The sequence below is a fragment of the Mycobacterium sp. ITM-2016-00317 genome, assembly GCF_002968295.1.
Classification (GTDB): domain Bacteria; phylum Actinomycetota; class Actinomycetes; order Mycobacteriales; family Mycobacteriaceae; genus Mycobacterium.
In genome coordinates, this window is record NZ_CP134399.1 from 629,664 (window position 1) to 743,407 (window position 113,744).

The 113,744-nt window shown below is 69.7% G+C and carries 107 protein-coding genes, 8 pseudogenes and 2 riboswitches (2 of these 117 cut by a window edge); of the genes and pseudogenes, 61 read left to right on the plus strand and 54 right to left on the minus strand.

What is annotated here, in order from left to right:
* Window positions 1–33: the 3' end of an endonuclease/exonuclease/phosphatase family protein gene (locus tag C6A87_RS03000; RefSeq protein ID WP_311115910.1), read on the plus strand. The gene continues 939 nt to the left of window position 1, outside the view; 33 of the gene's 972 nt are visible here — the last part of the coding sequence; the start codon falls outside the window, past its left edge; it ends in the stop codon at window positions 31–33.
* Between the two features lie 12 nt (window positions 34–45).
* Here C6A87_RS03000 and C6A87_RS03005 read toward each other — a convergent pair whose 3' ends face one another.
* From C6A87_RS03005 to C6A87_RS03020, 4 genes are all read right to left on the minus strand, one after another.
* Window positions 46–1,665, minus strand: coding sequence for a hypothetical protein (locus tag C6A87_RS03005; RefSeq protein WP_311115911.1), 1,620 nt, complete (start codon window positions 1,663–1,665; stop codon window positions 46–48).
* A gap of 43 nt (window positions 1,666–1,708) precedes the next feature.
* The gene (locus C6A87_RS03010; RefSeq protein ID WP_311115912.1) at window positions 1,709–3,664 is read right to left on the minus strand and encodes a hypothetical protein; all 1,956 of its coding nucleotides are present in this window, start codon (window positions 3,662–3,664) and stop codon (window positions 1,709–1,711) included.
* A 98-nt stretch (window positions 3,665–3,762) separates the two neighbouring features.
* Window positions 3,763–5,166 (minus strand): glycosyltransferase family 2 protein, encoded by a 1,404-nt coding sequence (locus C6A87_RS03015; protein ID WP_396837150.1) that lies wholly within the window; start codon window positions 5,164–5,166, stop codon window positions 3,763–3,765.
* A gap of 16 nt (window positions 5,167–5,182) precedes the next feature.
* The gene (locus C6A87_RS03020; RefSeq protein ID WP_311115913.1) at window positions 5,183–6,691 is read right to left on the minus strand and encodes a hypothetical protein; all 1,509 of its coding nucleotides are present in this window, start codon (window positions 6,689–6,691) and stop codon (window positions 5,183–5,185) included.
* A 224-nt stretch (window positions 6,692–6,915) separates the two neighbouring features.
* Between C6A87_RS03020 and pta the strand changes: the two genes are divergently transcribed.
* Both pta and C6A87_RS03030 read left to right on the plus strand, forming a co-directional pair.
* The gene (gene pta / locus C6A87_RS03025) at window positions 6,916–9,006 is read left to right on the plus strand and encodes a phosphate acetyltransferase (protein WP_311115914.1); all 2,091 of its coding nucleotides are present in this window, start codon (window positions 6,916–6,918) and stop codon (window positions 9,004–9,006) included.
* A 5-nt stretch (window positions 9,007–9,011) separates the two neighbouring features.
* On the plus strand, window positions 9,012–10,184 hold the full coding sequence (locus C6A87_RS03030; RefSeq protein WP_311115915.1) for an acetate kinase: 1,173 nt from the start codon (window positions 9,012–9,014) through the stop codon (window positions 10,182–10,184).
* Here C6A87_RS03030 and C6A87_RS03035 read toward each other — a convergent pair.
* The 4 genes from C6A87_RS03035 to glnX form a co-directional block, all read right to left on the minus strand.
* Window positions 10,104–10,562, minus strand: a complete 459-nt coding sequence (locus C6A87_RS03035) for an STAS domain-containing protein (protein ID WP_311115916.1) — start codon at window positions 10,560–10,562, stop codon at window positions 10,104–10,106. The genes C6A87_RS03030 and C6A87_RS03035 overlap by 81 nt on opposite strands.
* Window positions 10,563–10,836: 274 nt before the next feature.
* Window positions 10,837–13,122, minus strand: coding sequence for a serine/threonine-protein kinase PknG (locus C6A87_RS03040; protein WP_311115917.1), 2,286 nt, complete (start codon window positions 13,120–13,122; stop codon window positions 10,837–10,839).
* A complete protein-coding gene (locus C6A87_RS03045; protein WP_311115918.1) occupies window positions 13,122–14,117 on the minus strand; it encodes a glutamate ABC transporter substrate-binding protein in 996 nt (331 codons plus the stop codon). The genes C6A87_RS03040 and C6A87_RS03045 overlap by 1 nt, the downstream gene beginning before the upstream one ends.
* 32 nt (window positions 14,118–14,149) lie before the next feature.
* Window positions 14,150–15,469, minus strand: a complete 1,320-nt coding sequence (glnX, locus tag C6A87_RS03050; protein WP_311115919.1) for a protein kinase G-activating protein GlnX — start codon at window positions 15,467–15,469, stop codon at window positions 14,150–14,152.
* Window positions 15,470–15,627: 158 nt separating this feature from the next.
* Between glnX and C6A87_RS03055 the strand changes: the two genes are divergently transcribed.
* Entirely contained in the window at window positions 15,628–16,119 is a 492-nt protein-coding gene (locus C6A87_RS03055; RefSeq protein ID WP_311115920.1) for an NUDIX domain-containing protein, read from the plus strand.
* Here the strand turns inward: C6A87_RS03055 and thiE are convergent.
* Window positions 16,103–16,765: a thiamine phosphate synthase gene (gene thiE, locus C6A87_RS03060; RefSeq protein ID WP_311115921.1), complete on the minus strand. Its 663-nt coding sequence runs from the start codon at window positions 16,763–16,765 to the stop codon at window positions 16,103–16,105. The two genes, C6A87_RS03055 and thiE, sit on opposite strands and share 17 nt — an antisense overlap.
* 35 nt (window positions 16,766–16,800) lie before the next feature.
* Window positions 16,801–16,911: riboswitch (TPP riboswitch) on the plus strand.
* Here thiE and thiO point away from each other — a divergent pair.
* From thiO to C6A87_RS03105, 9 genes and pseudogenes are all read left to right on the plus strand, one after another.
* Window positions 16,906–17,932: pseudogene (gene thiO / locus C6A87_RS03065) on the plus strand (glycine oxidase ThiO). (Overlaps the previous riboswitch by 6 nt.)
* Window positions 17,929–18,126 (plus strand): sulfur carrier protein ThiS, encoded by a 198-nt coding sequence (thiS, locus tag C6A87_RS03070; RefSeq protein WP_311115922.1) that lies wholly within the window; start codon window positions 17,929–17,931, stop codon window positions 18,124–18,126. The pseudogene thiO and the gene thiS overlap by 4 nt, the downstream one beginning before the upstream one ends.
* Window positions 18,119–18,874 (plus strand): thiazole synthase, encoded by a 756-nt coding sequence (locus C6A87_RS03075; protein WP_003932866.1) that lies wholly within the window; start codon window positions 18,119–18,121, stop codon window positions 18,872–18,874. The genes thiS and C6A87_RS03075 overlap by 8 nt, the downstream gene beginning before the upstream one ends.
* The gene (locus tag C6A87_RS03080; RefSeq protein ID WP_311115923.1) at window positions 18,871–19,632 is read left to right on the plus strand and encodes an SGNH/GDSL hydrolase family protein; all 762 of its coding nucleotides are present in this window, start codon (window positions 18,871–18,873) and stop codon (window positions 19,630–19,632) included. Before C6A87_RS03075 ends, C6A87_RS03080 begins: the two co-directional genes overlap by 4 nt.
* Entirely contained in the window at window positions 19,629–20,546 is a 918-nt protein-coding gene (locus C6A87_RS03085; protein ID WP_311115924.1) for an ATP-binding cassette domain-containing protein, read from the plus strand. Before C6A87_RS03080 ends, C6A87_RS03085 begins: the two co-directional genes overlap by 4 nt.
* Window positions 20,543–21,298: an ABC transporter permease gene (locus tag C6A87_RS03090; RefSeq protein ID WP_311115925.1), complete on the plus strand. Its 756-nt coding sequence runs from the start codon at window positions 20,543–20,545 to the stop codon at window positions 21,296–21,298. Before C6A87_RS03085 ends, C6A87_RS03090 begins: the two co-directional genes overlap by 4 nt.
* 10 nt (window positions 21,299–21,308) lie before the next feature.
* Window positions 21,309–22,223 (plus strand): alpha/beta hydrolase, encoded by a 915-nt coding sequence (locus tag C6A87_RS03095; RefSeq protein ID WP_311115926.1) that lies wholly within the window; start codon window positions 21,309–21,311, stop codon window positions 22,221–22,223.
* A gap of 10 nt (window positions 22,224–22,233) precedes the next feature.
* A complete protein-coding gene (locus C6A87_RS03100; protein WP_311115927.1) occupies window positions 22,234–23,736 on the plus strand; it encodes a M28 family metallopeptidase in 1,503 nt (500 codons plus the stop codon).
* On the plus strand, window positions 23,733–25,193 hold the full coding sequence (locus tag C6A87_RS03105) for a M20/M25/M40 family metallo-hydrolase (RefSeq protein WP_396836981.1): 1,461 nt from the start codon (window positions 23,733–23,735) through the stop codon (window positions 25,191–25,193). The genes C6A87_RS03100 and C6A87_RS03105 overlap by 4 nt, the downstream gene beginning before the upstream one ends.
* Here C6A87_RS03105 and C6A87_RS03110 read toward each other — a convergent pair.
* Window positions 25,147–26,442 carry a solute carrier family 23 protein gene (locus tag C6A87_RS03110; RefSeq protein WP_311115928.1) on the minus strand — a complete coding sequence of 432 codons (1,296 nt, stop codon included), beginning with the start codon at window positions 26,440–26,442 and terminating at the stop codon, window positions 25,147–25,149. The two genes, C6A87_RS03105 and C6A87_RS03110, sit on opposite strands and share 47 nt — an antisense overlap.
* A gap of 7 nt (window positions 26,443–26,449) precedes the next feature.
* Entirely contained in the window at window positions 26,450–27,676 is a 1,227-nt protein-coding gene (locus C6A87_RS03115; RefSeq protein ID WP_396837062.1) for an APC family permease, read from the minus strand.
* Between the two features lie 46 nt (window positions 27,677–27,722).
* Between C6A87_RS03115 and C6A87_RS03120 the strand changes: the two genes are divergently transcribed.
* Complete coding sequence (locus tag C6A87_RS03120) at window positions 27,723–28,949, plus strand: TetR/AcrR family transcriptional regulator (RefSeq protein WP_311115930.1); 1,227 nt, start codon at window positions 27,723–27,725, stop codon at window positions 28,947–28,949.
* Here C6A87_RS03120 and C6A87_RS03125 read toward each other — a convergent pair.
* The 5 genes from C6A87_RS03125 to thiD form a co-directional block, all read right to left on the minus strand.
* Window positions 28,916–29,182 (minus strand): hypothetical protein, encoded by a 267-nt coding sequence (locus C6A87_RS03125; protein ID WP_311115931.1) that lies wholly within the window; start codon window positions 29,180–29,182, stop codon window positions 28,916–28,918. The two genes, C6A87_RS03120 and C6A87_RS03125, sit on opposite strands and share 34 nt — an antisense overlap.
* Before the next feature lie 9 nt (window positions 29,183–29,191).
* Window positions 29,192–30,679, minus strand: coding sequence for an NAD(P)/FAD-dependent oxidoreductase (locus C6A87_RS03130; protein ID WP_311115932.1), 1,488 nt, complete (start codon window positions 30,677–30,679; stop codon window positions 29,192–29,194).
* Window positions 30,680–30,709: 30 nt separating this feature from the next.
* Window positions 30,710–31,336, minus strand: a complete 627-nt coding sequence (locus C6A87_RS03135) for a septum formation family protein (RefSeq protein ID WP_311115933.1) — start codon at window positions 31,334–31,336, stop codon at window positions 30,710–30,712.
* A gap of 14 nt (window positions 31,337–31,350) precedes the next feature.
* On the minus strand, window positions 31,351–31,974 hold the full coding sequence (locus tag C6A87_RS03140; RefSeq protein ID WP_311115934.1) for an alpha/beta family hydrolase: 624 nt from the start codon (window positions 31,972–31,974) through the stop codon (window positions 31,351–31,353).
* On the minus strand, window positions 31,971–32,852 hold the full coding sequence (thiD, locus tag C6A87_RS03145; protein ID WP_311115935.1) for a bifunctional hydroxymethylpyrimidine kinase/phosphomethylpyrimidine kinase: 882 nt from the start codon (window positions 32,850–32,852) through the stop codon (window positions 31,971–31,973). Before thiD ends, C6A87_RS03140 begins: the two co-directional genes overlap by 4 nt.
* Window positions 32,844–32,953: riboswitch (TPP riboswitch) on the minus strand. It overlaps the preceding gene by 9 nt.
* 297 nt (window positions 32,954–33,250) lie before the next feature.
* On the opposite strand from thiD, the gene C6A87_RS03150 reads away from it, so the two are divergent.
* Window positions 33,251–33,550 carry a hypothetical protein gene (locus tag C6A87_RS03150; protein ID WP_311115936.1) on the plus strand — a complete coding sequence of 100 codons (300 nt, stop codon included), beginning with the start codon at window positions 33,251–33,253 and terminating at the stop codon, window positions 33,548–33,550.
* A 19-nt stretch (window positions 33,551–33,569) separates the two neighbouring features.
* Here C6A87_RS03150 and C6A87_RS03155 read toward each other — a convergent pair whose 3' ends face one another.
* The 3 genes from C6A87_RS03155 to C6A87_RS03165 are packed head-to-tail and all read right to left on the minus strand — an operon-like array spanning window position 33,570 to window position 35,905.
* Window positions 33,570–34,385: an exodeoxyribonuclease III gene (locus C6A87_RS03155; protein WP_311115937.1), complete on the minus strand. Its 816-nt coding sequence runs from the start codon at window positions 34,383–34,385 to the stop codon at window positions 33,570–33,572.
* A 5-nt stretch (window positions 34,386–34,390) separates the two neighbouring features.
* Entirely contained in the window at window positions 34,391–35,308 is a 918-nt protein-coding gene (locus C6A87_RS03160) for a GNAT family N-acetyltransferase (RefSeq protein WP_311115938.1), read from the minus strand.
* A 3-nt stretch (window positions 35,309–35,311) separates the two neighbouring features.
* Window positions 35,312–35,905 (minus strand): peptide deformylase, encoded by a 594-nt coding sequence (locus C6A87_RS03165; protein WP_311115939.1) that lies wholly within the window; start codon window positions 35,903–35,905, stop codon window positions 35,312–35,314.
* Window positions 35,906–36,055: 150 nt separating this feature from the next.
* On the opposite strand from C6A87_RS03165, the gene C6A87_RS03170 reads away from it, so the two are divergent.
* Genes C6A87_RS03170 through C6A87_RS03190 form a run of 5 tightly spaced genes read left to right on the plus strand, consistent with a single transcriptional unit; the run spans window position 36,056 to window position 39,325 of the window.
* On the plus strand, window positions 36,056–36,364 hold the full coding sequence (locus tag C6A87_RS03170) for a DUF3263 domain-containing protein (RefSeq protein WP_011891176.1): 309 nt from the start codon (window positions 36,056–36,058) through the stop codon (window positions 36,362–36,364).
* Between the two features lie 31 nt (window positions 36,365–36,395).
* A complete protein-coding gene (locus C6A87_RS03175) occupies window positions 36,396–36,851 on the plus strand; it encodes a LytR C-terminal domain-containing protein (RefSeq protein ID WP_311115940.1) in 456 nt (151 codons plus the stop codon).
* Between the two features lie 10 nt (window positions 36,852–36,861).
* A complete protein-coding gene (gene sodC, locus C6A87_RS03180; protein ID WP_311115941.1) occupies window positions 36,862–37,566 on the plus strand; it encodes a superoxide dismutase[Cu-Zn] in 705 nt (234 codons plus the stop codon).
* Window positions 37,523–38,689: a glutamate--cysteine ligase gene (locus C6A87_RS03185; RefSeq protein ID WP_311115942.1), complete on the plus strand. Its 1,167-nt coding sequence runs from the start codon at window positions 37,523–37,525 to the stop codon at window positions 38,687–38,689. The genes sodC and C6A87_RS03185 overlap by 44 nt, the downstream gene beginning before the upstream one ends.
* Window positions 38,690–38,692: 3 nt before the next feature.
* A complete protein-coding gene (locus C6A87_RS03190; RefSeq protein WP_311115943.1) occupies window positions 38,693–39,325 on the plus strand; it encodes an LON peptidase substrate-binding domain-containing protein in 633 nt (210 codons plus the stop codon).
* Window positions 39,326–39,329: 4 nt separating this feature from the next.
* Here C6A87_RS03190 and C6A87_RS03195 read toward each other — a convergent pair whose 3' ends face one another.
* From C6A87_RS03195 to C6A87_RS03230, 8 genes and pseudogenes are all read right to left on the minus strand, one after another.
* Window positions 39,330–40,079 carry an SAM-dependent methyltransferase gene (locus C6A87_RS03195; RefSeq protein ID WP_311115944.1) on the minus strand — a complete coding sequence of 250 codons (750 nt, stop codon included), beginning with the start codon at window positions 40,077–40,079 and terminating at the stop codon, window positions 39,330–39,332.
* The gene (gene mnhG, locus C6A87_RS03200) at window positions 40,060–40,428 is read right to left on the minus strand and encodes a monovalent cation/H(+) antiporter subunit G (protein ID WP_311115945.1); all 369 of its coding nucleotides are present in this window, start codon (window positions 40,426–40,428) and stop codon (window positions 40,060–40,062) included. Before mnhG ends, C6A87_RS03195 begins: the two co-directional genes overlap by 20 nt.
* Entirely contained in the window at window positions 40,425–40,712 is a 288-nt protein-coding gene (locus C6A87_RS03205; protein WP_311115946.1) for a monovalent cation/H+ antiporter complex subunit F, read from the minus strand. Before C6A87_RS03205 ends, mnhG begins: the two co-directional genes overlap by 4 nt.
* On the minus strand, window positions 40,709–41,248 hold the full coding sequence (locus C6A87_RS03210) for a Na+/H+ antiporter subunit E (RefSeq protein WP_311115947.1): 540 nt from the start codon (window positions 41,246–41,248) through the stop codon (window positions 40,709–40,711). Before C6A87_RS03210 ends, C6A87_RS03205 begins: the two co-directional genes overlap by 4 nt.
* A pseudogene (locus C6A87_RS03215) lies at window positions 41,245–42,857 on the minus strand (Na+/H+ antiporter subunit D). The gene C6A87_RS03210 and the pseudogene C6A87_RS03215 overlap by 4 nt, the downstream one beginning before the upstream one ends.
* Window positions 42,854–43,318, minus strand: coding sequence for a Na(+)/H(+) antiporter subunit C (locus C6A87_RS03220; protein WP_311115948.1), 465 nt, complete (start codon window positions 43,316–43,318; stop codon window positions 42,854–42,856). Before C6A87_RS03220 ends, C6A87_RS03215 begins: the two are co-directional and overlap by 4 nt.
* Complete coding sequence (locus C6A87_RS03225; protein WP_311115949.1) at window positions 43,315–46,221, minus strand: Na+/H+ antiporter subunit A; 2,907 nt, start codon at window positions 46,219–46,221, stop codon at window positions 43,315–43,317. Before C6A87_RS03225 ends, C6A87_RS03220 begins: the two co-directional genes overlap by 4 nt.
* Window positions 46,222–46,308: 87 nt before the next feature.
* Window positions 46,309–47,004: a TrkA family potassium uptake protein gene (locus C6A87_RS03230; protein WP_311115950.1), complete on the minus strand. Its 696-nt coding sequence runs from the start codon at window positions 47,002–47,004 to the stop codon at window positions 46,309–46,311.
* Window positions 47,005–47,056: 52 nt separating this feature from the next.
* Between C6A87_RS03230 and C6A87_RS03235 the strand changes: the two are divergent.
* A pseudogene (locus C6A87_RS03235) lies at window positions 47,057–48,546 on the plus strand (potassium/proton antiporter).
* Here C6A87_RS03235 and C6A87_RS03240 read toward each other — a convergent pair.
* The 6 genes and pseudogenes from C6A87_RS03240 to C6A87_RS03265 form a co-directional block, all read right to left on the minus strand.
* A complete protein-coding gene (locus C6A87_RS03240) occupies window positions 48,543–48,989 on the minus strand; it encodes a DUF1707 domain-containing protein (RefSeq protein WP_311115951.1) in 447 nt (148 codons plus the stop codon). The pseudogene C6A87_RS03235 and the gene C6A87_RS03240 overlap by 4 nt on opposite strands.
* A 141-nt stretch (window positions 48,990–49,130) precedes the next feature.
* Window positions 49,131–51,295, minus strand: a pseudogene (locus C6A87_RS03245) (AAA family ATPase).
* Window positions 51,296–51,344: 49 nt separating this feature from the next.
* Entirely contained in the window at window positions 51,345–52,196 is an 852-nt protein-coding gene (pssA, locus tag C6A87_RS03250) for a CDP-diacylglycerol--serine O-phosphatidyltransferase (protein WP_311115952.1), read from the minus strand.
* Window positions 52,193–52,891 (minus strand): phosphatidylserine decarboxylase, encoded by a 699-nt coding sequence (locus tag C6A87_RS03255; protein WP_311115953.1) that lies wholly within the window; start codon window positions 52,889–52,891, stop codon window positions 52,193–52,195. The genes pssA and C6A87_RS03255 overlap by 4 nt, the downstream gene beginning before the upstream one ends.
* Before the next feature lie 28 nt (window positions 52,892–52,919).
* Window positions 52,920–54,115, minus strand: a pseudogene (gene glp, locus C6A87_RS03260) (gephyrin-like molybdotransferase Glp).
* A complete protein-coding gene (locus tag C6A87_RS03265; RefSeq protein ID WP_311115954.1) occupies window positions 54,115–55,032 on the minus strand; it encodes an SDR family NAD(P)-dependent oxidoreductase in 918 nt (305 codons plus the stop codon). Before C6A87_RS03265 ends, glp begins: the two are co-directional and overlap by 1 nt.
* Before the next feature lie 31 nt (window positions 55,033–55,063).
* Between C6A87_RS03265 and C6A87_RS03270 the strand changes: the two genes are divergently transcribed.
* From C6A87_RS03270 to C6A87_RS03290, 5 genes are all read left to right on the plus strand, one after another.
* The gene (locus C6A87_RS03270) at window positions 55,064–55,546 is read left to right on the plus strand and encodes a PH domain-containing protein (RefSeq protein ID WP_311115955.1); all 483 of its coding nucleotides are present in this window, start codon (window positions 55,064–55,066) and stop codon (window positions 55,544–55,546) included.
* A gap of 29 nt (window positions 55,547–55,575) precedes the next feature.
* Window positions 55,576–56,985 carry a PH domain-containing protein gene (locus C6A87_RS03275; protein WP_311117805.1) on the plus strand — a complete coding sequence of 470 codons (1,410 nt, stop codon included), beginning with the start codon at window positions 55,576–55,578 and terminating at the stop codon, window positions 56,983–56,985.
* A gap of 47 nt (window positions 56,986–57,032) precedes the next feature.
* A complete protein-coding gene (locus C6A87_RS03280; RefSeq protein ID WP_311115956.1) occupies window positions 57,033–57,848 on the plus strand; it encodes an HAD-IIA family hydrolase in 816 nt (271 codons plus the stop codon).
* Entirely contained in the window at window positions 57,849–58,781 is a 933-nt protein-coding gene (locus tag C6A87_RS03285; protein WP_311115957.1) for a TIGR03621 family F420-dependent LLM class oxidoreductase, read from the plus strand.
* 67 nt (window positions 58,782–58,848) lie between these two features.
* The gene (locus C6A87_RS03290; RefSeq protein WP_311115958.1) at window positions 58,849–60,048 is read left to right on the plus strand and encodes a 2-polyprenyl-6-methoxyphenol hydroxylase-like oxidoreductase; all 1,200 of its coding nucleotides are present in this window, start codon (window positions 58,849–58,851) and stop codon (window positions 60,046–60,048) included.
* On the opposite strand, the gene C6A87_RS03295 is transcribed toward C6A87_RS03290, so the two are convergent.
* The 4 genes from C6A87_RS03295 to C6A87_RS03310 form a co-directional block, all read right to left on the minus strand.
* The gene (locus tag C6A87_RS03295) at window positions 60,038–61,120 is read right to left on the minus strand and encodes a helix-turn-helix transcriptional regulator (protein ID WP_311115959.1); all 1,083 of its coding nucleotides are present in this window, start codon (window positions 61,118–61,120) and stop codon (window positions 60,038–60,040) included. The two genes, C6A87_RS03290 and C6A87_RS03295, sit on opposite strands and share 11 nt — an antisense overlap.
* Window positions 61,121–61,228: 108 nt before the next feature.
* The gene (locus tag C6A87_RS03300) at window positions 61,229–62,953 is read right to left on the minus strand and encodes a DEAD/DEAH box helicase (protein WP_311115960.1); all 1,725 of its coding nucleotides are present in this window, start codon (window positions 62,951–62,953) and stop codon (window positions 61,229–61,231) included.
* 122 nt (window positions 62,954–63,075) lie between these two features.
* Window positions 63,076–63,573 carry a cupin domain-containing protein gene (locus C6A87_RS03305; RefSeq protein ID WP_311115961.1) on the minus strand — a complete coding sequence of 166 codons (498 nt, stop codon included), beginning with the start codon at window positions 63,571–63,573 and terminating at the stop codon, window positions 63,076–63,078.
* A gap of 19 nt (window positions 63,574–63,592) precedes the next feature.
* Window positions 63,593–64,501, minus strand: a complete 909-nt coding sequence (locus tag C6A87_RS03310) for an SDR family NAD(P)-dependent oxidoreductase (RefSeq protein WP_311115962.1) — start codon at window positions 64,499–64,501, stop codon at window positions 63,593–63,595.
* A 105-nt stretch (window positions 64,502–64,606) separates the two neighbouring features.
* Here C6A87_RS03310 and C6A87_RS03315 point away from each other — a divergent pair, with 105 nt between their 5' ends.
* The 3 genes and pseudogenes from C6A87_RS03315 to C6A87_RS03325 all read left to right on the plus strand — a co-directional run bounded on the left by C6A87_RS03315 (window position 64,607) and on the right by C6A87_RS03325 (window position 67,731).
* Window positions 64,607–65,155, plus strand: a complete 549-nt coding sequence (locus tag C6A87_RS03315) for a TetR/AcrR family transcriptional regulator (protein ID WP_311115963.1) — start codon at window positions 64,607–64,609, stop codon at window positions 65,153–65,155.
* Window positions 65,156–65,335: 180 nt separating this feature from the next.
* Entirely contained in the window at window positions 65,336–66,961 is a 1,626-nt protein-coding gene (gene groL, locus C6A87_RS03320) for a chaperonin GroEL (RefSeq protein WP_311115964.1), read from the plus strand.
* A gap of 124 nt (window positions 66,962–67,085) precedes the next feature.
* Window positions 67,086–67,731 (plus strand): annotated as a pseudogene (locus C6A87_RS03325) (endonuclease domain-containing protein).
* Between the two features lie 65 nt (window positions 67,732–67,796).
* Here C6A87_RS03325 and C6A87_RS03330 read toward each other — a convergent pair.
* Window positions 67,797–69,110, minus strand: a complete 1,314-nt coding sequence (locus tag C6A87_RS03330; protein ID WP_311115965.1) for an MFS transporter — start codon at window positions 69,108–69,110, stop codon at window positions 67,797–67,799.
* A 101-nt stretch (window positions 69,111–69,211) separates the two neighbouring features.
* Between C6A87_RS03330 and C6A87_RS03335 the strand changes: the two genes are divergently transcribed.
* Window positions 69,212–70,213, plus strand: coding sequence for a zinc-binding alcohol dehydrogenase family protein (locus C6A87_RS03335; protein ID WP_311115966.1), 1,002 nt, complete (start codon window positions 69,212–69,214; stop codon window positions 70,211–70,213).
* Here C6A87_RS03335 and C6A87_RS03340 read toward each other — a convergent pair.
* On the minus strand, window positions 70,203–70,541 hold the full coding sequence (locus C6A87_RS03340) for a pyridoxamine 5'-phosphate oxidase family protein (RefSeq protein ID WP_311115967.1): 339 nt from the start codon (window positions 70,539–70,541) through the stop codon (window positions 70,203–70,205). The genes C6A87_RS03335 and C6A87_RS03340 overlap by 11 nt on opposite strands.
* A 36-nt stretch (window positions 70,542–70,577) precedes the next feature.
* Between C6A87_RS03340 and C6A87_RS29155 the strand changes: the two genes are divergently transcribed.
* On the plus strand, window positions 70,578–71,015 hold the full coding sequence (locus tag C6A87_RS29155) for a LysR family transcriptional regulator (RefSeq protein ID WP_396836983.1): 438 nt from the start codon (window positions 70,578–70,580) through the stop codon (window positions 71,013–71,015).
* Here the strand turns inward: C6A87_RS29155 and C6A87_RS03345 are convergent.
* Complete coding sequence (locus C6A87_RS03345; protein WP_311115968.1) at window positions 70,987–72,714, minus strand: amidohydrolase family protein; 1,728 nt, start codon at window positions 72,712–72,714, stop codon at window positions 70,987–70,989. The genes C6A87_RS29155 and C6A87_RS03345 overlap by 29 nt on opposite strands.
* A gap of 22 nt (window positions 72,715–72,736) precedes the next feature.
* Here C6A87_RS03345 and C6A87_RS03350 point away from each other — a divergent pair, with 22 nt between their 5' ends.
* The 5 genes and pseudogenes from C6A87_RS03350 (at window position 72,737) to C6A87_RS03370 (ending at window position 76,749) form a co-directional block, all read left to right on the plus strand.
* Window positions 72,737–73,114, plus strand: a complete 378-nt coding sequence (locus C6A87_RS03350; protein ID WP_311115969.1) for a VOC family protein — start codon at window positions 72,737–72,739, stop codon at window positions 73,112–73,114.
* A 10-nt stretch (window positions 73,115–73,124) separates the two neighbouring features.
* The gene (locus C6A87_RS03355; protein WP_311115970.1) at window positions 73,125–73,637 is read left to right on the plus strand and encodes a mycothiol transferase; all 513 of its coding nucleotides are present in this window, start codon (window positions 73,125–73,127) and stop codon (window positions 73,635–73,637) included.
* A gap of 41 nt (window positions 73,638–73,678) precedes the next feature.
* Window positions 73,679–74,209, plus strand: coding sequence for a phosphatase PAP2 family protein (locus tag C6A87_RS03360; RefSeq protein WP_311115971.1), 531 nt, complete (start codon window positions 73,679–73,681; stop codon window positions 74,207–74,209).
* Between the two features lie 10 nt (window positions 74,210–74,219).
* Window positions 74,220–75,751: pseudogene (locus tag C6A87_RS03365) on the plus strand (aldehyde dehydrogenase family protein).
* 113 nt (window positions 75,752–75,864) lie between these two features.
* Window positions 75,865–76,749, plus strand: a complete 885-nt coding sequence (locus C6A87_RS03370) for a hypothetical protein (RefSeq protein ID WP_311115972.1) — start codon at window positions 75,865–75,867, stop codon at window positions 76,747–76,749.
* Window positions 76,750–76,962: 213 nt separating this feature from the next.
* Here the strand turns inward: C6A87_RS03370 and C6A87_RS03375 are convergent, their stop codons facing one another.
* The 5 genes from C6A87_RS03375 to C6A87_RS03395 form a co-directional block, all read right to left on the minus strand.
* Window positions 76,963–79,578 carry a LuxR C-terminal-related transcriptional regulator gene (locus C6A87_RS03375; protein WP_311115973.1) on the minus strand — a complete coding sequence of 872 codons (2,616 nt, stop codon included), beginning with the start codon at window positions 79,576–79,578 and terminating at the stop codon, window positions 76,963–76,965.
* A 324-nt stretch (window positions 79,579–79,902) separates the two neighbouring features.
* Window positions 79,903–80,229, minus strand: coding sequence for a hypothetical protein (locus C6A87_RS03380; protein WP_311115974.1), 327 nt, complete (start codon window positions 80,227–80,229; stop codon window positions 79,903–79,905).
* Window positions 80,226–80,876 (minus strand): LpqN/LpqT family lipoprotein, encoded by a 651-nt coding sequence (locus C6A87_RS03385; protein WP_311115975.1) that lies wholly within the window; start codon window positions 80,874–80,876, stop codon window positions 80,226–80,228. The genes C6A87_RS03380 and C6A87_RS03385 overlap by 4 nt, the downstream gene beginning before the upstream one ends.
* Complete coding sequence (locus tag C6A87_RS03390; protein WP_311115976.1) at window positions 80,877–82,904, minus strand: prolyl oligopeptidase family serine peptidase; 2,028 nt, start codon at window positions 82,902–82,904, stop codon at window positions 80,877–80,879.
* 90 nt (window positions 82,905–82,994) lie between these two features.
* Complete coding sequence (locus tag C6A87_RS03395) at window positions 82,995–84,815, minus strand: NAD(P)/FAD-dependent oxidoreductase (protein WP_311115977.1); 1,821 nt, start codon at window positions 84,813–84,815, stop codon at window positions 82,995–82,997.
* Window positions 84,816–84,933: 118 nt separating this feature from the next.
* Here C6A87_RS03395 and C6A87_RS29160 point away from each other — a divergent pair, with 118 nt between their 5' ends.
* From C6A87_RS29160 to C6A87_RS03465, 14 genes are all read left to right on the plus strand, one after another.
* A complete protein-coding gene (locus C6A87_RS29160; RefSeq protein ID WP_396837152.1) occupies window positions 84,934–85,137 on the plus strand; it encodes a hypothetical protein in 204 nt (67 codons plus the stop codon).
* Window positions 85,134–85,928 (plus strand): acetoin reductase, encoded by a 795-nt coding sequence (locus C6A87_RS03405; RefSeq protein WP_311115978.1) that lies wholly within the window; start codon window positions 85,134–85,136, stop codon window positions 85,926–85,928. Before C6A87_RS29160 ends, C6A87_RS03405 begins: the two co-directional genes overlap by 4 nt.
* A gap of 23 nt (window positions 85,929–85,951) precedes the next feature.
* Window positions 85,952–87,277 carry a GAF domain-containing protein gene (locus C6A87_RS03410; protein ID WP_311115979.1) on the plus strand — a complete coding sequence of 442 codons (1,326 nt, stop codon included), beginning with the start codon at window positions 85,952–85,954 and terminating at the stop codon, window positions 87,275–87,277.
* A gap of 1 nt (window position 87,278) precedes the next feature.
* Window positions 87,279–87,773, plus strand: coding sequence for a DUF779 domain-containing protein (locus C6A87_RS03415; RefSeq protein ID WP_311117806.1), 495 nt, complete (start codon window positions 87,279–87,281; stop codon window positions 87,771–87,773).
* 103 nt (window positions 87,774–87,876) lie between these two features.
* Complete coding sequence (locus tag C6A87_RS03420) at window positions 87,877–88,155, plus strand: putative holin (RefSeq protein WP_311115980.1); 279 nt, start codon at window positions 87,877–87,879, stop codon at window positions 88,153–88,155.
* Complete coding sequence (locus tag C6A87_RS03425) at window positions 88,148–88,537, plus strand: hypothetical protein (RefSeq protein WP_311115981.1); 390 nt, start codon at window positions 88,148–88,150, stop codon at window positions 88,535–88,537. Before C6A87_RS03420 ends, C6A87_RS03425 begins: the two co-directional genes overlap by 8 nt.
* A 49-nt stretch (window positions 88,538–88,586) precedes the next feature.
* Complete coding sequence (locus C6A87_RS03430; protein WP_311115982.1) at window positions 88,587–90,158, plus strand: ABC transporter substrate-binding protein; 1,572 nt, start codon at window positions 88,587–88,589, stop codon at window positions 90,156–90,158.
* The gene (locus tag C6A87_RS03435) at window positions 90,146–91,135 is read left to right on the plus strand and encodes an ABC transporter permease (protein ID WP_311115983.1); all 990 of its coding nucleotides are present in this window, start codon (window positions 90,146–90,148) and stop codon (window positions 91,133–91,135) included. The genes C6A87_RS03430 and C6A87_RS03435 overlap by 13 nt, the downstream gene beginning before the upstream one ends.
* On the plus strand, window positions 91,132–91,932 hold the full coding sequence (locus tag C6A87_RS03440) for an ABC transporter permease (RefSeq protein WP_311115984.1): 801 nt from the start codon (window positions 91,132–91,134) through the stop codon (window positions 91,930–91,932). Before C6A87_RS03435 ends, C6A87_RS03440 begins: the two co-directional genes overlap by 4 nt.
* A gap of 23 nt (window positions 91,933–91,955) precedes the next feature.
* Window positions 91,956–92,720: an ATP-binding cassette domain-containing protein gene (locus tag C6A87_RS03445; protein ID WP_311115985.1), complete on the plus strand. Its 765-nt coding sequence runs from the start codon at window positions 91,956–91,958 to the stop codon at window positions 92,718–92,720.
* Entirely contained in the window at window positions 92,717–93,334 is a 618-nt protein-coding gene (locus C6A87_RS03450) for an ATP-binding cassette domain-containing protein (RefSeq protein ID WP_311115986.1), read from the plus strand. Before C6A87_RS03445 ends, C6A87_RS03450 begins: the two co-directional genes overlap by 4 nt.
* 5 nt (window positions 93,335–93,339) lie before the next feature.
* The gene (gene lpdA / locus C6A87_RS03455; protein WP_311115987.1) at window positions 93,340–94,740 is read left to right on the plus strand and encodes a dihydrolipoyl dehydrogenase; all 1,401 of its coding nucleotides are present in this window, start codon (window positions 93,340–93,342) and stop codon (window positions 94,738–94,740) included.
* Complete coding sequence (locus C6A87_RS03460; RefSeq protein ID WP_311115988.1) at window positions 94,741–95,019, plus strand: hypothetical protein; 279 nt, start codon at window positions 94,741–94,743, stop codon at window positions 95,017–95,019. It begins immediately after the preceding gene.
* A gap of 57 nt (window positions 95,020–95,076) precedes the next feature.
* The gene (locus tag C6A87_RS03465) at window positions 95,077–96,159 is read left to right on the plus strand and encodes a GGDEF domain-containing protein (RefSeq protein ID WP_311115989.1); all 1,083 of its coding nucleotides are present in this window, start codon (window positions 95,077–95,079) and stop codon (window positions 96,157–96,159) included.
* Between the two features lie 9 nt (window positions 96,160–96,168).
* Here the strand turns inward: C6A87_RS03465 and C6A87_RS03470 are convergent, their stop codons facing one another.
* The 3 genes from C6A87_RS03470 to ramB all read right to left on the minus strand — a co-directional run bounded on the left by C6A87_RS03470 (window position 96,169) and on the right by ramB (window position 99,175).
* Window positions 96,169–97,140 carry an alpha/beta fold hydrolase gene (locus tag C6A87_RS03470; protein WP_311115990.1) on the minus strand — a complete coding sequence of 324 codons (972 nt, stop codon included), beginning with the start codon at window positions 97,138–97,140 and terminating at the stop codon, window positions 96,169–96,171.
* A gap of 68 nt (window positions 97,141–97,208) precedes the next feature.
* On the minus strand, window positions 97,209–97,751 hold the full coding sequence (locus C6A87_RS03475) for a carboxymuconolactone decarboxylase family protein (RefSeq protein WP_311115991.1): 543 nt from the start codon (window positions 97,749–97,751) through the stop codon (window positions 97,209–97,211).
* Window positions 97,748–99,175 carry an acetate metabolism transcriptional regulator RamB gene (gene ramB / locus C6A87_RS03480; protein WP_311115992.1) on the minus strand — a complete coding sequence of 476 codons (1,428 nt, stop codon included), beginning with the start codon at window positions 99,173–99,175 and terminating at the stop codon, window positions 97,748–97,750. Before ramB ends, C6A87_RS03475 begins: the two co-directional genes overlap by 4 nt.
* 131 nt (window positions 99,176–99,306) lie before the next feature.
* Here ramB and C6A87_RS03485 point away from each other — a divergent pair, with 131 nt between their 5' ends.
* The 4 genes from C6A87_RS03485 (at window position 99,307) to C6A87_RS03500 (ending at window position 103,745) form a co-directional block, all read left to right on the plus strand.
* Window positions 99,307–100,083, plus strand: a complete 777-nt coding sequence (locus C6A87_RS03485; RefSeq protein ID WP_396837063.1) for an acyl-ACP thioesterase domain-containing protein — start codon at window positions 99,307–99,309, stop codon at window positions 100,081–100,083.
* Between the two features lie 286 nt (window positions 100,084–100,369).
* Entirely contained in the window at window positions 100,370–101,656 is a 1,287-nt protein-coding gene (gene aceA, locus C6A87_RS03490; RefSeq protein WP_311115994.1) for an isocitrate lyase, read from the plus strand.
* Between the two features lie 142 nt (window positions 101,657–101,798).
* Entirely contained in the window at window positions 101,799–102,701 is a 903-nt protein-coding gene (locus C6A87_RS03495) for a 3-hydroxybutyryl-CoA dehydrogenase (RefSeq protein ID WP_396836986.1), read from the plus strand.
* 168 nt (window positions 102,702–102,869) lie between these two features.
* A complete protein-coding gene (locus C6A87_RS03500) occupies window positions 102,870–103,745 on the plus strand; it encodes a cyclopropane mycolic acid synthase family methyltransferase (RefSeq protein ID WP_311115996.1) in 876 nt (291 codons plus the stop codon).
* Window positions 103,746–103,782: 37 nt separating this feature from the next.
* Here the strand turns inward: C6A87_RS03500 and C6A87_RS03505 are convergent, their stop codons facing one another.
* Complete coding sequence (locus tag C6A87_RS03505; RefSeq protein ID WP_311115997.1) at window positions 103,783–104,649, minus strand: polyphosphate kinase 2 family protein; 867 nt, start codon at window positions 104,647–104,649, stop codon at window positions 103,783–103,785.
* 4 nt (window positions 104,650–104,653) lie between these two features.
* A complete protein-coding gene (locus C6A87_RS03510; protein ID WP_311115998.1) occupies window positions 104,654–105,358 on the minus strand; it encodes a TetR/AcrR family transcriptional regulator in 705 nt (234 codons plus the stop codon).
* An 84-nt stretch (window positions 105,359–105,442) separates the two neighbouring features.
* On the opposite strand from C6A87_RS03510, the gene C6A87_RS03515 reads away from it, so the two are divergent.
* From C6A87_RS03515 to deoC, 6 genes and pseudogenes are all read left to right on the plus strand, one after another.
* Entirely contained in the window at window positions 105,443–106,786 is a 1,344-nt protein-coding gene (locus tag C6A87_RS03515; RefSeq protein ID WP_311115999.1) for a DUF445 domain-containing protein, read from the plus strand.
* A gap of 90 nt (window positions 106,787–106,876) precedes the next feature.
* Window positions 106,877–107,254, plus strand: a pseudogene (locus C6A87_RS03520) (helix-turn-helix domain-containing protein); the annotation flags it as partial.
* Between the two features lie 142 nt (window positions 107,255–107,396).
* Window positions 107,397–108,086, plus strand: coding sequence for a heparin-binding hemagglutinin (locus tag C6A87_RS03525; RefSeq protein WP_311116001.1), 690 nt, complete (start codon window positions 107,397–107,399; stop codon window positions 108,084–108,086).
* Window positions 108,087–108,149: 63 nt separating this feature from the next.
* Window positions 108,150–108,431 (plus strand): DUF2516 family protein, encoded by a 282-nt coding sequence (locus C6A87_RS03530; protein WP_003932769.1) that lies wholly within the window; start codon window positions 108,150–108,152, stop codon window positions 108,429–108,431.
* Window positions 108,431–108,853 (plus strand): DUF2599 domain-containing protein, encoded by a 423-nt coding sequence (locus C6A87_RS03535; RefSeq protein ID WP_311116002.1) that lies wholly within the window; start codon window positions 108,431–108,433, stop codon window positions 108,851–108,853. The genes C6A87_RS03530 and C6A87_RS03535 overlap by 1 nt, the downstream gene beginning before the upstream one ends.
* A complete protein-coding gene (gene deoC, locus C6A87_RS03540) occupies window positions 108,853–109,530 on the plus strand; it encodes a deoxyribose-phosphate aldolase (protein WP_311116003.1) in 678 nt (225 codons plus the stop codon). The genes C6A87_RS03535 and deoC overlap by 1 nt, the downstream gene beginning before the upstream one ends.
* A gap of 9 nt (window positions 109,531–109,539) precedes the next feature.
* On the opposite strand, the gene C6A87_RS03545 is transcribed toward deoC, so the two are convergent.
* The 4 genes from C6A87_RS03545 to C6A87_RS03560 all read right to left on the minus strand — a co-directional run bounded on the left by C6A87_RS03545 (window position 109,540) and on the right by C6A87_RS03560 (window position 112,844).
* Window positions 109,540–110,412, minus strand: coding sequence for a DUF2993 domain-containing protein (locus C6A87_RS03545; protein WP_311116004.1), 873 nt, complete (start codon window positions 110,410–110,412; stop codon window positions 109,540–109,542).
* Window positions 110,413–110,468: 56 nt separating this feature from the next.
* Entirely contained in the window at window positions 110,469–111,293 is an 825-nt protein-coding gene (locus C6A87_RS03550) for a carbon-nitrogen hydrolase family protein (protein WP_311116005.1), read from the minus strand.
* A gap of 219 nt (window positions 111,294–111,512) precedes the next feature.
* Window positions 111,513–112,316, minus strand: coding sequence for a class I SAM-dependent methyltransferase (locus tag C6A87_RS03555; protein ID WP_311116006.1), 804 nt, complete (start codon window positions 112,314–112,316; stop codon window positions 111,513–111,515).
* A 21-nt stretch (window positions 112,317–112,337) separates the two neighbouring features.
* Window positions 112,338–112,844, minus strand: coding sequence for a DUF2505 domain-containing protein (locus C6A87_RS03560; protein ID WP_311116007.1), 507 nt, complete (start codon window positions 112,842–112,844; stop codon window positions 112,338–112,340).
* Between the two features lie 26 nt (window positions 112,845–112,870).
* Between C6A87_RS03560 and C6A87_RS03565 the strand changes: the two genes are divergently transcribed.
* Window positions 112,871–113,744, plus strand: partial view of a UDP-N-acetylmuramate dehydrogenase gene (locus tag C6A87_RS03565; RefSeq protein WP_311116008.1) — the 5' portion only. 176 nt of this gene lie beyond the right edge of the window; only the first 874 of its 1,050 coding nucleotides appear in the window; its start codon is at window positions 112,871–112,873; its stop codon lies beyond the right edge, outside the window.

Here is a 113,744-nt window from a genome sequence, read left to right on the forward strand (position 1 = left end):
CTGCGGGTGCCGGTGGACATGACGGCCGGTTGAGCCGGCCGGAAGTCACTCCCTCGGGTGGACTCGCAGGATGCGGAATTGTTGGCCCCCGTTGGGGCCGGTGACCGTCATCACCAGCGTGCCGATACCGGCGCCGTCGTCCCAGATCGTGGGGTAACGAATGTTCACCGCGTCCAACTTGCCCAGACCCGACGGCCGCGGCACCAGGATGTAGCGCAGCCCGCTCTCCGACGGCTGGTTCAGCTTGTCGAAGAAGTCGTAGTCACTGCGGACCACGAACTGGTGCGGATCCTCGGAGGCCAGCCACATCCGGGCCAGGCCGAAGGTATCCATCAACACCGACCCGTCCGGCAGATCCTGATCGTCGAACCATCTGACGGTGTTCTCGGCGATCTCGCCGGACCAGAAGTACCAGAATTCGCTCGGCGGATACTGCTCCGGCCAGAGCACAGAACGCAGACCGTACTCTTCTTTGCCGATCGCCGGATTCAACATCGACTGCCAGGTGGCCGGGATCGAGGAAATCAGCGTAGCCGCCATGACGGCCGAGATCGCTGTGTGCGTAAACCTCACCGCGGCAGTTCGTTCCGACGACGCGGGCCAGCTGGTCAACAGTGCGACGATGACCAGCGGTACCAGGACGATGAAGAAGCGGAACCAACCGAAGGTGGAGCCCAGCAGGATGGCCACCGACTGGAAAAGCAGGATGGAGCCGAACACCATGATCGGTACGAGCGTTTCATAGCGCCGCCAGTACACCGACGCCGCGCCGGCCGCCGCCACGACGACGAGTGCCAGCGGTTCGATGCCGAAGACGCTGGCGGCGATCGTCTTCAGCAGCGGGGCGACGCCCACGTCACCGACCCCGACGATGCCTACAGTCGCCACCTGCGCGCTGTTGCCGTACTGCGAGGTGAACTGGGCGAGCAGACTGGCGTCGAGAAACCATCCGGACAGTGCCCACACCACGAACGCGCAGGTGATCGGGAAACCCATGATGACGCCGTCGTGCAGCGCTACGTGGGCCGCCGATTTCCACTGCTTCGTTGCGCGGTGCCGAACAAGCGACACCCCGACGACCAGGGTGACGGCAGCCGCGGCAGCGATGAGCGCCTCATAGCGCACCAGGTAGGCCGTCCCGAAAGCCAAACCGGCCATGCATAAATCGACCGTCGCTTCGCGGCGGACCCACCGGATGAGGCGGCGGCACGCCCAGAGCAGCACCAGGCAGAAGGCGCCCTCACTCATGCCGTTCGCGCCGTAGAGCACGATCATCGGGTTCAGCGCGAAGGCGGCGACGGCGAGCACGCGCACCACGGTGGAAGCGCCGGCGTCGATGGCGATGCGCCGTATCAGCACAACCGCTCCGGCCATGAACCCTGCGCTCTGGATGACGCCGCTGAGCCCGAGCGTCTTGAGTTCGGGCCACCAGTGGCTGAGTGACAGCAGCGGGATCTGGGCGAAACTCGGTAGCGGATTCCACACGAACCCGACCGCGCCGAGGTGGGGGAACCTGCTCATCACCACGTATCCGGCGTTGCCGGTTCGGCTGGTCGCGTCCGGGTTGATGTAGCCGGTGCGGAACAGGAAGTAGCCCAGCGCGGTATAGGAGACCAAGCAGACGACGAACAGGACGAATCCGGGACGGCGGTCGCTTACGGTCACCCGGCCACCGTGATCAGTGGGGCCGGCTTCGGTACTGCGCTCGTCAGTCAGCGGCATGAGCGTCACGACTGCCGCGCCGCCGGCGGTGAATGCCGAGTGCCGCCAACGCGAATGAACCGACAAGGACGGCGGCGCCGCCGGTCAGTGCCCAGGGCAGCCATTGGGTGCCCGTGTCGATGACCTGAAGCTCGGGGCCTCGCGCGCGGATGGTGAGGTTCTTCGGTTCCCCGTCGGGGCCCGCCACGACGACGTCACCGGCGAGGTCGCGCCAACCGCGTTGCAATCCCGCGATGTAATCGAGGGCTCGGTCCACCAGCTCCCAGTCCCCGGAGGTGGTCACCAGCACGACGGTGCGCCCTCGGTCGGCGAACGCCTGGATGCTGCCCAGTCCCTCCGGAAGGTCGAGCGTGACTTGATCTTTGGATGCGAACACCGCGGTGATCTCTGCCTCCCCGCCGGATTCGATCGGTGAGTCGAGCGCTGCCTGCCCGAGTTGGGCGGAATCGGCGACGATCAATGCGCTGGTGCGGTTGCCGATGGCTTCGGGCAGGTCGACCAGATTCGGTTGCAGTTGCTGGGCCGTCAATCGCTGCACCGACGCGATGATCGCCGCGGCCCGACTGAGGAATTCGGGGGTCGACTCGCCGAGTGCGACCTGGAACGTCGGTGAGAAACCAACGGGTAACGCGCTGAATCCACCCATCAGCACGCTTCCGCCGGTCACGGCGACGGTCGACGACCCGTCCAGTTCGAAGGTCAGCGGTACGGTGCGCGGATTGCAGGCACCGGGTGCCGGCTCGTAGGAGACCAGGATCTCCCATCCGGCCATGCTGCCGCCGAGGTCGCCGGGAATCGTGAACTTGGCATCGAGCAGTCCGGTTTCGCCCAGCCCGGCGGAATAGAACACCCGGCCCCCCGACTGGACGGTGACCGTCGCTTTCTCGTCGGCCTTCACCGGGGTGTGGTGGGCGATCAGGTGCGTCTCGATCGCACCCGGGTTGCCCAGCCCGAACATCGCGGTGTCGGGCGTCGAGTAGATCGAGGCCTGTCCGAGCACGGACAGCCGGCCGGAGACACCGAGCTGCTCGAAGGACGCCGAGCCACCGCCGCGAACCTCGAACTGCTCGACAGAATCGACTGTCGTGGAGGGCGTCTGGGCGAGTGCGAGCAATTCGGAGCGGAACAACGCTGTCTGCTCCACGAGTTCACTGCCCTCGCCACTGATGGTCAGGTACGGCGAACCGGCGCCCTCGACCAGCTTGACCTGCGCCTCGGTCCCGCTGCGCACGACGATGGTGCGCCGCATCGGATCCCATTGAGCCGGCGGCGGCTCCTGTTGGCGCGGCAGTGGCCGGACGTTGAAATGCAGTGCCAGTGCCCGATATCGGACGTTGAGCATGGACACCAGGTTGAGCACCGTCTGGGACTCGAAGTGGTCGGGCGCGGGGTCGACCAGGATGTCGACCGTCGAGACCACCGCGGGGAAGAACTGATCGAGGGTTCGTGGGCGGCCGGGCTGGGTGTCGAAATTGACCGACAGCCTGCTCAGAGTGACGTTGGGCGGGGTGCCGCAGATCGAGTCGCCGTCGGTCTGCCGCAGCACGATGACGACCCGCGCGAAGTGGTCCCGAACTGTGACGGTCGACAAGTCCACCGTGAACGGCACGGTCGCCTGACCCAGGCGGACGTCGGGGATCGGCACGGAGGTGAGGAGACTGCCGTCCTCCCTGTTGAATTCGAGGTAGCCGGTGGTGATATTGCTGACAGACTGGATCTGGCCGGTCAGGGACCCGGGCTGTGCGCCGTCGGGCGCGGGAATGGACATCGTCTGCGGCGAGTTCGCCGAATTGAACCCGATCGTCGGGCTCATGCCGAGCGCATCCGCGGTCAGGACGACGCCGGTGACATCCGGCTGGCTCCACGCCGTCGGCGAGGAGGCCAGCGGGGTGGCGAACAGCGCCAGGGCCGCGACGATGGGTACACCGAGGCGCACTGTCACCCGCTGGAGCCACCGAGCCGAACGCATTGGGGTAGCCCTTTCCGAAGTATTCAGTCGTCGTGCGAATTTCATAGTCATGGTGTTCGCTCCAGCAAGTTTCAGCTGCTCGCCGCAGCGGTGGTCTGGGTGTCGTGTGGACGGCCGAGGCCGTGGACGGTCTTCTCCCAATAGGAGGGTCTGATCGCCAACTGGATTGCTGCCTTCAGCGCCGCGATCGATTGCAGGATCCAGTACGGAGGCATCACCAGCGCGGCCCACCACAGATGTGGCTTGTCCAGGGTTTTCGTGACGATGAGCCCCATGAAGATCGAAACCGGTGTTCCGACAATGAACAACATGAGACAGAGGTAGTAGGTCACCGGTGGGAAGAGGTGTTCGATGAATGCCGGCCTGCCGAGAATCCACTGCACCATCGTGAACCAGAACACGATGTTCAGCGCGCTGGTCATCGGCACTCCACCGGTCATGTTGATCAACCGCAGGGTGGCTTTCGTGCCGATCTCACGGTGCAGGGCCACCGGGTCACGCAGGTGCACCAGCATGGTCTGCAGGTAACCCTTGTACCAGCGTGACCGCTGGCGTATCCAATTGATGACGTCAGAGTTGGCTTCTTCCAACGTGATCGAGTCCAGGATCAAAGTGCGATAGCCGTAGCGGGCGAGCCGGACCCCGAGATCGGCATCCTCGGTGACGTTGAACTCGTCCCATCCGCCGATGTCGCGCCATGTGCGTGTGCGCATATGGTTCGATGTTCCGCCGAGCGGCACCACGCATCCCAGTTCCTCGACTGCCGGCAGTATCAGACCGAACCACTGGTCGTACTCGATCGAGAACCAGCGTGTCAACAGGTTCTGCCGTTCGTTGAAGTACCCGAGACGTGCCTGTAGACAACCGATCTCCTTCGGCAATCGGCGGAACGCGGCGACGGCGCGGCGAAGCTGCAACGGCTCGGGGATGTCCTCGGCGTCATAGATCGTCACCATCTCGCCGCAGAGGCCGGGCAGGGACATGCCGTAGTTGCACGCCTTCGGCTTGGTCCGCGGATGGCTCTCCGGGACGATCACCACTCGGATGTCCTGTAGGTCGGCGTCCAACAGCGCGGTCTGGGTGGCGATGTCGTCTTCCTCGATCAGCAAGAGGATCTCGAGCTTGTCGCGCGGATAGTCGAGTCGGAGCACCCCGCTGATGAGGTTGGACACGATCGAGGGTTCGTCGTAGACCGGCAGCAGCACCGTGTAGACCGGTAGCTCGGCTTCGGGAATGTCGAACGCCTCGTCGTCGGTCACCTCGATCAGGGCTGACGAACCCATGCCCTTGATGAGCAGATAGTGGCGGTCGACCGTCGCCACCAGGTAGAGAATCGTCACGACGCACATGAGTGTGGGGGCGATGACGTCGGGCATCGCGAAGGCCGCGGCGGCCAGGAGGATGAGGACCGCGACCGCGGTCGTCATCGCTCGTCGGCCGACCTGCCTGCGCGCGGACAGATGAGTCGGCAGCATGGCTGCCGGTCCGGTCTCAGGCACCCGTCAGCGCCTCTGGGTCTCCCTTGTCCTGGGCCGCGGAAGCCATCAGGAGTTCCACCACGTCGGTGGCCCGGCGGATCACGAGCGGATCGACGGCGCCCTCGGTGATGGCCTGCTGGCGGGCGATCCACAGCGCAGGCTCGACAGCGGAGTTCATCAGCGTCGGCGGAGTCGGGGGCGGCGGTTGACGGTGCGAGGCGGCGTCCTGGTTGACCACGACAGTGACCCGCTGAAAGCTGTTGGCGGCGTGCCAAATCCATGTCACCGCGTACCAGTGGCGGCTCGCATTGTCGATGGCCGTCGAGGCATCGGTGTGGATCACGTCGGCGCGGTAGGAGTCCAAGTCCGACAGGCCGTTCAGCCCGGCCGGACGATACTCCACGGGGCGCTTGGTCGGATACCAGACCGCATCCGGGTAGTCGTTGAGCATCGCGAGGTCAGGCGAGCTCATCACGTCGACGACGGCGACCGGCATGCCGGCTGCGGGAGCTACCGGGTAGCGGTGCAGGGTCGCGCCCTCGCCCAGGTAGCGGTTGACGAAGTCGTAGTCCTCGGGTGGCCCCAGTTGGGACCGCTGCATCCAGTCCGGATGGGCCACCGGCACCGCGTTGGCCGCCGGGGCCGGCGGGTGGAGCACGAAAAGAGCGGCGGACACTGTGGCAAGGACCGCCAGCGTGACCGGGGACGGCCGCGGATAGCCGCGGACCAAGCGCTCCTCGCCCGTGCGCTCGGCCAGGCGCAGCGCGGCGCATGCGGCGACGGGGAGAACGGCGCCGACCACGACAACCTTGAGCAGCAGGTTGCCGGGAATGCCCGAGAACACGAAACCGGTCGAGATGACAGCGCATCCGAGGGCGGCGCCCAGCTGCCAGGGCAGCGGGGCCAGGCGTCCGGCGAGGTATACCGCCACGGCTCCGAGCGCAGCCGCTACCAGGGCGGCAGCGGTCTGGGATCCGCCGAACATCGCGACGGTCACCAGATAAGGCAGCGGCGTCAAGGTGCTCGCCGCGAACAGCCACAGCGGCCACATCCGCAGCACGTGGCGGATCCCGAACAGGATGACGAGCAGGCACGCGAACCACACCGCGACACCGAGCATCGGTAGTCGCCAGAGCGCGGACAGCGACGGCATCCGCTCTCCGACGAGGTGGATGGCGGTGAAGCCGGCCGCGCCCGCCAGTGCGGCGATGATCCAGTCGGACTCGGCGTCTCCGACGCCCCGCGGAGGTGTCCGGTAGGACGTCGCGATCAGCACCAGTAACACCGGGACCACGACCAGGAACGCGGTGCGCGAGCCGGCCAGGGCGTCGGAGAGGACTTCGGCATACTGCCCGGCATAGGCCAGTGCGGTCAGCGCGGCTGCAACGGCCAGGCGGACCACGAAGGCGCGGCGTGCCCGGTGCGCTGCCATCGGCGTCGGGCAGGCCGGCGGTGGCACCGCGGTGGTGCCCGCGAACACCCGCACAGGCATTCCGGTTTCGTGCAGATCGAGAACAGACATGTGGCCCCCCGGCGTCGGCGTTTCACGCCCGGCCACCGTGATCTTGAACCTGACACTGCAGATTTGGCGATTATTAACGGCTGCTTAACGAAGCGGCTGGCCTGGCTTATTGCACAGAGTAGAGCATAGCTAGCAAAGTTGTACAACTTACTAATAAGTTAGTTCTGTGGTGTCTGCCCCGGTGGGCGCTGCTGGCGGTGCGAGGGTCCATAGGGCAGGCTTGAGTGGTGCCCGACGCGCCGAACGCGACAGCCCCGACCAATCCGGCTATCTACATCGCGTCGCCCGAGGGCGACACCGGGAAATCGACGATCGCGCTCGGCATCCTGCACCGCCTCGCGGCGACGGTCGCGCGGGTCGGGGTGTTCCGGCCGATCACCCGAATGGGTGAGCAGCGCGACTACATCCTCGAGATGCTGCTCGACCACACCACCGCGGAACTGGCCTACGACGACTGCGTCGGGGTCGGCTACCAGCAGCTGCACGAGGACCCGGACACGGCACTGGCCGACATCGTCGACCGGTTCCACCGGGTCGCCGACCGGTGCGACGCGGTGCTGGTGGTCGGCAGCGACTACACCGATGTGGCCGCACCCAGCGAGCTGTCCATGAACGCCCGCATCGCCGCGAATCTCGGGGCGCCGGTGGTGCTCGCGGTCAAGGCGAAGGGCCGCACCCCCGAACAGGTCGTCCAGGTCGTCGAACTGTGCATCGACGAGATCGCCGCGCAGCACGCCTACACTGCCGCGGTGGTGGCCAACCGCTGCGACCCGGCCGAGGCCGCCGAGGTGGCCGCGGCGCTGGCCCGGATCGATCCCCGCACCTACGTGCTGCCCGAGGAACCGCTGCTGGTCGCCCCGTCGGTGGCCGAACTGCGGGACGCGGTCGAGGGCACCCCGGTGCAGGGCGACCTCGCGCTGCTCGATCGGGAAGTGCTCGACGTGCTCGTCGCAGGCATGACGGCCGAGCATGTGCTGGAACGACTCACCGAGGGCATCGCGGTCATCACCCCCGGCGACCGCTCCGACGTGGTGCTCGCCGTGCTCAGTGCCCATGCGGCGGAGGGCTTTCCGTCGCTCTCGGCGGTGATCCTCAATGGCGGTCTGACCCTGCACCCGGCGATCGATTCGCTGGTGTCCGGGCTGGGTCTGCGGCTGCCGATCATCGAGACCAGGTTCGGCACCTTCGAGACCGCGAGCCGGGTGGCGGCCACCCGCGGGCGGGTGACCGCCTCGTCGCACCGCAAGATCGACACCGCGCTGGCCCTGATGGAGACCCACGTCGACGTCGAGGAACTGTTGACGCACCTGGCTTTTCCGATCCCGACGGTGGTCACCCCGCAGATGTTCGCCCACCGGCTGCTGGACCGGGCCCGGGCGGACCGCAAACGCATCGTGCTGCCCGAGGGCGACGACGACCGCATCCTCAAGGCCGCGGGCCGACTGCTCGACCGCAGTGTGGCCGACCTGACGATCCTCGGCGACGAGGCCCAGATCCGCGCACGCGCAGCCGAACTCGGCGTCGACCTGTCGAGCGCGCAGGTGCTCGACCCGCAGACCAGCGACCTGTGCGAGCGGTTCGCCGAGCAGTACGCGCAGCTGCGCGCGCACAAGGGCGTCACGCTGGAACAGGCGCGCGACGTCATGCGCGACGTGTCGTACTTCGGCACCATGCTGGTGTACAACGACATGGTCGACGGCATGGTGTCAGGCGCCAAGCACACCACCGCGCACACGGTGCGGCCCGCGTTCGAGATCATCAAGACCCAGCCGGACGTCTCGACGGTTTCGAGCATCTTCCTGATGTGCCTGGCCCACGAGGTGCTCGCCTACGGAGACTGCGCGATCGTGCCTGACCCCACCGCCGAACAGCTCGCCGACATCGCGATCTCGTCGGCGCGGACCGCCGCGCAGTTCGGCATCGAGCCGAGGGTCGCGATGCTGTCGTACTCGACCGGCACGTCCGGCAGCGGAGCGGACGTCGAAAAGGTGCGCACCGCAGCCGAACTGGTCCGTCAGCGGGCACCCGAGCTGCTGGTCGAGGGGCCCATCCAGTACGACGCGGCGGTGGAGCCGTCGGTGGCCAAGACCAAGATGCCGGACTCGAAGGTGGCCGGGCACGCCACCGTGCTGATCTTCCCGGACCTCAACACCGGCAACAACACCTACAAGGCGGTGCAGCGCAGCGCGGGAGCCATCGCGATCGGGCCGGTGCTGCAGGGGCTGAACAAACCCGTCAACGATCTGTCCCGCGGTGCCCTCGTCGAGGACATCGTCTACACGGTGGCCCTCACCGCGATCCAGGCCCAGGGGTGAACGAGATGTCACGATCGGTATTGGTGCTCAACTCGGGCTCGTCGTCGGTGAAATATGCGGTGATGGACCCGGATTCGGGTGTGCTCGTCGCCGACGGGATCGTCGAGCGGATCGGCGACCCGCGACCGGACGCCGGCGGCGTCCCCGACCACGCCGCGGCGATGGAGGTGGTCTTCGACGCGTTGGCCTCCGACGGCCACACCCTCGAGGAACTGGGCCTCGTCGCGGTGGGGCACCGCGTCGTGCACGGCGGTCCCGACCTGCACGAGCCGACGATCGTCGACGACGACACCCTGGTACGGCTCAAGGAACTGTCACCCCTTGCGCCGCTGCACAATCCGCCGGCCATCCTGGGAATCGAAGTGGCCCGGAAAGCGCTGCCCGACCTGCCGCACATCGCGGTGTTCGACACGGCGTTCTTCCACCACCTGCCGCCCGCGGCCGCCACTTACGCGATCGACGCCGAGGTCGCCGACTCCTGGAGCATCCGCCGCTACGGCTTCCACGGCACCTCGCACCAGTACGTCAGCGAACAGGCGGCCGCGTTCCTCGGCGTGCCGCTGGAATCGCTGAGCCAGATCGTGCTGCACCTCGGCAACGGCGCTTCCGCGTCGGCGATCGTCGGCGGCAGACCCGTGGAGACCTCGATGGGCCTGACCCCGATGGAGGGGCTGGTGATGGGAACACGTTCGGGTGACGTGGACCCCGGGATCATCTTCTACCTGTGGCGCACCGCGGGCATGGAGGTCGAGGACATCGAGACGATGCTCAACAAACGCTCGGGGGTCCGCGGCCTCGGCGGCGAAATCGACTTCCGGGAGCTGCACCGCGAGATCGAATCCGGCGACGCCGCAGCCCAATTGGCCTACGACGTGTACATCCACCGGCTGCGCAAATACATCGGCGCCTACCTGGCGGTGCTCGGCTCGGCCGACGTCATCACCTTCACCGCCGGGGTCGGCGAGAACGACGCGGAGGTCCGGCGCGACGCGCTGTCGGGGCTTACCGCGTTCGGCATCGAACTCGACGAGCACCTCAACGAGAGCCCGGCCAGAACGGCCAGGCGGATCTCCCCGGACGGGGCCCCGATCACCGTCCTAGTTGTACCCACCAACGAGGAGTTGGCGATCGCCCGCGCGTGTGCGCGCGTACTTGCCGCCGGGCTCGGCGACGGGTAGCTCGCGCTGCGGGTCGCAGATCGACAGCAGCCGGCGCACCTGAGTTCCCGCGAGCAGGCTCCAGCGAACGCCGCCGCGGGCGCAGACCACGTTCACGTTGGACAGTGCGGCGAATCCCGACGCGGCGAAGAACTCGACGGTCTGCAGGTCGAGGATCACCTTGTGGGCGCCGCCCAGCCGCTTCTCCACGTAGCGGGCCAGGGCCGTGCCGTTGTTCGCGTCGACCTCGCCGTGGACTGTCACCAGCACGGTCGACGGCGGAAGTAGGCAGGCGGCGAACGTCGCGCGATGGTGTTCCTCGCGAAGACCGAACGAGTTCGGATCCGGCCGGAAGACCCGCTGCGTGCTGGGGGCCGGCAGGGGATCGGTAATGGACATATGGACTCCCTAAACGAAGTCAGGAGGCACCGTGAAATTCGTTTCGGGTGAGGTCAGGGGATCGGGCCCTAGTGTCTCAAAGCTGCGCCGATGACGTCACCTTGTGATGTGCGACACGATACTACGGAATCCGTGGTGTGACCATAAAACGTTTTGAATCACATGTATGTACGTTCACCAGCGCGTTTGGCGGTATGTCCGGGCAACGCCGGCACGACCGGGTGCCGCCGGGGCGGTCCAGGGGTGTCCAGCAACGAAATCCGTTGTTTGCCGGTCAGAACGTCGACATCGGCCGGACGCTGTTGGCCAGGTCCACCAGCGCATAGCGGTGGGCCTGGGTGGGCGCCACCCGGGCCAGGCTGCGCAGCGACGCCTCGACGCCGAGTTGCAGACCGTGCTCGGTGAACGGGAAGCCCAGGATGTGGTTGGTGCTGGCGGTGTTGTCGGCGAGCCAGTCCATCGCGGTGCCCAGCACCAGCGCGCGGATCTGCAGCACCCGCGGCTCGGTGTCGGGCAGCGCCTCGACCCGGCGCGCGGCGTCGCGGATTTGCCGTTCGGTGATCTCGCTGCTCGACCGGCCGGACAGCAGCGTCACCGCGCTGGTCAGCCTGGCCGTCGTGAAATGCCTTGAGGTGGCGGGTACTTGGTCGAGTGTGCGGACGGCAGCGTCGCGGTCTCCGGCGGCCGATTGGGCGCGCGCGAGCCCGAATCCGGCGGAGATCACGCCGCGGTCGGTGGACCAGACGGTGTCGTAGAACTTGCCTTCGTCGGCGGTGCCGGCCAACTCGGCGGTGGCGGCCAGCGCCAGCTTCGGAGCCAGCTCACCGGGCAGCGTGTCCAGCACCTCGGTGAAATGCTTTGTGGCGGCGTCATAGTCGGCGGTCAACAGCTCCGAGACGGCGCGGAACCAGACCAGTCGCCATCGCCAGCCCACCCGAGCGGCGAGTTCGTCGAGCTTCCGGGTGGCCTTGGCGACGTCGCCGAGGTCCAGCAGCGCCCGCACCTCCATCAGCGGCAGTTCCACCGACTGCGTCAGGTCGATGCCCTCGGAGTCCAGCGCGCCGTGCCGCGCCGCGCGCAGCGAGTCCAGCGTCTGCACGGGCTCGCTGAGCACCGTCGCCGACAGCACCGCGGCGCCGACGTCGGTCGGGTCGACCAGCGGCACCTGCAGCGCCCGCACGATCTCCTGCGCGGTCAGCTTCTCCGAGTGCACCTGACCGTCGAGGTAAACGTCGGTGTGCGCGACGAGCAGGTCCACCCCGAACGTCGAACGCGACGGGCTGAACGTGGTCGACAGGCCCGGCCGCGGCACCCCGGTGTCCTTGGCCACCACCTCGCGCAGCACGCCCATCAGCTGGCTGGACATCTCCTCGGCGGTCTGGAACCGGCGCCTCGGGTCGGGGTCGATCGCGCGGCGCAGCAGTCTGCCGAACGAGTCGTACTCGGCCAGCACCGGGTCGTCCTCGGGCAGTCCGTCGACGTAACGCCCGCGCCGGGTGCGCAGCTTCAGGGTCATCGCCGCCAGGGTGCGGCCCACCGTGTAGATGTCGGTCGCGACCGTGGGGCCGGTGCGCACGATCTCCGGCGCCTGGAATCCCGGTGTGCCGTACAGGTAACCGAACGAGTTGATCCGCGAGACCGCCCCGAGGTCGATCAGCTTGAGCTGGTCCTCGGTGACCATCAGGTTCTCGGGTTTGAGGTCGTTGTACACCAGCCCGAGCGAGTGCAGATAGCCGAGCGCGGGCAGGATCTCGAGCATGTAGCCGATCGCCTCGGCCACCGGCAGCAGCGAGCGGTCGCGCTTGCGGTCGTGGGTGGCCTGCTTGAGCGACGTTCCGCCCACGTACTCCATGACGATGTAGCCGACCGGATTGCCGTGCTTGTCGTCGTGCTCGACGAAGTTGTAGATCTTCACGATCCCGGGATGGGTCACCTCGGCCAGGAACTGGCGCTCGGCCATCGCGATCGCCTGGGCCTCCGCATCGCCGGAGTGTACGAGTCCCTTCAGCACCACCGGCCGGTCGTTGACGTTCTTGTCGAACGCCAGATACACCCAGCCCAGCCCGCCGTGGGCGATGCACCCCTTGATCTCGTACTGGTCGGCGACGATGTCGCCGACATTGAGTTGCGGAAGAAAGGAGTACGCGCTGCCGCAGTGCGGGCACCAGCCCTCGGACAGTGCCTTGCCGTCCGCGCTGGAGCGGCCCACCGGCCTGCCGCAGTTCCAGCAGAAGCGTTTGGACTCCGCCACCACCGGGTCGGTCATCAACGCCGCCAACGGATCCCGGGCCCGCACCCGCGGGATCTCGACCAGCCCGCCGCCGAGCCTTCGGGTCGGGGACATGTGCCGGGTGACGGTGGTGCTCAACTGCGGCACCGTGTCGCCGGTGTGGAACCCCGCGTCGTGGTCCTCGTCGTCGTCGTCGAAGAAGTTGGGCCGGAACACCGCCTGGGTGGCCATCGGCCGCATCGTCGACATCGTGTCTTCGGCGAGATCGGCGAAGCTCGCCGGCTGGGTACCGGGGTCGTCGCCGGTGTCGAGGTGTTCGCGTTCGTCCATCAGTCGGCATACCTCGCGACGGGAGGCGTCGGCGCGGGCCCCAGGACGGTCAACCACTTGCGGTACAACGTGTTCCACGTGCCGTCGCGGCGGATGCGCTGCAGCGTGCCGTTGACGAAGCGGACCAGGCCGGTGTTCTCCCGGTTGATGCCGATGCCGTAGAGCTCCTCGTTCATCGACGGGCCGACGATGTGCAGGTACGGGTCCTGCGACACCAGCCCGGCCAGGATCGCGTCGTCGGTGCTGACCGCCTCGACCTGCCGCTGTTGCAGGGCCACCAGGCAGTCCGCCCAGGTCACCACGCCGACGATCAGCGGCGGCGGGGTGATCTGCTGGATACGCTCCAGCGACGTGGTGCCCTTGGCCACGCACACACGCCTACCCGACAGGTCCGCCGACTGCCGGATGTTCGAATCTCGCGGCGCGAGGATGCGCTGGTTGGCGGTCAGATACGCGGTGGAGAAGTTGACCAGCTTCTTGCGCTCACACGTGATCGTCATGGTCTTCACCACCACGTCCACGTCGTCGTTCTGCAACGCGGCGATCCGGTCCGACGACGCCAGGATGCGGTACTCCACCTGCGACGGGGTGCCGAAGATGTCGCGGGCGATCTCGCCGGCGATGTCGACGTCGAAACCGGTGATCTCGCCGGTGATCGGATCACGGAAGCTGAACAGGTTGCTGCCGATGTCCAGGCCGACGATGAGGCGGCCGCGGGCCTTGATGTTGGCCACCGCCTTCGCCGCGTCCTCCTCGTTGTCGAACGGACGCAGGCTCACCCGGGGATCGCAGTCCTTGCCGGCCGCCGACGGCGGGCGTGCCGATTCGGGGGGCAGTTCCTCGAACCCCGCAGGCGTGGGCGGGGCGAGCACGACGCTCGGCGTGGTCACCACCGGTGACGTCTCCGAACACCCGGCCAGCAACAGCACCCCGGCGAGCAATGCGGCCCAGATCTTTTCCATCAGCGGCCATCTGTTCTTCGCGCGAGCGCTCATCACCGGCTGTCTGTTCTTCGCGCAAGCGCTCATCACCGGTACTCGCTCAATCTCGGCCAGATCCCCAGCGCCACCGCCACGGCCGCCATGATCGACAGCGCCGCGGCGCCCACCGTCGAACCGGACAGCACCCGCCGGGCGTTGACGATCTCGTTGCGCAGCTGCGTCCGGCTCTGCTCGATGCCCTTACTCAGCGCCTCGTCGAGCTTGTTGAACGCGGGGGTGGAGTCGTCCTCGCCGGTGCCCAGCGCCACCTGCGTCGCCGCCTGGTAGTTGCCGACCGCGATGTAGGCCGAGATCCGGTCGTCGGCCGCCCGCCACCGGTCCAGCAGCGCGTCCGCGTCGGACAGGTCGGACTTGTCGATTGCGTCGTCACGGGCCAGGTAGCGGGCGAGCTGCTGCTTCATCTCCTCGATGCGCTGGTAGTAGGACTGCTTACGGACATCCTCGTCGCCGCGGCGGATCAGCGACAGCGTCTCGTCGGCGCGCGCCTGCTGCGCGGTGATCGCCAGCGTCGTCACCGTCTTCAGCGACTCGGCGGCGGTCTCCTTGGCGCTGCGGCTGTCCGAGGTGGAGATCACCAGCGCCGTGCCCACCCAGATCAGCATGATCAGCACCGCCATCCCGCCGGCGACGAAGCCGACGTTGACGCGGCGCCGGGTGCGCTTGGCCAGCCAGCGGTTGGCGAACACACCGAACAGCAGAGTCGCGACCACCACCAGGATCACCGGCGTCGGGATCCTGGTGGATGCGGTGGTCTCGGCGTCCACCCGTGCCGAGGTCTCCTCGTACAGCCGCTGGGCGTCGGGCAGGATCTGCTGCTGCATCAGCGCCGACGCCTCGGACAGGTACGACGAGCCGACCGGATTGCCCGCCCGGTTGTTCGTCCTTGCCGTCTCGACCAGCCCGGTGTACACCGCCAGCCGGGCGTTGATCCGGCCCAGCAGCTGCACCAGTGACTCCTCGGTCAGGCCGCTCGACGCCCGCGTCACCGCGACGGACGCGTCGGTGATCGCCTGCTCGTAGCGCTGGCGCACCGCGCGCGGTTCCGAACCGGCGATGAACGCGGTCGCCGCGGCCGCGTCGGCGACCGAGAGTGTGGTGTAGAGCTGCCCCGCGGCGAACGACAGCGGCTCGGTGTGGTCCAGCACGGTGGTCAGCGCGTTCTGCCGGTCGTTGATGGTGGTCGAGGTCGCGAAGGCGCTGGCCACCACCAGCGCGGCGAGCACCAGCCCGATCGTCAGGATCCGTCCGGGCGTGGTCCAGAGGAACCACCACCGCGGATGCGCCGCGGTTGTCGGCGACCGCGACGCCAGAGGCTCGGTCGAGGGGTGCGCCAACTCCACAGTCACGTCTGGGCGGACCTCATCCTGGTCTCGGTCTGTTCGGCGGTCGGTCTTCTGCAAACTCTAGCTACGGACGGATTCTATGAGGGAAGTCTAAGAGCTGACGGTGCGGCATGCGGGGATTCAGGTGCCCCGAATGTCGGCGCGTTCCCTATCCTGAACGCGTGCGCGGAGACGGGGACGGCTGGGTGGTGTCGGCGGCGGGCAATGCCTACTGGGGCCGGCACGGCGCCGCGGGCCTGTTGCTGCGCGCGCCGCGGCCCGACGGATCGGCCGCCGTGCTGCTCCAGCACCGCGCGCCGTGGAGCCACCAGGGCGGCACCTGGGGGCTGCCGGGCGGCGCCCGCGACAGTCACGAGACCGCCGAGCAGGCCGCGGTGCGCGAGGCCGAAGAGGAAGCGGGGCTGACGGCGGAGCAGGTGACCGTGCGGACCACGGTGGTCACCGCCGAGGTGTCCGGGTGGACCTACACCACGGTGATCGCCGACGCGTCGGTGGAATTGGACACCGTGCCCAACCGGGAGAGCGCCGAGCTGCGCTGGGTCGCCGAGGACGAGGTCGCGGACCTGCCGCTGCACCCCGGTTTCGCCGCCAGCTGGGACCGTCTGCGCGAGGTCACGGCCGCGATCCCGCTGCTGGTCAACCCGCCGAGCTGAGCATCCCGGCGAGCTGTCGGGCCGCCGCCTTCGGATCGTCGGCCGCGGTGATCGCCCGCACCACCACCACCCGCCGCGCCCCGGCCGCCAGGACCTCCGGCAGCCGGTCGGCGTCGATGCCGCCGATCGCGAACCACGGCTTGTCGGTGCCCAGCGCCGCGGCGGCGCGCACCAGCTCCAGCCCCGGCGCGGCCCGGCCCGGTTTCGTCGGCGTCGGCCAGCACGGCCCCACACAGAAGTAGTCGACGTCCTCGGCGACCGCGGCCCGGACCTGCTCCAGGTCGTGCGTCGAGCGGCCCACCACGCGGCGGCCGACGATCTCCCGCGCCACGGTCAGCGGCAGGTCGTCCTGACCCAGGTGCAGCACGTCGGCCCCGCCCGCGCGCGCGACGTCGGCGCGGTCGTTGACCGCGAACAGCGCGCCGTGCCTGCGGGCGGCGTCGCCGAGAACCTCCAGTGCGGCGATCTCGTCGCGCGCCTCCAGCGGGCCGAACTGCTGTTCCCCGGCGGAGCCCTTGTCGCGGAGCTGGATGATGTCGACGCCGCCGGCCAACGCCGCGTCGGCGAACTCGGCGAGGTCGCCACGCTCGCGGCGGGCGTCGGTGCACAGGTAGAGCGAGGCGCTCGCTAGACGGGGTTCACGCACCCTCGAACGCTAGCGCCGTCGCGACGTAGGCTGGTAGCCGACCACACGGGAGTCCCGGGAACGGGGACTGAGAGTGAGTCCGGCCGACTCTTACCGTCACACCTGATCCGGGTCATGCCGGCGAAGGGAGTTAGCCCGCGATGTCCCCCCAGTCGCCTGCGCCGACGCGCGGAACGGTCGCGGTCGTCGGCGGCGGTGTCATCGGCCTCTCGGTGGCCCGGCGCGCACTGCAGGACGGCTGGAGCGTGCGGGTGCACCGGGCCGATGCGGCCGGCGCGTCGTGGGTGGCCGGCGGCATGCTCGCCCCGCACAGCGAGGGCTGGCCCGGCGAGGAGCAGCTGCTGCGGATCGGCCTGGAGTCGCTGCGGCTGTGGCACGACGGGTTCCTGGACGGATTGCCCGCCGAGGTGGTCACCGCGCGCCAGTCACTGGTGGTGGCCGTCGACCGGGCCGACGCCGCCGACCTGCGGACCGTCGCCGAATGGTTGTCCGGGCAGGGCCACCCGGTGAGCCCGACCAGCACCGCCCGCGATATCGAACCCCTTCTCGCCCAGGGCATCCGGCACGGCTTCCTGGCCGAGACCGAACTGGCCGTCGACAACCGCGCGGTGGTCGCCGCGCTGGCCGCCCAGTGTGAACGGCTCGGTGCCCGGTGGGCGCCGCCGGTGTCCGACCTGTCCGAGACCGGCGACGCCGACACCGTGGTGATCGCCAACGGCATCGATGCCCCCACGCTGTGGCCCGGGTTGCCGGTACGCCCCGTCAAAGGCGAGGTGCTGCGGCTGCGGTGGCGCCGCGGCTGCCTGCCCGCCCCGCGGCGGGTGGTGCGCGCGCGGGTGCACGGCCGCCAGGTCTACGTGGTGCCGCGCGCCGACGGCGTCGTGGTCGGCGCGACGCAGTACGAACACGGCCGCGACACCGCGACCACGGTCAGCGGGGTACGGGACCTGCTCGACGACGCGTGCGCGGTGATGCCTGCGCTGGGGGAGTACGAGCTGGCCGAGGCCGCGCGGCCTGCGCCCGATGACGCCGGACAACCTCCCGTTGGTCGGCAGGCTCGACGAGCGCACACTGGTCGCCGCCGGGCACGGCCGGTCGGGTTTCCTGTTGGCGCCGTGGACGGCGCAGACGATCGCCGCCGAACTGGAAGGAGCGCTGGTCCGATGAAGGTGACGGTCAACGACGAAGCGGTCGAGGTCGAGGAGCGCACGACGATCGCCGCGCTGCTCGACGGCCTGGGCTTCCCGGAGAAGGGGATCGCGGTCGCGGTGGACTGGTCGGTGATCCCGCGGTCGGAGTGGGACACCGCGCTGACCGACGGCGCCAAGGTCGAGGTCGTCACGGCGGTGCAGGGTGGCTGACAAGCTCAGCATCGCCGGCCGCGAGTTCGGGTCGCGACTGGTTCTGGGGACCGGCGGCGCCGCGAACCTCGCCGTGCTGGAGGCGGCGCTGATCGCGTCGGGGACCGAGATGACCACGGTGGCGATGCGCCGCGTCGACGCCGACGGCCGCACCGGGGTGCTGGAGCTGCTGAGCCGGCTGGGCATCACGCCGCTGCCCAACACGGCCGGATGCCGCGGCGCCGCCGAGGCGGTGATGACCGCGCAGCTGGCCCGCGAGGCGCTGCAGACCAACTGGGTCAAGCTCGAAGTGATCGCCGACGAACGCACCCTGCTGCCCGACGCCGTCGAATTGGTCAGAGCCGCAGAACAACTCGTCGACGACGGGTTCGTGGTGCTGCCCTACACCAACGACGACCCGGTGCTCGCGCGGCGGCTGGAGGACACCGGCTGCGCGGTGGTGATGCCGCTGGGCTCACCGATCGGCACCGGCCTGGGCATCGCCAACCCGCACAACATCGAGATGATCGTCGACCAGGCGAACGTGCCGGTGATCCTGGACGCCGGCATCGGCACGGCCAGCGACGCCGCGCTGGCCATGGAACTGGGCTGTGACGCGGTGCTGCTGGCCAGCGCCGTGACCCGGGCCGCGGATCCGCCGGCGATGGCCGCGGCGATGGCCGCCGCCGTCCGGGCCGGCCACCTGGCCCGCCACGCCGGCCGCATCCCGAAGAGGTTCTGGGCCCAAGCATCCAGTCCCGCCCTGTGAACAGATATGTGGCCCTGGGCAGTTCGATGGCCGCAGGCCCGGGCATCACGCCGCGGGTGGCGGGCTCACCACGGGCAGCAGGCCGCTCCGCCCGCAACTACCCCCACCTGGTCGCCGACGCACTGGGCCTCGACCTCGTCGACGTCACGTTCTCGGGCGCGACGACCGCGCACGTGCTGCGCGACTCCCAGCGCGGCGCGCCACCGCAGATCAGCGCGCTCGACGGCACCGAGACGCTGGTGACGGTGACGATCGGCGGCAACGACGTCGGCTACGTCCCGATGCTGTTCGCGGCCGGACTGCCGCGCGCGCTGCGGTCGGTGCCACTGCTGGGCGGCCGGTTGCGCGAGCTGCTCGACCCGTCGGCCCGCTATCTGGCGCTGGCGACGGTGGGCGGCGCGCTGATCGAGGTGGGGCGCGAGATCCGGCGGCGCGCACCGCAGGCCACCGTGCTGTTCGTCGACTACCTGACACTGCTGCCCGCCGACGGGGAGGCGCCCCCGCTGCGCGGCGCCGACCTGACGCTCGGCAGGCACGTGGCCGCCACGCTGGCGCAGCTGACCGCCGACGCCGCGCAGGAGACCGGGTGCGGCCTGGTGCGTGCCGCCGAGGCCAGCCGGGAGCACCACGCCTGGTCCACGCGACCCTGGACCACCAGGTTCGGCGTCCCGGTCCCGGGCAGGCCCGCACCGCTGCACCCCAATGCCGACGGGATGCGCGCGGTCGCCGACCTGGTGCTGGCGGCGGTCCGGACATGATCGAACTGACCGCCCTGACAAAGGTTTTCCGGTCGGGCCGCGGATCGTTCCGCGCCGTGGACGGATTGACCTGCACGATCGAACCCGGCCGGGTGACCGGATTCCTCGGGCCCAACGGCGCGGGCAAGACCACCACGATGCGGATGATCCTCGGACTCGACCACCCCACCTCGGGCAGCGCCACCATCGACGGGCGCAGCTACCGACAGCTGAGGGACCCGCTGCGCACGGTCGGCGCACTGCTCGACGCCCGGCAGGTGCACCCGAACCGCACGGCGCGCAACCATCTGCGGTGGATGGCCGCCGCCAACCGGATCTCCGCCGCCCGGGCCGACGAGGTCCTCGGCATGGTCGGACTGGCCTCGGTCGCGGACTCGCGCGCCGCCACGCTGTCGCTGGGCATGAGCCAGCGGCTCGGCATCGCGGCGGCACTGCTCGGTGACCCCCCGGTGCTGCTGTTCGACGAACCGGTCAACGGTCTCGACCCCGAGGGCATCCACTGGGTCCGCAGCCTGATGCGCACCCTCGCCGCGGAAGGCCGCACCGTGCTGGTTTCCAGCCATCTGCTCGCCGAGATGGCCGACACCGCCGACCGGTTGGTGGTGATCGGCAAGGGCCGGCTGATCGCGTCGACGACGGTGGCCGAGTTCACCGGGAGCTCCGGCGCGGCGCCGGTGCGGGTACGCGCGCCGCGGCTGCAGGACCTGCACGCCGCGCTCACCGAGGCCGGGTTCACGGTGGACGCCGAGCCCGACGCGCTGACGGTGCGCGACACCACCACCGAGGCGGTCGGCGAACTCGCCGCTGCGCGCTCGCTGGTGCTGCACGAGTTGAGCACCCGCGGGGTCTCGCTGGAGCAGGCCTACCTGGCCTCGACCGAGGACGCCACCGCGTACCGGGCGGGGGACGGGTGAGGCGCGCTGCTGCGGTGATCAACGCCGAGCGCGTCAAGCTGACCACGGTGCGCTCACCGCTGTGGGCCGCGCTGGCGGCCACGGTGCTCAGCGTCGGGCTGGCCGCGCTGCAGTCCTCCGTCGCCTACGGCTACGCGCGGCTGAGCGTGCCCGAGGCCGCGCTCGGGGTCGCGGTGTTCGGGATCCCGGTGCTGATGATCGTCGCGGCGATGGCGGTGACGAGCGAGTACCGCAGCGGGCTGATCTCGGTGACGTTCCTGGCCACCCCGGACCGCACCCTGGTGATGTGTGCCAAAGCATGTGTGGCGGCGCTGTTCTCGGCCGTGGTGGCGGTGGTCATGGTGCTCGGCTCGGTCTCGGTGGCCCGGCTGGTCGCCGACCAGGGCGTCGCGGATGCACTGACGGTGTCGGCCACCGTGCCTTTCGCCGCGGCGGTGGTGCCGTATGCGGCACTGGCGGCGGTGCTCGGTGTCGGGGTTGCGGCGCTGCTGCGGCACACCGCGGGCGCGGTGACGGTCCTGCTGCTGTGGCCTCTGCTGGTCGAGCCGCTACTGGCGAACCTGCCCGGCCGCGGCTGGCAGATCGGCCCGTATCTGCCGTTCGGGAACGCGTTGCGCTTCCTCGACGTGCAGTGGCTCTACCCCGGCCTCTCGATGCCCTGGGGCCCGGCCGGCTCGCTGGGCTACTTCGCCGCGGTGGTCGCCGTGGTGTTCGCCGCGGCGCTGATCACCGTCAACCGGCGCGACGCCTAGCATGGCGCACGTGAGCGCACCGCAGACCGTGGAACTGGACCTGCCGCACCTGAAGGTCACCGCGCTGGCCTGGGGTCCGCCCGACGGCCGGCTGGTGCTGTGCCTGCACGGCTTCCCGGACAGCGCGTGGGGGTGGCGGAAACTGGCTCCGCTGCTCGCCGAACGCGGTATGCGGGTCGTCGCGCCGTTCGCGCGCGGCTACGCCCCGACCGGGCCCGCCCCCGACGGCGACTACCACATCGGCGCGCTGATGTACGACGCGCTGGCGGTGCACCGCGCGCTCGGTGCGCCCGACGATGCGGTGCTGATCGGCCACGACTGGGGTGCGTTCACCGCCGGCGCGCTGGCCGCCCATCCGGAATCGCCGTTCGCCGAGCACATTACGATGGCCGTGCCGCCGATCGGTGCCGTCGCGCGGATGCGGGGGTCGATCGGCCGCCAGCTGCGCATGCTGCCGCGCCAGCTGCGCAACAGCTGGTACATCCTGTTCTTCCAACTGCCGGGGCTGCCCGAACGCGTTCTGCCCCGGGTCATCCCGACGCTCTGGCGGGACTGGGGGCCTCCGGGTCACGACACCGGCGCGGAACTGGACGACGCGCTGGCCGCGCTGCCGAGCCTGGTCCACCGCCGTGCCGCGGTCGACTACTACCGCGCGCTGGTGCGCCCGACGCGGCGACCCGGCAAGACCTACGCCGACCTGCACCGCCACTGCTTCGGGATGCCCCGGGGGCCGATCCTGCACGTGCAGGGCGCCGAGGACGGCGCGATGAAGGCCGAATACGCCGCACCGATCGGGGCGGCGCTGCCCGAGGGCAGCAGGGTGGTGACGATTCCGGCGGCCGGGCACTTCCTGCAGATCGAACGTCCCGGCGAGGCCGCCGCGGCCGTCCTGGACTATCTCGGCGCCCGTACGGGTCCGCGCTAACGTGGGGACCGTGATCCGGACAAGACTCGTGGCCTTGACGGCCGTCACCGTGCTGGTCGCCGCGGGCTGCAGCCGCGACGCGGATCCGCAGCCGCAGCCGGCCAACGAACTCAGTGTGGCCACCGAGTTCGCCGAGGGGCTCGCGCAGAAGGTCACCGCCGACGCGATGATGACCCACCTGACCAGGCTGCAGGAGATCGCCGACGCCCACGGCGGTAACCGCGCACTGGGCACCCCCGGCTACGACGCCAGCGTCGACTACGTCGTCGAGGCGTTGCGCGGCAAAGGTTTCGACGTGGACACCCCGGAGTTCGAGGTGCGCATCCCGTGGGCCGAGGAGCCCCGGCTGACCGTGGGCGGCGCGCCGACCGAGGCGCGGCCGCTGCAGTTCACCATCGGCACCGCCCCCGAGGGCGTGTCGGGCCCGCTGGTCGCCGCACGTGCCGACGACGACACCCCCGGCTGCACCGCCGACGACTACGACGGCCTGGCCGTCGACGGCGCGGTGGTGCTCGTCGACCGAGGGGCGTGCCCGTTCGGGGGCAAGCAGGCCGTGGCCGCCGACCTCGGGGCGGTGGCGCTGATCGTGGCCAACAGCGAGAACGGACCCGACCTGTCGGGGGCCACCCTCGGCGAGACCACCGACGTCAAGATCCCGGTCATCGCGGTCGCCAACGACGTCGGTGACCGGCTGCGGGCCGAGCCGGGTGCGACGGCGGTGCTCAACCTGAACGCCGGCGTGCAGCTGAAGAAGTCGCGCAACGTGATCGCGCAGACCAAGACCGGATCCACCCACGACGTCGTGATGGTCGGCGCCCACCTCGACAGCGTGCCGGAGGGCCCGGGGATCAACGACAACGGCTCCGGGGTGGCCGCGGTGCTGGAAACCGCACTGCAACTGGAGGCTTCGCCGAACGTGGCCAACGCGGTGCGGTTCGGCTTCTGGGGTGCCGAGGAGCAGGGCCTGTACGGCTCCGCGAACTACGTGGCCGGCCTGGACGAGGAGGCGCTCAAGGACATCGCGCTCTACCTCAACTTCGACATGATCGGTTCGCCGAACCCCGGCTACTTCACCATGGACGGAAACCAGTCGAGTGCGCCCGGGCCGGGCGAGCGCGTGCCGAGGGTCCCCGAGGGCTCGGCGGGCATCGAGCGCACGCTGACCGCCTACCTGGACGGAGCGGGCAAACCGGGGGAGGACACGTCGTTCGACGGGAGATCCGACTACGACGGCTTCACCATGGCCGGAGTGCCTGCGGGAGGCCTGTTCTCGGGCGCGGAGGAGAAGATGTCGGCCGAGCAGGCCGAGCGTTGGGACGGCCAGGCCGACCAGCCGTTCGACCCGAACTACCACAAGGATTCCGATACGCTCGAACACATCGACGAGACGGCGATGCAGATCCACGGCAGCGGCGCGGCCTTCGCGGTGGGGCTGTACGCCCAGGACCAGCGCGGGCGCAACGGAATACCGCTCCGCGAGGACCGGGTCCGTCATCAACTGAAGACGCCGTGATCGGCCGGTGGGCCGTGGTGCTGGCCGCAGCCGGTGCGCTGGTCGCGGCGTGCGCCCCGCCCCCGCCACCGTCGACAGCCCCACTGGGACCCGACCTGGCCGACAAGGTCACCATCGACGGGGTCTACCGCCACCTGGTGGAACTGCAGCAGATCGCCGACGACAACGACGGCAACCGCGCCGACGGCACGCCCGGATACCAGGCCAGCGTCGACTACGTGGCACAACTGCTGCGCGACAGAGGTTTCGACGTGCAGACACCGGAGTTCGAACGGCTCTCGGGCTCGCAAGGCGGTGCGCCGGTGCTGACCGTGGCCGGCAACGACTTCCGCGTCGACCAGGCCTCGATGATGATCACCACCTCCCCCGGGGGCCTGCGCGCGCCCACCTTCCGTCCGCGCAGGGCCGCCGGCTGCGCGGTCGCCGACTACGGCGACGTGTCGGTGGTCAAGGCGATCGCGGTCGTCGACGACAGCGGCTGCTCGATCGTCGACAAACACCGGGTGGCGCAGCAGCGTGGCGCGGTGGGCATGCTGGTGGTCACCTCGGCGACCCCGACGCGCCCGGTCGGTGCACCCGTCACGTTGTTCACCACCGGCTACTACACCCATCTGAAGATGCCGGTGGGCGTCATCGACACCGACGCGGACTCCGCCCTGCGCCGCACCGAGTCTCCGGTCACCCTGGTCCTGGACCACGAACCGGTGCTGACGAAGTCGCGCAACGTGATCGCGCAGACCAGGACCGGCGACGCACAGAACGTCGTCGTGGCCGGCGCGCACCTCGACAGCATCCGGGCCGGCGCCGGGATCAACGACAACGGCTCCGGTGTCGCGGCCGTGCTGGAGACCGCGCTGCAGCTCGGCGCGGAGCCGGCCACCACCAACGCGGTGCGCTTCGCGTTCTGGGGCGCCGAAGAGGTGTCGATGGACGGCTCCAAGAAATACCTGGCCTCGCTGAGCAAGGACGAGCTCGACGACATCGCGATGTACCTGAACTTCGACGTGCTCGCGTCACTGAACGCCGGCTACTTCACCGACGACGGCGACCAGTCGACGCAGACCGGCCAGATCGTCGCCGCGCCAACGGGTTCGGCGGGCATCGAGCGCACGCTGGCGGCCCGGCTGAACATGGCCGGTCTGCGCCCGGCGGACATCCCGCTGCAACGGGTCACCGACTACGGGCCCTTCCTGGCCGCAGGGATCCCGGTGGGCGGGCTCACCACGGGCTCCTCGCAGCGCAAAACCGAGGTGCAGGCCCGACTCTGGGGCGGCAAGGCCGGGGAACCGTTCGACCCGAACTACCACACGCGCAGCGACGACATCGACAACGTCGACCGGGACGCCCTCGGGGTGATGGCGTCGGCGGCCGCGTACGCCATCGGCACCTATGCAGAGTCGATCGAGGGCGTCAACGGGGTGCCGGACCGGGATCACCGGGACCGGCGGACGCCGTGACGTCCCCGCCCCGGCGCAGGCCCAGCAGCCGCATGCCGTGGTAGATCAGCAGCGCGGCGATCGAGCCCAGCGCGATCCCGGTGAACGTCAGTGACCCTGCGCTCCAGGTGAAGTCGGCGATGCCGATGATCAGCGGGATCGCCGCGGTCATCTGGTTGATCGGTTTGGAGAAGTCGACGTGGTTGGTCAGCCAGATGCGCACCCCGAGGATGCCGACCAGGCCGTACAGCACCACCGTCGCGCCGCCGAGCACCCCGGCCGGGATCGCGACGATCACCGCGCCGACCTTGGGGCACAACGACAGTGCGATCGCCACCAGTGCGGCCACCCAGTACGCGGCCGTCGAGTACACGCGGGTCGCCGCCATCACACCGATGTTCTCGGCGTACGTCGTCGTGGCCGACCCGCCGCCGAACCCGGCCAGCGTCGTGGCGACACCGTCGGCGGCCAGCGCGCGGCCCATCAGCGGGTCCAGATCCCGTTTGGTCATCTGGCCCACCGACTTCACGTGCCCGATGTTCTCCGCGATCAACGCGATGACCGCGGGCAGGAACATCGGCAGTACCGACAGCGAGAACGTCGGCGTCTCGAAGTCGGGCAACCCGATCCAGGGCGCAGCCGCGATACCCGAGGTGTCGACCTCACCGAGCAGCAGTGCCAGCAGGTAGCCGGCGACGACGGCGACGAAGATCGCGAGCCGGCCGATCATGCCGCGGAAGAACGCCAGCGCGGCGACCAGCAGCACCAGCGTCACGAGCGCGATCAGCGGGCCCTGTTCGAAGTTGTTCTTGGCCGCGGGCGCGAGATTGAACCCGATCAGCGCGACGATCGCGCCGGTCACCACCGGCGGCAGGACCAGGTCGAGCCAGCGGGTGCCGACCACGTGCACCACACCGCCGACGAGGATGAGCAGCAGGCCGACCGCGACGATCCCGCCGAGCGCGCTACCGGTGCCCTCCGTGGCCACCGCCGCGGTCACCGGTGCGATCACCGAGAAGCTCGACCCCAGATAGCTGGGCAGCCGGTTGCCGGTGATCAGCAGGAACAGGATGGTGCCGACCCCGGAGAACAGCAGGGTGGTGGCCGGCGGGAACCCGGTGAGCACCGGCACCAGGAACGTCGCGCCGAACATCGCGACCACATGCTGGGCGCCCAGACCGACGGTGCGGGGCCAGCTCAGCCGTTCCTCGGGGGCGACGACGAAATCTGGATCGGACTTCGAATCCACACGCTTCCAGGTGAGTGTCACTCAGCGACTACACACCATGGCGGTGCGCACCGCCAGTCAGGTAGGCGAGCATCCCGACCAGCACGACCGCCGCACCGGCCAGCACCGACGCCGGCGGCAGCGTGAACGCCAGCAGCAGACAGCAGGCCAACCCGACCGCAGGCACCAACCGCCCGCCCAGCGTCGCGGTCAACGTCCAGGCCGACGCGTTGGCGATCGCGTAGTACAGCAGCACCCCGAACGACGAGAACCCGATCGCGGCGCGCACGTCGACCAGCGCGGCCACCACCGCGACCACGGCCCCGACCGCGACCTCGGCCCGGTGCGGGGTGTGATGCTCGGGATGCACGGCGGCCAGCCGTCCGGGCAGGTGCCGGTCCCGGGCCATCGCCAGCACCGTGCGCGACACCCCGAGCAGCAGAGCCAGCAGCGCGCCCAGTGCGGCGGCCGCGGCGGCGACGCTCACCACCGGCGCCAGCCCGGCGAACCCGGCCACCCGAACCGCCTCGGACAGCGGCGCGGTGGCCGACGCCAGACCCGCGACGCCGAGTTCGCCGACGACCGCGACGGCCACCACCGCGTACACCGTGAGCGCGATCGCCAGTGCGATCGCGACGGCCCGCGGGATGGTGCGGGCCGGGTCGCGCACCTCCTCGCCGAGCGTGGCGATGCGCGCGTACCCGGCGAAGGCGAAGAACAGCAGGCCGGCGGCCTGCAGCACCCCGTAGGCGGTCACGTCGTCGCCGAGCGCGAACACCGAGCGGCCGGCGTCCCCGCCCCCGAGCAGCACGACCACCACCACGGTCAGCACCGCCAGCACCAGCGCGACGATCACCCGGGTGAGTGCCGCGGACCGCTGCACCCCGGCGTAACCCAGTGCCGTCAGCGCGATCACCGACGCGGCCGCCACCGCGTTGGCGTATTCCGGCCACACGTACCAGCCCACCGTCAGCGCCATCGCCGCACACGACGCGCTCTTGCCGACGACGAAACTCCAGCCCGCGGTGTGGCCCCACAACGGGCCGAGCCGTTCCCGGCCGTAGACATAGGTGCCGCCCGACTGCGGGTAGCGCGCCGCCAGCCGAGCAGACGACATCGCATTGCACACCGCGACCACGGCGGCGACGGCGAGCCCGATCAGCAGCCCGCTGCCCGCGGCCGCCGCGGCCGGCGCCAGCGCGACGAAGATGCCCGCCCCGATCATCGACCCGAGCCCCAGCACGACGGTGTCGAACAACCCGAGACGACGCCGCAATGCCGACTCATCGGGCGAGCTCACCGGCCCACGATATCGTGGGGCGGTGGCGAGCACCGCCGATGATCCCGGCATCCGACGCCGGCCCAAGGATCGGAAAGCGCAGATCGCGCGTGCGTCGGCGGAGGCGTTCAGCGCGCTGGGCTATCACGGCGTGAGCATGGAGATGATCGCGTCCCGGGTGGGGATCTCCGCGGCAGCCCTGTACCGCCACTACTCCTCCAAGTACCAACTGTTCCGCGACGCCGTGCTGAACCTCGGTCAGCAGCTGGTGGACGGCACCTCAGGCATCGACGGCGACGATCCGCAGGTGGTGCTCGACCGGCTGGTTTCGGCGCTCACCGACACCGCGCTGGTCAACCGGGGTTCGGGCGGGCTGTACCGGTGGGAGAACCGGTACCTGCGCGGCGACGACCAGGCGACGCTGCTGGAGCAGATCCACACCGTGCACGCGCGGCTGCACCGCCCGCTGGCCGCGGTCCGGCCGGAGCTGACCGCCCGGCAGCGGTACACGCTGTCCACCGCGGTGCTCTCGATCGTCGGCAGCATCGTCGACCACCGCGCGAAACTGCCTGCGGCCCAGGTGCATCGGCTGTTCACCCAGATCACCCGCGCGGTCCTGGCCGCCGACCTGTCAACGGACCCGTCGCGCCGCCCGTCCGGGGAGGTCCCTGCCCGTCCCTCCGTCGAGGCGTCGAAATACGAAGCGCTGCTGACCGAATCGATGCGGCTGTTCGACCGCAACGGATACCGCGACACCACGATGGAGGAGATCGCGTCGGCGGTCGGTATCCCCACGTCGGGCATCTACAAGTACTTCTCCGGCAAGAGCGACATCCTGGCGGCGATGTTCCGGCGCGCCGCGGACCGGGTGTCGGCCGAGACCGCGTCGGTGGTCGCGACCGTGCCGGACCCGGAGGAGGCGCTCACCGCGGTCATCGACGGTTACGTCGAGCGCACCTTCGACCAGCCCGAGCTGGAGTGCGTCTACTACAGCGAACGGCTCAACATGTCGGCCGCGGACCAGCGCATCGTGCGGGACCTGCAGCGCGCGACGGTGGAGTCCTGGGTCGAACTCGTCGTCGCTGTCCGGCCCGAGTGGAGCGCCGCCGAAGCGCGCTTCGCCGTGCACGCGGCGATGGCCCTGGTGGTCGACCTGGGCCGCCTGGTGCGCTACGCGGATTCCGAGGAGGCCAGGGAGACCGTGCAGGGCCTGGTGGATGTGACGCTGTTGGGCCGCTACCGGTTACGGGCCACGTTGCCGGCCAGGTAGAGCAGGTAGGCCACCAGCCCGAAGAGAGCCGGCTTACGCGTCTTCGGGGAGGCGATGCCGAGCCCGACGGCGGTCTCGAGGGCGCCGTCGATGTACACGTGCTTGCGGGTGTCGGTCGGGAACGCGGGCTTGGTCAGGCCCTCGTAGAGCGCGGGGGCGACGAAGTGCGAGACCCCGGCCCCGGCGAGGAGCAGACCGGCGATGGTGGCGGCACGTGAATTTTGCTTGGGCACAACCGGATACTAGACGATCCGGTAGTCGCTGATCGGGAACTCGGCGGCCTCGCGGATCGCGGCGCGTGTCGAGGTCGGGCGCAGCAGTGTCGGTTCCCCGCCGGGATCGAAGTAGTAGGACCGTGCCGACGCGCAGTTTCCGACGGTGAACAGTGAGCCGCCGAGGAGTTCGGTCATCCGGTCCAGGTACCGGCCGTTGGCGTCCTCCGTGACCTCGAAAGTGGTTGCGCCACTGCGCTTCACCGCACCGAACAACCGGTCCATGTGCCGCATCTGGTATTCCATCGTGTTGAAGAAGTTCAACCCGAGGAAGGCGTAGGGGCTGGCCAGCGACAGGTAGTTCGGGAAGTACGGGATCGAGACCCCCTGGTAGGCCTGGAACCTGTTCTCCCGCCACCACTTCCCGAGGTTGCGGCCGTCGCGGCCGATCACCTCGATGGCGGGGAAGTTGGCTTCCCACAGGTCGAAACCGGTGGCCAGCACCAGCGTGTCGATCCTGGTCTTGGTGCCGTCCAGTCCGACGACGCCGTCGGACTCGATCCTGGCGATACCGGCGTCCTGCAGGTGTACGTGCGGCCTGGTGAAGGTGCGGTAGTAGCTGTTGGAGAAAGTCGGCCGTTTGCAACCGAAGTCGTAGTCGGGGGTCAGCCTGGCCCGCAGGTCCTTGTCGCGGATCGTGACGAACCGGTGCATCTTGGCCAGATCGCCCGCGGCGATGTTGAAGCGGCCACGTGTCGTCTTGTAGTGCACGACGCCCACCGAGACCATGAACTCGTAGATCGCATCGGTGATCGCCCGAATGAGCCGCTGGGTGAACGGAACCCGGGCGAATAGACGCTTGGCGCGCTCGGAGAAGCGGAAGTCGATCTTGGGTACCACCCAGATCGGGGTGCGCTGGTAGACCGTCAGATCGGCGGCCTTGTTCGCGAGCTCGGGGATCAGCTGCACCGCGGTCGCGCCGGTGCCGATGATGCCGATCCGCTCCCCGGTGGGATCGTAGGAGTCGTCCCAGGCGGTGGTGTGGACGATCCGGCCGTCGAACTCGGTGATGCCCGGGATGTCGGGCACGTGCGGCTGGGACAGGAACCCGGTGGCGGTGATCAGGTAGCGGGCCTCCAGCGTCGCGCCGTCGGCGAGGGTCACCCGCCAGCGCTTGGCGTCCTCGTCCCACCGTGCGCCCTCGACCGTCACCCCGAAACGCATGTGGCGCCGCACGTCGTACTTGTCCGCGACGTCGTCGGCGTACTGCTTGATCTCCGCGCCGGTGGAGAAGAGCCGTGACCAGTTCGGGTTCGGCTCGAAGAAGTACGAGTAGGTGGTCGTGGGGACGTCGACGGCCAGGCCGGGGTAGTGGTTGACGTACCACGTACCGCCCAGATCTTCTTCCCGGTCGAGGATCACGAAGTTCTCGATGCCCAACCGCTTGAACTGGATGGCCGCACCGATGCCTGCAAAGCCGGCACCCACGATGACCGCGTCGAATTGCTCCGAAGTCATGGCGCAACGGTACCCGAGGTCCGGGCGGATTCAGCCGCGCAGCGAGCCCGTCCGGGGAGGGTCGAGTGTCGCGATACAGGTGACCGCATGGTCGCCGTCGGCCCACGTCTCCGCGGTCGGGTTGAGCACGTAGAGCCGGACGGATTCGTCGGTGACCGACTGCGGGGAATAGCGCTGCAGCTCAGGTGTGCATTTCTGGTGATGCGCGTCGACCGCGTCCTGGCCCGGGAACGGCCCGTCGGGCAGGGTCAGCACTGCGAAAACCTCGCCGGCGTGCGGCTGGTCGCAGCTGATCAGCGTGACGTTGACCACCCGGTCGCCGGCGGGGATCTCGGCCAGACAGTCGCCTACCTGCAGATCGGTGGCGGTGCGGGTGTCGTCGTTGACGGCGACGACGGTGATGACCACCCCGGCGACGATCCACAGCACCGACAGCACGATGCCTGCGATGGCCATACCGCGGCCGCTGCCGTACTGCTTGGCTTTCCTGACCCCGACGATGCCGCAGACCAGCGCGATCACGGCGCCACCGATGATGCCGAAGATCAGCGACACGATCGCCCACCAGTTCGTCTTCGGCGGCGGCGCGGAATAGGGGTAAGGCTGGGGCGCGCCGCCCTGATACGGCATCGGAGGAGGCGGCGGCGGGGCGGTCACGCTGCGACGATAACTCAGCCGAGCATCCGCAGAGCGGCATCGACGGCAAGTGCCGGTACGTCGAGTTTCTTGGAGTTGAGGTCGTGTCGGGCGCCGGTGATCTCGACGATCTCGGTGCGGGCCGGGATCAGCGCCGCGGCGGGACGGAGTTCGTCGAGCGTGCCGAACGGGTCCGCGGTGCCGTGGGTGAACACCGTGGGCACCGAGATCCGGGGCAGGTGCTCGGTGCGGGCGCGCTCCGGCTTGCCCGGCGGGTGAAGCGGATAGGAGAACAGCGTCAGCACGTCGAGGTGCAGGCCGTCGGCGACCGCCATCGACGTGAGCCGCCCGCCGTAGGAATGGCCGCCGGCGATCAGCGGGCCGTCGGCGAGCTCGCGGACCGCGGTTACCGCCTCGACGATGCCGGCCATGTCGGTCGCCGCGGAATTGGACGGTGGGCCTTTGGGGCGGCGCCGCCGGTAGGGCAGGTTGTAACGCACCGCGAGCCAGCCGCGGCGGGCCCACTCGTCGCAGAGCGCCTGCAGCATCGGCGATTCCCGGCTGCCGCCGGCCCCGTGCGTCAGCGCGACCACGCCCGCCGGGGTGCCGTCGGGACGGTGCACGACGCCGGCGATGGCGTCCATGTCCTCGATCGTCATGTCGACAGCCGGAACAACGCGGAGACGGGGCCGTGACCCTGGCCGAGCGGGTAGGCCGAGCGCAGACATTCGGTCACCCAGCGCTTCCCGAACGCGACGGCATCGGGCACGGAGTAGCCGTGGGCCAGCGCGCACGCGGTGGCCGCGGCCAGGGTGTCGCCCGCGCCGTGATCGTGGCCGGTGTCGATGCGGGTCACGTCGAACTCGTGGAAGTCGGTGCCGTCGAACAGCAGGTCGGGGCTCTGCGCCGACGCGCGCAGGTGCCCGCCCTTGACCAGCGCCCACTGCGGGCCGAGCGCATGCAGCGCGCGCGCCGCCGCGCGCTGGGAGTCCTGGTCGACCACGTCGATGCCGACGAGCAGCCGCACCTCGTCGAGGTTGGGGGTGACCAAGGTGGCGAGCGGAAACAACCTGTCGCGCAACGCGTCCAGCGCGCTCGGGTGCAGCAGCGGGTCGCCGTGCATGGAGGCGCAGACCGGGTCGACGACCAACGGGACCTTGCCGTCCAGTCCCTGCGCGACCCAGGCGCCGACGATGGCCTCGATGATCTCCGTCGACGCGAGCATGCCGGTCTTGGCGGCCTGTACTCCGATGTCGGAGGCCACCGCCTCGATCTGGCCGGCGACGATGCCGACCGGGAGTTCGTGAAAACTCCTGACCCCCATCGAGTTCTGCACCGTGACGGCGGTCACGGCGACCAGACTGTGCACGCCGAGCAGCGCGAAGGTGCGCATGTCGGCCTGGATGCCCGCTCCGCCACCGGAGTCCGACCCGGCGATGGTCATCACCCGCAGCGGGGTCTGCCTGGGCGGGGTCAGCGGAAGGTAGGTCGTCGGCAGGCGGCGGGGCTCGGCAGTGACATCGCTGACGTCGGACATGTGCGCTCTCCCTACGCCGGCATTACCCGGTCAGGTTCGTACGGTCGACGGGCCCACCCGTCCTCTCAGCGCGCTCGGCACACGCTCCCGCGTTCTGGTGACGAGGGCCACGCTAGCGCAGCGACTCTGGGCCCGTCCAGAACGGTGACGCGGGCGGCGTCAGCGCCGCCGTCACGGGCCGATGGGTCGAACGTGCTTGCGATTTGAAGAGGTCTTATGACGAGTTTCACAGGTGTATTACTGCCATCCGAGAATCACTTCCTGCCAGGGAACACCGGATCTCGACCTCGCGTTAATCGATTCAGATCGTCAAAGACGATCGACAAAACACCAGGACAAGAGCATCGAGACCGCGTGACACGCTCCACGGCTCGACCCGAGCGGGAAGGGCAGCAGAAATGAAGAAGTTCTCCATCGCTACGATTATCGCCGCCTTGCTGAGCACCGCCGTCATCGGCGTGGCCGCTCCCGTGCAGGCCGTTCCGCATGGAGCCAACGCGCAGGACACGATCAGCCAGATGGAGGCCGAGGGCAATCACGTGGTGGTTCACCGGCTCTCCGACCGTCCGCTGAGCGAAGCGGTGGTCGTCGGGATCAATCAGGGCGGCACACTGCACTCCACCGTGCACGACAACATCCACGGCCACACCCAGCAGCAGCACAAGTCGGGCCACGTCTACTACGTCGACGTCCGCTAACGAGGGCGACGTCCGGTAATCACGTCAGGTCAACGACCACCGGGGCGTGATCGCTCGGCGTGCCGATCCGGTTCTTTCCGGTTTTGCGTTCATCGCGGGCGATCTCGGCGTGGACGACACGCTCGGCCAGCGCCGGGGAGCCCAAGATGAAGTCGATGCGCATGCCCCGGTTCTTCGGGAACCGCAGCTGGGTGTAGTCCCAGTACGTGTAGGTGCCGGGACCCGGCGTGAAAGGTCTTACCACGTCGGTGAAACCGGCATCGAGGATCGCGTTGAAGGCCGCGCGCTCCGGGGCGGTCACGTGAGTGCTGTCCTGGAACAACGAGATGTCCCACACGTCGTCGTCGAAGGGGGCGATGTTCCAGTCGCCGACCAGCGCCAGCGGGGTGGCCGGATCGGACTTCAGCCACGACGACGCGGTATCGCGAAGCGCGGCAAGCCATTCCAGCTTGTAGCTGTAATGCGGTGAGCCGACGGTGCGGCCGTTGGGAACGTAGAGACTCCACACCCTGACCCCGGCGCAGGTCGCGCCGAGCGCGCGCGCCTCGGCCGCGGCCTGCACCTCGGGCTTGTCGCTCCAGGTGGGTTGGCCGTCGAAACCGACCTGGACGTCGTCGATGCCGACCCGCGAGGCGATCGCCACCCCGTTCCACTGGCTGAACCCGCAGTGCACGATCTCGTAGCCGAGTGCGGCGAACGGCATGGTCGGGAACTGGTCGTCGGAGCACTTGGTCTCCTGCATGGCCAGTACGTCGACGTCGGCGCGTTCCAGCCAGTCGGTGACGCGGTCGACCCGGGCGCGGATCGAGTTGACGTTCCAGGTTGCCAGGCGCATGGGCCCTACAGTAGGTCCTCCGCGCGGACGTACCGTGACCGGTGGTGGACCTGGAAACCCATGGTTTCGTAGAGGGCACGCGCGCCCGGATTGTCGGTGACCACCTGCGCATAGGCGCGGGTGGCGCCGTGCTGGTGCGCCCAGTCCAGCAGTCCGGCGCACAGGCGCCGGGCCAGACCCTGCCTGCGGGCGTCCTCCGACACGTGCACCGCCGAGATCCCGGCCCAGCGGGTGCCGTCCGGCGCGTCGGTCACCGCCACCCGGCCCACTGCCGCACCGGCCAGTTCGCCGAACCCGACCACGCCGTCGACGACCGCGGTGAGCACATCGACCGGCACGTCGCGCCGGTACAGCGTCAGCCACCTGTCGTCGGGTGAGTCCGCCACCGACACCTCCGTCACTCCGGAGACGCCGATATCTGCTGCCATCACCAGGTTTTCGGCATCGGTGGGGACGCCCTCGGGAAGTCGCAGCAGCCGGTCGGGCGCCGACACCAGTGCCGGCAGTCCCCGCGCGGCGTACCACCGGGCCACCTGGGCGATCTCGCTGAACGACGAGAACCGGATCGGCACAGCGGAATTGGCTCGCCGGGTGACTCCGTGCCCGTGCCGCAACAGCCAGCCGTCCAGCCACTCGTGTTCGGTGCCGGGCCAGCCCAGGGCCGCCGCGTGTTCGAGGTTGCGGATCTCGCCGGTCCGCACCGGCATCTCCGGGACGACGCGCACGGCCAGCACGTCCCGGGCGTCGACGTCGACGATGTCGCCGCGTCGGGTGCGGATCCGCACCACGGCGCCGGTCTCGTCGCCGGCTTCGAGGATGTGGCCGACCACGTCGGTCATCGGCCGGTCCGAGTCCGTCGGCAGCCGGTAACGCAGGCTGACCCGGGTCCCGGCCTCAGGCAACTCGGGGACGGCTCCGGACACGACTCAGTGGCCGAACGGGTCGGGGTCCTCGCCCGGCATCCACGACAATCCGGGGACGCCCCAGCCGTTGGCCTTGACGGCCTTCTTGGCGCTGCGCGCGTTACGCCCGACGAGCCGGTCGAGGTACAGGAAACCGTCCAGGTGCCCGGTCTCGTGTTGCAGCATCCGGGCGAACAGCTCGGTGCCCTCGATGGTGATCGGCGTCCCGTCGGCGTCCAGCCCCGTCACCCGCGCCCAGTCGGCGCGGCCCGTCGGAAACGACTCGCCGGGCACCGACAGGCAGCCCTCGTCGTCGTCCTCGGGGTCCGGCATGGTCTCGGGCACCTCGGAGGTCTCCAGCACCGGGTTGACCACGACACCGCGGCGCCGCGTGGTCTTCTTGCGCGATTCGGCGCAGTCGTAGACGAAGACCCGTTTGTTGACGCCGATCTGGTTGGCGGCCAGCCCGACTCCGTGGGCGGCGTCCATCGTGTCGTAGAGATCGGTGATCAGATCGGCCAGATCGGCGGGCAGCGAACCGTCGTCGCCGACGGGTATCGGTTCGGTCGCCGTGTGCAGGACGGGATCTCCCACGATGCGGATGGGTCTGACTGCCATGGGAGAAAGCTTAAGGTGCCCGCTGTCCGCGGTTGTTCGGACCGCCGACTCGCGGCGATGTTGACGATGCGCGTGACTCAACCGTGATTGAATACTCGCCGAACCACATTGATGTCATTCTCGATTTTTCGGAAGGGTCCAAGTAGCGATATGGACGGCGCCATCGCGCGGGCTGAGCGTTCCGGGGACGACAGCGAGCCCACCGACGGACTGACCCGTCGAGAACACGACATCCTTGCCTTCGAACGGCAGTGGTGGAAGTACGCCGGATCCAAGGAAGACGCCATCAAGGAGCTGTTCTCGATGTCGGCGACCCGCTACTACCAGGTGCTGAACGCGCTGGTGGACCGGCCGGAAGCCCTCGCGGCGGACCCCATGCTGGTGAAGCGGCTGCGCAGGCTGCGCGCCAGCAGGCAGAAGGCACGCGCAGCGCGCCGCCTCGGGTTCGACGTCACCTGAGGCCGGTGGGCGCGGGATACAGTAGGCGCCGATGAACCAGCGAGATTCCTCCGGGCTGCCCATTCGCGCCATGGTGATGGTGCTGTTGTTCCTGGGCGTGGTGTTCCTGCTCGTCGCCCTGCAGTCGCTCGGCGGCGACGACGACACCCCGTCGGCGGGCTCGACGACCGTGACGACCTCGGCCACCACCACGAGCGCGGCGCCCGAGGAGCCGGCGCGCGCCGACGTGCGGGTGTTCAACATCTCCGAGACCCCCGGCGCCGCCGAGGCGATCGCCACCCGGCTGCGCGACGCCGAGTGGAACGTCACCGATACCGGCAACCTGGTCGTGCCCGACGTGACGGTGACCACGGTGTATTTCGGTGAGGCCCCGGGCGAGCAGGAGGCCGCCGAAGAGGTGGGCCGACTGCTGGAGGCGCCGGTGGCTCCGCGGGTGCCCGAGCTCACAGAGCAGCCACCGGGAGTCGTCGTACTGGTCACCGGCTAGGCTCTTGCTCATGCTCAGGTCCGTTGCTGCTGCCACCTTGTTCGCAGTGCCCGCACTTGCGTTGAGTGCGTGCGCTCCCCCCGGAGAAGTGCCTTCGGATTCGCCCGGCACCACGCCCCCGGTGTGGACCGGTTCGCCCTCGCCGACCGCGGGCCCCGACGAGCACGGCTCGGGGCACGGAGGCGGCGCGAGCGCGACCGGGGAAGCCCTGTCCGCCGATCTGAAGCTGCCCGACGGCACCACCGTCGCCACCGCCGACTTCACGTTCTCGGACGGCTACGCGACCGTCACGGTCGAGGCCACCGGCGGTGCGCTCGAGCCCGGCTTCCACGGCATGCACATCCACTCGGTGGGCAAGTGCGAGGCCAACTCGGTCGCACCGACAGGCGGCGCGCCGGCCAACTTCAATTCCGCGGGCGGCCACTTCCAGGCGGCCGGCCACAGCGGCCATCCGGCCAGCGGCGACCTGTCGTCGCTGCAGGTGCGCGAGGACGGCTCGGCGATGCTGGTGACCACCACCGACGCGTTCACCGCCGAGCAGCTGCTCGAGGGTGAGGGCACGGCGATCATCATCCACGAGAAGGCCGACAACTTCGCCAACATCCCGCCGGAGCGCTACCAGCAGATCAACGGAGACCCGCCACCGGACCAGACCACCCTGGCGACCGGCGATGCCGGAGCGCGGGTGGCGTGCGGTGTCATCACCCGCGGCTGATCTCAGAGCTGACGGTCGGATCGACTTCGCGGGGTCGGTCCGACCGACTCTCGGCGTCGAATGGGAGTTCGCGCTCGTCGACGCGAAGACCCGCGATCTGAGCAACGAGGCCGCGTCGGTGATCGCCGAGATCGGCGAGAATCCGCGCGTGCACAAGGAATTGCTGCGCAACACCATCGAGGTGGTCACGGGGATCTGTGACAACACCGCCGCAGCGATGGACGATCTCGCGACGACCCTGCGCCCGGTGCGTGACGTGGTGCGCGAGCGCGGCATGGAGTTGTTCTGCGCGGGCACACACCCGTTCGCGGACTGGACGGCGCAGAAACTCACCGACGCACCCCGCTACGCCGAGCTGATCAAGCGCACGCAGTGGTGGGGCAGGCAGATGCTGATCTGGGGCGTGCACGTGCACGTCGGCGTCTCGTCGGCGCACAAGGTGATGCCGATCATCACCTCGCTGCTGCACCAGTACCCGCACCTGCTGGCGCTGTCGGCGTCCTCGCCGTTCTGGGACGGCGTGGACACCGGGTACGCCAGCAACCGGGCGATGATGTTCCAGCAGCTGCCGACCGCCGGGCTGCCGTTCCACTTCCAGGAATGGCGTGAGTTCGAACGCTTCGTCGGTGACCAGAAGAAGACCGGCATCATCGACCACATGAACGAGATCCGGTGGGACATCAGGCCTTCCCCGCATCTCGGCACCATCGAGGTGCGGATCTTCGACGGCGTCTCCAACCTGCACGAGCTCTCCGCGCTGGTCGCGCTCACCCACTGCCTGATCGTCGACCTGGACCGCCGGATGGACGCCGGTGAGTCGCTGCCGCTGATGCCGCCGTGGCATGTGCAGGAGAACAAATGGCGCGCAGCCCGTTACGGGTTGGACGCGATCATCATCCTGGACGCCGACAGCAACGAGCGTCTGGTGACCGAGGACCTCGACGACCTGGTGGAGCGTCTGCAGCCGGTGGCCAAGCGGCTGCAGTGCGTCGAGGAGCTCTCGCGGGTTCCCGACATCTACCGCAACGGTGCGTCGTACCAGCGTCAGCGCCGGGTCGCCGAGGAGCACGACGGCGACCTGCGCGCCGTGGTGGACGCTCTGGTGAGCGAGCTGGTGTTGTAGCCGATGCCGACGGTGCCGATGTTCCCGCTCGAGGTGGCGATGCTGCCGGGCGAGGAGCTGCCGCTCCGGATCTTCGAGCCGCGGTACGCCGAACTGGTGCGCGACTGTCTGGCCGCCGAGGAGCCGGCCTTCGGGACGGTGCTGATCGCGGCCGGACGGGAAGTGGGCGGCGGCGACAGCCGCAGCGACGTCGGCGTGTTGGCCCACATCGCCGAGTGCGCCGACACCGGAGACGGCCGGTACCGGCTGAAAGCCGCGATACGGGAACGGATCAGGGTGCTGGAGTGGCTGCCCGACAATCCGTACCCGCGCGCGGTGGTCGAGCTGTGGCCCGACCAGCCGGGCAAGGCCGTGACCGTCGACGCGATCCGTGACATCGAGGACCGCATGGTGGCGTTGTTCGAGCGGATCGCGGTGGCGCGCGGCGCGCAGGTCAACGCGCGCGACATCGTGGCGGGCGCCGACGAGTCCGGTGACGCGGCGAAGTGGTTGTACGCGTTGACCGCCCGTCTTCCGATGGGCCAGGCCGACCGCTATGCGGTGCTGGCCGCACCGACCGCGGCCGACCGTGTCGCCGCGCTGTCGGAGGCCGTCGACACCGTGACGGCGATGGTGGAGTTCCAGCTCTCGGAGTGAGGGCTCAGAGTTTCCGGCCGTCGAGGAACACGCTTCGCGCGGTCAGCTCGTCCGCCTCTGCCGGCAGGGTGCGGTGATACCGCTGCATCAGGTCCGCGGTGGTCGTCGTGTTCGTCTCCCACATCCGCGCGCACAGCCAGCAGTCGTGGTCGGGGCCGCCGCTGTCGGCCTCCATGCCGATCCTGCTGCCCCGCGCGCTGTACAGGTCGACCCTGCCGAGCAGTTCCTCCTGCTGATCGGCGGGCAGGCGGGGGAGCAGGCCCTCGACCGCCCACACCGTCGGCTGGTCGGGCAGGAACCCCGCCGCGATCAGCGCCCGCGGCCAGTCGTCACGGACGTCGGCGCCCACCAAAACGTGCCGGGCGGCGGGCTCGGCGCCGACCTGATTCAGCACCCGCTGTTTGAAGTCCAGCAGTTCGGGCTGCTCCACCTCGTAGATCACGGTGTCACTGAGCCACGGCAACCGGAACGCGCGGGCGTCGAGGCCGGAGCCGAGGATCACCACCTGCGACACCCCCGCCGAGCTTGAGGCCAGGAAGAAGTCGTCGAACCATTTCGTCCGTGCCGCAACGTAATCGGTGACCCACGGCGACGGCGGCATCCCGTCGGATCCGTCGGCGTCGACGAACATCTGCGAGTAGGGGTCGGTGAACAGCGGACGGTGGGCCGCCGCCTCATCCGCGCGGGCCCGCGCGGCGCGCAGCGGCGTCAGCCCGGCGTCGAGCGCCCCGGGGTCACCGTCCAGGACTGTCATGGCCGCCGGATTCCCGTTCGGCCACGAAATCATGCATCTCGTCCCTGGTCAGCAGATCGTCGCGGATGTTCTGCTCCCGGTAAGCGAGTTGGCCCACCCGGTTGGCGATCACGGGTGCGGTGATGATCGTGAACATCCCGGTGAGGATCAGCATGCCGACGTCGACGTTGCCGCGCAGCCGGATGGCGGCCCCCGCCAGCACCAGCAGCAGGCCGAGCACCTGAGGCTTGGTGGCGGCGTGCATCCGCGACAGCGTGTCCGGGAACCGGACCACGCCGATGGCCGCGGTCAACGCCAGTGCGGAGCCGCCGAGGATCAGCACGGAGGCGACGATGTCGGAGACGGTCATCGGGCAGACCCCTTGTCCGCCGGATCGGCGACGTCCGGCACGCGGAACCTCGCGACGCTCACCGAACCGACGAACGTGATCAGTGCCAGCGCGGTCAGGCTGTAGGTGACGGTGGTGTCCAGGCTGTAGGCCGCCCAGGTGCCGATGGCGCACATCGTGACCGCGACCAGGGTGTCGAGGGCGACGAGCCGGTCCAGCGTGGTCGGACCGAGCAGCATGCGGAACATGGTGGTGAGGGCGGCCAGCGACAGCATCGTCCCAGCCGCGGCCCAGACGTACATCATGCGGGGTCCACCTCCTTCTCCGCCGAGGGGCGCCAGTCCGCGTCCCGTTCGAAGGACGCCACCAGAAGCTTCTCCAGTTTGTCCACCTGCTGATAGAAGCGGTTGACCGTCCGGTCGGATCCGACGTCGAGCACGTGCACGTAGATCAACCGGCGGGCCTGGTCGATCTCGAGCACGATGTTGCCCGGCGTCAGGTTCAAGATGTTGACCGCCAGGGCCAGCACGAGATCGGACTTGACGTGCAGGTGGGCCCGCAGCACCGCGGTCAGCGGCGGTGGTCCCGGTTTGACCGCCAACGCGGCCACCTGGAAGGACGACACGATCAGCCAGCCCGTCACGGTGGCGACGAGCTTCAGCACCGACAGCGGATGGAACCGGCCCTCCACGGGGACCGGCGGCAGCGGCAGCAGCAGCGTGATCACCAGCGCGACCGCCAGTCCGGACAGGATGTTGGCCGCGGAGATGTTGCCCCACAACAGGACCCACACCAGGATCAGCCAGCACACGATCCAGACGCGCAGCGTCAGTGTTCTCACGGCTGCCCCCCGAGGACCGCGCTGATGTACTGGCCGCGGTCGAGCACTTCACTGGCCGCCCGGTCGCTGAACGCGAAGATCGGTCCGGCCAGCACCGTGAGCAGCAGACCGACGACGATCAGCGCTCCGGTCGGCGCCAGCATCCCGACGGGCATCCGGCCGACGTCGTCCCGGTCTGCCAGCTCGATGTCCATGGTCTCTTCGGTGTTGTCCAGCAGCGCCGCCGGCGCAGGACCCGACAGGTGCCCCTCGGGGGCGTCCTTGCGGGAGCGCCAGAACGCCTTCGTCCACACCCGGGCCACCACGTAGAGGGTCAGCAGGCTTGTCACGACACTGCCCGCGACCAGGATCCAGGCCAGCACCGACCCGGATTCCGCACCCGCCTCCAGCAGCGCGACCTTCCCGATGAACCCCGAGAACGGCGGGATCCCACCGAGGTTGAGCGCGGGCACGACGAACACGAACGCCAGCAGCGGACTCGCCGCGGCCAGGCCGCCGAGCCGCTCCATGGTCGACGCGCCCGCCTGCCGCTCGATGAGGCCGACGACCAGGAACAGGGTCGTCTGCACCAGGATGTGGTGCGCCACGTAGTAGATCGCCCCGGCCATCCCGAGCTCGGTCGACAGGGCGATCCCGAAGACCATGTAGCCGATGTGACTGACCAGCGTGAAGGACAGCAGTCGCTTGATGTCGCTCTGCGCGATCGCGCCGAAGATGCCGATGATCATCGTCAGCAGCCCGGCGACCATCAGCACGCGGTCCATGCCGCCGCCGGGGAACAGCAGCGAGTGTGCGCGGATGATCGCGTACACACCGACCTTGGTCAGCAGGCCGGCGAACACCGCGGTGACCGGCGCCGGCGCGGTGGGGTAGGAGTCGGGCAGCCACGCCGACAGCGGGAACACCGCGGCCTTGATGCCGAACGCGACCAGCAGGACGGCGAACAACGCCATCCGGGTGCCTTCGGGCACGTCGTCGAGGCGGACCGCGATCTCGGCGAGGTTCAGCGTCCCGGTGGTCGCGTATACCAGCGCGATGCCGAACAGGAACACCAGCGACGACACCATCGACACCATCACGTACGAGATGCCCGCCCGCACCCGTTCCTTGCTGGCGCCGATGGTCAGCAGCACGAAACTCGCGGTGAGCAGTACCTCGAACCCGACGAACAGGTTGAACAGGTCGCCGGCCAGGAACGCCATGAACACGCCGGCCGACAGCACCAGATAGGTCGGCAGGAAGATCGAGACCGGTTGGCGCTCATCGCCGTCGCGGATGCCCTGGCCGATGGCGTAATAGACGACGGCGAGCAGCACGATCGAGGACACGACGAGCATCAGCGACGACAGCCGGTCGACCACCAGCGTCACGCCCAGCGGACCCATGCCCGCCTCGGTGGGGCCCCAGCCGCCGACCTGCAGCGCGATCGTCCCGTCGCGGTCGGCGAGGTAGAGCAACGCGGCCGACACGGCGACGACCGCCGCCAGCCCGGACACCACGATCGTGCGCTGCAGGCGCGGCCGCCGGCGATCAGCGTGGCGGCCGCCCCGAGCATCGGGATGAGCACGGGCAGCGGTGTCAGCACCGGCGCGAACTGCGAGCTGATCATCGGGACCCCTCGTAACCGGGAAGTGCGTCGAGTTCGTCGGGCAGATCGGTGTCCCGGGAGACGTTCGGCTTCAGCTCGTCGATTTCGTCGTCCTCCTTGCCGGACAGCTGCGACACCCTGGTGTCCTCGGGGTCGTTGCTGACCTCCTCGATGGTGTTGATGCGATACGAGCGGTAGGTCAGGGCCAGCACGAAGGCCGCCACCCCCATGGTGATCACGATCGCGGTCAGGATCATGCCCTGCGCCAACGGATCCGCGGTGGTCGTGTCATTGCCACTGGTGCGGCCGCGGACCGGCGGATTGCCCGACGGGCCGCCGGCGTTGAGGATCAGCAGGTTGATCGCGTTGCTGATCAGCAACAGGCCCAACAGCATCCGGGTCAGGTTGCGTTCCAGGAGCAGGTACACCCCGGCGCTGCTGAGCACGCCGATCAGGATGAGAGGGACGAGATAGGTGATCATCGCTGCCTCGCCGTCCGGCCGGTCTGCTGGCGGAGCTGTTCACTCAGTTCGACGTCGATGCGCGCCCCGAGGCTGCGCAGCACGTCGAGCACCAGACCGACCACGATCAGGTACACGCCCAGGTCGAAGAACAGTGCCGTGACGAACTTGACGGTCCCCAGTACCGGGAGCTCGAACTCGATCACCGCCGAGGACAGCACCGGCGCGCCGACCAGCAACGACGCGGCGGCGGTACCGGCGGCCAGCGCCAAGCCGGCGCCGAGCACCTTGCCCGCGTCGAGCGGCAGCGTCTCGCCGAGCTCGTAACGCCCACCGGCCAGGTACCGCAGCACCAGGGCCAGGCCGATCAGGCCGCCGGCGAACCCGCCGCCGGGCACGTTGTGGCCGGCGAAGAAGAAGTACAACGACAGCACCATCATCACCGGGAAGATCAGCCGGGTGGCGACCTCCAGGACCAGCGACCGGTTCCGCGGGTCGCGCAGCTCGCTGCCGCGCAGCCAGGTGATGTCGCCGGCGGCCGGGCTGGTGTTGAACGAGGCGGGCAGCTGGCCGATATCGGGCTGACCTGCGTCGGAGACCCGCGGCGCGGTACCGAAGCGCCTGCTGCGGAACACCATCGACGCGACGCCGGTGGCGGCGACGAGCAGCACCGAGACCTCGCCCATGGTGTCCCAGGCGCGGATGTCGACCAGGATGACGTTGACGGTGTTGGCGCCGTGCCCCATCACGTAGGCGGCTTCGGGCAACAGGTCGGCGATCGGCCGGCCGGTGCGCGCGGCCATCGCGAACGCCGCCAGGGTGGTGACCGCCGCGCCGACCGCGATCGCGAGCGCGGCCCGCGGCAGCCGGTAGCGGGTGTTCTCGGCCCGGCTGGTCTCGGCGGGCAGGGTCCGCAGGACCAGCACGAACGCGACCAGCGTCAGCGTCTCCACCAGGAACTGCGTCAACGCGAGGTCCGGCGCGCCGTGGAAGGCGAAGATGGCCCCGCAGCCGTAGCCGGTGACACCGACGAGCAGCACCGCGGCGAGTCGGTTGCGCATGACCACGGCCGCTAGCGCCGCGGCGACCATCAGCAAACCGGCCACCACCTGCGGCGGGGAGTCCCACAGCTCGAAGTGCGGCTGGTCGCGGGCACCCAGCGCCAGCACGCCGAGCGGGAGCAGCACCAGGGTGATCAGGATGAACGACTGGGTCTGCGGCAGCAATCCGCGCTGGGTCAGCGCGGTCAGCCGCACCGAGAGCACGTCGGCGCCGCGGATCACCGCGTCGTAGATGCGGTCGGCGTTGCCCAGGGGCACGAAGTCCGCGCGTGCGCGGCGCAGACGCTTGCGCCCGAAGTAGACGCCGGTACCGGCCGCCAGCACCAACGCCGACAGCACCAGCGGCAGGTTCACGCCGTGCCACAACGCGAGGTGGTAGCCGCCGTCGTAGCCGGCCGGGTCGGGCACGGTGTCGCTGTAATCGGTGAGCACGTTGTCCAGTGGCTTCGGGTACAAGCCGAAGAACAGACCGGCTGCGGCCAGCACGGCGGGCGGGAGCAGGAAGCCGAGCTCGGGGCGGTGCATCTCCTCGACGCGGGTGCTGGGCTTGGGCAGACCTTTGCGGCCGAACGCGCCGAACACGAAGCGCAGGCTGTACACCGTGGTCAGCACCGAGCCCAGCACGATGCCGGCGAGCACGAACGGGGACGCCGCCCCCAGATACGGGCTGTGCAGCACCGTCTCGAAGTCGGCCTCCTTGGCGATGAAGCCGAAGAACGGCGGCAGCGCCGCCATGCTGGCCGCGGCCGTGCAGCCGATGATCAGCAGCGACTTGCTGCGGTTGCCGAGCCAGGCCAGCCTGCGGATGTCGCGGGTGCCGGTGGCGTGGTCGATGACGCCGACGACCATGAACAGCGCCGCCTTGAACATCGCGTGCGCGCACAGCATGGCCAGCCCGGCCAGCATCATCTCGCTGCCGCCGGTCCCGACCATGACGGTGATCAGGCCGAGCTGGCTGACGGTGCCGAACGCCAGGATGAGTTTGAGGTCGTACTCGCGGATCGCGCGCCAGCCCGCCAGCAGCATCGTGAGCAGACCGAGGCCGACGACCGTGGGCCGCCATTCCGGGCTGTCGGCGAAGCCGGGCGTCATCCGGGCGATGAGGTAGACGCCGGCCTTGACCATCGCGGCGGCGTGCAGGTACGCGCTGACCGGCGTCGGCGCGGCCATGGCGCCCGGCAGCCAGAAGTGCAGCGGCACGATCGCCGACTTGGACAGTGCGCCGATCAGGATCAGCACCACGCCCACCGACGCGGCCAGACCCGACGGCGGATTCGCGATCAGCTCCGAGAGCAGGAACGTTCCGGCCAGGTTGCCCAGCACGATGATGCCGACCAGCATCGCCAGCCCGCCGAACGTGGTCACCAGCAGCGCCTGCGTCGCGGCCCGGCGGCTGGTCGCACGCTCGGCGTAGTGGCCGACCAGCAGGAACGACAGGACGGTCGTGATCTCCCAGAACACGTACAGCACCAGCATGTTGTCGCTGGTGACCAGCCCGAACATGGCTCCGGAGAACGCCACCAGTTCGGCGGCGAAGCTGGGCAGCCGTTTCTCGATGCGGCCGTCGTGGTGGCGGAAGTAGTCCGCGCAGTAGAAGAGGACGAGGGCGCCGATCGCCAGCACCAGCACGCTCATGATCGCGGCGAGCGCGTCGAAGCGGAGGGTGATGTCCATCGACAGCTCGGGCACCCACGGCACGTCGACCGTGCGGGACTGTCCGTCGGCCGGCCAGTTCAACACCACCCAGACCAGCGACGCGGCCGGCACCAGCGCCAACGGATAGAACGCCGTCCGGCCCCAGCGGTACACAAGGAGGGGCGCCAGCAAGGCGGCGGCTGCATGGGCAGCGAGGATGGCGAGCATGGCTCCGTCTCGTCGTGGGCGGCACGCTGTCGGGCGGGCTTACCGTCGGGCAGGTGGACAAAGGTGTCAGCCGTACTGACTTTGGAGTCACTCCAGTCTACGGGTGCCCCGCACCAGTGCTTTGATGTGCTCCTCCACCCCGGCCGCGGAGACGAAGAGCAACTCGTCCCCGGCCTCCAGGATGTGCTGCGGTTCCGGGATGAGCAGGCGGTTTCCGCGCGTCAGCGTGACCAGCGCGCTGTCCGCGGGCATCGCCAGGTCGCGTACGCGCCGCGCCACCAGCGGGCTGTCCGCGGGCAGGGTGAACTTCGTGACATTCGTGGCGCGCTGCCCGAGATCGTCACGCGCGCCCCTGCCGAGTGACATCAGCCGGACCAGGTGGCCGACGTCGATGGCGCCCTCGACCGCCGCCACCAGGGCCAGCGGCGTCGACACCGCGACGTCCACCCCCCATGCCTCGGTGAACAGCCATTCGTTGCGGGCGTCGTTGATCCGGGCGACCACCCGGGCCACGCCGAACTCGGACTTGGCGAGCAATGCCAGCGCGAGGTTGGCCTTGTCGTCGCCGGTGGCCGCGATCGTCACGTCGCAGTCCTGCACCTCGGCCTCCTCCAGCGAGGACACCTCACACGCGTCGGCCCACAGCCACTCGGCGCCGGGCACCGTCGCGGGCACGTAGCGGTCGATCTCCTTCTCGATGAGCAGCACCTTGTGGCCGTAGTCGACCAGCTCCTGCGCGACGGACCGGCCGACGGCGCCGGCACCCGCGATCGCGATCCGCATCGACCCTCCTTACGCCCGGTCCGGCGACCGCTGTCCTGATTTACTGTGTCCGGTGACCCTGTACCAGCTCTACGTGGCGCTGCTGGTCGGGGGCCTCGTGCTCCTGGCCAGCATCGCCGCCACGAGGCTGGCCACAGGGATCGGCCTGCCCAGCCTATTGCTGTTCCTCGGCGTCGGCGTGCTGCTTGGCGAGGTCGGCCTGGTCTTCGACAACGCCCAGCTGGCGCAGGATCTGGGCACTGCCGCGCTGGCGGTGATCCTGGTCGAGGGCGGTCTGACAACCCGATTCAGCGACATCCGCAAGGTGCTCGCGCCCGCGGGCGTGCTGGCTACCGTCGGTGTCGGCGTGAGCACGCTGATCACCGCGACGGCCGTGCACTGGTTGCTCGGGATGGACTGGCAGCTGGCGCTGCTGCTGGGCGCGGTGGTCTCCAGTACCGATGCGGCCGCGGTGTTCTCGGTGCTGCGGGTGGTGCCGTTGCCGCGCAGGCTGAGCGGCCTGCTCGAGGCCGAGTCGGGCTTCAACGACGCGCCCGCGGTGATCCTGGTGGTGTTGTTCAGCGTGACGCCGATGGAATTGAACCCGTTGGCGGTCGCGGGCACGCTGTTCTACGAGCTCGGGGTCGGCGTGGTGCTCGGGCTCGGCTGCGGTGTCCTCGGTGCGATCACCCTGCGCCGTATCGCATTGCCTGCGGCCGGGCTGTACCCGCTGGCCACGTTCGGCCTCGGCATGCTGGCGTTCGCCGCGGCCGGTTCCGCGCACGGCAGTGGGTTCCTGGCCGCCTACGTGGCCGGGGTGGTGCTGGCGAACTCGGGTCTGCCGCACCGGTCGGCGACGCGGTCGTTCGCCGAGGGGCCGGCTGGCTGGCCCAGATCGGGGTGTTCGTCATCCTCGGGCTGCTGGTGTCGCCGGATCAGCTTCTCGAGGAGGTGGTGCCGGCGTTCGTGGCGGGGCTGGTGCTGCTGCTGCTGGCGCGGCCGCTGTCGGTCTTCTTGTCGCTCATCGGCTTTCGGGTGCCGTGGCGGGAGCGGTTGTTCCTGTCCTGGGCGGGTCTGCGCGGCGCCGTGCCGATCGTGCTGTGCACGTACCCGATCGTGGCGGGGGTGCAGGACAGCTGGCGGCTGCTGCACATCGTGTTCATCCTCGTGGTGCTCTACACGGTGATCCAGGGGCCGAGCCTGCGGCTGGTGGCCGAGTGGCTGAACCTGATCCCGCGCGACACCACCCGCGAGATCCAGGTGGACGCCGCGCCGCTGGACGTGCTCGGCGCCGAGCTGTTGACGATGACGGTGCTGCCGGGGTCGCGTCTGCACAACGTGACGGTGCTCGAGCTGCGGCTGCCCGACCCGAGCGTCATCACGCTGATCATCCGGGCCGGCCAGCCGTTCGTGCCGCAACCCGTGACGCGGCTGCAGGCCGGAGACGAGCTGCTGATCGTGACGACGTCGGTGACGCGCGACCTGGCCGAGCGCCGGCTGCGGGCGGTCAGCCGCCGCGGCAAACTCGCGTACTGGTTCGACGAGTATGGCGACCCGGCCTAGCTCCCGGGACGCCAGCCCGGGCACGGGCCGAACGCGTACCGAACCGGCAGGGTGTGCGCGAGCAGTCCGATGCCGGCTCCGAGGATCGGCCACACCGGCCAGAAGTACCAGGAGCCCGCGGTCAGCCCGACGGCCAGCCACACGGTGAGCACGATGACGACCATCGCGAGATAGCCCGCCACGTGCAGGTGGACGCTGCGGCGGGCGACGGCACGACGGGCCGCCGTCCGCTGCGGGCCGTTGCGGCGCAGCTCGGCCGCTGGCAGGTCCGCGGTGAGTCGGCCCAGGTCAGGCTCGGTATGGGCGTCGTAGACCGCCTGCAACCGGGCGTCGTACTCGGTGACGTCCAGATACCCCTGGGCCAGCGCCTGGCCGAGCAAGTGGGCGGTGATGTCGCGGTCGCGGTCCCCGGCGCGGACGGCCGGTGTGACGGTGGAGCTCATGGTCCCTCCCCAACTTGACACTGACTAGTTCAGACGATTCCACGACAACTAGTCACTGTCAAGATTTGTTCCGCTCGCGAGAGTGCGCACAGATCGCCGAAACGCCCGAAGGCGCGATCTCAGCGCACTCTCGGCGCAGGGTCAGCGGGATTCGGCGAATTGCCGCAACGACTCCACCTGCGCGGGGTCCAACGACGGCCGCACCGCCTGCCGGGCCGCCGCGACGTCGGCCGCGGTGACGTCGGCCGCGTCGATCGAACGGCGCATCGCGGTCAGGGCCGCCTCCCGCAGCAGGGCCACGCAGTCCGCGGCGCTGTACCCGTCGAGGTCGCCGGCCAGCGTCTCCAGGTCGACGTCGTCGGCCAGCGGCACGGACTTGCCCGCGGTCTTCAGGATCTGGGTGCGGGCCTCGGCGTCCGGGGGCTCGACGAACACCAGCCGCTCCAGCCGGCCGGGTCGCAGCAGCGCCGGGTCGATCAGGTCCGGGCGGTTGGTCGCGCCCAGCACGACCACGTCGCGCAGCGGCTCGATGCCGTCGAGTTCGGTCAGCATCGCGGCCACCACGCGATCGGTGACGCCGGAGTCGAAACTCTGGCCGCGGCGCGGGGCCAGCGCGTCGATCTCGTCGAGGAACACCAGCGACGGCGCCGAGTCGCGGGCCCGCTGGAACAGTTCGCGGACCGCCTTCTCCGACGAGCCCACCCACTTGTCCATCAGCTCTGCGCCTTTGACCGCATGCACGCTCAACCGTCCCGAGCTAGCCAGCGCCCGCACCACGAACGTCTTGCCGCAGCCGGGTGGCCCGTAGAGCAGCACGCCACGCGGCGGTTCCACCCCGAGTCGCTGGAACGTCTCCGGGTGCTGCAGTGGCCACAGCACCGCCTCGGTCAGCGCCTGCTTGGTCTCGGCCATGTCGCCGACGTCCTCGAGGGTCACCGAGCCGACGGACACCTCCTCGGTGGCCGAGCGGGACAGCGGCCGGATCACCCCGAGCGCGCCGACCAGGTCGTCCTGCGCCAGTGCCGGCGTCTCGCCGGTCTCGCTGGCCCGCGCGGCGGCCCGCAGCGCGGCCTCGCGCACCAGCGCGGCGAGGTCGGCCACCACGAATCCCGGTGTGCGCTCGGCAATCTCGTCGATATCGAGATCTTTCGCGGGCACGTTGCGCAGCAGCACCTCGAGCAGCTGGCCGCGCACCGCGCCGTCGGGCAGCGTCAACCCGAGCTCGCGGTCGCACAGGTCAGGGCTGCGCAGCCGCGGGTCGACGTTGTCCGGCAGCGCCGTGGTGGCCACGAACACGACGCCCGGAGTGGCGACCGCTGAACGCAGTTCGGTCAGGATCAGCGTGGCGACCGGCTCCACGGGCACCGGGAGCAACGCGTCCACGTCGGTGACCAGCAGCACCCCGCCGCCGTCGCGGACGGCGGCGACCGCCGAGGACACCTTGGCCAACCGGTCCTCGGCGCGCAGCGATCCGGCCTCGGGTCCGTCGAGTTCGACCAATCGGCGTCCCGCGCAGACGGTGCGGACCAGGGTCGCCTTGCCCACCCCGGCCGGGCCCGACACCAGCACGCCCAGATTCGCGGTGGCGCCGAGCTTTCGGAGCAGTTCAGGTTGATCGAGGGCGAGCTTGAGCCAGTCGGTGAGGCGGCGGCCTGCGCATGCGAGCCCTTCAGGTCGTCGTAGCCGACCGTGGGCGCCTCCGACGGGGCGACGACGGTCGCCCCGGTCGGGGCGCTGCCGGCCTGCGGTGCCGGCGACGTCGCCGCGTCCGCCCATTCCACCTGCGAATTGGGTTGCACGCTCACGGGTCCGGCGGGGTCGACGGACGTGACGGTCAGCAGCTCCGAGGTCCAGGTGATCCCGACCGAGGACGCCAGCGCCGCGCTGGCCTGTGACGTGGAGGTGCCCGGCCCGAGATCGCGCGGGAGCAGCGACACCGTGTCGCCCACCGTCATCACCTTGCCGAGCAGGGCCTGTCGCAGCGTGGCCGACGAGACCGACCTGGTGGCCAGCTGCGAGCCGCGCAGCGTCACGCATCGGGCCCCTTGCACGGCGACCGGGGCGACGAGCACCGACGCGTCCTCCCGCAGGCCCGCGTTGGACAGCGTCACGTCGTCGAGCAGCGCGGTGCCGGTCGGCGTGCCCGGCGGGGCGATCCCGACGACCGCGGCGGTGGTGCGCGACCCGGTCAGCGACACCGCATCCCACTCCCTGATGCCCAGCGCGGCAATGGCTTCGGGGTGGAGCCGGACCACGCCGCGGCGCGAGTCCAGCGCCGAGGTGTTCAGCCTCGCGGTCAGTGTCAGGTGTACGCGCGACTGCCGGACTTCGGGGGACTGGTGCGATTCGGACACGTCAGCCTCTCGGCGGCCTGCGCAGACCGAGGCGCAGCGTCGAACGCCGGTGCGGCTGGGTCCGCCGGATCGCCCGCCGCGCCGCACGCTGCTGGCGTGGCTTGTCGTCCCAGACCTCGGGGTGCGCCGCCAGGAATCGGCGGGTGCGGATCGCGAACGGGATGTGCAGGAAATAGGCCACGATGATCACCAGGATCACGATGTAGCCGTACAGGATCGACGCCGCCACCCCGAAGGCCAGCAGTGCCAGCAGCGGCGCCACCATGTTCGGCGGCACCGAGAACGTGTGGATCTTGCGCATCGGCAGCGTGCTGACCACCAGCAGCGAGATGCCGATCATCCAGATCACCACGGCGGGCTCGGAGGTCCACCAGCCGTCCCCGAACTGCATCTTGGCCGCCAGCGGCCCGATCGCGCCGATCGCGCCCGCCGGGGCGGGCATGCCGACGAAGTACTTCTTCTGGTACGCGGGCTCGTCGACGTCGAGCATCGCGTTGAAGCGTGCCAGCCGCAGCACGATGCACACCGCGTACAACAGCACCACGATCCAGCCGATGCGCGAGGTCGACAGCAGGGTGGCGTAGACGATGAACGCCGGTGCCACGCCGAAGTTCACCGCGTCGGCCAGCGAGTCGATCTCCTCGCCCATCCGCGAGGTCGCGTTCAGCGCGCGGGCGGTGCGGCCGTCCAGCGCGTCGAGGATCGCCGCGATCGCCAGGAACGCCATCGCCTCGGTCGGCCGGCCGTCGAGCGCGAACTTCACCGCGCTCAGCCCCAGGCAGATCGCGGCCACCGTCATCGCGCTCGGCAGGATGCGCACGCCGACGACGGATCTGTTGATGCGTGGCCTCATCGGGACAGCTCGGCCAGCACGGTCTCGCCGGCGACCGCGCGCTGGCCGACGCTGACCAGGATGTTCGAGCCCGCAGGCAGGTAGGTGTCCAGCCGGGAGCCGTAGCGGATCAGCCCGTAGGTGTCGCCGAGGCCGACCTTGTCGCCGGGCCGGACCTCGCACACGATGCGCCGGGCCAGCAGACCCGCGATCTGCACCGCGATCACCTCGTCGCCCTCCGGGCTGCGGATCACCACGCTGTTGCGTTCGTTGTCGGCGCTGGCCGCGGCCAGTTCGGCGGACCCGAACCGCCCGGGTCGGTGCCGCACCGCGACCACCTCGCCGGCCAGCGGCGCGCGCTGCACGTGCGCGTCGAACAGCGACAGGAAGATGCTGATGCGTGGCAAAGGTGTCGCCGGGAGTCCCAGTTCGCTCGGCGGGACCTCGTCCTCGATCAGGCAGATGAGCCCGTCGGCGGGGGCGACGACGACGCCGGGGCGGGCCGGGGTGCGCGGCGGATGCCGGAAGAACGCCGCGTTGGCCGCGGCGGACGCGACCCCGGCGTTGCGCAGCCAGCGGGTTCGGCGCCCGGCCAATGCGACCGCGAGGCTGGCGCCGACGAACGGCAGGCCTGCGGGGTGCATCGGCGGAACAGTGGTGCGAACCAGGGCCGCCAGGCGCGCTGGTCCTGTCTGGAGGTCGGGGCGTCGGGCCATCGTGGGGGCGATTGTACGGTCCCGAGGGCTAACGCAGGTCCCACACCTGAACGCGGGAGCCCGCGGCCACCTCGGCGGTGTCCTCGTCGAGCTCCAGCAGACAGTTCGCCGACGCCAGCCAGCGCAGGTGATGCGACGCAGGCGGCCCGTAACCGGTCACGGTGTCGGTGGCTGGGTCGAACACGCCGCGCCGGAACTGGCGCTTGCCGCGCGGGGACACCAGGTCCTCGGTGAGCATCGCGGTGCGGCGCGGCCGCTCGGCGTCGGGCAGGCCCATCGCGGTGCGCAGCGCAGGACGCACGAACACCTCGAACGACACCAGCGCGCTGACCGGGTTGCCGGGCAGCGTGATCGTCGGGACGCCGTACACCGTGCCCGCGCCCTGGGGCATGCCCGGCTGCATCGCGACCTTGGTGAACTCGACCCCGCCCTCGGTCAGCGCGTCCTTGACCACCTCGTAGGCGCCGGCGCTGACCCCGCCCGTGGTCAGGATCAGGTCGGCGCTCTCGGCGTAGCTGCGCAGCACGCCCACGAACGCGTCGACGTCGTCGCCGGTCATCGGCGCGGCGACCACTTCGGCTCCGGCGTCGCGGACCGCGGCGGACAGCATCACGCCGTTGGACTCGTAGATCTGCCCGGGCTGCAGCGGCGGCCCGCCGCGACCAGTTCGGTGCCGGTGGACACCACCAGCACCCGCTGCCGCGGGATCACCGGCAACTCACCCAGGCCCAGCGCGGCGGCCAGGCCGAGCGCGGCCGGGGTGACCAGCTGACCGGTCTGCAGCACCGTCGTGCCTGCGGTGACGTCCTCGCCGGCGCGGCGGATGTGCTGACCGGGGCGGGTGCTCGCGCGGATCGTCACGGTGTCGGTGGCGCCGTCGGTGGCCTCCACGGGGATGACGGCCGTGGCGCCGGCAGGCAGCGGCGCGCCGGTCATGATGCGGTGCGCGGTGCCGGGTTTCAGCGTCGGGATGTCGGTGCGGCCGGCCGGGATGTCCTCGGTGACCGGCAGCCGGACCGGCGTGGAGTCGCTGGCCGTGGCGAGTTCCTCGCTGACCACCGCGTACCCGTCCATCGCGGAGTTGTCGAAACCGGGCAGCGACAGCGGGGCCACCACGTCGGCGGCCAGCACCAGCCCGAGCGCGTCGGCGAGCGGCACGGTGACCGGGGGTCGCGTGGTGATCAGCGACGCGACCGCGCGCCGGTGTTCCTCGACCGAGCGCATCAGATGTCGTACTTCACGCCGGTGAGCTCCTCGGACACCGTCCAGAGCCGCTGCTGCACGTCGAGGTTGTGGGACTTCGCGTTCGACGACACCAGCACCGGGTGGCCGATCATCTCCTGGAAGCCCGACGGGCCGTAGTACTGGCCGCCCTGCACCTCGGGGTCGGCGGCCGCGCGCAGGGTGGCCAGCGCGCCGACCGCGGGGCTGTTGGTCACCAGCCCGGCCAGCCGGCTGAAGCCGGGCAGCGAGGAGCCGGGGATGTGGCGCATCAGTTCGGTGTTCGAGAGGCCCGGGTGGGCGGCGACGGCGATGGTCGGCGCCCCCGCGGCGGCCAGTCTGCGCTGCAGCTCGTAGGTGAACATCAGGTTGGCGAGCTTGGACTGGCCGTAGGCCGCGACCCGGTTGTAGCTGCGCTCCCACTGCAGGTCGTCGAAGTGGATGTCGGCCATCTTCCGGTGCGCGATGCTGGCCACGGTCACCACGCGAGAGCCCGGCACGTCCAGCAGCGTGTCCAGCATCAGCCCGGTGAAGGCGAAGGGGCCCAGATGGTTGGTGCCGAACTGCAGCTCGAAGCCGTCGGCGGTGACCTGCTTGGGCGGGTACATCACCCCGGCGTTGTTGATCAGCAGGTCGATGCGCGGGAACGCGGCGCGCAGGGCGTCGGCCCCGGCGCGGACACTGGCCAGTGACGACAGGTCGAGTTCCTGGACCGTGACGTCGGCGCCCGGATGCAGCCGGGCGATCGCGTCAACGGCCTTGCGGCCCTTGTCGAGGTCGCGCACCGCGATGACGACGCGGGCGCCCCTGCCCGCCAGCACCGCGGCCGTCTCGTAACCGATGCCGGTGTTGGCGCCGGTGACGACGGCGACCCGGCCGGACTGGTCGGGCACGTCTGCGGCGGTCCATTTGGAGGTCATGGCGTTCAACTTACGGTCTAGTCTCGACCGCGTGCATCTGGTCGAACCGGCGCACCCGCCGAGCCGGAAAGCGCCTCTTGTCTGGGCGGTCGGGGCCGCCGTGCCGTGGACGATCGCCGCGATCGCGCAGGCGGTGTGGTTCGCGGTCGACGGCCGGCTGTCCTGGCTGCACCTGCTGCTCGCCGCGGCCACCGTGGTCGGCGCCGGTGTCTCGGTGGTCATCGCGCCGCTGTGGCGGTACCGCGTGCACCGGTGGGATCTCGACTCGACCGCGGTGTACACGCGGTCGGGGTGGCTGGTGCAGGAACGCCGGATCGCCCCGATCTCGCGGGTGCAGACCGTCGACACCTACCGCGGCCCGCTGGACCGGATCTTCGGTCTGGCGAACGTGACCGTGACGACGGCGTCGTCGGCCGGGGCGGTGCGCATCGTGGCGCTGGACGCCGAGGTCGCCGACCGGGTGGTGGCCCGGCTAACCGACATCGCCGCGCTGGGCGCCGAGGACGCCACGTGAATGCAGAGTGGTCGCGGCTGAGCCCGCGCATGCTGCTGGTGCATCCGGTGCACGAGGTGGCACGCCAGATCCCGGTTCTGATCGGCTCGTTGGTGCTCGGATCGGCCACCGGCAATCCGCTGTGGACGGTGGCAGGCGTGGGGCTGGTGGTCGCCTACGGCCTGGCCAGGTGGTTCACCACCGCGTACCGCATCGGGCCCGAGGAGGTGCAGCTGCGCACCGGGGTATTGCAGCGCACGGTGTTGTCGGTGCCGCGCAACCGGATTCGTTCGGTGTCCACCGACGCCCGGCTGCTACACCGCCTTCTGGGCCTGACCGTGTTGCGGATCAGCACCGGGCAGGAGGCCAGGGGCGACAACGATTTCGAGCTCGACGCGGTGCCCGCCGACGAAGTCGCCCGGCTGCGGGCGGTGCTGCTGGCCGAGTCGCTGGAGCCCGTCACCCAGGCGGAGCCGACGCGGCTGCTCGCGCGGTGGCAGCCGTCGTGGCTGCGGTACAGCCCGCTGACCTCGGCCGGACTGGTGATGATCGTCGCGGCGCTGGGTGTGGTGTCGCAACCGGGGGTGCTCGGCGCGGTGCGGGATTCGGCGTTCGTCGCCGAGGGCGAGCGGGTGGCCCAGCGCCTCGGCGTGATCGGTGCCGCTGTGGCGGTGGTCCTGGCCGTGGTGCTCGCGTCGGTGGCGTTGTCGGTGACCCAGTCGCTGCTGACCTACGGGAACCTGGTGCTGCGCCGCGACGCCGAGGTGCTGCACCTGTCGCACGGGCTGGTGCGGGTGCGTGAGCACACCTTCGACATGCGCCGGCTGCGCGGCGGCACGCTGCGCGAACCCCTGCTGGTCCGGCTGTTCGGCGGCGCCCGGCTGGACGCGGTGATGACCGGGGTGGCAGGCGCCGGGGAGGCCTCCCAGCTGCTGCCGCCGTGTCCCCGCCGCACCGCGGAGACGGTGCTGGTCGACTTGATCGAACAGCCCGACGCGGTGCACGGACCGCTGACGGCACACGGCCCGGTGGCGACCCGGCGGCGCTGGACCAGGGCGATGGCGTTGCCTGCCGTCGTCGCGGCGGCCCTGGCCGTGGCGGCCGTGCTGACCGACGTCGCGGCGTGGGCGTGGGCGGTCCCGGCGATCCTGACCGCGGTCTGCGCGGCCCTGGCCCACGACCGCGCCAGGTCGCTGGGGCACCGCTCAGGCGACGGCTGGTTGGTGTCGCGGTCGGGCAGCCTGGCCCGGCGCCGCGACTGCGTGGCGGCGCCCGGCATCGTCGGATGGACGGTGCGCCAGTCGCTGTGGCAGCGCCGGGCCGGGGTGGCGACCCTGGTCGCCGCCACCGCGGCGGGGGTGAAGCGCTACGAGGTCGTCGACGTGCCCGCCGACCTCGCGTGGTCGATCGCCGCCGCGACCTCGCCGTGGCTCGCCGCGACCTCGTGGGCCCGCGGCTAGAAAGGGTCTCCGGTTGCGCGCCAACGGAGGCGGTTTACTGTCGCACCATGGCCATCGGGGGAATTCTGTTCGACATCGACGGCGTACTCGTGACGTCGTGGAAGCCGATCCCGGGTGCGGCCGAGACCCTGCAGACGTTGGCGGACAACCAGATCGCGTGCGCGTATCTGACCAACACGACCACCAGGACCCGCGCGCAGATCGCCGACCTGCTCACCGACGCGGGCATGGCGGTGCGCGCCGACGAGGTGATCACCGCCGCGGTGCTGACCGCGGACTACGTCCGTGACCGCTACCCGGACGCCCGGTGCTTCCTGGTCAACAGCGGCCAGATCGCCGAGGACATGCCCGGCATCGACATCGTCTACTCGGGGGAGTTCACCGGCCCCCGCGCCCCCGAGACGCCGGATGTGGTGCTGCTCGGCGGCGCGGGCCCGGAGTACAGCCACCTGACGTTGTCCTGGGTCTACGACTGGATGGCCCAGGGCGTGCCGGTGGTGGCGATGCACCGCAGCACCGCATGGACCACCGCCGACGGCGTGCGCATCGACACCGGCATGTACCTGATCGGGATGGAGAAGACCTCCGGTCGCAAGGCCACCGCCGTCGGCAAGCCCGCTCCGGAGGGATTCCTGTCGGCGGCCGCCAGGCTCGGGGTGGACCCCGACGAGATGTATGTGGTCGGCGATGACCTCAACAACGATGTGCTGGCCGGACAGGTGGTCGGCATGACGGGCGTGCTGGTGCGCACCGGGAAGTTCCGTCAGGACACGCTGGATCGGTGGGCCGCAGACGAATTCGCCATGCAGCCGAACCACGTCATCGATTCGGTGGCCGACCTGCCGGGCCTGCTCGGGCTGTAGATGCGGTTCGGGCTGACCACCGGGCTGCCGCGGGAGGGCGCCGCGGCGCGGGAGTTCGCGCAGCGGGTCGAGGCGGCCGGGTTCGACGTGCTCACCTTCGTCGATCATCTGGGCTGGCCGATGCCGCCCTTCTCCGGCGCCGCCGCCGCAGCCGCGGTGACCTCGCGGCTGCGGGTCGGAACGCTGGTCCTCAACAACGACTTCCGTCATCCGGTCGAGACGGCCCGGGAGAGCGCGGGTGTCGCCCTGGTCAGCGGCGGCCGCTTCGAACTCGGCATCGGCGCCGGGCACATGAAGTCCGAGTACGACGCGGCAGGCGTGGGCTTCGACGCCGGCGGCGTCCGGGTGTCCCGGCTGGCCGAATCGGTGGCCGTGATCAAGGCCCTGCTCGACGGCCGGTCCGTCGACGTCGACGGCGAGTACTACCGGGTGCACGCGGCGGCGAGCGACGTCGTGCCTGCACCGCCCGGGCCGGTCCCGATCCTGATCGGCGGCAACGGCACCCGGGTGCTGCAGCTCGCCGGGCGCGTCGCCGACATCGCGGGATTCGCGGGCATCTCGCACAACCGGGACGCCAGCCGGGTGCGGTTCAGCCACTTCGACGGACCGGGACTCGCCGACCGCATCGCCGTCGTGCGGGCCGCGGCGGGGGAGCGGTTCGCCCAGATCGAACTCAACGCGCTGATCCAGGCGGTCGTGGTGACCACCGATCGGGCACGCACCGCCGCCGAGTTGGCCGACGCGATGGACGCCGACCCGGCCACGCTGCTGGACTCGCCGTTCGTGTTGCTCGGCACCCACGAGCAGATGGCCGAACAACTCATGGCCCGTCAGCGCGACTACGGGATCAGCTACTGGACGGTGTTCGACGAACTGCCCGGACGTGCGTCCGCGCTGGAGGACATCGCGCAGGTCATCGCGCTGCTGCGCTGAGAGCGGGCCCCGGAACTTCAACCGTTCGGGTGAGGATTTCCCGGTGGCGGCAGCGCTTGATGGGGACATGACCCATAGGGGTGGGCACGCAGTGGTGCTCGGTGCGGGCATCGGCGGGCTCTTGACAGCCCGGGTGCTCACCGACTTCTACGACCGCGTGACCGTGCTGGAGCGCGACGCGCTCGACGCCGCCGCGACCACGCAACGGGGAATGCCGCGGAGCCGGCAGCCGCACATGGTGCCTGCCCGCTGCGGGCAGATCGTCGAGGAGCTCTTCCCCGGTGTCACCGAGGAGATGGTGGCCGCCGGGGCGCATCTGTGGGCCGACGGCGACCTGTCCCGGATGTACACCCGCGTCGGCGGCCGCCCCGTCACCAGGCTGGGGCCTCTGCCCGACCTGTCGGGACCGGCGGTCCTGTTCGCCGGCCGGCCGTTCGTCGAAGGACATGTGCTCAGCCGGGTCAGAACGCTGCCCGGGGTGGCCGTGCTCGACAGGCACGACGCCGGTCCGCTGATGTGGCGCGGCGAGGTGGTGACGGGCGTCCAGGCCGCGGGCGGGCGCGGAACGCAGGACCTGCCCGCCGATCTCGTCGTCGACGCCACCGGCCGCGGCTCCCGTACCCCGGCGTTCCTCGAGTGTCTCGGTTACCGGCGCCCGCCCGAGGAGCGGCTGACGGTGCACGCCAACTACGTGAGCATGCCGGTGCGGATCCCCGACGGGCTGCTGCACGAGCTGATGTTCCTCGACATGCTCACCCGCAGCCGGCCGCTCGGATTCATCATGTCGCGGTGCGAGAACGACCAATGGAACATGCTCGTAGGCACGCGGGGCAGCAACGCCGCGGCGGCCCCGGCGAGCGTCGCGGAGATGTTCCGCTGCGCCGAACAGCTGATGCCCCCGCACGCCGTCGGCGCGCTGCGGACCGCCGAGCCGCTCGGAGACGTTGCACTGCACCGCTTTCCGGGCAGTATGTGGCGCCGCTACGACAAGCTGGACCGGGTGCCGCGCGGGCTTCTGGTCACCGGCGAGGCAGTATGCAGCATCAGCCCGATCTACGGGCAGGGGATGACGGTCGCGGCTCTGTGCGCCGTCACTCTGCGCGAGTGTCTGCGCCGCGGGGAACATCTGCCGCCCCGGCACTTCCACCGGGCAGCCGCCAAGCGCGTCAAAAGGCCCTGGCGCAGAGCGGTGGTTTCTGATCGGCCCGATCCGGAATCCGAAGGGCTGCAGCCCTTCCCGGCGGGCATGATCGCCGCTATGGCATGAGTGCGAGCATCAGGCGCACCAGATCCGACTGCCGGTGCGTGTCGGTCTTCTGGTAGGTGTGCTGCAGGTGCGTCTTGACCGTGGCCAGCGACAGTGACAGCTCGTCGGCGATCGCGGACAGCCCGAGACCGCGGCCGATGCGAAGCGCCACTTCGGCTTCCGAGTCCGTCAGCGACAACACCCGGCGCAGAAGCTGTTTGGTGGGTTCGGGACGCGCGTCCGGGTCGACGACCACGACCAGCGCGCTGGAATCCTGGTTGTCCGGCAGTGGCAGCACGTGGACCACGAGCGGGTGGGGCGAGCCGCTGCGCGGCACCCGCAGCGAGTCGCCGGTGCGGACGCCGGTGGCGCGCGCGGCGCAGGCGACCGCGCGGCGCAGCTCGGTGTCGGCCGCGGGCGCAGACAGCCGCATACGTCCCGATGTGACGAGAACGTCGGTGCCGCAACGCAGCAGCGACTCCGCGGCGGGGTTGACATAGGCCACCGTCATGTCTGGGGCGATGACCGCCGCGGGTGCGGAGAACGCGTCGGCCGGGTGGTCGTGATGTTCGGCGCGGTCACGCAGCCCGGTGACCGTGTGCTGCGTGCACAGGGCGCGCTGAAGCTGCGGGATGAACGCGTTGAGAACCTTGACGGTGTCCGGACCGGCGAACAGCCCGGCGCCCCGCGGACCGGCCACCGCGAACGAGTACGGCCGCGGCGGGCCCGCGAGGCGGACGAAGAACCCGTCGTCGAGGGCATACCGGCGGATCCAGTCCACATGGAACTCCGAGCGGGGCTTGAGCGCGACGAGTGACCCTCCACTGTGCGCCAGCCCCACCGCGCTGCGCTCCACCGCGGCCAGCACGTAGTCGGACTGCCGGTAGTAGTCGCGGTAGGCCCGCATCGCCGCTTCGTCGAGGAAGTCGCAGTTCTGCAGCACCCGCTGCGCTCCGTGGCCGCGGACCAGGCCGGCCGCGTTCGCGCCGAAGGAGGCGCGGACCAGCGACAGTGCGTCGTCCCAGCCGTCGGGCTCCACCGCCGCGGCGTGCACGGCGGCGACCATTCGCGAGAACTGTTCGATTGTGAACATGGTTACCCCCACGCAAGACGCGCCCCGGGGTGACGCTACCCGCTGAACTCCGCGTATCCGCGGTTCGCGCGATCCGTCATGAAATTGACAGGAACGACGACGCCGGGCCTATGCGGTTAACTCGCGCTGCAGGATCCGGATCGCTTCGATGCGGGCCTGCAACTGCTCGCGGGTCGCGGCAGCCACCGGCGGGCCGCCGCAGCGGCGGCGCAGCTCGTTGTGGATCCAGCCGTGCGGGCGGCCGGTGCGGTGGTGGGCCAGCGACACCAGCGTGTTCAGCTCGGCGCGCAGCTCGCGCAACTGTCCGTGGGTGGTCTTCGGGGCGACCACCCCGGCCTCGGAGCGCTTGGTGAGTTGCTCTTCCTGCCTGCGCCGCAGCAGGTCTCGCATCGATGCCGCGTCGAGCAGGCCTGGGATGCCGAGGTAGTCGGCCTCCTCCTCGCTGCCGGCCGGGGTCGCCGTGCCGAACGACGACCCGTCGAAGATCACCTGGTCGAGTTCGGCGTCGGCGCCGAGGTACTCGACCTTGTTCTCTTCCTCGCCCGGCTCGTCGCGTTTCTGCTCACGCAGCTCGGCGTCGAGCGGGTCCTCCATCGGCTCACGGTGCGGCTTGCCCAGCACGTGGTTGCGCTGCGCCTCCATCTCACTGGCCAGCAGCAGCAGGTTGGGCACCGACGGCAGGAAGATGCTGGCGGTCTCGCCGGGCCGCCGCGACCGGACGAACCGGCCGATGGCCTGGGCGAAGAACAGCGGCGTCGACGCGCTGGTCGCATAGACCCCGACCGCGAGCCGCGGCACGTCGACGCCCTCGGACACCATGCGCACCGCGACCAGCCACCGGGACGTGCCCGCCGAGTACTCCGAGATCCGGTCCGAGGCGCTCTTGTCGTCCGACAGCACCACCGTGGGCACCTCGCCGGTGATCTTGACGAGCAGGTCCGCGTAGGCGCGGGCCGTGGTCTGGTCGGTGGCGATGATCATGCCGCCGGCGTCGGGCACGTGTTGCCGCAGACCCTGCAGCCGCTTGTCGGCCGCCGCGATCACCGCGGGCATCCAGTCGCCCTTCGGGTCCAGCGCCGCCTTCCAGGCGCGCGCGGTCTGCTCGGCGGTCAACGGCTCGCCCAGGCGCGCGGCGTGCTCGTCGCCGGCGCTGTCCCGCCAGCGGGCCTCACCGGAGTAGGCCATGAACATCACCGGCCGGACCACCCCGTCGGCGAGCGCGTCGCTGTAGCCGTAGATGTGGTCGGCCTTGGAGCGGGCGAAGCCGTCGGGCCCGGTCTCGTAGGTGACGAACGGGATCGCGCTGTCGTCGCTGCGGAACGGTGTCCCGGTCAGTGCCAGCCGGCGGGTCGCGTCGTCGAACGCCTCCCGGATCGCGTCGCCCCAGCTCTTGGCGTCCCCGCCGTGGTGGATCTCGTCGAACACCACCAGCGTCTTGCGGTTCTCGGTGCGCACCCGGTGCCGGGTCGGGTGGCTGGCGACCTGGGCGTAGGTCACGACGACGCCGTGGTACTCCGACGACGTCTGCGAGTTCGAGTTCGAGAACTTCGGGTCCAGTGCGATGCCGTGCCGGGCCGCGGCCTGGGCCCACTGGATCTTGAGGTGCTCGGTGGGCACCACGATCGTGACGGCCTCGACGGTGCGCTCGGCGAGCAGTTCGGCGACGATGCGCAGCGCGAAGGTCGTTTTGCCTGCGCCCGGGGTGGCCACTGCCAGGAAATCCCGGGGTTTGGCGGTCAGGTATTTCACCAGAGCCCGTCGCTGCCAGCTGCGCAACGACTGGGTGCTGGGCACCCCGGCGGCGCCGGACGTGGGTGCTGCGTCAGCCCGCACCCACGACTCCTCCCAAACCGTTGTGCCGTCTGCGACGGCGAACCGGAATGCAGTCTAGGCCAGGGGGTTCCGCGATCGCATATCCGCAGCGTGTCCGGGCGCGGCGTGTCCGGACGACTCGGTCACTCGACGAAATGGTTGTCGTTCTTGACGAACCACTCGCGGCGTTCCTCGTCGGTCATCTCGCCCAGGTGGGCGAGGCCTTCGAAGTAGTGCTCACGGGGCGCGCCGGGCGCGAACAGCATCAGGATCGAGGCCGGCTCGTCGGCCTCGTTGCGGAAGCCGTGGATGCCGCCCGGCGGCACGTAGAGGAAGTCGTCGGCGTGGCCGTCGACCCACTCGGTGCCGTTGTAGAGCGACAGCGTGCCCGACAGCACGAAGAACGCCTCGGACATGCCGCGGTGGAAGTGCGGGCCGGGGCCCCCGCCGCGCGGCGCGATCTGCACGCGGTACAGGCCGTAGTCGCCGCCGGTGTCCTGCTGGTTGGCCAGATACCGGTACTGGACGTGACCGAACGCGTCGTAGTCCGGCGGCTCGTCGCCCCGTTTGAGCCACGCGCTGACCTCCGGGGCGTCGGCGGTGTAGCGCGGCGGGGGATAGGGCGGCACGACCAGCGACATGCCGCCCAGTCTGCCCCGGTCAGACGCTGCTTGTGACGGGGAACGCCACCTTCGTCAACTCTTCCGAGATTTGCCACAGCCGCTGCTGCATGGCCATGTCGTAGGACTGGGGACTGGAGGCCACCACGACGGGGGCGCCTCGCTGCTGGCCGATGCCGTCGGGACCGTAGTACTGGCCGCCGAGCACGCCGGGATCGGTGGCCGCGCGCAGCGTGGGCAGGGCGCCGCGGTCGGCGGGCTGGGCGAGCAGCTGTGCGGTCCGGTTCAGCGCAGGCAGCAGCACGGCGGGCAGGTTGCGGGCCAACTCGGTGCTGGAGGTGCCCGGGTGCGCGGCGACCGCGATGGTGTTGCCCCGCGGTGCCAGGCGCCGCTGGAGTTCGTAGGTGAACATGAGGTTGGCGAGCTTGGACTGGGAGTAGGCGCCCATCCGGCTGTAGCTGCGCTCCCACTGCAGGTCGTCCCAGTGGATCGCGCCGCCCAACTTGTGGCCGTTGCTGCTGACGGTGACGATGCGGGAACCGGGGGCATCGAGGATCGTGTCGAGCAGCAGGCCGGTGAATGCGAAATGGCCGAGGTGGTTGGTGCCGAACTGCAGCTCGAAGCCGTCGGCGGTGGTGCCCTTCGGGGTCGTCATCACGCCGGCGTTGTTGATGAGCAGGTCGATGCGCTCGAAGCGGGTCTTCAACGCGTCGGCGGCAGTGCGGATCGAGGACAGCGACGTCAGGTCCAGCTCCTGGACGTCGACGTCGCCGGTGATCTTCGCGGCGGCCTGGGCGCCCTTGTCGGTGTTGCGGACCGCGATCACCACCCGCGCGCCCTTCGCCGCGAGCGCCTTGGCGGTCTCGAATCCCAGGCCGGTGTTCGCGCCGGTGATCACGGCGGTGCGTCCGGTCTGGTCGGGGATGTCCGCGGTGGTCCAGTCGGTCATGGGGTGCTCCTGAGCTCGTATAGTGGACTAAGCGGGGCAATCGCCCCGGTTGTTGACGACTATACGGAACGTGCGCCCCGCTTAGTGTTCGCCAGGAGAGAAATCGTGAGCCGACCCCTACGGGCTGACGCGGCGCGCAACCGCGCACGGGTCCTCGAGGTCGCCTACGACACGTTCGCCGCGGAAGGGCTGGCCGTTCCGATCGACGAGATCGCCCGCCGCGCCGGTGTCGGCGCCGGGACGGTCTATCGGCACTTCCCGACGAAGGAAGCGCTGATCGCCGCGGTCGCCGAACACCGGGTGCGCCGCATCGTCGACCACGCGCAGACCCTGCTGACGGTCGAAGGCCCCGGCCGGGCGCTGTTCGTGTTCTTCCGGGACATGGTGCGCAGCGCCGCGGTCGACCACGGTCTGGTCGACGCACTGGTGGGCCAGGGGCTGGATCTGGAGGCGGTCGCCCCGGGCGCCGAAGCGGCGTTCCTGGCCACGCTCGATGAACTGCTGACCGCCGCGCAACAGGCAGGCACCGTACGGGCCGACGTCGACGTCCCCGTCGTCAAGGCGCTACTCGTGGTGTGCAAGGTGCCGCAGGTCTTCGACGGCGACGTCACCGAGCGCGTCATGCGGGTGGTCGAGGACGGCTTGAGGCCCTGACCAATCTTGCACTCGCCCAGGTCGAGTGCTAAGAATGCAGTTGGCACTCGCGACCAGTGAGTGCTAGGTCGGGCCGGTGAGGCCGGGGCCGCATCTGCGAGCACAGCCCTGGTCGTCCGTCGCGGGCATCGATTCCGACCGACAAGACGTGCATCCCCAATCCGGAGGAAACACTTCGCAATGGCCAAGACAATTGCGTATGACGAAGAGGCCCGCCGCGGCCTCGAGCGGGGCCTCAACGCCCTCGCAGACGCCGTAAAGGTGACGTTGGGCCCCAAGGGTCGCAACGTCGTGCTGGAGAAGAAGTGGGGCGCCCCCACGATCACCAACGATGGCGTGTCCATCGCCAAGGAGATCGAGCTGGAGGACCCGTACGAGAAGATCGGCGCTGAGCTGGTCAAAGAGGTCGCCAAGAAGACCGACGACGTCGCGGGCGACGGCACCACCACCGCCACCGTGCTGGCCCAGGCCCTGGTTCGCGAAGGCCTGCGCAACGTCGCAGCCGGCGCCAACCCGCTCGGCCTGAAGCGCGGCATCGAGAAGGCCGTGGAAGCAGTCACCAGCAGCCTCCTGAAGTCCGCCAAGGAGGTCGAGACCAAGGAGCAGATCGCTGCCACCGCCGCGATCTCCGCCGGCGACACCCAGATCGGCGAGCTCATCGCCGAGGCGATGGACAAGGTCGGCAACGAGGGTGTCATCACCGTCGAAGAGAGCAACACCTTCGGTCTCCAGCTGGAGCTCACCGAGGGCATGCGCTTCGACAAGGGCTACATCTCGGGCTACTTCGTGACCGACGCCGAGCGTCAGGAAGCCGTCCTGGAGGATCCCTACATCCTGCTGGTCAGCTCCAAGATCTCGACCGTCAAGGACCTGCTGCCGCTGCTGGAGAAGGTCATCCAGGCCGGTAAGCCGCTGCTGATCATCGCCGAGGACGTCGAGGGCGAAGCCCTGTCGACCCTGGTCGTCAACAAGATCCGTGGCACCTTCAAGTCCGTCGCCGTCAAGGCCCCGGGCTTCGGTGACCGCCGCAAGGCGATGCTGCAGGACATGGCGATCCTCACCGGTGGCCAGGTCGTCAGCGAAGAGGTCGGTCTGTCCCTGGAGACCGCCGACGTCTCGCTGCTGGGCCAGGCCCGCAAGGTCGTCGTGACCAAGGACGAGACCACCATCGTCGAGGGCTCGGGCGACTCCGATGCCATCGCCGGCCGGGTGGCTCAGATCCGCGCCGAGATCGAGAACAGCGACTCCGACTACGACCGCGAGAAGCTGCAGGAGCGCCTGGCCAAGCTGGCCGGCGGTGTTGCGGTGATCAAGGCCGGAGCTGCCACCGAGGTGGAGCTCAAGGAGCGCAAGCACCGCATCGAGGACGCCGTCCGCAACGCGAAGGCTGCCGTCGAAGAGGGCATCGTCGCCGGTGGTGGCGTGGCTCTGCTGCAGTCGGCTCCTGCGCTGGACGACCTCGGCCTGACGGGTGACGAGGCCACCGGTGCCAACATCGTGCGTGTCGCGCTGTCGGCTCCGCTCAAGCAGATCGCCTTCAACGGTGGTCTGGAGCCCGGTGTCGTCGCCGAGAAGGTTTCCAACCTGCCCGCGGGTCACGGCCTCAACGCCGCGACCGGCGAGTACGAGGACCTGCTCAAGGCCGGCGTCGCCGACCCGGTGAAGGTCACCCGCTCGGCGCTGCAGAACGCAGCGTCCATCGCGGCTCTGTTCCTCACCACCGAGGCCGTCGTCGCCGACAAGCCGGAGAAGGCGTCCGCACCTGCGGGCGACCCGACCGGTGGCATGGGCGGTATGGACTTCTAAGTCCCCTTACGAGAAAAGCCCCGATGCGCTTGGCGCATCGGGGCTTTTTCGTTGTCCCCACTGTGGGCCCTATGCACAGGTTTGGCCCGAAAAGCGTGCACGAGGCCCACATTCGTCGGTTGCTGTGGCGACGGTGGCCGGTGACGTCTACCTCCCGCGAGACGCCGAGCTCACCGCGCGCGTGCGCGCCGAGGCGGCCTGGCTGTGCACCGGAGCGCCGTTGTGCGGCCTGTCCGCGGCAGCGGTGTTCGGCACGAAGTGGCTCGACGCGGACGCGCCCGCCGAGATCCTGCGTGCCGACCGGCACGCCCCGCCGGGCGATCCCGACCCTCGACGCGCTGCTGAACGCCACTCGGGTCGGCATCGCCGAGATCGCGGTGGTCGCCGCGGCACATCCTGCGGCGCGCGGTTCGACGAGACTGCGACGAGTGCTGGATCTGGTCGACGGTGGCGCCGAGTCGCCGCAGGAGACCCGGGTCCGGCTGATCCTGGTCCGCGGTGGGCTGCCGCGGCCGGAGACACAGATCGCGTTCCCCGAGCTTCGGATCCGGGTCGACATGGGCTGGCGGCGATGGAAGGTCGCCGTCGAGTACGACGGTGTGCACCATTGGACCGATCGGCGGCAGCGGGCGTGGGACATCGACCGCTTGGCGCTGCTGGAAGCGGCCGACTGGGGGGTGATCCGGGTGAGCAGCGCCATGCTCGAGCGTCCGGAGGTGATCGTCGAGCGCGTTCGCGCGAAGTTGCGGGCGGCAGGCGCTCCGGTGTGATGCGACTGTGGGGGTTGTGCACGCAAATCACCGAATTACCGTGCACAAGGCCCACAGTCGTGGGGCTACAGCGTGTGCAGCGGTGCCGGCTTGAGCCGCGAGGTCGCGACGACGCTGATCACCGCCGTGGCCACCAGGTAGCCACAGGCAAGCCAGGGCGAACCGCCGGCGACGCCGATCAGCGCGGTCAGGATCAGCGGGGTCAGCCCCGACGCGTACACCCCGGAGAGTTGGTAGACCGTCGACAGCCCGGTGTAGCGGATCCGCGCCGGGAACAGCGACGCGTACAGCGTGCCCTGGGCGCCGTAGAACAGCGCATGGACCACGCCGAAGACCACGACCATCGCGACCGCGTAGAGCGCGATGTTCCCGGTGCCGAACAACGCGAACACCGGGAAGACAGACACCGCGTAGGCCGCGATCCCGACGGTGTACACCCGCTTGGCGCCGTACCGGTCGGTCAGCAGTCCCGACACCGGCAGCAGCACCGCCATCAGCAGCGCGGCCCCGGTGACGACGAGCAGCACCGGGACCTTCTCCAGCTTGAGCGTGCCGGTGGCGTAGGAGATCGCGAAGACGCCCCAGGTGTTGAACGCCGCCCCCTCGCCCCAGCGGGACAGCATGCCCAGCACCGTCGACTTCAGGATCGGCGGGCGGAACACCTCGCGCACCGGCACCGCCGAGCGGTCGCCGCTGTCCCGCACCTTCTCGAAAGACGGTGTCTCACTGGCCTTCAGTCGGACCACCACGCCGAAGATCACCAGCACGATGCTGAACAGGAACGCGATGCGCCAGCCGTAGGTGAGGAAGGCGTCGTCGGGCAGCGCGACCTGCAGAAGCGCGAAAACACCTGTGCCCAAAGCGAGTCCGAGTGCCAGACCGACCTGGGGGATGCTGCCGAACAGCCCGCGCCGGCGGGGTGGCCCGTGTTCGACGGCCAGCAGCACCGCGCCGGCCCACTCGCCGCCCAGTGCGAAACCCTGCACGATGCGCAGGAGCAGCAACAGGATCGGGGCCAGCACGCCGATCTGTGCAGCGGTCGGCAGCACACCCATCAGCGCGGTGGCCCCGCCCATCAGCAGCATGGTCAGCGCCAGGGTCTTCTTGCGCCCGATGCGGTCCCCGACATGGCCGAACACGAAGCCGCCGATCGGGCGCACCACGAAACCGACCGCGAACGTCGCGAAGGACAGCATCGTGCCGACGAACGTGGTCTGGTCCGGGAAGAACGCCTGGTTGAAGACCAGGCTCGCCGCGGTGGCGTACAGGAAGAAGTCGTACCACTCGATCGTGGTGCCGACCAGGCTCGCCCACAACGCGGTGCGGGCCTGCGGGGTCACCGTCTGCTGATCGGTGGCCGGGGCGTGGGTGACGGTCACGAGGATCTATCACCGCAAGTTCGGCGCCGGATGGCGAGAGTTTCGCGCGCGGTGATCGCAACGGGGGATGAAATCCGGTGGTCGCGGAGTTCAGTGTGGGCATGACCACTGGCCAGATGACCGCGATCGGGGCGTTCGCCGCCGACTCGGTGGACGACGGCCTGCGCGACGTCACCGTCGAGGTCCCGACGGTGCGCCCCCGGGACGTGCTGGTCCGGGTGCAGGCCGTCTCGGTGAACCCCGTCGACGTCAAACAGCGGGCGGCTCTGACACCGTCGACCGAACCCGCCGTCCTGGGGTACGACGCCGCGGGTGTCGTCGAGGCGGTCGGCGATGCCGTGACGACACTGCACACCGGAGACGAGGTCTGGTACGCCGGTGACATCACCCGACCCGGCAGCGACGCGGAGTTCCAGGCCGTCGACGAGCGAATCGTCTCCCGCAAGCCGACGTCGCTGTCGTTCGCCGACGCGGCGGCGCTGCCGCTGACCACGATCACCGCGTGGGAATCGCTGTTCGAACGTTTCGGGCTGACGTCGGACTCCACCGGTGATCTCCTGGTGCTGGGCGCCGCCGGTGGTGTCGGCTCGATCATGATCCAACTCGCCAAGGCGCTCACCGGCGTGCGCGTGATCGCCACCGCCGGCCGCACCGAATCGCGGGAGTGGGCCGAACGTATGGGCGCCGACATCGTGGTCGACCATCGCCGGTTGCGCGCCGAGACGCTCGACGCGGTCCCCGGCGGGGTGGACTATCTGTTCTCACCGCACTCGGCGGGCAACATCGACGACTACGCCGCGATCGTCAAACCGTTCGGCCACATCACCGCGATCGACGAGCCTCCGGGCCTGGATCTTGTCGCCCTGAAAGCGAAAAGCATTGCGTGGCACTGGGAATTGATGTTCACCCGGTCAATGTTCGAGACGCCGGACATGATCGAGCAGCAGCGGCTGTTGGCCCGTGCCGCCGCGCTCGTGGACGAGGGCACGCTGCGCACCACCGTCACCAGGACGATCGACGACTTCTCCGCGGCGGGGTTGCGCGCGGCTCACCGTGACGTCGAGTCGGGACGGATGACCGGCAAGGTCGTCGTCACCCGGTGAGTGGCACGCCCGGGGTCGCGGGACGGTGCAGCACCGCGCTGCTCGGTCGGACGCTCACTTCGTCGCCGGTGACCCGGGCCGTGCCGTCGAGGATCAGCGTGTACCCGCCCGGTGTGCTCGGCGGCCACACCAGCGTGACCTCGGGATGGGCAGATGCGTTGCGGCGGGTGCTGTTACCGACCGCGCCGATCACCAGGGTGCCGTCGGCCAGGACCGGGTCCACCGCGACGGTATGCGTGCGGTAGTCGTCCCCGACGGTGATCAGATAGGCGAACGAGAAGTCGCCCAACGCCTCGCCGAGCCGGTCCAGATCCACCTTGACGCTCATGCCGCGAGGGTACGCGGCGGGTATGCCCCAAGTGATATGTTCGGCTACCTGACGGCGCTGGTCTCCGTTGCCGACGAGGGTGGGTTCACCGCCGCGAGTTACGAATTGGGTATGTCCCAACCCGCGGTCAGCCGGGCGCGGTGGTGGTGCCCCATGCCGGGAAGCATTGCGGCACATCGCGATGATCCAGACCGGCAGCACACCGGTCGCGGGCACATTGGGCGTGGCGAGCTTGCCGGGCGTGACCGCGTCGCTGTTGGAGCCGCACCTGCAGACCTTCCGTCAGCGCCATCCGGGGTGAAGGTCCGGTTGCTCGAAGGCAGTGAGGAAGAGGTGCGTGACTGGGCCTCGTGTGTAGGTCGTCATCACGTCAAACGACACACGAGCCCGTCGTGCATAACAGCATTGGTATGGGGTCATGCCGAGAACCGCATAGCGGCCGGCCCTACGGCGCCGGTTGCCGCCCCCGGATGAGTTTGCCCGGCCGGGCCGCGGTGGGAGCGCCGTTCTCGGCGATCAGCTCACCGGACACGATCGTGGCGACGTAGCCGTCGGCGGTCTGGTCGAGCCGGCGTCCGCCGGCGGGCAGGTCGCTGACCACGACGGGCTTGTGCAGCTGCAACGCCTGCGCGTCGATCACGTTGAGATCTGCCTTGTAGCCCACGGCGATCCGGCCGCGGTCGGACAGCCCCGCCACCCGCGCGGGAACCGAGGTGAGCTCGCGCACCGCATCCTGGACCGAGAGCCGTCCGGTCCTCCGGTCGCGCACCCAGTGGGTCAGCATGTACGTCGGAAAGCTTGCGTCGCAGATCATTCCGTAGTGCGCACCGCCGTCGCCGAGGCCGAGCACCACGTCATCGCGGCGGATCAGCTCGGCGACCGTGTCCAGCGATCCGTCGCGGAAGTTGGCCAGCGTGACCAGCAGCATCGCGTGCCCGTCGTCGTCGAGCAGCCGGTCGTAGGCCTCTTCCAGCGGGCTGACGCCCCGGGCATGGGCCCGGGCGCCGATCGAATCGGCCGGTGACGGTTCGTAATTCGGCGGCTCGCCGAGCGGGAACATGTAGTTCCAGGCCTGCGCGGCGAACATCAGCGGATGTCCGTCGGACTCCGGCTTGTCGTTCAGGATGCGTTCCCGCACTGCGGGTTTACGCATCAGTGCGACCCGATCGGTCAGTGGCAGCTCGGCGATCTCCCGGTACGACGGGTACATCACGAACGGATTGCCCGACAGCTCCAGTCCGAGCATCAACCCGATCGGCCGCGGGAAGATCTGTGCGCTGATCTGGCCACCGTCCTGGTTGGCCTTCTCCACCATCCGCAACGCGTCGAGGTAGAACGGGTCGCCGGCGTTGCCGATCGCCAGCGTGAACGTGACGGGCAGGCCGACCTGGGCGGCCACGTCGAACACCGTCTGCAGCACGGGCTCGTAATCGCCTGCCACCAGGTCCGGGACGAATTGGATCAGTCCGCCGCCGGCGTCCTCGACGCCGCGCGCGATCGCCTCGATCTCGGCCCGGTCTGCGTCGTAGCTCGGGATCGGCCTGCCGCTGTGGGTCTTGTGCAGCGTGAACCGCGACGACGCGAAGCCGAGTGCGCCGGCAGCCACCGCCTCGGCGGCCAGCTTGCGCATCATCGCGAGATCCTCCGGGGTGGCAGGCTCGCGGTCGACGCCGCGCGCGCCCATCACGTACACCCGCAGCGGCGAATGCGGCAGGAACGCCGCCACATCGATGTCCCTGCGTCCGGCGTCCAGCGCGTCGAGGAATTCCGGGAACGTCTCCCAGTGCCACGGCAGCCCGTCGACCATGACCACGCCGGGGATGTCCTCGACTCCGGCCATCACGTCGACGAGCACGTCGTGGTCGGCCGGCCGGCACGGCGCGAACCCGACTCCGCAGTTGCCCATCACCGCGGTGGTGACGCCGTGGGCCGAGGACGGGGTGAGCCGGTCCGACCAGATCGCCTGCCCGTCGTAGTGGGTGTGCAGGTCGACGAAGCCCGGGGTGACCAGCAGGCCGGTCGCATCGATCTCGCGGGCGCCGTCCGCGTCCACGGTGCCCGCGGCCCCGACCTCCCGGATGACGCCGCCGGCGACCGCGACGTCCCCGGTGTACGGCGTACCGCCGAGTCCATCGACGATGGTGCCGCCGCGAATAACCAGGTCGAATGTCATACCCCGAATGTACGGTGAGCCCATGATCGACCACTTCGGAATCAACTGTGCTGACTGGGAAGCGGCGAAAGCGTTCTACGACAAGGTTCTCGGCGTGCTGGGCTACACGCGGCAGATGGACTACCAGGTCGCGATCGGGTACGGCAAAGACGGCAAGCCCGACTTCTGGATCGGTGACATGAACGCCGGAAACGTTGCGGGGCCCAACCGCGAGATCCACGTTGCGTTCCAGGCCGCCGACACCGACGCGGTGCAGGCGTTCTACGACGCGGCGCTGGAGGCGGGGGCGGAGTCGCTGCACGCCCCGCGGCTGTGGCCCGAGTACCACCCCGGCTATTACGGCGCGTTCATCCGGGATCCCGACGGCAACAACGTGGAGGCCGTCTTCCACGGCGCGTAACTTGGCGGACATGGCCGAAATCGATGCCGCCCGGGAGCTGCTCCGCGATTCGTTCACCCGCCTCATCGAGCACGTGGACGACCTCACCGAGAACCTGACCGACGAGGTGGCCTACTACCGCCCGACGCCGGAGGCCAACACGATCACGTGGTTGATCTGGCACAGTGCCCGCATCCAGGACGCCCAGCTGTGCGACATCGCCGCCGTCGAACAGGTGTGGTTCCGGGACGGCTGGGTCGACAGGTTCGCCCTGGACCTGCCGCGCGACTCGCACGGCTACGGGCACACCCCGGAGGAAGTGGCCAAGGTCCGCGCCTCGCCCGAGTTGCTCGCCGGTTACTACCACGCAGTGCACAAGCTTTCGCTGGAGTACGTCGCGTCGGTTTCGGCCGACGAGCTGTCCCGGATCGTCGACGAGCGGTGGACGCCGCCGGTGACGGCGAGCGCGCGGCTGGTCAGCATCATCGACGACGCCGCCCAGCACCTCGGACAGGCGGCCTACGTCCGGGGACTGGTGCGCTGAGGACGCCGATCCGGTGGTGGCCGCCGATCGGGCTGGCCGCCATGATCCTGCTGGGCCTGGCGGTCGGCAAGGGGTCCACACCGGTCGACGACTGGTTCCAGGAACTCGGTGCGCAGCATCGGGAGCTCAAGTACCTGTTGGTGTTCACCGCGGGCCGGCTGGTGGTCGGCCTGTGCGTGGTGGTGTTCCTCGCGGCGCTGGTGCAGCGCAGGTGGAGGCTGGCGCTGATCACCGTGGTGACCCCGGCGGTGGCGGTGCTGGCCGCCCGCGTGGCCAAGCAGCTGTTCGGCCGCGTCAAAGAGGGCGGGCTGTGTTATCCGAGCGGGCACACCACGGCGACGTTCGTGGTGCTGGCGATGGTGGTGTTGCTGCTCGGCCCGAAAGTGTGGGTCCTCGTGGCCGCCGCGGTCGTCATGGTGCTCGCGGTGATCGGGCAGGCTGTGGCCTACCACTACTTCACCGACGCGATCGGTGCGCTGCTGCTCGGCAGCGCGTGCGTGTGCGCCGCCGTGTCCCTCAGCAGACTTGACACGTGTCAACCCAAGTGCGAGCTGGATCACAGCGGCCGTTAGCATTGGGGGCATGACAGCGACGTCTGACACGACCTCGACCTCCACGACGTTCACCGGCACCGCCACGATCAGGAACCCGGCGACCGGCGGTGTCGCCGGAGAGGTGCGCTGGACCGACCCCGCCGACGTCGCGCGCGTCGCGGCGGGCCTGCGCACCGCGCAGCAGGAATGGGAGGCCCGCGGCGCCAAGGGACGGGCCAAGGTGCTGGCCCGCTACGCCGTCTGGCTGGGCGAACACCGCGCCGACATCGAGCGGCTGCTGATCGCCGAGACCGGAAAGTCCGCCGCGGACGCCGCCCAGGAAGTCCCGCTGATCCTGATGATCACCTCGTACTACGTGCGGACGATGGCGAAGGCCCTGGCACCCGAGGCCCGGCGGGCGGCGTTGCCGTTCCTGTCGATCAAGAAGATCGCCGTGCACTACCGGCCCCGGCCCGTCGTCGGCATCATCGCGCCGTGGAACTACCCGGTGGCCAACGCCCTGATGGATGCGATCGGCGCGCTCGCCGCCGGCTGCGCGGTCCTGCTCAAGCCCTCCGAGCGCACTCCGCTGACCGCCGAACTGCTGTTGCGGGGCTGGCTGGATTCCGGGGGCCCCGACGTGCTGGCCCTGGTCCAGGGCGCGCGTGAGGTCTCCGAGGCGGTCATCGACAACTCCGACTACATCCAGTTCACCGGCTCCAGCGCGACCGGCGCGAAGGTGATGGAACGGGCCGCGCGCCGGCTACGCCCGTCAGTCTCGAACTCGGCGGTAAAGACCCGATGATCGTGCTCGAGGACGCCGACATCGAGCTGGCCGCGCACGCCGCGGTGTGGGGTGCGATGTTCAACGCCGGACAAACCTGCGTCTCCGTCGAGCGGGTGTACGTGCTGGAGCAGGTCTACGACCAGTTCGTCGCGGCGGTGGTGCGTGACGTGCAGAACCTCAAGATGGGCGCGGGGGAGGGGCACGCGTTCGGCGCGATGATCGACGACAGTCAGGTCGAGGTCACCGCCCGGCACGTCGAGGACGCGCTCGCCAAGGGTGCCCGCGCGCTGACCGGCGGCAGACGCGGGTCCGGGCCGGGCAGCTTCTACGAGCCGACGGTGCTGGTCGACGTCGACCACTCGATGGCGTGCATGACCGAGGAGACGTTCGGCCCCACGCTGCCGATCATGAAGGTCTCCTCGGTGCAGGAGGCCGTCCGGCTGGCCAACGACAGCCCGTACGGACTCTCGGCCGCGGTCTTCTCCAAAGACATCGAGCGGGCCCAGGATGTTGCGCTGCAACTGGATTGCGGCGGCGTGAACATCAACGACGTGATCTCCAACCTGATGTGCACCACCGCGCCGATGGGCGGGTGGAAAACATCGGGGATCGGCGCGCGGTTCGGCGGGCCGGAGGGTCTGCGCAAGTACTGCCGGATCGAGACGGTGGTCAGTCCGCGCACCAACGTCAGCGCCGGCGGCAACTACTACAACAACTCCCCGCGGGCCCTGAAGCGGATGAACACGCTGATGACCAAGCTCGCGCTGATCCGCCCGCGCCGGATGGCCAAGTAGCGACGGTAAGTTCGACTACGACACCAAGGACACGACACCAAGGGCACGACACCAAGGGCCACGCGCTTTCCGACCGACCGGGAAAGGACGCGCCCGGACAGGAGGATGCGTCCGTGCGTTTTCTCGCCGCGCTGCTGTTGTGGCTGCTCGCGACGATCGCGCTGGCCGCCGCGGTGCCTGCGGGGTGGGCGCAGACGCACCTCGTCGACGAGGACGGCTACGCCGCGTTGGCTGCGTCGGCGGCCCGGGACGCGCGGCTGCAGGACGCCATGGCCGCCGAGCTGACCACCCAGGTCGTCGCGCTCGGCGCCGACAACGGCTACACGCTCAACCCGGGGCTGGTTCGGCAGGTCGCGGACTCCTACACCCGCAACGCGGGCTTTCCCGGGCAGTTCGCGCAGGCCAACCGCATCGCGCACCGGTGGATGTTCACCGGCGCCGTGCCCAGCGGGAACTCCACCGACCAGTGGCTGATCGACGTCGCCCCGATGGTGTCCGATCCGTCGTTCTCCGCCACGCTCGGCACGCTCGACCTGCAGGTGCCGCCGACGCTGACCGTGCCGATCACCGTGGACACCCCCGAGTTGCAGCCGGGCAAGCTGCGCTGGCTGGCCACCTGGGGCCCGTGGGCCAGTATCGGCACCGCCGCGCTCACCGCCGTGTTCGCGCTGCTGACGCTGGCCGCGGCCAGGTCGCGGGGTAAAGCGCTCACCGCTCTCGGCGTGTCGGCGCTGCTCGTCGGGGCCGCCGGATGGGCGGCCATCGAGGTCGGCGGCCGTTACGTCGACGCCGCACTGAACCGCACCACCGGAGACATCCGGACCGTCGCCGAGGTGATGGTGGCCCACGCCGAGGCCAGCCTGCACCAATGGCTGAACTACACCTTGCTGGCCGGTGGCGGGCTGGTGGTCGTCGGGGTGCTTGCAGCGGTGATCGGCGGCGCGCTGCGCCGGCCTACAGGCGGTCCATCGCCCGTGACAGCGCCGCGCTCTCCATAAACGAAAGATGGTGCGGGTGTCCGTGTACGTCCCAGTCGGTCCGGACGCGGCGCGGATGACGGCTCCGCCAGTGCACCAGCGCGTCGACCCGGGCAGGCATGGTGATCGTCATGGTCGTTCTCCCCTCGATCAATGCTCACCCGAATCGTCGCGCGGCCCCGAGGCGCCGACATCAGTAGCGCGATACTTAACTCGGCCGCCCGCGGCCACGTGCTACTCGGGAAAGGGCGGACGCTTCAGGCGGTCCAGCAGCCCGGCGAGTTCGTCACGGCAGGTGGTGCCCGTCTTGGCCATCGCGTTGTAGACGTGACTTTCCACCGTGCGCACCGACAGCTGGAGGCGGTCGGCAATCTCCCGGTTGGACATCGGTTCGCCGAGCAGCATCACGATCTCGCGTTCGCGATCGGTGAGCGGGAGCCGTGCGACAGCCTGCTGCAACGCGGGCGTGCAGACCCGGACGATCCCGGCCAGCGCCTCGGCCCGGGCGGAACAGCGCAACGCCGACCCGCGCAGGCTCTGCCTGCGGAAGTGCACCGCGGCATAGGCCGAGGCGTCGACGGCGGCGACCAGGTCGCCCATTTCTTCGAAACTTCTTGACAGAGATTCCAGTTCCGGCGAGTCGGCGCAGCCCAGTGCGGTGGCGAACCGACGCGCGAGCTCGACGCGCGGACCCTCGACGAGCCCGCCGAGTTCACCCAGGCGTTCGGCGGTGGTGGCGTCGCCGAACTGCGCGGCGGTCTGCAGGCACAGCACCTCGGCTGCGTACTGGCCGCGTCGGCCCGCTGTTTCGGCTGCCGTCCGGACAATCTGCACGGCTTCGCTGACCGCGCCGTGACAGCAGGCGACCCAACCGCCGGCGATCGCCAGCGCATAGTCGAGATGGCGCCAACTCGGGTGGAAGAACACGTCCAGACTCTCGAGAGCGGCAGTGGCCTGTTCGGTCGATCCGCGCATGGCCAGCGCGGTCGTCAATACGATGCGATAGCGATATCCGAAGCCGCCGAACGAATTCCATGTGGCCGGGCGCTGGACCACCGGTGCGAGCAGTGCGCACGCCCGGTCGGCCCTGCCTGCGGCAAGGGCGGCCTGGGCGCTCACCGCGACCGCGGCCTGACCGAACGGAGATCCTGGCGACGTCATCGCCTGCTCGCGCATACGCACCGCGACATCCTCGGCATCGGTGACCCGGCCGGCCAACACCAGGGCGGTGACGTGTGCGTCGGCGATCAGAACGAACGCCCGGACCGGGATCGGGTAGCCGGCTTCGGAGGTCACGACCGCGTCAGCGGTATGACCGGCCTCCCCGTGCGCGACCGCGATCGCCCACATCGTCAGCCTGCGCTGGAAATCATCGGGCAAATCGGCGAGGTCGAACCTTCCGGCACACTCGAGCGCCGCGGCGGGGGCGCCCATGGCCGCCCAGTACACGCACCGGGAAGCGTTGAGCGACGGATGTTCTGGGATCGATTCGACCGCGATGTCGTTCACCAACTGCCTGGCCCGCTGGGGCCGGGACAGCGTGAACAACAGATTGGCCGCCCGCAGAAATGTCAACCGGCCCCGGTCGGTCGGGCTGAGAGCAGACGAATCAACCTCGGCCAGCAGTGATTCAGCCTCGTCGCCGGAACCGAGGCAGGACAGCACGAACGCTCGGACGATACGGGCTTCGGATCCGCCAGCGGCCCTGACGGCCGCCGCTGAGAGCCTGTCGGCAAGCGGCAGGTTCAGCATCCATGCCGCGCCGCGGGCGGCATCGAGCAGGAGGCCCACGTCGGGTGGCAGATCGGAGTCCAGGCTGAGCGTCCCCCGGCGCACCATGACGTGGATGTCGTCCCGGTGTTCCGGTGCCGCCAGTTCGGTGGCCACCAGCCCTCGCAGCCGGCGCAGCGTCGTCCGCGGCGCCCGGCCCCGGCGTACCTCGCCGTAGAGCGGATGGGCCAGCCGGACCTCGACCACGCCGTCGCCGGGCGTGAACGAGATCAGACCACGCCGGTCAGCCTCCTCGACCGCGGTCGCGGCGGTGAGCCGGGTCAGCGACCGCAGCTCGATGGGCTCGCCCACGGCCAGGACGTCGAGGACCGCGCTGACCGCGTCCGGCAACCCGCCCAGGCGCGCCTCGACCACCTCCACCAGGCGCGGCGGGATCACCGCGTCGCCGTGCCAGCACCAGATGCGGTCACGGACCGCGAGCCGGCCGTCGGCCACCTCTTGTTCGACGATGTTGCGCAGATAAAGCGGATTTCCCCGGGTCAGTGCCCACAGCCGGTCCCCGACGTCCGGGCCGAGCGGGCCGCCGAGGACCGCTGAGACCAAAGTCGCGGTCGCGGACGCAGACAGCGGGCCGACGTCCAGATGGTCGAGTTCGCCGCCCTTCCACAATTCGTGTGTCGCGGCCGGCACGGGTTCGTCGTCGCGCACGGTCAAGACGACCTTGGCCGATCCACGCTGGATGATCTGGTGCACGACCACCGTGGACAGGTCGTCGAGCAGCGGCGCGTCGTCGACGCCGACGACCACCGGCGCACCGTCTGGTGACGTGGTCAGTGCCGCGACGACGTCGTGGACGAGCTGCAGGCTGTCGTTCCCGGATGACCGGGCCCACGGGGTCAGCGCGCCGAGCGGCAGCCTGCGGGCCGCCGAGGTGCCGACCACCCAGTGCACCCGCCACCCGCGGGCGCCGAAGGACGTGAGTGCGTCCCGGGCGATACGGCTCTTGCCGACGCCTGCGGACCCGCTTACCACGATGCCCGCCGACGCGGAATCCACCAGCGCGGCTTCGATCTGTCGCGTCAGTCCGGTCCGGCCGGTCAGCGGCCAGGTCAACCGCATACGGCTCAGCGTAGGAGCCCGATGCGCGCGAGATAAGGGGGTCTCGGGTCCGGAAATGTAGGTACTCCGCTACTGATGTCCAGGGTCCCGCGCACAGCAACGATGGAATCCGTGAGCACCGATTCGGCTACGACGCGTGTGCTGCCAACCGTTTTCGACGCCGCACTGCCGACGCTGGCTTATGACGACGTGGGGGACCCGGCGCGATCATGATCGGCGACCACGGACCGGAGGTGCTCAGCTATCAGGAGGTGCAAAGTGGGCCGCGCGCCCCGGGGGACGCGAGGTGTTTCTGTCCGCACAGGGATCGCGTCCGGGCTGGGCCTACCCGCGACCTCGGGGCGGCGGATCGGGGCGGCGGTTCGGCTCGTAGGCCGAATGAATACGTCCACCGATCTTGATGTACGGCGTGCGGAAGTACGCCCAGCCGATCATCAGGATCAGCGCGGCGGCGGTGAACGCGACCGAGCTCTGCACATCGGGCAGTCCGCCGAGGAACAGCAGGACCACCCCGGCGGCGGTGCCCGCCCAGTAGATCCTGCGCTTGACCGCCCGCGCGGACGCGGTGGCGGTGTCCCACCCCGGCACGGCGAAGCCCAGCAGCAGCGCCAGCGCGCCGGCGCCCAAAAGCACCCAGGACACGGTCGTCATGAGCTCGGCAGCAGCATCTGGAACCCGTCGACGATCTGCTGGGATTCCTTGATGTACCGGGGATTGACCGGGTCGGTGGTCTGGATCGTCACCGTGGCCAGATAGGTGGTGCGGCCGACCTCGGCGACCACCGCGTGCATGATGATCGGCCGCTCCGGCGCCGGTCCGAGTGGAGGGGCCATGTAATGCGTCGTCTCCGAAGGTAATCCGCAGGTGGTGTTGCTGCGGGTGTCCAGATCGAAGGCCCCCATCATGGTTTCCAGGTTGGCCCGGTTCTGCGCGAACACCTCCTCGGGCGTCTGATCGCCCCGCGCCGATTCCAGGGTCACGACGGCATTGGTGGCGAACCGGTCGGCGACCAGATCGGTGGAGACGATGGTGTAGCGGATGATCTGGCTGTCCATCATCGCGTTGCGCTCCCACCCGTCCGGGACCGGGATGCGCAGGTGCGGCTCGCGGGCGTTCTCGGCCGGGATGTCCTCCAGCGGTAGGTCAACGGTGGCGCACAGGCTCTCGTCACCGTCGGTGGCCGACGCCGGCGGTGGCGGCCCGACCGCGGAAACCGCTGTGCCGGTGACACTGTGGCTGCAGGCAGACAACACCAGTGCGGTCGCCGCGGCGACCAGCGGTTTCCACGGCACCGTCATCTAGTTGCCGCCCAGTGTGCGGAGCAGGAACTCGTAGACCAGCGCGGCCCGGAACGCGACCTGCGGGTTGTCGGAGGCACCGGCGTGGCCGCCCTCGATGTTCTCGTAGTAGCGCACCGGATGGCCGGCGGCCTCCAGTGCCGCGGTCATCTTCCGCGCATGTCCCGGGTGCACCCGGTCGTCCCGGGTGGAGGTGGTGATCAGCACCGGCGGGTACCGACGATCGGCCGAGATGTTCTGGTACGGCGAGTATTCGGAGATGAACGCCCAGTCCTCGGGATCGTCGGGATCGCCGTACTCGGCCACCCAGGACGCGCCGGCCAGCAGCAGATGAAATCGCTTCATGTCCAGCAGCGGCACACTGCACACCAGCGCGCCGAACAGCTCCGGGTACTTGGTGAGCATGATGCCCATCAGCAGCCCTCCGTTGCTGCCGCCCTGGGCGCCGAGCTGGTCCACCGTCGTGATGCCGCGCGCCACCAGATCCTTTGCCACCGCAGCGAAGTCCTCGGCCACCAGATGGCGGCCCGCCCGCATGGCCTGCGTGTGCCAGGTGGGGCCGTACTCGCCGCCGCCGCGGATGTTGGCCAGCACGTAGGTGCCGCCGCGGGACAACCACAACCTGCCCATCACACCGTCGTAGCCGGGGGTGCGGGACACCTCGAACCCGCCGTACCCGCCGAGCAGGGTGGGCCCGGCCGCCTGCCGGTGCCGGTGGCCGACGACGAAGTACGGGATGCGTGTGCCGTCGTCGGAGATCGCGAAGTGCTGCGCCACCTCGATGTCGGCGGTGTCGAAGAACGACGGGGCGCGTTTGATCTCGCTGAGCTCGCCACCGGCCGTGCCGTACAACAGCCTCGACGGGGTGTCGAAACCCGAAGAGTCGAGGAAGATCTCGTCCCCGAGGGGGTCCGCCGCGACGATCGAGGTGTTGGTGTTCTCGGGCAGGCCGTGCACCGGTTCGGAGGTCCATTCGCCGGGGACGTACACCTCGACGCGACTGGCGACATCGGCGAGCGTCACGACCACCAGGCGGTCCCGGGTCCACGCGTAGTGGTGCAGACAGGTGTGCTCGTCCGGGGCGAACACCACCTGCAGTTCGGCGGTGCCGGCCAGGAACTGCTCGTAGTCGGCGGCCAGCAGCGATCCGGCGGGGAAGGGTGTGGTGCCGTAGGTCCAGTCGGTGCGCAGTTCGATCAGCAGCCACTCGCGGTGGATCGAGATACTGGCGTCGGTGGGGGTGTCGATCCGGATCAGCTCGCCGTCGCGCAGTTCGTAGACCTGCTCGTTGAAGAAGTCAAGCGCCCTGCTGACCAGCGTGCGTTCGAAGCCTTCGGTGAGGTCCCTCGAGCTGGCCACGATCACATCGGAATCCGCGCCGCTGAACACGGTTTCGGCCTCGGCCAGCGGTTGCCCCCGGCGCCACCGCTTGACCAGCCGGGGATAGCCGGACTCGGTCAGCGACCCTTCACCGAAATCCGTACCGACCAGCAGGGTGTCGTGGTCTTCCCAGGACACCTGCGACTTGGCCTCGGCCAGCTCGAACCCGCCGTCGACGAAGGTTCTTGTGCGCATGTCGAATTCGCGCACCACCGCGGCGTCGGAGCCGCCCCGCGACAGGCTGATCAGCGCCAGGGAGTGGTCCGGGTCGATGACGTCGGCGCCCGCCCACACCCAGTTCTGGCCGTCGGTGCGCGCCAGCTCGTCCACGTCGATCACGACGTCCCAGTCGGGTTGCTCGGTGCGGTAGCTCTCCAGCGTCGTGCGCCGCCACACCCCTTTCTGGTGGTCGGCGTCGCGCCAGAAGTTGTACAGGTACTCGCCGCGCCTGCGCACGTACGGAATCCGTGTGTCGGTGTCGAGCACCTCCAGCGCCTCGGTCCGCATCTGCTCGAAGCGTTCCCCGGCGAACTCGGCCAGCGTCGGTTCGTTGTGCTCGCGGACCCAGGCCAGCGCGTCGTCGCCGGTGACGTCCTCCAGCCAGAGGTAGGGATCGGTCTCGGTCGGCTCGGGGCGGGTGTCGGTCACGCCACCATTCTGACCTCACGCCGAAATTGCGTTCCACGCGGGCTGCGGGCCCTTTTCGCCGCGTGGAATGCAATTTCGGCGGGGAGAGGGTCAGGACAGGTGGTGGACCTCCTGCAGGCCGTACACCGGTGTGGGCATCCCCTCGAAACGGGCCTTGAGCTGCAGTGCCAGGTACAGCGAGTAGTGCCGGGACTGGTGCAGGTTGCCGCCGTGGAACCACAGGTTGGGCTGCTGGGTCGGCTTCCACATGTTGCGCTGCTCGCCCTCCCACGGCCCGGGGTCCTTCGGGGTGTCGCTGCCCAGGCCCCACACCTTGCCCACCTTGTCCGCGACGTCCTGACCGATCAGGTCGGCCGCCCAGCCGTTCATCGAGCCGTAGCCGGTCGCGTACACCACGACGTCGGCGGGCAGTTCGGTGCCGTCGGACAGCACCACCGAGTTCTCGGTCAGACGGTCGACCTGCCCGTGCGCCAGCTTGATTCGTCCGTCGGCGACCATGTCGCAGGCCCCGACGTCGATGTAGTAGCCCGACCCGCGCCGCAGGTACTTCATGAACAACCCGGATCCGTCTGCACCCCAGTCCAGTTCGAAGCCGGCCGCTTCCAGGCGGTCGTAGAACTCCTTGTCGCGTTCGCGCATCTGGTCGTACAGCGGGATCTGGAACTCGTGCATGATCCGGTACGGCAGCGACGCGAACGTCAGGTCCGCCTTCTCGGTCGTCATCCCGGCGGCCACCGCCCGCTCGGAGTACAGGTCACCGAGCCCGACGTCCATCAGGGTGTCGGACTTGACGATGTGGGTGGACGAGCGCTGCACCATCGTCACGTCGACGCCGTTCTCGTAGAGCGCCTTGCAGATGTCGTGCGCGGAGTTGTTCGACCCGATCACCACGGCCTTCTTCCCGACGTACCTGTCCGGTCCCGGATGCGCCGACGAGTGGTGCTGGTCGCCGGCGAAGACGTCCTGACCGGGCAGCGTGGGCACGTTCGGCTTGCCCGACATGCCGGTGGCCAGCACCAGCTGGGTCGGGTGCAGGGTCAGCCGTTCACCGTCGCGGTCCACCTCGACGGTCCACTGCTGGGCCTGATCATCGAACACCGCCGACAGGCAGGTGGTCTTCGACCAGTACGGCACCTCCATCACCCGGGTGTAGAACTCCAGCCAGTCGCCGATCTTGTCCTTCGGCGCGAACACCGGCCAGTTCGGCGGGAACGGCAGATACGGCAGGTGGTCGTACCAGACCGGGTCGTGCAGGCACAGCGACTTGTACCGCTTGCGCCACTGGTCGCCGGGGCGTTCGTGCTTGTCGACGACGATCGCGGGCACACCGAGCTGGCGCAGCCGCGCCCCGAGCGCGATACCGCCCTGACCGCCGCCGATCACCAGCGCGTACGGCTGGATGGACCGGCCCAGCTCGGCGTCCTCGGCGGCCTTCTTCTCGGCCCACGACCGCGGGTCCGGATCGTCACCGTGGACCGCGCCGAGGACGCGGCTCTCGCCCCTGGGTTCCTCGTGGCCCTTGAGCTCCTGCAATGCGGTGAGCAGGGTCCAGGCCTGGTCGCCCTTGAGCCGAAGATGCCCGGTGCCCCGGCCGGAGGCGGTCTCGAACTGGATGAACGCCGAGGTCACGTCGCCGTCGGCGGTTGCTTCCTCCCTGGTCCGGAAGCCCGACGGGTCGGTCTCGGCGAGCCGCGCACCGAGCATGTCGGCGATCTGGTCGCGACCCTCCATGGTCTTGATGTTCCAGGTGAACGACACCAGGTCGCGCCAGAAGCTGTCGACGGCGAACATGCCGGTCGCCCGTTCGATGTCGCGCACCGCGAGCGCGGCCTCGAAGTCGGCCAGCCAGCGGTCCACGCGCTGCTGCGGGGTCTGCTCCGTGGTGGTCTGAGAGTCGAGAGTCGAAGTCATGTGAGCCAGAACACACCTATGCCCGCACGCTCGGCAAGAGTTGCGAACGGTTGCACCCGCGGGTGCAACCCTGTGCAACTCTTTCGCACTGTGGCGGCGGTCACATAGACATACCGCTATGCGAGCAGCTGTGTACCACGGACCGAACGCGCTGAAGGTCGACGACGTCCCCGAACCGCAGGTGCGGCCGGGCACCGTCAAGCTGCAGGTCGGGTTCAACGGGATCCCGATCGACGACGTGGTCGACGAGGGGTTCGAAGCACTGCACGCCGGCACGAAGATGAAGGTATTGGTCGACCCGAAAGGAGTTGCACAGCAATGACGATCAACGGAAAGGTGGCCCTGGTCACCGGCGCTGGGCGCGGTATCGGACGCGGCATCGCGCTGCGCCTGGCCCGCGACGGCGCCGACGTCGCCCTGGTCGACGTCGATCAGGACAATCTGGGTGGGGTCACCGACGAGATCGCCGAGACCGGCCGCAAATCAACGACATTCGTCGCCGATGTCAGCGACCGCGATCAGGTGTTCGCGGCGGTGGACCACGCCGCATCGGCACTGGGCGGGTTCGACATCATGGTGAACAACGCCGGGATCGCGCTGGTCGGCCCGATCGCCGACGCGACCGCCGACCAGGTCCGCAAGCTGTGGTCGATCAACGTCGACGGGGTGCTGTGGGGAATCCAGGCCGCCGTCGCCAAGTTCAAGGAACTCGGTAACCACGAGGCCGGCAAGATCAGCAAGATCATCAACGCCTCCTCGATCGCCGGGCACGACGGTTTCGAGATGCTGGGGATCTACAGCGCATCGAAGTTCGCGGTGCGCGGGCTGACCCAGGCCGCGGCCAAGGAGCACGCTGCCGACGGCATCACCGTCAACGCGTACTGCCCCGGAGTGGTCGGCACCGACATGTGGGTCGAGATCGACAGGCGTTTCGCCGAACTGACCGGCGCGGCCGAGGGCGCGACCTACGACAAGTTCGTCGGCGGCATCGCGCTGGGCCGCGCCGAGACCCCCGACGACGTCGCCGGGTTCGTCTCCTATCTGGCGGGACCGGACGCCGACTACATGACCGGGCAGGCCGGGCTGATCGACGGCGGTCTGGTCTACCGCTGAGATAGGGGGCACTATGGGCTTCGATGCAAGGTTCGCCCGTGCCTGAGCCCGCGGTGGCGGTCGGCGAGGACCCGCGCAGCTATGCGCGGCTGATGTCGGCGGTCTACGACGCGACCATGGCCGGCCACCGCGCACCGGCCCGGCCGCGGGAGGTGATCGGCGAGTCCTGGCGCCGGATGCTGGCCGGCGGCCTGGACGCCCGGGGGGCCGACGTCGCACCGGTCGTGGAGTCCGGCGCGCTGGAGATGCTGCGCCGGTCGTCGGGGCTGATGGAGGTGCTCGGGGAGATCTCGCACGGGCTGGAGTCGCTGGTCGCCGACGGGCACAACATCCTCGTCGTCGCCGACGCCCGCGGCCGGGTGCTGTGGCGGTCCGGATCGCCCGCGGTGCTGAACAACGCCGACCGGCTCGGGTTCGTCGAGGGCGCCAACTGGGGCGAGGGAGCCGTCGGCACCAACGCGATCGGTACCGCACTGGTATCCCAGGGACCCGTGCAGGTGTTCTCGGCCGAGCACTTCCTGCGCAGCCACCACCCGTGGACCTGCGCCGGGGCGCCGATCCGGGATCCCCGCACCGGACAGGTCATCGGGGTCGTCGACGTGTCGGGCCCCGCGGCCACGGTGCACCCGACCACCATCGCGCTCGTCGACGCCGTGGCCCGACTGGCCGAATCGCAATTGCGACAGGAACACGACCGCACCCTGAACCGGCTGCGCGCGCTGGCCGCGCCGATCCTCGCGCGGATGGGCAGCCCGGCGCTGGCCGTCGACACCGAGGGCTGGGTGGCCGCCGTCGACGCGATGCCGCTGCACAACCGGATTCTGCTGCCCGAGCAGATGGCGCCGGGCCGGGTCTGGTTGACGGCGTTGGGCATGTGCGCGGTCGAACCGCTGCCCGGCGGGTGGCTGGTCCGGCTGGCCGACCGGGACGACGGGGACGCGCAGGTCTCCCGGGCGACGCTCGACCTCGCCGATCCCGACGCGCCGGCGTTGGTGATGGCCGGCGAGTTCGGCAGCTGGCGCCACGATCTGAGCCTGCGGCACGCGGAGATCCTGTGCACGCTCGCGATCTCACCGCAGGGGCGGACCGCACCCCAGCTCGCGGAGGATCTCTACGGCGACCGGTCGCGGGTGGTGACCGTGCGCGCGGAGATGTCGCGGCTGCGCAAGCAGTTCACCGGCCTGCTCGCGGCGCAGCCGTACCGCTTCGCCGGGTCGGTCGACCTGCAGGTCCGCTATCCGGTCGACCGCAGGCTGCTGCTCCCGCCCTCGAAGGCCCCGGCGATCCGCGCCGCAAGGACCGCCGCCGTGGTGGGGCAGTGCGCCGTCGCGGGGGAGGAAGATGACTGACGTGGAGATCCCGAAGCGAGCGCTGGTGACCGAGTCCGCCGCCGAACTGCTGCGCGATCTGCAGCAGCGGCACGGCGCGTTGATGTTCCACCAGTCCGGCGGCTGCTGCGACGGTTCGTCGCCGATGTGTTACCCCGACGGGGACTTCATCGTCGGGGACCGCGACGTGCTGCTCGCGGTGCTCGACGTCGGCGACGGCGGGGTCCCGGTGTGGATCTCCGGCCCGCAGTTCGATGCGTGGAAGCACACCCAGCTGGTGATCGACGTGGTGCCCGGCCGCGGCGGCGGGTTCAGCCTCGAAGCGCCGGAGGGCAAGCGCTTCCTGTCGCGCGGCCGAGCGTTCACCGACGACGAGAACCGCGCGCTGGACGCCGAACCGCCGGTGACGGGCTCGGCGTACGAGCGGGGGGAGCGGCCGCCGGCGACCGGCACGCACGTCGTCGCCGAGGCCGGCCTCGAGATTCAGGACGCCTGCGCCATTCCCGTCGCGGAATAGCGTTCCCGGCTGCAAAATCGGCCCTCTCGGCGACCCGGAATACTATTCCGCGGCCGGGCGCGCCGCCCGGGGTATTGCCGACCAGGGCGTTATCGTCTGAGGCGTGATCCCGCTGCCACGCGCATCGGTGCTGGCCGGAGTGATGATCGTCGGCGTCGCTCTCGGCATGATGGCCGCGCTCGTCGCGGCTGTCGAGATCACCGCGACCATCCGCCCTGACCTCGCGATCGGCCTGGTGGTCGGCGTGCCCGGTGTCGTGGGCATGGCGATGATCCTGCTGTCGAGCAAGCGGTGGGCGACCGCGCTGGGCGCGATGATCCTGGCGATCGGTCCGGGCTGGTTGGGTGCGATGACCGCGATCCAGGTGGCCTCCGGTGTCTGAGGACCAGATCGCGCTCGACGCCCCCGCCGGTCCCGCCGAGATCCCGCCCCGGCACGTGCCACCGGTGGTGATCCCCGCGGTCGCCCAGTACGTCAGCCGCTGGCGCTTCGCGCTGATCGTGATCGGCATGTGGATCGTCGCCGCCGCGGCAGGTGCCGGCCTGTACTACTGGTGGTATCACTCGCTGGACAAGGCCGTGCCGGTGTTCGCGGTGCTGGTGTTCGTGATCGCCTGTGTGGTCGGCAGCCTGCTGTCCTCGATGGTGCAGGACCGGCCGGGCGTCGCCGCGATGGCGGTCGCGATGATGTCCGCGCCGATGGCCGCGGGCGCCGGTGCGGCGCTGCTCTACGCCGCGTACGTGTTCGGCTGGATCCCCAGGTGACCGCCCGGTAGGTCGCGCGGCCCTCTTGCTCATGTGTTCAGATAGACACATGAAACTGCGGGTGGCGCTGGCGTGTGCCCTGACCGTGGCCACCGTCGCCGCATGCGCCGGCCCCGCCGAGGAGCAGACCGACCAGATCGTGCTCGCCGACAGCTACCAGCTCGGCGGCTACAACCCGGTCAACGGCTACTCCGAATCCGGCGTCTCGCCGATCTACGAAGGGCTCTACCGCCCCGACGCACCCACCGACGACACGGTCCCCGAACTGGTCCCGGCCCTGGCCGGACGGGCACCCGAACCGGCCGGCCCCCACCGCTGGCGCATCCCGCTGCGCGCCGGCGTCGTGTTCTCCGACGGCAGCACCTTCGACTCGGCAGACGTGGTCGCCACCTACGCCGCGGTCGCGGATCCGGCGGTGGCCTCGGAGATCTCGACGTCGGTGGCGCCCATCGTGGCGCTGACCGCCGACGGCCCGGGCGCCGTCGTCGTCGAACTCGACACCGCGGCCGACCCGCGGCCGTATCTGCTCCTCGGGATCCTGCCCGCCGAGAAGATCGAGGCCGCACCCGCCGCCGACTGGGCGGTCAACACCGCGCCGGTGGGCACCGGCCCCTACCGCCTGGACAGCCTGCGGCCCGACCAGGCCGTGCTGGTCGCCCGCGACGACTACTGGGGGGACCCGGCGCAGGTCAGACGTCTGGTCTACCTGTACACGCCCGACGACAACGCGCGGGCGCAGAGCATCGTCTCGGGTGCGGTCGACGGCGCGAATCTGCCGCCGCGCCTTGTCGATTCGATCGCAGGTGACGAGGTACAGACCGTCGGCGTGCGGTCGGCCGACTGGCGCGGCGTCGCACTGCCCGCCGGCAACCCGTTCACCGCCGACGTCCGGGCCCGGCTCGCGATGAACCTCGGGGTGGACCGTGACGCGATGGTGCGCGACGTGCTCGCCGGCCACGGCCGCCCGGCAGGCACGCCGGTCGCCGAGATGTACGGGCCCGCCTACAACCCGGATGCCGGTTTCGCGTTCGACACCGACCGCGCCGCAGCGGTGCTGGACGACGCGGGGTGGCGCGTCGGCGCCGGCGGGATCCGCGAAAAGGATGGCGTGCGTGCGTCTTTCGAGCTTCTCTACAACGCGCAGGACACGCTGCGCCGCGACCTGGCGGTGGCGTACGCGGCCGCGATGCAGCCGCTGGGCATCGACGTCCGGCCCCGCGGCACCAGCTGGGACGAGATCGACACCCGGTTCGGTGACTCCGCGGTGCTGCTCGGCGGCGGCGCGACGCCCTACAGCATCGATTCCCAGGTGTACGACACGCTGCATACCCGTGTCCCGGACTCCTCGCCGTACTCGAATCCGGGCAATTTCACCGCGCCCGGCCTCGACGACATGCTGGAGCGCGCTGTGCGGTCGGCACCCGGACCGGAGAAGGACCGGCTCTACCGCGACATCCAGGCGGCCTACACCGCCGAACCGTCGCAGGTGTTCCTGGTGTTCCTCGACCACACCTACGGCTACCGCGACACCGGCTGGAACCAGACGGCGCCGATCATGGAACCGCACTCGCACGGTGTGTCGTGGGGTCCGTGGTGGAACGTGGCCCGATGGACACGCTGACGCCCGCGGCCGCCGCGGCGCGACTTCTGGGTGTGCGCATCGCGATCGCGATCCCGCTGACGGTCGCGATCTCGGCGGCGATCTTCGCCGTCGCGTCGCTGTCGCCGTTCGACCCGCTGGCCGCCTACCTCGGCAACAACTACCAGTTCGCCACCCCGTCCCAGCGAGACGCGATGCGCGCGGCCTACGGCACTGACCAGCCGTGGTATCTGGCGTGGTGGCAGTGGCTGGGCGGACTGGTCCGCGGTGACCTCGGCTGGTCGTCGACCCAGTCGCAGCCGGTCGCGACGGTGCTGGCCGAGCGGATGCCGTTCACCCTGGGACTGTCCGGCGCGGCGCTGCTGGCCGCGACCGCGCTGGCGCTGCTGCTGGGATGTCTGGCCGGCATGCGCCGCGGCGGCCTGCTCGACCGCCTGGCCACCGGGTTCTCGGTGACGTTCGCCGCCGTGCCGCCGTTCGTGGTGTCACTGGCGCTGGTGGTCGTCGTGGCGGTGGGCCTGCGCTGGCTCCCGGCGTCGGGCGCGGCCGCCCCGGGTGCCGGCTACACCGTGGAAGGCGTTCTGCGGCACGGCATCCTGCCGTGGGTCGCGCTCACGGTGTCGATGATCCCGTGGCTGCTGCTGACCACCCGTGCGGCGGTGGCGGCCGGTGTCGACTCCGACGCGGTCCGCGGCGCCCGGTCCCGGGGTGTGCACGGCTGGGCGCTGCTGCGCGGGCACATCGCGCCGGTCTCGGTGCTTCCCACGCTGGCGTTGCTGGGCACCCGGCTTCCGGAGCTGATCGCCGGCGCGGCGATCGTGGAGACCGTGTTCGGCTGGCCGGGGATGGCCGCCGTGCTGGTGGATTCCGCTGCAGCGCTTGACTTCCCGTTGTTGGCCGCGTTGACGGTCGCGGCGGCGGCCGCGGTGCTGGCCGGTTCCGCGCTTTCCGACGCGGCCGCGGTCGCGATCGACCCACGCATCCGGATGGCGGCATGAAGCCGCAGGCACCCTGGGTGCTGCTCGCCGTGATCGTCGTTGCCGCGGTGGGCATCCCGCTGCTGGCGGGCCCGCAGGTCGCCGACTTCTCCGCGGCGCTGCGGCCCCCGGGCGCCGGACACCTTGCCGGAACCGATCATTCGGGCTACGACCTGCTGACCCGCACCGCCGAAGGACTGCGGGTGTCGCTGTTGATCGCCGTCGTCTGCGCGGTGGCGGCCACCGCGCTCGGCCTGGCCATCGGCGTCGCCGCCGCGCTGGTCGGCGGCTGGCTCGACGCGGTGGTGATGCGGCTGGTCGACGGCGTCAACGCGCTGCCCCACCTGGTGGTGGGGATCGTCATCGCCGCGATGTGGCGCGGGGCGCCGCTGGCGATCATCGCCTCGATCGCACTGACCCACTGGCCGGCGGTGGCCCGGGTGGTGCGCGCCGAACTGCTCGCGGTCGCCGAGGCGGGCTGGGTGGAGACTTCCCGGCTGGCCGGCGCCTCCCGGTGGTTCACCGCCCGCACCCACCTGATCCCGGCGGTCACCGGGCAGGCGCTGGTCGCGATGGTGGTGCTGCTGCCGCACGCGGTGTGGCACGAATCCACACTGTCGTTCCTCGGCGTCGGGCTCTCCCCGGACCGGGCCAGCCTGGGCACCCTGCTCAGCGAGGCCCGCGGCGACGTGCTGACCGGGGCGTGGTGGACGCTGGCCGTGCCCGCGGCGGCGCTCATCGCGACCGCGGTGGCGTTCGCCGCGGCCGGCGCCTCCGCGCGCGACCGACGCCGTGCGCCGACGGGGCAGGTGTGGTGACATCCCGCACGCGAGGAGGACTAATGATTTCAGCCCGCCTGACCGCGCTGACGGTCGACATCGCGCTGCGGCGCGGACGGCACTCGTCGGCCGTGCGCGTCCTCGACGACGTACACCTCGACGTTCCGGCCGGCCGGGTCACCGCGCTGATCGGTGAGTCCGGTTGCGGGAAATCACTTGTCGCGGCGGCCCTGTCCGGTCTGCTGCCACCCGGCTCCCGGGTCCGCGGGCAGGTGCGGCTCGGCGACCGCGAGCTGCGCCCCGACGACGAACCGGCCTGGCGGGACGTGCGCGGCCGGCACGTCGGGGTGGTGCCGCAGTCGGCGGCGACGTCGTTCACTCCGGTGCGCACCGTCGGCTCCCAGCTGGGCGAGGTCTGCGCCCGTCTGGGCGCGGACCGCGGCCCGGACGAGTTGTGTGCGGCCGTCGCGCTGCCGGCCACGGTGGTGCGGCGCTACCCGCACGAGTTGTCCGGCGGCATGGCCCAGCGCGTCGCGATCGCCGCGGCGCTGGCCGGACGGCCCGGGCTGCTGCTGGCCGACGAACCGACCTCGGCACTGGACCCCGACAACGCCGCGATGGTCTGGCGGCTGCTCGGCGACGCGGCCGCCGACGGCGCCGCCGTGCTGGTGATCACCCACGACATGCCGTCGCTGCTGCGGTCCGCGGTGTGCGACGACGTCGCGGTGATGACCCGCGGCACCGTGCGGTCCCGGCAGCCACTAGCCGACGCGCTCGCCGACCCCGACCCGTACCTGCGGGCGCTGCTCGGCACGGTGCCGGTGTGAGCGGCATCGAGGCGCGCGGCCTCACGGTGTCCTTCCGCGGCGCGACGGTGCTCGACGGCGTGGACCTCGACGCGCCCGCCGGCGCGGTCACCGGTGTCACCGGAACGTCAGGCAGCGGCAAGACGACGCTGCTGCGCGTGCTCGCTGGTCTGCACCCGGCCGACGCGGGCGAAATCCGCTACGACGGCGCCGCGGCGCCGGCGAAGGGGTCAATCGCGCTGCTGGCCCAGCATCCCCGGCTGGTGTGCAATCCGCGCTGGACTCTGGCCAGGGTCGTCGCCGAGCCCGCCGCGATCCGCGGGGAGGAGCCCGCCGTCGACGAGGTGGCGCTGCGCGTCGGCCTGGAACCGGAACTGCTGGAACGCTATCCGGGGCAGGTCAGCGACGGCCAGCTGCAACGGGCGTGCCTCGGCCGCGTCCTGGTCCAACGGGCCCGCTACGTGCTGTGCGACGAGCCGACCGCGATGCTCGATCCGATCGCCACGGGGTCGGTGGTGTCGCTGCTGGCCGAGTTCGCCGCTGATGGGGCCGCGGTCGTGCTCGTCAGTCACGACCCCGCGTTGGTCGACGCTCTCGCGGCGCACGCGCTCGCCTTGCCGCGCCCATTAGGGTGAGAACCGTGACCCACTATGACGTCGTAGTCCTCGGAGCCGGTCCCGGCGGGTACGTCGCGGCCATTCGTGCCGCACAGCTCGGCCTGAGCGCCGCCATCATCGAACCCAAGTACTGGGGCGGCGTGTGCCTCAACGTCGGGTGCATCCCGTCGAAGGCGCTGCTGCGCAACGCCGAACTGGCGCACATCTTCACCAAGGAAGCCAAGACGTTCGGCATCAGCGGTGAGGCCACCTTCGACTACGGCGCGGCCTACGACCGCAGCCGCAAGGTCGCCGACGGCCGGGTGGCCGGCGTGCACTTCCTGATGAAGAAGAACAAGATCACCGAGATCCACGGGTACGGCAAGTTCACCGGGCCCAACAGCATCGAGGTCGATCTGAACGAGGGCGGCACTGAATCCGTCGAGTTCGACAACGCGATCATCGCGACCGGCTCGAGCACGCGACTGGTGCCCGGCACCTCGCTGTCGGAGAACGTGGTCACCTACGAGGACCAGATCATGTCGCGGGAGCTGCCCGGGTCGATCATCATCGCCGGCGCCGGAGCCATCGGCATGGAGTTCGCCTACGTGCTCAAGAACTACGGCGTCGACGTCACGATCGTCGAGTTCCTGCCGCGCGCGCTGCCCAACGAGGACGCCGAGGTCTCCAAGGAGATCGAGAAGCAGTACAAGAAGCTGGGCGTGAAGATCCTCACCGGCACCAAGGTCGAGAAGATCACTGATGAGGGGGGCGACGGGTCCGTAATCGTCACGGTCAGCAAGAACGACAAGTCCGAAGAGCTCAAGGCCGACAAGGTCATGCAGGCCATCGGGTTCGCCCCCAACGTCGAGGGCTTCGGCCTGGACAAGGCCGGCGTCGAGCTGACCGACCGCAAGGCCATCGGCATCGACGACTACATGCGCACCAACGTGCCGCACATCTACGCGATCGGCGACGTCACCGGCAAGCTGCAGTTGGCGCACGTCGCCGAGGCGATGGGCGTGGTCGCCGCCGAGACCATCGCCGGCGCCGACACGCTGGCCCTGGGCGACTACCGGATGATGCCGCGCGCGACGTTCTGCCAGCCTCAGGTCGCGTCGTTCGGCCTGACCGAGCAGCAGGCCAAGGACGAGGGCTACGACGTTGTCGTCGCGAAGTTCCCGTTCACCGCCAACGGCAAGGCGCACGGACTGGCCGACCCGACCGGCTTCGTGAAGCTGATCGCCGACAAGAAGTACGGCGAGCTGCTGGGCGGCCACCTGATCGGACCCGACGTCTCCGAGCTGCTGCCCGAGCTGACCCTGGCGCAGAAGTGGGACCTCACGGCCAATGAGCTGGCCCGCAACGTGCACACCCACCCGACCCTGTCCGAGGCGCTGCAGGAGTGCTTCCACGGGCTGGTCGGCCACATGATCAACTTCTAGTTGAGGGCGCTCTGGGTCGCCAGCGCCGGCGGGCTGGTGGTCGGCCACATCCTGTGGCTGGCCGCGATCTCGGCGGCGATCGCGTCGACGGACATCTCCACCTGGGTGCTGGTGGTGGCCGCGGTGTCCTTCGCCGCCGGGGTGGCGTGTGTGTTGCTGGCGCGGCAGAAGATGCGCCGCAAGGACCGCAGGTCCGAGATCTGGGCGGCGTTCCTGTGGGCGCTGCCGGTCTCGCCGGTGCTGTTCTCGCTGGCTGTGCTCGGCGTGACCTACCTGTAGCCGTATCCGGCCCCGGCATTGCTTGACGGTGTTTGCCGGGACTCCCAGAATGGCCCGGTGGGGGACAGGGCCGTCGACAATCCGCTGCTGCAATGGTGGCGTCAGCGCGATGACTACCAATGGCGGGTGGAATTCCTGCGCAGCCGGGGACTTCTCTCGGTACTTCGCTGGCTGATCGCAGGCATCGGCGCGACGATGGGCGCGCTCTCGGTGCTCAACGTCTTCCTCACCCCCGGCGTCGACGGCACACCGGCCCGGGTCGGATGGGCCGTGGTGGCCATCGGCTCCCTGGGCTGGGCGGCCCGCTGGGCGTTCCTGCCGTGGCCGACCCCCAGGGCCTCGGCGGCGATGGTGGTGTTCGTCGACGTGCTGATGACTCTGTCGGCGCTGCTGTTCGGCGACCCGGCGCTGGCCATGTCGGGGATCCCGATACTGCTGTGTGCGGGCGGCTATGTGGTGTTCTTCCACGGTCCGCGGCTGCATCTGGCCCACATCATGTGGTGCACGGTCTCGGTGGTGGGCATCGCGGTGTGGCTGGCCGCGACCACACCCGAGCACGGCCTGCAGGTTGCACTGTCGCGCGCCGTGATCGCGCTGCTGGTCACGGTGTGCATCCTGCCGGCGCTGCAGTTCGGCTTCTGGTTGCTGCAGGACAGCTCGATGCAGTCGCTCACCGATCCGCTGACCGAGCTGACCAACCGGCGCGGGCTTGCGGTGTCGGTCAAACGGCTCAACGAGGGTGTGCCTCCCGACGCGGATCTGTGCGCGCTGCTGATCGACATCGACGGCTTCAAAACGGTCAACGACACGCTCGGGCACGCGACCGGCGACGACGTGCTGATCCGTACGGCGCGGCGGATCCGGGCGAGCGTGCCCGAGCGCGCCGTGGTGGTGCGCTGGGGCGGTGAGGAGTTCCTGGTCGTCGACCGGATGCCGGGGGCGAGCGCCGAGGGCGTCGCGGAGCGGATCCGCGGCGAGGTCTCCGCGCCGGCGCAGCCGCCCGTCACGGTGAGCATCGGTCTGGCCTGCGCCCGCTCGGACGCCGATCTCGGTGACGTGATCACCGCCGCCGACACCGCGATGTACGAGGCCAAGGCCCGCGGCGGGGACCGCGTCGTGGTCACCACCGAGGCGCACTGAGTCCCGGCGTCAGCCCTGCTGTCGTGTCCGGCCGGTCCCGTTCGGCCGCTGCAGGTGCGGCGCGAGGAACGCGAGCACGTCGTCGGCCTTCGCGAAGCCGCCCAGGTGGCTTTCGTCGGGCATCAGCAGCAGGTCCACATCGGCTAGGTGCCCGGCGGCGGCCTGCGCGTCGGCCAACGAGATGATCGAGTCGGCGTCACCGTGCCACCAACGCACCGGCACCGTGACATCGGCGAGCCGAAAGCCCCAGTCCCGGCCGAACATTCGGGCATCGTCGAGCAACGCCTGGAATCCGCCGTTGGCCACCTGGACGATGTCGTCGATGAACATGGCCTCGATCTCCGGGTTGGCGAACACCCGCTTGTCGCCGTCGGGCATCGCGGCTGCCAGACCCGAGTAGGCCAGGTGGGCGAGCGGGATCACCGGGGTCAGCATCCCGGCGGTCACCGCGGCGAACGGGCGGCGCAGCGCCGACGTGACCGCTGCCATCTGCCGGGCCAGCGCGATCGCTCCGCTGCACGTGGCATCCGGGCCGACCGACGGGGTCACCCCGCCCAGGACCGCGACGGCCACCACCCGGTCGCGCAGCGCCGGCATCCCGGCACACGCCAGCGCGTAGGGGCCGCCCCCGGACAGGCCGACCACGCCGAGCTTGTCGGCCCCGAGCACGTCGGCGACGTGTGCCATATCCGACGCCCAGTCGCCGATCTGGGTGTAGCGGTGCCGGTCGCTCAAACCCGCGCCGGCCCGCTCGACGAGCACCACGCGCAGTCCAAGCTTTTCGGCGGCGCGCCGGCCGACGATCGGCAGCTGACGGCGGCCACCGGGCGTGCCGTGGAACCACAGCACCACCGGGCCGGCCGGATCGCCGAACTCGGCATAGCCCAACCTTCGGCCGTCGGGGAGGAAGAAGGTGCCCTCGGCGCGAGGCGGTTCGCAACGGGGGACGCCGGGTGGGTGGCGCCAAGGGTTCGAAACCATGAACGGATGGTAGCCGCGGTGTTTACATCCAGGCGGCGATATGTCAATCGACCGCGCCGCGCACCCGCCTAGTCCGGGAAGTCCAGCGGTACGCCCAGCGTGGCGATGGTGGCCGCCAGACCGTCGTATTGCGCTGCGAGCAGGCAGAATTCGATCAGCTGCGGCTTCGTGAAGTGCTGCGAGAGCGCCTGCCACGTCTCGGGGGAGACGCCCCGGGTGACGACGAACTCGTCGGTCGCGGTGATCAGGGTCCGCTCCCGGTCGGACAGCCCCTCGGCGTCCGGCCCGGCGAAGATCCGGGCCTGGGTGTCGGCGTCGAGCCCGCGGCTGCGGGCCAGCCTGCGGTGCTGCTGCAACTCGTACTCGCTGCCGCGCAGGTGCCCGACCCGCAGGATCACGATCTCGGCGTCGCGCCGGGACAGCTTGCCCGCATACAGCAGGTGACCCGACAGCGGCAGCCAGGTCAGGAACAGCAGCCGGTGCTGACCGAGCACGTTCATCAGGCTGAACCGGGGCCTGCGGATGCCGCGGGCGCCGAGCTTGGCGATCGCCCAGTTCAGCGGGCCGAGTTCCTTGAAGCCGCCGGGCTCGATCCGTCCGGATGTACTCATGGCTGCCTCACCAGGTAGGGCGACACCGTCGAGCGGTGTTCGTCGATGTCGAGCGCGCGGCCGAGCGCGGGGAATGCGCGCTGCGGGCAGTTGTCCCGCTCGCACACCCGGCAGCCGGCGCCGATCGGGGTCGCTGGGACATTGGGGTCACCGGTAACCAAACCCTCCGAGTAGACCAGCCGGTGCGCGTGCCGCAGTTCGCAGCCGAGACCGATCGCGAACGTCTTACCCGGCTGACCATAGCGCGACGCGCGGCGCTCCACGGTCCTCGCCACCCACATGTAGGCGCGTCCGTCGGGCATCTCGGCGATCTGCACGGAGATCTTTCCGGGGTTGGCGAACGTCTCGTAGACGTTCCACAGCGGGCACGTGCCCCCGCTGGAGGAGAAGTGAAAACCGGTGGCGGACTGACGTTTGGACATGTTGCCGGCCCGGTCGACCCGGACGAACGAGAACGGGACGCCCCGCATCGACGGCCGTTGCAGGGTGGAGAGCCGGTGGCAGGTGGTCTCATAGCTGACCGCGTAGTAGGCCGAGAGCCGTTCTACGTCGTAGCGGAACTTCTCGGCCACCTGGTGGAACTGGCCGTAGGGCAGCACGGTGGCCGCGGCGAAGTAGTTCGCCAGCCCCATCCGCGCGAGCGTGCGCGACTCCCCGCTGGTGAATTTGCCTTCCTCGACCAGCTTGTCGATCAGCTCGCCGCACTCCAGATAGGCCAGTTCGGCGGCCATCCGGAACACCGCCTGACCCGGGGACAGCCGGTCGCCGACCTCGAGCCGGCGGGTCGCGGGGTCGTAGCGGTGCAGCACCCCCTCGCCGAGGTCGACCCGGCGGATGACGGTGACGCCGTGCACGAAGCGCAGCCGGTCGGTCAGATCGCCGGCGAGCTCGCCGCGGTGCACCCGCATGTCGGCGGTGAGTTCCTCGGCGGCGGTGTCGAGTTCGTGCAGATAGTTCTGCCGTTGGTAGAAGTAGTCGCGCACCTCTTCGTGCGGCATGGAGATCGAGCCCGTGCCGCTGGCGCTGCCGACGTTGAACCGGTCCTCGGTCGCCGCGGCGAGCTGGGTGGTGGTGAGTTGATAGCGGCGGTGCAGGTTCACCATCGCCCGGGCCAGCGACGGGTGCGTCCCGACCATGTCGGCGACCTCGGCGGGATCGACGGCGACGTCGAGGTCGCGGTCCATCAGGACCTCGCGCAGCTCGGCGATCAGCCGGGTGTCGTCCTGGGAGGCGAAGAACGTGGCGTCGACCCCGAACACCTCGGTGATGCGCAGCAGCACCGCCACGGTCAGGGGCCGGACGTCGTGCTCGATCTGGTTCAGGTAGCTCGGCGAGATCTCCAGCATCTGCGCGAGCGCGGCCTGGCTGAACCCGCGTTCGCTGCGCAGTTGCCGGACCCGGGCGCCGACGAACGTTTTAGCCACGGTGGTCAGCGTACCGAGGGACTAACACCGCTGCGAAGGAGAAATTTGCAGCCTTGGCAGCCGGGCGGCGTGTGGCAGTATCGAAAATCGTGAGTACCAGCCGGGGGACGGCGGGCCTGGCCAAGGTGTTGATGCCCGTCCCCGATCCGCATCCGGACGTGTTCGACGTCCAGTGGCCGCTGCGCGTCGCCGACGTGGACCGGGAGGGCCGGCTCAAATTCGACGCGGCCACCCGGCACATCCAGGACATCGGCACCGATCAGCTGCGCGAGATGGGCTTCGAGGAGACGCATCCGCTGTGGATCGTGCGCCGCACGATGATCGACATGATCGAGCCGATCGTGTTCAAGGACATGCTGCGACTGCGGCGCTGGTGTTCGGGCACGTCGAACCGGTGGTGCGAGATGCGGGTGCGGATCGACGGGAAGCGCAGCGGCGGCCTCGTCGAATCGGAGGCGTTCTGGATCAACATCAACCGGGAGACCCAGGGGCCCGCGCGCATCTCCGACGACTTCATCGAGGGACTGCGGCGCACCACCGGCGAGAATCGTCTGCGCTGGAAGCCCTACCTCAAAGGGGAGGGCCGCGAGAATGCGGTCGCCGTGCACAAGTACCCCGTGCGGGTCAGCGACATCGACATCTTCGACCACATGAACAACTCGGTGTACTGGAGCGTCGTGGAGGACTACCTGTCCGCGCACCCCGAGCTGATGAAAGCGCCGCTGCGGGTGACGATCGAACACGATCTCCCAGTGGCTCTCGGCGACAAGCTGGAGATCCTCCGGCATGAGTATCCGGCGGGTTCCACCGACCGGTTCGGCGAAGAACTGACCGATCGCACTGTTACAACGCTCACATACGCCGTCGGCGACGAGACCAAAGCCGTCGCGGCGATCTTCCCGCTGTGATTCGCCCTGCCAAACAGTACGGGCGTACTGACCTGCGGCTATTCGCTACCGACCAGTAGCTTCTGAACCGGTTCAGCTAGGGCGCACTTAGCAAGGTTCGCAAAAAGTCTGAATCCCTTGGCGGAAATTGGCACGCGAAACCGGTGGAACTGCGGTAACGAGTTGAGGCATCCTCGAATTAGCAAGCCAGCGAAACCGCTGGAGTGTTAACAACGCTGACGGTCCCGGGGCTCCCCGGAGTCGCCGGCGATGTGCACCAACTTTGCAACAACGAAGGAGCAGCCCAATGTCGACCGTTGGCACGCCGAAGTCGCCCGAGCAGATCCAGCACGACTGGGACAACAACCCGCGCTGGAAGGGTGTCACCCGTACCTACACCCCGGCCGATGTCGTCGCCCTGCAGGGCCACGTCGTCGAGGAGCACACCCTGGCCCGCCGCGGCGCCGAGGTGCTGTGGGCCCAGCTGCACGACATGGACTTCGTCAACTCGCTCGGTGCGCTGACCGGCAACATGGCCGTCCAGCAGGTCCGCGCCGGCCTCAAGGCCATCTACCTGTCGGGTTGGCAGGTCGCCGGTGACGCGAACCTGTCCGGCCACACCTACCCGGATCAGAGCCTGTACCCGGCCAACTCGGTCCCGCAGGTCATCCGTCGCATCAACAACGCGCTGCTGCGCGCCGACGAGATCGCCAAGGTCGAGGGTGACACCTCGGTGGAGAACTGGCTGGCCCCGATCGTCGCCGACGGTGAGGCCGGTTTCGGTGGCGCGCTCAACGTCTACGAGCTGCAGAAGGCGATGATCGCCGCCGGTGTCGCAGGCTCGCACTGGGAGGACCAGCTGGCCTCGGAGAAGAAGTGCGGCCACCTCGGTGGCAAGGTGCTGATCCCGACCCAGCAGCACATCCGCACCCTGACCTCGGCCCGTCTGGCCGCTGACGTCGCCGGCGTGCCGACCGTCGTCATCGCCCGTACCGACGCCGAGGCCGCGACGCTGATCACCTCCGACGTCGACGAGCGTGATCAGCCGTTCATCACCGGCGAGCGCACCGCCGAGGGCTTCTACCGGGTGAAGAACGGCCTCGAGCCCTGCATCGCCCGCGCCAAGGCCTACGCGCCGTACTCCGACCTCATCTGGATGGAGACCGGCACCCCGGACCTGGAGCTGGCCAAGAAGTTCGCCGAGGGCGTCAAGAGCGAGTTCCCGGACCAGATGCTGGCCTACAACTGCTCGCCGTCGTTCAACTGGCGCAAGCACCTGGACGACGCGACGATCGCGAAGTTCCAGAAGGAGCTCGGCGCGATGGGCTTCAAGTTCCAGTTCATCACGCTGGCCGGCTTCCACGCGCTCAACTACTCGATGTTCGATCTGGCCCACGGCTACGCCCGCAACCAGATGACCGCCTACGTCGAGCTGCAGGAGCGCGAGTTCGCCGCCGAGGAGCGCGGCTACACCGCGACGAAGCACCAGCGCGAGGTCGGCGCCGGCTACTTCGACCGGATCGCCACCACCGTGGACCCGACCTCGTCGACCACCGCGCTCGCGGGCTCGACCGAAGAGGGTCAGTTCCACTAGAGGCCCCCGGCCTCACGAGCGTGCGTGTCCGCGGGCGACACGCCGTGCGGGACATTGACGACGCGCACGCTCGTCCAGCTTGACAGCGCAGACCCCGCCCAGAGATCTTGGGCGGGGTCTGTCGCATGGAACCATCTGTCGCATGGAACCAGGTGAGAACTTGGCCCGCACGCGAGGAGGAGAAGAAGTCTTGAGCATTGAACGGGTAGGTGTCGTCGGCGCCGGGCAGATGGGCTCGGGGATCGCCGAGGTGTCGGCCAAGGCGGGTGCCGACGTCGTGGTCTACGAACCGAGCGACGCGCTCGTCAACGCCGGACGTGACCGTGTGGTCGCGTCGCTGGAGCGGGCCAAGGCCAAGGGCAAACTGGCCGCCGACGACTTCGAGGTGACGCTGGCACGCCTGCGGTTCACCACCGACCTGTCCGATCTCGCCGACCGCCAGCTCGTGATCGAGGCAATCATCGAGGACGAGGCCGTCAAGGCCAAGGTCTTCGCCCAGCTCGACGAGGTCGTCACCGACCCCGACGCCGTGCTCGCGTCGAACACGTCGAGCATCCCGATCATGAAGATCGCCGCGGCCACCAAGAACCCGAGCCGGGTGCTCGGCCTGCACTTCTTCAACCCGGTGCCGGTGCTGCCGCTCGTCGAGCTGGTCAACACGCTGGTCACCTCCGACGAGGCGCTGGCGCGGGTGGAGCAGTTCGCGAGCCAGGTGCTGGGCAAGAAGGTCGTCCGCTGCGGCGACCGGTCCGGGTTCGTCGTCAACGCACTGCTGGTGCCCTACCTGCTGTCGGCGATCCGGATGGCCGACGCCGGCGTAGCCACCGTCGAGGACATCGACACCGCGATCGTCGCCGGCCTGTCGCACCCGATGGGACCGCTGCGGCTGTCCGACCTGATCGGGCTCGACACCATGAAGCTGATCGCCGATTCGATGTACGACGAGTACAAGGACCCGAACTTCGCCCCGCCGCCGTTGCTGCAGCGCATGGTGGAGGCCGGGCAACTGGGCAAGAAGTCGGGCAAGGGCTTCTACACCTATTGAGCCGGCGTTAGGAGTCCGGCGCACGTCCCGCTACCCTGCGTAGCGAAATACTTACGCGTCGGTTCAGAAGGCAGCCGGAACTGTGGCAGGCATGCGCGCGGCCACCTCGGTCCCACTGCGTTCTCGACCGGCGACCGAACCGCGAAACCGCAAGGGGTTACCTGCGCAATGTCGAATGCCGTACCTGATCTGTCGCCGTACTACGAGGAATCGCAGTCGATCTACGACGTGTCCAACGAGTTCTTCGCGCTCTTCCTGGGGCCGACGATGGGGTACACGTGCTCCTACTTCGAGCGCGAGGACATGACGCTCGATGAGGCGCAGATCGCCAAGTTCGACCTCGCACTGGGCAAGCTGAACCTCGAACCGGGGATGACGCTGCTCGACGTCGGCTGCGGCTGGGGCGGGGCGCTACGCCGGGCTGTCGAGAAATTCGACGTCAATGTGATCGGTATCACCCTGAGCCGCAACCAGTTCGAGTACAGCAAGACGCTGATGGCCGGCCTGGACACCAAGCGCACGGCCGAGGTGCGCCTGCAGGGCTGGGAGGAGTTCGACCAGCCCGTTGACCGGATCGTGTCGATCGGCGCCTTCGAGGCGTTCAAGGCCGAGCGCTACCCGTTGTTCTTCGAGCGGGCCTATGACATCCTGCCCGCCGACGGCCGCATGCTGCTGCACACGATCCTGGCCCACACGCAGAAGTTCTTCCGCGAGAACGGGATCAAGCTCACCATCTCGGACCTGAAGTTCATGAAGTTCATCGGCACCGAGATCTTCCCCGGTGGGCAGCTGCCCGCGGTCGAGGACATCGAGGAACTCGCCGCCGGATCCGGCTTCACGCTGGAGCGCACCCACCTGCTGCGGCCGCACTACGCGCGCACGCTCGACATGTGGGCGGCCAACCTGGAAGCCAAGCAGCAGGAAGCCATCGCGCTGACCTCGCCCGAGGTCTACCAGCGGTACATGCACTACCTGACCGGCTGCGCGGACTTCTTCCGCCGCGGCATCACCAACGTCGGGCAGTTCACCCTCGTCAAGGGCTGAGGTCCCGCCGGGTAGTTCGATGTCAGGCCGTGGTCCGTCAGGCGCTGGCGAGCCGTTTCTTCTCGGCCTCGACATCGAAATCCGGTGGCGGCCATGACATGTTGAGCCGCTTGAGGGACTCGATGAGCAGTTCGGTGACGGCCAGTCGGCTGTACCACTTCCGGTTGCACGGCACGATGTGCCAGGGCGCCCGGTCGGTCGAGGTCCGGTCCAGCATCGTCTGGTAAGCCTCTTGGTAGGCAGGCCATTTCAGCCGCTCGTCGATGTCGGCCGGGTTGTACTTCCAGTACTTGTCGGGCCGGTCGAGCCGTTCGGCGAGCCGTTTCTTCTGTTCGTCGAGCGAGACGAACATCGCGACCTTGATCAGAGACGTTCCGCTGTCGATGAGTTCCCGCTCGAACGCGTTGATCTCGTCGTAGCGCGGCTCCCACACGTCCTGCGGGACGAGGTTGTGCACCCGCACGATCAGCACGTCCTCGTAGTGCGACCGGTCGAACACCCCGACATGGCCGGGTGTCGGTAGGGCCTTGCGGATCCGCCACAGGTAGTGGTGCTTGAGCTCCTCGGGGGTCGGCTTACCAAAGCTGCGGTACTGGATGCCCTGCGGGTTACCGGCTCCCACAACATGTTTGACGATCCCGCCTTTGCCTGCGGTGTCCATGCCCTGCAGCACCAGCAGCACCGAGCGGGTGTCGCCGGAACGGCTGTTGGCGTAGAGCTTCTCCTGCAGCTGCGCGAAGCGCTTGTTGCGCTCGGCCTGCAGCGTCGGTGCGTCGGATTTGCTGCCGCGGAAACCCGGTGTGGCGTCGGCGTCGATGTCGGCCACCTTCTGGCCCGGCCGGAACGCCAACTGGTGATGGGGTTCGTGGCTCCACAGCGTCGGGAGGTCGTCCGGCTCGGTCATCCCTCTAGTCAAGCAGCTGGGACGGCAGTTCCGGCGACGGATGCGGACTCTGCCGGAACCTCTCCAGTGATCCGTTCACCTCGACGATGCCGCGCAGCGCGCTCCACGACAGCATGGTCAGGTAGTCGATGAGCTCCTCGGCGGTCATCCGCGGGTGCGACATCCACGAGTGCGTGGCCAGCTGGACCCCGCCGACGATGTGATAGGCCCAGGGCTCGGCGCCGCCGGTGTCCATGCCCTCGGTCGCCATCCGCCTGCGCAGCATCACCGCGAGCATCCGCGCGATGATCGCCTCGGAGTCGGCGACGGCCTTGCTCTTGCTGGCCGAGTTGTTGGCCATCACGAACCGGTAGGGCTCGGGCTCGTTGGCGACGGTCTCGACGTAGACCTTGATGATCTCGCGGGTCAGGTCGTAGCCGTCGAGGTTCGACGACAGCGCGGCGGCCATGTTGGGGATGAGCGTGGTCTGCGCGAAGCGCATCATCACCGCGGTGGTGAGATCGTTCTTGTCCACGAAGTAGCGGTAGAGCACGGTCTTGGAGACGCCGATCTCGGCGGCGATCTCGTCCATGCTGACATTGCTGCCGAGTCGGCGGATGGCCTCCAGCGTGCCGTCGACAAGCTCGTTCCGGCGCTCCACCTTGTGTTGGTGCCAGCGTCGTTTTCGTCCGTCGGTTTTGACCGCCACCGGCGGGGAGTGTTGTGCCACGTTCGCGGTGATCCGTTCCTCAAGTCCGAATCGATGATACGGCGGCCGGGCGGCGCCGGTTGCCCGCGCAGGGATGATGGTGGAGTGGCTCACCGCGTAGACGTCCCCGACACCCGGCACACCGGCCCGCGCCCGGGCTTTGCCGAGGCGCTCGCCGGCGCCGAATCGGCCGCTGACGTCGAGCGCAGGCGCTCGCTGCGCCGCATGAAGCTGGTGGCGCTGAGCTTCCTGCTCGGCGCCAGCGTGGTGTTCCTGCTGTGCACCTGGGCGCAGTCGCGCGGCGCCGAATCCGGGGGCGCGGCCCCGTGGATCGGCTACGTGCGGGCGGCGGCCGAGGCCGGCATGGTCGGCGCGCTCGCCGACTGGTTCGCGGTGACCGCGCTGTTCAAGCATCCGCTGGGCATCCCGATCCCGCACACCGCGATCATCAAGCGCAAGAAGGACCAGCTCGGTGAGGGGCTGAGCGCCTTCGTGCGGGAGAACTTCCTGTCCGCGGCCAACGTCGAGACCAAGCTGCGCGACGCCGACGTCGCGGGTCGGGTCGGCAAGTGGCTGTGCGAGCGCGACCACGCCGAGCGGGTGGCCGCCGAGACGGCGACGGTGGCGCGGGTGCTCGTCGAGATGCTGCGCGACGAGGATGTCCAGCAGGTGCTGGACCGGATGATCGTCAAGCGCATCGCCGAACCGCAGTGGGGGCCGCCGATCGGCCGGGTGCTCTCGACCCTGCTGGCCGAAGGCCGGCAGGAGGCGCTGCTGCAGCTGCTGGCCGACCGCGCGTTCCAGTGGACGCTGAACGCCGACGAAGTGATCGAACGTGTCGTGGAACGTGATTCGCCGACGTGGTCGCCGCGCTGGGTGGACCACCTCGTCGGCGAGCGCATCCATCGCGAGCTGATGGATTTCACCGACAAGGTGCGCCGCGATCCCGACCACGAGCTGCGCCGGTCGGCGACCCGGTTCCTGTTCGAGTTCGCCGACGACCTGCAGAACGACGCGTCGACGATCCAGAAGGCCGAGAACGTCAAAGAGCAGATCATGGCTCGCGACGAGGTCACCAGAGCCGCCGAGACCGCGTGGAACGCCGCCAAGCGGATCATCCTCGAATCGGTGGACGACCCGTCGTCGTCGCTGCGCACCCGCATCGCCGAGACGGTGATGCGCCTCGGGGAATCGCTGCGCGACGACCCCGAACTGCGGGAGAAGGTCGACAACTGGATCGTGCGCGGGGCCCAGCACCTGGTCGGCGAGTACGGGGTGGAGATCACCACGATCATCACCGACACCATCGAGCGCTGGGACGCCGACGAGGCGAGCCGGCGCATCGAACTGCACGTGGGCCGGGACCTGCAATTCATCCGGATCAACGGCACCGTGGTGGGGGCGCTGGCCGGCCTGGTCATCTACTCGATAGCTCAGCTACTCTTCTGACCTGCGCTAGCTAGTGCTTGCAAAAGTTAGCACTCCGTCGTACCGTGGAGAATGTCGGTAGCAGGAACCCATCGCACGAGGGGGCCCGTCATGGCGGAAGACGAGAATCTCGCCGCTGTCGTGTCCAACGCCGCGCAGGACATCGGGTCGTTCATCCGGGCGCAGCGCGAAGCCGCGCAGGTGTCGGTGCGGCAGCTGGCCGAGAAGGCGGGTGTCTCGAACCCGTATCTCAGCCAGATCGAACGGGGCCTGCGAAAACCGTCCGCAGACGTGCTGAACCAGATCGCCAAAGCGCTGCGGGTGTCGGCCGAGGTGCTCTACATCAGAGCCGGAATTCTCGAGCCGAGCGACACGAACGAGGTGCGCGACGCCATCGTCACCGACACGGCGATCAACGAGCGGCAGAAGCAGGTGCTGCTCGACATCTACACCTCGTTCTGTCAGCAGAACGAGGCGACCCTCGCCGAAGCGCTCGCAGCGGAAGCGCGAGGGGACAGTGTCAGCGACGCAGACGAGGAGCCCACCACTGAACAAGACAAGCGCCCTCCGGAACTCCCCGAAACTCCGCAATCAATCACTGAACTGAATCTTGAAACGGAAGGACACAACCATGGCTGAGGCCAAGAACCAACTCGACGTCGACGATCTCAAGGCCCCGCTGCTGGCCGCGGTCGGTGCCGCCGACCTGGCGCTGGAACGCGTCAACGAGATCGTGGCCACCCTGCGCGACCGCGCCGGCGAGGCCCGCTCGGACGCCGAGACCCGCGTCGAGGAGAGCCGCGCCCGGATCAAGGGGCTGCAGGAGGAACTGCCCTCGCAGTTCGGCGACATCCGCGACCGGCTGACCTCCGAGGAGCTGCGCAAGTTCGCCGAGGGCTACGCCGAGGCCGCCCAGACGACCTACACCAAGCTCATCGAGCGTGGCGAGGCCGCCCTGGAGCGTCTGCGCAGCCAACCGGCCCTGGAGGAGGCTGCCAGCCGGGTCGAGGAGTACACCGACCAGGCCGTCGAGCTGACCCAGGAGGCGCTGGGCAACGTGGCGTCGCAGACCCGCGCCGTCGGTGAGCGGGCCGCCAAGCTGGTCGGTGTCGAGCTGCCGAAGAAGGCCGAGTCGGCCGCCGAGCCGGTGAAGAAGGCCGCCGAGAAGGCTCCGGCCAAGAAGGCCCCCGCCAAGGCGACCCCGGCCCCCGCCAAGGCGACCCCGGCCACCGCCGCCACCCCGGCCACCGCGGCGAAGAAGGCCCCCGCCAAGAAGGCTCCGGCCAAGAAGGCGCCGGCCAAGAAGGTCACCCAGAAGTAGGCACCGGCCCCACCGGGGCGGTGTGGTTCGTCAAGGGGACGTAACCCGCATAGGCTGTCGAGCGTGGAGCTCCAAGGCCTGGTGGGTTACGTCCTCTTCGCGTTGCAGGTAGCTGTGCTTGTGACGTCGGTCTACGCATTCGTGCACGCCGCGATGCAACGCCCCGACGCCTACACCGCGGCCGACAAGCTGACCAAGCCCGTGTGGCTGGTGATCCTCGGCGTGGGCACCCTGCTCGCGCTGGTGTTGGGCATCACCGGTGTCGCCATCGCCGCCGTCGCGGCGGGTGTCTATCTCGTCGACGTGCGGCCCCGGATCCTGGAGATCCAGGGGAAGTCCCGCTAGTGCGCGCACTCAGGCTCGCCGTCCTCGCGGCGGCGGGTGCGGCAGCGGGTGCGGTCGCGCTCGCCCCGGCTGCCACCGCCACCCCCGCCCCGGCTCCGCCCCCGTACGTCGACCACGTCGAGTGGGCGAAATGGGGAGACCTGTCCAGCCTGCGCGTCTACCCGACCCCGTCGGCGCGGCGCATCTCCGGGCACTCCGGCACCCAGGCTCTCGCCGACTCCGCGTGGGCCGAGGTGCTCGCGCTGTCCCCGGATGCCGCGATCCCCGGGATGCGGGAACAGTTCCTGTGCCACTGGAACTTCGCCGAGTTCGTCCAGCCCGGCAAGACCAGCTGGAATCTGGAGCCGTGGCGCCCCGAGGTGAGCGCCGACGAGATGATGGCCACCCGATGCAATCCGGGCGGCACCGAAGAGCCCTTCTGATGGGCTCCTACACCCGCGCCGAGGTCGCCGCGCGCGTCGACCACACGCTGCTCAAACCCGAAGCCACCGAAGCCGACATCGCGTCGCTGGTCACCGAGGCCACCGAACTCGGCGTGTACGCGATCTGCGTGTCACCGACCTTCGTCGCGTCCACGGCGATGCGCGCGCCGGGCGCGACCATCGCGTCGGTGGTCGGGTTCCCGTCCGGCAAGCACGCTGCGGTGATCAAGGCCCAGGAGGCCCGGCTGGCCGTCGAGGCCGGCGCCCGCGAGATCGACATGGTCATCGACGTCGGGTCCGCGCTGGCCGGAGAACTCGCCGCCGTCTGCGCGGAGATCGCCGCGGTGCGCGAGGCCGCCCCGGGGGCGGTGCTCAAGGTCATCGTCGAGTCGGCCGCGATCCTCGAACTCAGCGGCGAGCCGCTGCTGGTCGACGTGTGCCGGATCGCCGAGGAGGCCGGCGCCGATTTCGTCAAGACCTCCACAGGGTTCCACCCCAGCGGCGGCGCCTCGGTGCGCGCCGTCGAGCTGATGGCCGCGACCGTGGACGGCCGGCTCGGCGTCAAGGCCAGCGGCGGGATCCGGTCGGCCGCCGACGCCGCCGCAATGCTCGACGCCGGGGCCACCCGGCTCGGGCTGTCCGGCACCCGCGCGGTGCTCGCAGGCTTCGACGACTGACCCGGACCGCTACAGCCCTGCGAAGCAGGGATCCTCGGTCTGCTTCGGGATCGAGGCGTTGCTGGTCGACAGCTGGGCATTCACCCCGGTGTCGGTGACCTCGATGGAATCGGCGCGGATGTCCATCGGGAAGTCCTGGATCAGCGAGTCGGTGAACGCGTCCAGTGCAGGCTGTACCGCCTCACGAGGCAGGGTGAAGCCCAGCCCGGTGACCCGCTGCACCCGCAGCACGATGCCGCCGTCGGCGACCTCGGGCCGTGCGGTGATGCTGCCGAGTGCTCCCTCGAGCTCGATGGTGCCGTCGGTCGGGTTGGTGGTCACCCCGGTCACGAAGCTGCCGACCAGCGGGATGGCGCCCTGGATCGTCTGCCTGATGCCCTCGGTGCTCCAGTTGATGCGCGCCACCATCGAGCCGATCGTGCCCGCGGAGTCCGCGGTGTTCTCCAACCGGACGTCGTTGATGTCGAGGTTGAGCTTCATGCCCCTGGCGTCACGGATCTTGTTGCCCGCGGTCTCGATGCGGATGTTGGTGTAGTGCCCCGACACGTGCTGCAGCAGGAACGGGGGCAGCACGCCGAACGACGCGCTGGCGTCGTCCTGCACGACACACTCGACGGTGCCGGCGACGACGGTGTCGGCGCGCTTGCGGGCATACAGTTCGGCGCCGAGCAGGCCGGCGAACACCAGCGCCATCACGATGACCACGACCAGCACGATCGAGAGTGGGTCGCTGAAGAGGTTCTTCAGTTTCGCCGGCAACGAGGAACCTTCCTGGGCGGGGGGAGGAGTCGGCCCTGGTACCTGACCGGGGTACTGGTCCTGCGGAAACGGTGCCGGCGGCGGGCCGGGCTGTTGCGGCGGACGGGCCCAGGGATCAGTCACGCCAGCGATTGTGCCCTACTGCCCTGAGGGAATCGCGATGAGCGCTCGCCCGAAGACTAGACGGCCGGCGATGAGCGCTCGCGCGAAGAGCAGACTGGCGCGGAGCGGTTGTGCATCACCGCGACCGTCTCGCGGGCTTTGCGGGCGGCGTCCAGGTCGAGGTCACACACCACCAGCTCGGGGTCGGCGCCTGCCGACGCGAGCACCTCGCCGAGCGCCGAGGCCACCACGCTGCCGCCCACGCCGGTGGGGCCGAGCTTGGCGATCTCGTCGCCGGGATAGGCCTGGCCCACCGCCGCGACCACGGTGCTGGTGTCGATGGCGCGGGCCCGGGCCAGCAGTGTCCACTGGTCGAGCTTGCCGGGCCCGGTACCCCAGGACGCGTGCGCGGTGATGACCTCCGCGCCGCGTTCGGCCAGCTCGACGTAGAGCTCGGGGAAGCGGATGTCGTAACACAGCGTCAGTCCGACGTTCACGCCGTCGACGGTGATCAGGGCCGGCTCGCGGCCGGGGGCGACGGTCTTGGACTCGGTGAAACCGAACGCGTCGTACAGATGGATCTTGTCGTAGCGCGCCTCCACCCCGGGCCCGGTGGCCAGCAGGGTGTTGGTGACGCGCTCACCGTCCTCGGCCGGGACGAACATGCCTGCGACGACGACGATGCCCGCTCGCGCGGCGATGTCGCGCACGGCTGTGGCCCACGGTCCGTCGAACGGTTCGGCGACCCCGCCCAGCGGCACCCCGAAGCGGCACATCGTCGCCTCCGGGAACAGCACGAGCGACGCGCCGGCGTCGGCGGCCCGCCGGGTGTGGTCCTCGACCAGGGTGAGGTTGTCCGCAGGGTCGGTGCCGCTGCGGATCTGGGCCAGCGCGATACGCATGGACCCCAGCCTAATGAGGTCGGGAAGAGTAGTGATGTAGGCATGCTTCGGCCGGCCCATCGCGGAGCGGTGGCACGACGGCGAGCTGGCTAGCCCGGGGCGGGCACCCCGTACGCGTTCGGGCGGGCAGCGTTCTACGCGCTGGACGCCAACGCGGTGATCAAGGCAGCGGAGTCGACGTTCAGCGGGGCCCACAGCGACATCCGTCGGCAGCCGCAATCAGCTGACCGGCGCGACGGACTCCCACGGCACGGTGAGGATCCCGTCCCGCAGATTGCGCCGCGGTACCGACACCGGAAACCCTTGGTCGACAAGCAGTTCCAGCATCGCCCGCCAGCGGACCCGGGGGCCGAACACGCCGTGGCCCGCCGCGCTGGCCCATGCCCGGTCGGCCGCGCGGAGCAGGGCGTGTACGGGTTGCCCCGGAACATTGTGGTGGATCAGCACTTTCGGCAGCCGCTCGGCGAGATCCGAGGGCCGTTCGATCGCGAACGGGTCGCACGCCAGGGTCAGGCTCACCGCCGAGGAGGCGTCCAGCAGCACCCAGCAGCACAGCCGGCCCAGCTCGTCGCAGGTGCCGTCGACGATCAAGCCGCCCGGGGCGACGCCCCGGCGCATCGCCGCCCACGCGTCGGCGACCTCCTCGACGGGGTACTGGCGCAGCACGTTGAAGGCGCGCACCAGAATCGGTCGGTGGCCCGCCAATTCGAAGCCGCCGAGCGCGAATTCGACGCCGGGCTGCGCAGCGGCCTGCCCGGCGCGCACCCGTTCGGGTTCGATTTCCAGCCCGACCACGCGCACGTCGCGCCGGACGTCCCGCAACCGGATCGCGAGCTCCAACGTCGTCACCGGTTTGGCGCCGTAGCCGAGATCGACGACCAGCGGATCGGCGGCGGTCTGCAGTGCGGTGCGCACCCGCGACGAGTGCACCAGCCAGCGATCGCTGCGGCGCAGGCGGTTGTGGCCTGTGGTGCCCCGCGTCACCTGGCCGATCGGCTGCGCACTCGGGGTGCCCTGCGCCATGGGTCGATGGTAGAGACCGGGTCAGGCGTTCTCGGCGATCCACACCGAGGTGAACCGCTGCTCGGCGACCACCAGGTCGGTCAGCTGGCTGCCGATGAAGTTCTCGATCTTGCCGCCGACGAGCGGGACCCGCACCTCGACGGTGGCGGTGAGCGTCATCCGCGAGCCGGCGTCGGTGGGCGCCAGCTGGGCCTGCCCGGTCAGTCCGGCCGGGGCGCCCGGGATCGTCGCGCGCACCACCGCCGACGCGCGCCCGTCGGAGACCGGCGTCCAGATCTCCTCGCGCACAAAATTCAGGTCGCCTCGGTGAAACTGGGTGACCAGCGCGGGCAGCCGGTCGGCGCGCAGCGTCTGCGTGGTCTTGACCTGCACATTGCCCTGGTCGTCGACGGTCAGCTCGTCGAGAGTGGCGTGGTCGGCGCCGGAATCGTCGAGCCGGACCCGCCAGTAGTGTTCGTCGCTGAACGCGCGGTGCACCTCTTCGACCGTGGCCTTGTACTCGGCGGCGATGTCGAATGAACGCGGCATAGCCGGCCACGCTACCGTTAGCCGCCGTGGTCACTTCGTTTCCGGGCGACGTGCGGGTTGCCGAGCACGTCCCGCTCGCGCCGCTGACCACCCTGCGTGTCGGTCCGTCGGCGCGCCGCCTGATCACCTGCACGGCCACCGGCCAGATCGCGCCTGTGGTGCAGGCGGCAGGACCGGACGCGCTGATCCTGGCCGGCGGGTCCAACCTGGTGATCGCCGACGACCTGACCGAGCTGACCGTCGTGCGGCTGGCGAACACCGGGATCGCGGTCGACGGCGCCGTGGTGCGGGCCGAGGCCGGCGCGGTGTGGGACGACGTCGTCGCGACGTCGCTGGGCCACGGGCTGGGCGGGCTGGAATGCCTGTCCGGCATCCCGGGGTCGGCCGGTGCGACGCCGGTGCAGAACGTCGGCGCCTACGGGGCCGAGGTCGCCGACACCGTCCACCGGGTCCGGCTGCTGGACCGGCGCACCGGCGAGGACCGCTGGGTCACGTCGGACTTCCTCCGATTCGGTTACCGCACAAGCATTCTCAAGCACTCGTCGGACTGGGTGGTGCTGGAGGTGGAGTTCATGCTCGACCCGGCGGGCCGCAGCGCGCCGCTGCGCTACGGCGAACTGGCCGCCGCGCTGGGCGCCGAGCCGGGGGAGCGCGCCGACCCGGCGCAGGTGCGCGCCGCGGTGCTGGCCCTGCGCGCCCGCAAGGGCATGGTGCTCGACGACGCCGACCACGACACCTGGAGCGTGGGCTCGTTCTTCACCAACCCTGTGCTCAGCCGCGCCGACTTCGACCGGTTCGCGGCCTCCATGGATGGACCGGTGCCCCACTATCCCGCCCCGGACGGGGTGAAGCTGGCCGCCGGCTGGCTCGTCGAACGGGCCGGCTTCGGCAAGGGCTATC

Coding starts and splice junctions, on each gene's coding strand:
- C6A87_RS03015 (WP_396837150.1), bottom strand. CDS start 5,166: ATGCTGCCGACTCATCTGTCCGCGCGCAGGCAGGTCGGCCGACGAGCG.
- C6A87_RS03020 (WP_311115913.1), bottom strand. CDS start 6,691: ATGTCTGTTCTCGATCTGCACGAAACCGGAATGCCTGTGCGGGTGTTC.
- C6A87_RS03030 (WP_311115915.1), top strand. CDS start 9,012: ATGTCACGATCGGTATTGGTGCTCAACTCGGGCTCGTCGTCGGTGAAA.
- C6A87_RS03035 (WP_311115916.1), bottom strand. CDS start 10,562: ATGTCCATTACCGATCCCCTGCCGGCCCCCAGCACGCAGCGGGTCTTC.
- C6A87_RS03040 (WP_311115917.1), bottom strand. CDS start 13,122: ATGGACGAACGCGAACACCTCGACACCGGCGACGACCCCGGTACCCAG.
- C6A87_RS03045 (WP_311115918.1), bottom strand. CDS start 14,117: ATGAGCGCTCGCGCGAAGAACAGATGGCCGCTGATGGAAAAGATCTGG.
- thiS (WP_311115922.1), top strand. CDS start 17,929: ATGAAGGTGACGGTCAACGACGAAGCGGTCGAGGTCGAGGAGCGCACG.
- C6A87_RS03085 (WP_311115924.1), top strand. CDS start 19,629: ATGATCGAACTGACCGCCCTGACAAAGGTTTTCCGGTCGGGCCGCGGA.
- C6A87_RS03130 (WP_311115932.1), bottom strand. CDS start 30,679: ATGACTTCGGAGCAATTCGACGCGGTCATCGTGGGTGCCGGCTTTGCA.
- C6A87_RS03140 (WP_311115934.1), bottom strand. CDS start 31,974: ATGACGATCGAGGACATGGACGCCATCGCCGGCGTCGTGCACCGTCCC.
- thiD (WP_311115935.1), bottom strand. CDS start 32,852: ATGTCCGACGTCAGCGATGTCACTGCCGAGCCCCGCCGCCTGCCGACG.
- C6A87_RS03150 (WP_311115936.1), top strand. CDS start 33,251: ATGAAGAAGTTCTCCATCGCTACGATTATCGCCGCCTTGCTGAGCACC.
- C6A87_RS03155 (WP_311115937.1), bottom strand. CDS start 34,385: ATGCGCCTGGCAACCTGGAACGTCAACTCGATCCGCGCCCGGGTCGAC.
- C6A87_RS03165 (WP_311115939.1), bottom strand. CDS start 35,905: ATGGCAGTCAGACCCATCCGCATCGTGGGAGATCCCGTCCTGCACACG.
- C6A87_RS03170 (WP_011891176.1), top strand. CDS start 36,056: ATGGACGGCGCCATCGCGCGGGCTGAGCGTTCCGGGGACGACAGCGAG.
- C6A87_RS03175 (WP_311115940.1), top strand. CDS start 36,396: ATGAACCAGCGAGATTCCTCCGGGCTGCCCATTCGCGCCATGGTGATG.
- sodC (WP_311115941.1), top strand. CDS start 36,862: ATGCTCAGGTCCGTTGCTGCTGCCACCTTGTTCGCAGTGCCCGCACTT.
- C6A87_RS03185 (WP_311115942.1), top strand. CDS start 37,523: ATGCCGGAGCGCGGGTGGCGTGCGGTGTCATCACCCGCGGCTGATCTC.
- C6A87_RS03190 (WP_311115943.1), top strand. CDS start 38,693: ATGCCGACGGTGCCGATGTTCCCGCTCGAGGTGGCGATGCTGCCGGGC.
- C6A87_RS03195 (WP_311115944.1), bottom strand. CDS start 40,079: ATGACAGTCCTGGACGGTGACCCCGGGGCGCTCGACGCCGGGCTGACG.
- mnhG (WP_311115945.1), bottom strand. CDS start 40,428: ATGACCGTCTCCGACATCGTCGCCTCCGTGCTGATCCTCGGCGGCTCC.
- C6A87_RS03205 (WP_311115946.1), bottom strand. CDS start 40,712: ATGATGTACGTCTGGGCCGCGGCTGGGACGATGCTGTCGCTGGCCGCC.
- C6A87_RS03220 (WP_311115948.1), bottom strand. CDS start 43,318: ATGATCACCTATCTCGTCCCTCTCATCCTGATCGGCGTGCTCAGCAGC.
- C6A87_RS03225 (WP_311115949.1), bottom strand. CDS start 46,221: ATGCTCGCCATCCTCGCTGCCCATGCAGCCGCCGCCTTGCTGGCGCCC.
- C6A87_RS03230 (WP_311115950.1), bottom strand. CDS start 47,004: ATGCGGATCGCGATCGCGGGTGCCGGCGCCGTCGGCCGGTCCGTCGCG.
- C6A87_RS03240 (WP_311115951.1), bottom strand. CDS start 48,989: ATGAGCTCCACCGTCACACCGGCCGTCCGCGCCGGGGACCGCGACCGC.
- pssA (WP_311115952.1), bottom strand. CDS start 52,196: ATGAGGCCACGCATCAACAGATCCGTCGTCGGCGTGCGCATCCTGCCG.
- C6A87_RS03255 (WP_311115953.1), bottom strand. CDS start 52,891: ATGGCCCGACGCCCCGACCTCCAGACAGGACCAGCGCGCCTGGCGGCC.
- C6A87_RS03265 (WP_311115954.1), bottom strand. CDS start 55,032: ATGACCTCCAAATGGACCGCCGCAGACGTGCCCGACCAGTCCGGCCGG.
- C6A87_RS03275 (WP_311117805.1), top strand. CDS start 55,576: ATGCTGCTGGTGCATCCGGTGCACGAGGTGGCACGCCAGATCCCGGTT.
- C6A87_RS03280 (WP_311115956.1), top strand. CDS start 57,033: ATGGCCATCGGGGGAATTCTGTTCGACATCGACGGCGTACTCGTGACG.
- C6A87_RS03285 (WP_311115957.1), top strand. CDS start 57,849: ATGCGGTTCGGGCTGACCACCGGGCTGCCGCGGGAGGGCGCCGCGGCG.
- C6A87_RS03290 (WP_311115958.1), top strand. CDS start 58,849: ATGACCCATAGGGGTGGGCACGCAGTGGTGCTCGGTGCGGGCATCGGC.
- C6A87_RS03295 (WP_311115959.1), bottom strand. CDS start 61,120: ATGTTCACAATCGAACAGTTCTCGCGAATGGTCGCCGCCGTGCACGCC.
- C6A87_RS03305 (WP_311115961.1), bottom strand. CDS start 63,573: ATGTCGCTGGTCGTGCCGCCCTATCCCCCGCCGCGCTACACCGCCGAC.
- C6A87_RS03310 (WP_311115962.1), bottom strand. CDS start 64,501: ATGACCGACTGGACCACCGCGGACATCCCCGACCAGACCGGACGCACC.
- groL (WP_311115964.1), top strand. CDS start 65,336: ATGGCCAAGACAATTGCGTATGACGAAGAGGCCCGCCGCGGCCTCGAG.
- C6A87_RS03335 (WP_311115966.1), top strand. CDS start 69,212: ATGACCACTGGCCAGATGACCGCGATCGGGGCGTTCGCCGCCGACTCG.
- C6A87_RS03340 (WP_311115967.1), bottom strand. CDS start 70,541: ATGAGCGTCAAGGTGGATCTGGACCGGCTCGGCGAGGCGTTGGGCGAC.
- C6A87_RS29155 (WP_396836983.1), top strand. CDS start 70,578: ATGTTCGGCTACCTGACGGCGCTGGTCTCCGTTGCCGACGAGGGTGGG.
- C6A87_RS03345 (WP_311115968.1), bottom strand. CDS start 72,714: ATGACATTCGACCTGGTTATTCGCGGCGGCACCATCGTCGATGGACTC.
- C6A87_RS03350 (WP_311115969.1), top strand. CDS start 72,737: ATGATCGACCACTTCGGAATCAACTGTGCTGACTGGGAAGCGGCGAAA.
- C6A87_RS03355 (WP_311115970.1), top strand. CDS start 73,125: ATGGCCGAAATCGATGCCGCCCGGGAGCTGCTCCGCGATTCGTTCACC.
- C6A87_RS03360 (WP_311115971.1), top strand. CDS start 73,679: ATGATCCTGCTGGGCCTGGCGGTCGGCAAGGGGTCCACACCGGTCGAC.
- C6A87_RS03375 (WP_311115973.1), bottom strand. CDS start 79,578: ATGCGGTTGACCTGGCCGCTGACCGGCCGGACCGGACTGACGCGACAG.
- C6A87_RS03380 (WP_311115974.1), bottom strand. CDS start 80,229: ATGACGACCGTGTCCTGGGTGCTTTTGGGCGCCGGCGCGCTGGCGCTG.
- C6A87_RS03385 (WP_311115975.1), bottom strand. CDS start 80,876: ATGACGGTGCCGTGGAAACCGCTGGTCGCCGCGGCGACCGCACTGGTG.
- C6A87_RS03395 (WP_311115977.1), bottom strand. CDS start 84,815: ATGACTTCGACTCTCGACTCTCAGACCACCACGGAGCAGACCCCGCAG.
- C6A87_RS29160 (WP_396837152.1), top strand. CDS start 84,934: ATGCGAGCAGCTGTGTACCACGGACCGAACGCGCTGAAGGTCGACGAC.
- C6A87_RS03405 (WP_311115978.1), top strand. CDS start 85,134: ATGACGATCAACGGAAAGGTGGCCCTGGTCACCGGCGCTGGGCGCGGT.
- C6A87_RS03410 (WP_311115979.1), top strand. CDS start 85,952: ATGCAAGGTTCGCCCGTGCCTGAGCCCGCGGTGGCGGTCGGCGAGGAC.
- C6A87_RS03430 (WP_311115982.1), top strand. CDS start 88,587: ATGAAACTGCGGGTGGCGCTGGCGTGTGCCCTGACCGTGGCCACCGTC.
- C6A87_RS03435 (WP_311115983.1), top strand. CDS start 90,146: ATGGACACGCTGACGCCCGCGGCCGCCGCGGCGCGACTTCTGGGTGTG.
- C6A87_RS03440 (WP_311115984.1), top strand. CDS start 91,132: ATGAAGCCGCAGGCACCCTGGGTGCTGCTCGCCGTGATCGTCGTTGCC.
- C6A87_RS03445 (WP_311115985.1), top strand. CDS start 91,956: ATGATTTCAGCCCGCCTGACCGCGCTGACGGTCGACATCGCGCTGCGG.
- C6A87_RS03470 (WP_311115990.1), bottom strand. CDS start 97,140: ATGGTTTCGAACCCTTGGCGCCACCCACCCGGCGTCCCCCGTTGCGAA.
- C6A87_RS03475 (WP_311115991.1), bottom strand. CDS start 97,751: ATGAGTACATCCGGACGGATCGAGCCCGGCGGCTTCAAGGAACTCGGC.
- C6A87_RS03485 (WP_396837063.1), top strand. CDS start 99,307: ATGCCCGTCCCCGATCCGCATCCGGACGTGTTCGACGTCCAGTGGCCG.
- aceA (WP_311115994.1), top strand. CDS start 100,370: ATGTCGACCGTTGGCACGCCGAAGTCGCCCGAGCAGATCCAGCACGAC.
- C6A87_RS03495 (WP_396836986.1), top strand. CDS start 101,799: ATGGAACCAGGTGAGAACTTGGCCCGCACGCGAGGAGGAGAAGAAGTC.
- C6A87_RS03500 (WP_311115996.1), top strand. CDS start 102,870: ATGTCGAATGCCGTACCTGATCTGTCGCCGTACTACGAGGAATCGCAG.
- C6A87_RS03505 (WP_311115997.1), bottom strand. CDS start 104,649: ATGACCGAGCCGGACGACCTCCCGACGCTGTGGAGCCACGAACCCCAT.
- C6A87_RS03525 (WP_311116001.1), top strand. CDS start 107,397: ATGGCTGAGGCCAAGAACCAACTCGACGTCGACGATCTCAAGGCCCCG.
- deoC (WP_311116003.1), top strand. CDS start 108,853: ATGGGCTCCTACACCCGCGCCGAGGTCGCCGCGCGCGTCGACCACACG.
- C6A87_RS03550 (WP_311116005.1), bottom strand. CDS start 111,293: ATGCGTATCGCGCTGGCCCAGATCCGCAGCGGCACCGACCCTGCGGAC.
- C6A87_RS03555 (WP_311116006.1), bottom strand. CDS start 112,316: ATGGCGCAGGGCACCCCGAGTGCGCAGCCGATCGGCCAGGTGACGCGG.
- C6A87_RS03560 (WP_311116007.1), bottom strand. CDS start 112,844: ATGCCGCGTTCATTCGACATCGCCGCCGAGTACAAGGCCACGGTCGAA.